The sequence below is a fragment of the Pseudonocardia acidicola genome, from assembly GCF_012911935.1.
In the GTDB taxonomy this organism is placed as follows: domain Bacteria; phylum Actinomycetota; class Actinomycetes; order Mycobacteriales; family Pseudonocardiaceae; genus Pseudonocardia; species Pseudonocardia acidicola.
This window is the reverse complement of sequence record NZ_JAAXLA010000013.1, coordinates 1-112,654: the sequence shown is the minus strand read 5'-3', so window position 1 is coordinate 112,654 and position 112,654 is coordinate 1. Positions and strand designations below refer to the sequence as shown.

At 71.9% G+C, this 112,654-nt stretch carries 101 protein-coding genes and 3 pseudogenes; 43 read left to right on the top strand and 61 right to left on the bottom strand.

The window, feature by feature from the left end; genetic code table 11:
* The first annotated feature begins 248 nt into the window (after positions 1 to 248).
* Together HF526_RS09845 and HF526_RS09840 are read left to right on the top strand one after the other, a co-directional pair.
* A complete protein-coding gene (locus HF526_RS09845; RefSeq protein ID WP_169381052.1) occupies positions 249 to 596 on the top strand; it encodes a nuclear transport factor 2 family protein in 348 nt (115 codons plus the stop codon).
* Positions 597 to 850: 254 nt separating this feature from the next.
* Positions 851 to 2,035, top strand: coding sequence for a lysylphosphatidylglycerol synthase transmembrane domain-containing protein (locus tag HF526_RS09840; RefSeq protein ID WP_338051390.1), 1,185 nt, complete (start codon positions 851 to 853; stop codon positions 2,033 to 2,035).
* Here the strand turns inward: HF526_RS09840 and HF526_RS09835 are convergent.
* The 8 genes from HF526_RS09835 to HF526_RS36865 form a co-directional block, all read right to left on the bottom strand.
* The gene (locus HF526_RS09835) at positions 2,005 to 2,520 is read right to left on the bottom strand and encodes a hydrogenase maturation protease (RefSeq protein ID WP_169381050.1); all 516 of its coding nucleotides are present in this window, start codon (positions 2,518 to 2,520) and stop codon (positions 2,005 to 2,007) included. The genes HF526_RS09840 and HF526_RS09835 overlap by 31 nt on opposite strands.
* Positions 2,517 to 3,809 carry a Ni/Fe hydrogenase subunit alpha gene (locus tag HF526_RS09830; protein ID WP_169381049.1) on the bottom strand — a complete coding sequence of 431 codons (1,293 nt, stop codon included), beginning with the start codon at positions 3,807 to 3,809 and terminating at the stop codon, positions 2,517 to 2,519. The genes HF526_RS09835 and HF526_RS09830 overlap by 4 nt, the downstream gene beginning before the upstream one ends.
* Positions 3,806 to 4,573 carry an NADH-quinone oxidoreductase subunit B family protein gene (locus HF526_RS09825; RefSeq protein WP_169381048.1) on the bottom strand — a complete coding sequence of 256 codons (768 nt, stop codon included), beginning with the start codon at positions 4,571 to 4,573 and terminating at the stop codon, positions 3,806 to 3,808. Before HF526_RS09825 ends, HF526_RS09830 begins: the two co-directional genes overlap by 4 nt.
* Positions 4,574 to 5,410 carry an FAD/NAD(P)-binding protein gene (locus HF526_RS09820; protein WP_338051389.1) on the bottom strand — a complete coding sequence of 279 codons (837 nt, stop codon included), beginning with the start codon at positions 5,408 to 5,410 and terminating at the stop codon, positions 4,574 to 4,576.
* Complete coding sequence (locus tag HF526_RS09815; RefSeq protein ID WP_211177006.1) at positions 5,400 to 5,864, bottom strand: Crp/Fnr family transcriptional regulator; 465 nt, start codon at positions 5,862 to 5,864, stop codon at positions 5,400 to 5,402. The genes HF526_RS09820 and HF526_RS09815 overlap by 11 nt, the downstream gene beginning before the upstream one ends.
* Positions 5,861 to 7,000: a 4Fe-4S dicluster domain-containing protein gene (locus HF526_RS09810; RefSeq protein WP_169381047.1), complete on the bottom strand. Its 1,140-nt coding sequence runs from the start codon at positions 6,998 to 7,000 to the stop codon at positions 5,861 to 5,863. The genes HF526_RS09815 and HF526_RS09810 overlap by 4 nt, the downstream gene beginning before the upstream one ends.
* A gap of 216 nt (positions 7,001 to 7,216) precedes the next feature.
* Positions 7,217 to 7,603 (bottom strand): dsRBD fold-containing protein, encoded by a 387-nt coding sequence (locus HF526_RS09805; protein ID WP_169381046.1) that lies wholly within the window; start codon positions 7,601 to 7,603, stop codon positions 7,217 to 7,219.
* 55 nt (positions 7,604 to 7,658) lie between these two features.
* Positions 7,659 to 8,588 (bottom strand): rhodanese-like domain-containing protein, encoded by a 930-nt coding sequence (locus tag HF526_RS36865; protein ID WP_338051388.1) that lies wholly within the window; start codon positions 8,586 to 8,588, stop codon positions 7,659 to 7,661.
* A 367-nt stretch (positions 8,589 to 8,955) separates the two neighbouring features.
* Here HF526_RS36865 and HF526_RS09795 point away from each other — a divergent pair, with 367 nt between their 5' ends.
* Positions 8,956 to 10,035: a YeiH family protein gene (locus HF526_RS09795; RefSeq protein ID WP_338051387.1), complete on the top strand. Its 1,080-nt coding sequence runs from the start codon at positions 8,956 to 8,958 to the stop codon at positions 10,033 to 10,035.
* A gap of 45 nt (positions 10,036 to 10,080) precedes the next feature.
* Here HF526_RS09795 and HF526_RS09790 read toward each other — a convergent pair whose 3' ends face one another.
* From HF526_RS09790 to HF526_RS09770, 5 genes are all read right to left on the bottom strand, one after another.
* Entirely contained in the window at positions 10,081 to 10,416 is a 336-nt protein-coding gene (locus tag HF526_RS09790; RefSeq protein ID WP_169381043.1) for a DUF202 domain-containing protein, read from the bottom strand.
* Positions 10,413 to 10,802 carry a YidH family protein gene (locus HF526_RS09785; protein WP_169381042.1) on the bottom strand — a complete coding sequence of 130 codons (390 nt, stop codon included), beginning with the start codon at positions 10,800 to 10,802 and terminating at the stop codon, positions 10,413 to 10,415. The genes HF526_RS09790 and HF526_RS09785 overlap by 4 nt, the downstream gene beginning before the upstream one ends.
* 34 nt (positions 10,803 to 10,836) lie before the next feature.
* Entirely contained in the window at positions 10,837 to 11,958 is a 1,122-nt protein-coding gene (locus HF526_RS09780; protein WP_169381041.1) for an Mrp/NBP35 family ATP-binding protein, read from the bottom strand.
* Positions 11,958 to 14,879 carry a molybdopterin-dependent oxidoreductase gene (locus HF526_RS09775; RefSeq protein WP_169381040.1) on the bottom strand — a complete coding sequence of 974 codons (2,922 nt, stop codon included), beginning with the start codon at positions 14,877 to 14,879 and terminating at the stop codon, positions 11,958 to 11,960. Before HF526_RS09775 ends, HF526_RS09780 begins: the two co-directional genes overlap by 1 nt.
* 81 nt (positions 14,880 to 14,960) lie before the next feature.
* On the bottom strand, positions 14,961 to 16,514 hold the full coding sequence (locus HF526_RS09770) for a 4Fe-4S dicluster domain-containing protein (RefSeq protein WP_169381039.1): 1,554 nt from the start codon (positions 16,512 to 16,514) through the stop codon (positions 14,961 to 14,963).
* Positions 16,515 to 16,692: 178 nt separating this feature from the next.
* Between HF526_RS09770 and HF526_RS09765 the strand changes: the two genes are divergently transcribed.
* Complete coding sequence (locus HF526_RS09765; protein WP_169381038.1) at positions 16,693 to 17,895, top strand: NAD(P)/FAD-dependent oxidoreductase; 1,203 nt, start codon at positions 16,693 to 16,695, stop codon at positions 17,893 to 17,895.
* A 10-nt stretch (positions 17,896 to 17,905) separates the two neighbouring features.
* On the opposite strand, the gene HF526_RS09760 is transcribed toward HF526_RS09765, so the two are convergent.
* The 4 genes from HF526_RS09760 to HF526_RS09745 all read right to left on the bottom strand — a co-directional run bounded on the left by HF526_RS09760 (position 17,906) and on the right by HF526_RS09745 (position 21,312).
* A complete protein-coding gene (locus HF526_RS09760) occupies positions 17,906 to 18,682 on the bottom strand; it encodes a GntR family transcriptional regulator (RefSeq protein WP_169381037.1) in 777 nt (258 codons plus the stop codon).
* A 257-nt stretch (positions 18,683 to 18,939) separates the two neighbouring features.
* Positions 18,940 to 20,322, bottom strand: a complete 1,383-nt coding sequence (locus HF526_RS09755; RefSeq protein ID WP_169381036.1) for a rhodanese-like domain-containing protein — start codon at positions 20,320 to 20,322, stop codon at positions 18,940 to 18,942.
* Positions 20,323 to 20,556: 234 nt separating this feature from the next.
* Positions 20,557 to 20,910, bottom strand: a complete 354-nt coding sequence (locus tag HF526_RS09750) for an MBL fold metallo-hydrolase (RefSeq protein WP_211177005.1) — start codon at positions 20,908 to 20,910, stop codon at positions 20,557 to 20,559.
* A 135-nt stretch (positions 20,911 to 21,045) separates the two neighbouring features.
* Positions 21,046 to 21,312: a metal-sensitive transcriptional regulator gene (locus tag HF526_RS09745; protein ID WP_169381035.1), complete on the bottom strand. Its 267-nt coding sequence runs from the start codon at positions 21,310 to 21,312 to the stop codon at positions 21,046 to 21,048.
* Between the two features lie 456 nt (positions 21,313 to 21,768).
* Here HF526_RS09745 and HF526_RS09740 point away from each other — a divergent pair, with 456 nt between their 5' ends.
* The 8 genes from HF526_RS09740 to HF526_RS09705 are packed head-to-tail and all read left to right on the top strand — an operon-like array spanning position 21,769 to position 30,405.
* Entirely contained in the window at positions 21,769 to 21,921 is a 153-nt protein-coding gene (locus HF526_RS09740) for a hypothetical protein (protein WP_169381034.1), read from the top strand.
* On the top strand, positions 21,918 to 22,823 hold the full coding sequence (hpnD, locus tag HF526_RS09735; protein ID WP_169381033.1) for a presqualene diphosphate synthase HpnD: 906 nt from the start codon (positions 21,918 to 21,920) through the stop codon (positions 22,821 to 22,823). Before HF526_RS09740 ends, hpnD begins: the two co-directional genes overlap by 4 nt.
* A complete protein-coding gene (gene hpnE / locus HF526_RS09730; RefSeq protein WP_169381032.1) occupies positions 22,820 to 24,205 on the top strand; it encodes a hydroxysqualene dehydroxylase HpnE in 1,386 nt (461 codons plus the stop codon). The genes hpnD and hpnE overlap by 4 nt, the downstream gene beginning before the upstream one ends.
* The gene (locus HF526_RS09725) at positions 24,202 to 25,230 is read left to right on the top strand and encodes a polyprenyl synthetase family protein (protein ID WP_239028500.1); all 1,029 of its coding nucleotides are present in this window, start codon (positions 24,202 to 24,204) and stop codon (positions 25,228 to 25,230) included. Before hpnE ends, HF526_RS09725 begins: the two co-directional genes overlap by 4 nt.
* Positions 25,230 to 27,131, top strand: a complete 1,902-nt coding sequence (gene shc, locus HF526_RS09720) for a squalene--hopene cyclase (protein WP_169381030.1) — start codon at positions 25,230 to 25,232, stop codon at positions 27,129 to 27,131. Before HF526_RS09725 ends, shc begins: the two co-directional genes overlap by 1 nt.
* 8 nt (positions 27,132 to 27,139) lie before the next feature.
* Complete coding sequence (ispH, locus tag HF526_RS09715; protein ID WP_169381029.1) at positions 27,140 to 28,639, top strand: 4-hydroxy-3-methylbut-2-enyl diphosphate reductase; 1,500 nt, start codon at positions 27,140 to 27,142, stop codon at positions 28,637 to 28,639.
* A gap of 2 nt (positions 28,640 to 28,641) precedes the next feature.
* The gene (gene hpnH, locus HF526_RS09710; protein WP_169381028.1) at positions 28,642 to 29,646 is read left to right on the top strand and encodes an adenosyl-hopene transferase HpnH; all 1,005 of its coding nucleotides are present in this window, start codon (positions 28,642 to 28,644) and stop codon (positions 29,644 to 29,646) included.
* Positions 29,647 to 29,691: 45 nt separating this feature from the next.
* Positions 29,692 to 30,405, top strand: coding sequence for a VC0807 family protein (locus HF526_RS09705; RefSeq protein ID WP_338051386.1), 714 nt, complete (start codon positions 29,692 to 29,694; stop codon positions 30,403 to 30,405).
* A 20-nt stretch (positions 30,406 to 30,425) separates the two neighbouring features.
* Here HF526_RS09705 and HF526_RS09700 read toward each other — a convergent pair whose 3' ends face one another.
* Positions 30,426 to 31,559 carry an MGDG synthase family glycosyltransferase gene (locus HF526_RS09700; protein ID WP_211177003.1) on the bottom strand — a complete coding sequence of 378 codons (1,134 nt, stop codon included), beginning with the start codon at positions 31,557 to 31,559 and terminating at the stop codon, positions 30,426 to 30,428.
* Positions 31,560 to 31,600: 41 nt separating this feature from the next.
* Here HF526_RS09700 and HF526_RS09695 point away from each other — a divergent pair, with 41 nt between their 5' ends.
* The 4 genes from HF526_RS09695 (at position 31,601) to HF526_RS09680 (ending at position 36,768) form a co-directional block, all read left to right on the top strand.
* A complete protein-coding gene (locus tag HF526_RS09695) occupies positions 31,601 to 34,117 on the top strand; it encodes a wax ester/triacylglycerol synthase domain-containing protein (RefSeq protein WP_169381027.1) in 2,517 nt (838 codons plus the stop codon).
* A gap of 76 nt (positions 34,118 to 34,193) precedes the next feature.
* Positions 34,194 to 35,111, top strand: coding sequence for a DMT family transporter (locus HF526_RS09690; RefSeq protein WP_239028499.1), 918 nt, complete (start codon positions 34,194 to 34,196; stop codon positions 35,109 to 35,111).
* Positions 35,108 to 35,851, top strand: coding sequence for an SDR family NAD(P)-dependent oxidoreductase (locus tag HF526_RS09685; protein WP_169381025.1), 744 nt, complete (start codon positions 35,108 to 35,110; stop codon positions 35,849 to 35,851). The genes HF526_RS09690 and HF526_RS09685 overlap by 4 nt, the downstream gene beginning before the upstream one ends.
* 623 nt (positions 35,852 to 36,474) lie before the next feature.
* On the top strand, positions 36,475 to 36,768 hold the full coding sequence (locus HF526_RS09680; protein WP_169381024.1) for a DUF3303 domain-containing protein: 294 nt from the start codon (positions 36,475 to 36,477) through the stop codon (positions 36,766 to 36,768).
* A 168-nt stretch (positions 36,769 to 36,936) separates the two neighbouring features.
* On the opposite strand, the gene cbbX is transcribed toward HF526_RS09680, so the two are convergent.
* From cbbX to HF526_RS09665, 3 genes are read right to left on the bottom strand one after another with little or no spacing between them, the layout of a single operon-like run.
* Positions 36,937 to 37,995 carry a CbbX protein gene (gene cbbX, locus HF526_RS09675; protein WP_211177002.1) on the bottom strand — a complete coding sequence of 353 codons (1,059 nt, stop codon included), beginning with the start codon at positions 37,993 to 37,995 and terminating at the stop codon, positions 36,937 to 36,939.
* A 1-nt stretch (position 37,996) separates the two neighbouring features.
* Positions 37,997 to 38,422 (bottom strand): ribulose bisphosphate carboxylase small subunit, encoded by a 426-nt coding sequence (locus HF526_RS09670; protein WP_169381023.1) that lies wholly within the window; start codon positions 38,420 to 38,422, stop codon positions 37,997 to 37,999.
* 11 nt (positions 38,423 to 38,433) lie between these two features.
* Complete coding sequence (locus tag HF526_RS09665) at positions 38,434 to 39,864, bottom strand: form I ribulose bisphosphate carboxylase large subunit (RefSeq protein ID WP_169381022.1); 1,431 nt, start codon at positions 39,862 to 39,864, stop codon at positions 38,434 to 38,436.
* A 173-nt stretch (positions 39,865 to 40,037) separates the two neighbouring features.
* Here HF526_RS09665 and HF526_RS09660 point away from each other — a divergent pair, with 173 nt between their 5' ends.
* Positions 40,038 to 41,036 (top strand): class I fructose-bisphosphate aldolase, encoded by a 999-nt coding sequence (locus HF526_RS09660; RefSeq protein ID WP_169381021.1) that lies wholly within the window; start codon positions 40,038 to 40,040, stop codon positions 41,034 to 41,036.
* Between the two features lie 146 nt (positions 41,037 to 41,182).
* Positions 41,183 to 41,866, top strand: coding sequence for a ribulose-phosphate 3-epimerase (gene rpe, locus HF526_RS09655; RefSeq protein WP_211177001.1), 684 nt, complete (start codon positions 41,183 to 41,185; stop codon positions 41,864 to 41,866).
* Positions 41,867 to 41,983: 117 nt separating this feature from the next.
* On the opposite strand, the gene HF526_RS09650 is transcribed toward rpe, so the two are convergent.
* A complete protein-coding gene (locus HF526_RS09650) occupies positions 41,984 to 42,715 on the bottom strand; it encodes a restriction endonuclease (RefSeq protein ID WP_169381020.1) in 732 nt (243 codons plus the stop codon).
* Between the two features lie 601 nt (positions 42,716 to 43,316).
* Positions 43,317 to 44,003, bottom strand: a complete 687-nt coding sequence (locus HF526_RS09645) for a hypothetical protein (RefSeq protein ID WP_169381019.1) — start codon at positions 44,001 to 44,003, stop codon at positions 43,317 to 43,319.
* 400 nt (positions 44,004 to 44,403) lie between these two features.
* On the opposite strand from HF526_RS09645, the gene HF526_RS09640 reads away from it, so the two are divergent.
* Both HF526_RS09640 and HF526_RS09635 read left to right on the top strand, forming a co-directional pair.
* Positions 44,404 to 45,618, top strand: coding sequence for an MGDG synthase family glycosyltransferase (locus tag HF526_RS09640; RefSeq protein ID WP_338051385.1), 1,215 nt, complete (start codon positions 44,404 to 44,406; stop codon positions 45,616 to 45,618).
* A 286-nt stretch (positions 45,619 to 45,904) separates the two neighbouring features.
* Entirely contained in the window at positions 45,905 to 46,150 is a 246-nt protein-coding gene (locus HF526_RS09635) for a hypothetical protein (RefSeq protein WP_169381018.1), read from the top strand.
* Positions 46,151 to 46,571: 421 nt separating this feature from the next.
* On the opposite strand, the gene HF526_RS09630 is transcribed toward HF526_RS09635, so the two are convergent.
* Entirely contained in the window at positions 46,572 to 46,793 is a 222-nt protein-coding gene (locus HF526_RS09630) for a hypothetical protein (RefSeq protein ID WP_169381017.1), read from the bottom strand.
* Between the two features lie 127 nt (positions 46,794 to 46,920).
* Between HF526_RS09630 and HF526_RS09625 the strand changes: the two genes are divergently transcribed.
* Positions 46,921 to 48,219 carry a geranylgeranyl reductase family protein gene (locus HF526_RS09625; protein WP_169381016.1) on the top strand — a complete coding sequence of 433 codons (1,299 nt, stop codon included), beginning with the start codon at positions 46,921 to 46,923 and terminating at the stop codon, positions 48,217 to 48,219.
* 132 nt (positions 48,220 to 48,351) lie between these two features.
* Positions 48,352 to 48,444: pseudogene (locus HF526_RS09620) on the top strand (hypothetical protein); the annotation flags it as partial.
* A 102-nt stretch (positions 48,445 to 48,546) separates the two neighbouring features.
* On the opposite strand, the gene ligD reads toward HF526_RS09620, so the two are convergent.
* From ligD to HF526_RS09600, 4 genes are all read right to left on the bottom strand, one after another.
* Complete coding sequence (ligD, locus tag HF526_RS09615; protein WP_338051384.1) at positions 48,547 to 49,503, bottom strand: non-homologous end-joining DNA ligase; 957 nt, start codon at positions 49,501 to 49,503, stop codon at positions 48,547 to 48,549.
* A 130-nt stretch (positions 49,504 to 49,633) separates the two neighbouring features.
* Complete coding sequence (locus tag HF526_RS09610; RefSeq protein ID WP_169381014.1) at positions 49,634 to 50,065, bottom strand: pyridoxamine 5'-phosphate oxidase family protein; 432 nt, start codon at positions 50,063 to 50,065, stop codon at positions 49,634 to 49,636.
* Between the two features lie 255 nt (positions 50,066 to 50,320).
* Positions 50,321 to 50,611, bottom strand: a complete 291-nt coding sequence (locus HF526_RS09605) for a hypothetical protein (protein WP_169381013.1) — start codon at positions 50,609 to 50,611, stop codon at positions 50,321 to 50,323.
* A 219-nt stretch (positions 50,612 to 50,830) separates the two neighbouring features.
* Positions 50,831 to 51,037: a hypothetical protein gene (locus tag HF526_RS09600; protein ID WP_169381012.1), complete on the bottom strand. Its 207-nt coding sequence runs from the start codon at positions 51,035 to 51,037 to the stop codon at positions 50,831 to 50,833.
* Here HF526_RS09600 and HF526_RS09595 point away from each other — a divergent pair.
* Together HF526_RS09595 and HF526_RS09590 are read left to right on the top strand one after the other, a co-directional pair.
* Positions 50,948 to 51,430 (top strand): FAD-dependent oxidoreductase, encoded by a 483-nt coding sequence (locus tag HF526_RS09595; RefSeq protein ID WP_338051383.1) that lies wholly within the window; start codon positions 50,948 to 50,950, stop codon positions 51,428 to 51,430. The genes HF526_RS09600 and HF526_RS09595 overlap by 90 nt on opposite strands.
* A 156-nt stretch (positions 51,431 to 51,586) precedes the next feature.
* Positions 51,587 to 52,621 (top strand): carbon-nitrogen hydrolase family protein, encoded by a 1,035-nt coding sequence (locus tag HF526_RS09590; RefSeq protein WP_169381010.1) that lies wholly within the window; start codon positions 51,587 to 51,589, stop codon positions 52,619 to 52,621.
* 84 nt (positions 52,622 to 52,705) lie between these two features.
* Here HF526_RS09590 and HF526_RS09585 read toward each other — a convergent pair whose 3' ends face one another.
* Positions 52,706 to 55,570, bottom strand: coding sequence for an FAD-binding and (Fe-S)-binding domain-containing protein (locus tag HF526_RS09585; RefSeq protein WP_338051382.1), 2,865 nt, complete (start codon positions 55,568 to 55,570; stop codon positions 52,706 to 52,708).
* A gap of 387 nt (positions 55,571 to 55,957) precedes the next feature.
* On the opposite strand from HF526_RS09585, the gene HF526_RS09580 reads away from it, so the two are divergent.
* Positions 55,958 to 57,037 (top strand): LLM class flavin-dependent oxidoreductase, encoded by a 1,080-nt coding sequence (locus HF526_RS09580; protein ID WP_211177000.1) that lies wholly within the window; start codon positions 55,958 to 55,960, stop codon positions 57,035 to 57,037.
* 21 nt (positions 57,038 to 57,058) lie between these two features.
* Here HF526_RS09580 and HF526_RS09575 read toward each other — a convergent pair whose 3' ends face one another.
* From HF526_RS09575 to HF526_RS09560, 4 genes are all read right to left on the bottom strand, one after another.
* Complete coding sequence (locus HF526_RS09575; protein ID WP_239028498.1) at positions 57,059 to 57,511, bottom strand: Rieske (2Fe-2S) protein; 453 nt, start codon at positions 57,509 to 57,511, stop codon at positions 57,059 to 57,061.
* A 55-nt stretch (positions 57,512 to 57,566) separates the two neighbouring features.
* Complete coding sequence (gene dinB, locus HF526_RS09570; protein ID WP_169381008.1) at positions 57,567 to 58,874, bottom strand: DNA polymerase IV; 1,308 nt, start codon at positions 58,872 to 58,874, stop codon at positions 57,567 to 57,569.
* Positions 58,875 to 59,018: 144 nt separating this feature from the next.
* Complete coding sequence (fmdA, locus tag HF526_RS09565) at positions 59,019 to 60,272, bottom strand: formamidase (RefSeq protein ID WP_169381007.1); 1,254 nt, start codon at positions 60,270 to 60,272, stop codon at positions 59,019 to 59,021.
* Positions 60,273 to 60,402: 130 nt separating this feature from the next.
* Positions 60,403 to 61,056, bottom strand: a complete 654-nt coding sequence (locus HF526_RS09560) for an AmiS/UreI family transporter (RefSeq protein WP_169381006.1) — start codon at positions 61,054 to 61,056, stop codon at positions 60,403 to 60,405.
* An 845-nt stretch (positions 61,057 to 61,901) separates the two neighbouring features.
* Between HF526_RS09560 and HF526_RS09555 the strand changes: the two genes are divergently transcribed.
* Entirely contained in the window at positions 61,902 to 62,864 is a 963-nt protein-coding gene (locus HF526_RS09555) for a LysR family transcriptional regulator (RefSeq protein ID WP_169381005.1), read from the top strand.
* On the opposite strand, the gene HF526_RS09550 is transcribed toward HF526_RS09555, so the two are convergent.
* The 6 genes from HF526_RS09550 to HF526_RS09525 form a co-directional block, all read right to left on the bottom strand.
* Entirely contained in the window at positions 62,830 to 63,762 is a 933-nt protein-coding gene (locus HF526_RS09550; protein ID WP_169381004.1) for an MBL fold metallo-hydrolase, read from the bottom strand. The two genes, HF526_RS09555 and HF526_RS09550, sit on opposite strands and share 35 nt — an antisense overlap.
* Positions 63,759 to 65,039: an LLM class flavin-dependent oxidoreductase gene (locus tag HF526_RS09545; protein ID WP_169381003.1), complete on the bottom strand. Its 1,281-nt coding sequence runs from the start codon at positions 65,037 to 65,039 to the stop codon at positions 63,759 to 63,761. Before HF526_RS09545 ends, HF526_RS09550 begins: the two co-directional genes overlap by 4 nt.
* A 122-nt stretch (positions 65,040 to 65,161) precedes the next feature.
* The gene (locus tag HF526_RS09540; protein WP_169381002.1) at positions 65,162 to 65,449 is read right to left on the bottom strand and encodes a hypothetical protein; all 288 of its coding nucleotides are present in this window, start codon (positions 65,447 to 65,449) and stop codon (positions 65,162 to 65,164) included.
* A gap of 314 nt (positions 65,450 to 65,763) precedes the next feature.
* The gene (locus HF526_RS09535) at positions 65,764 to 66,591 is read right to left on the bottom strand and encodes an LLM class flavin-dependent oxidoreductase (protein ID WP_169381001.1); all 828 of its coding nucleotides are present in this window, start codon (positions 66,589 to 66,591) and stop codon (positions 65,764 to 65,766) included.
* Between the two features lie 92 nt (positions 66,592 to 66,683).
* Positions 66,684 to 67,367, bottom strand: a complete 684-nt coding sequence (locus HF526_RS09530; protein ID WP_169381000.1) for a DUF5134 domain-containing protein — start codon at positions 67,365 to 67,367, stop codon at positions 66,684 to 66,686.
* A gap of 316 nt (positions 67,368 to 67,683) precedes the next feature.
* Positions 67,684 to 68,988: a citrate synthase gene (locus HF526_RS09525; RefSeq protein ID WP_169380999.1), complete on the bottom strand. Its 1,305-nt coding sequence runs from the start codon at positions 68,986 to 68,988 to the stop codon at positions 67,684 to 67,686.
* A gap of 177 nt (positions 68,989 to 69,165) precedes the next feature.
* Between HF526_RS09525 and HF526_RS35240 the strand changes: the two are divergent.
* A pseudogene (locus HF526_RS35240) lies at positions 69,166 to 69,564 on the top strand (Na+/H+ antiporter NhaA); the annotation flags it as partial.
* A gap of 12 nt (positions 69,565 to 69,576) precedes the next feature.
* On the opposite strand, the pseudogene HF526_RS35235 reads toward HF526_RS35240, so the two are convergent.
* Together HF526_RS35235 and HF526_RS09515 are read right to left on the bottom strand one after the other, a co-directional pair.
* Positions 69,577 to 70,140 (bottom strand): annotated as a pseudogene (locus HF526_RS35235) (HAMP domain-containing protein); the annotation flags it as partial.
* Between the two features lie 335 nt (positions 70,141 to 70,475).
* Positions 70,476 to 71,165, bottom strand: a complete 690-nt coding sequence (locus HF526_RS09515; protein WP_169380997.1) for a response regulator transcription factor — start codon at positions 71,163 to 71,165, stop codon at positions 70,476 to 70,478.
* A 229-nt stretch (positions 71,166 to 71,394) separates the two neighbouring features.
* Between HF526_RS09515 and HF526_RS09510 the strand changes: the two genes are divergently transcribed.
* Positions 71,395 to 71,871: an SPW repeat domain-containing protein gene (locus tag HF526_RS09510; RefSeq protein ID WP_169380996.1), complete on the top strand. Its 477-nt coding sequence runs from the start codon at positions 71,395 to 71,397 to the stop codon at positions 71,869 to 71,871.
* Between the two features lie 118 nt (positions 71,872 to 71,989).
* On the opposite strand, the gene HF526_RS09505 is transcribed toward HF526_RS09510, so the two are convergent.
* From HF526_RS09505 to HF526_RS09500, 3 genes are all read right to left on the bottom strand, one after another.
* Positions 71,990 to 73,993 (bottom strand): chloride channel protein, encoded by a 2,004-nt coding sequence (locus HF526_RS09505; protein ID WP_169380995.1) that lies wholly within the window; start codon positions 73,991 to 73,993, stop codon positions 71,990 to 71,992.
* A gap of 222 nt (positions 73,994 to 74,215) precedes the next feature.
* Positions 74,216 to 74,350 carry a hypothetical protein gene (locus HF526_RS36270; protein ID WP_275403943.1) on the bottom strand — a complete coding sequence of 45 codons (135 nt, stop codon included), beginning with the start codon at positions 74,348 to 74,350 and terminating at the stop codon, positions 74,216 to 74,218.
* Positions 74,351 to 74,722: 372 nt separating this feature from the next.
* A complete protein-coding gene (locus HF526_RS09500) occupies positions 74,723 to 74,941 on the bottom strand; it encodes a hypothetical protein (protein ID WP_169380994.1) in 219 nt (72 codons plus the stop codon).
* A gap of 206 nt (positions 74,942 to 75,147) precedes the next feature.
* Here HF526_RS09500 and HF526_RS09495 point away from each other — a divergent pair, with 206 nt between their 5' ends.
* Positions 75,148 to 75,837 carry a class II aldolase/adducin family protein gene (locus HF526_RS09495; protein ID WP_169380993.1) on the top strand — a complete coding sequence of 230 codons (690 nt, stop codon included), beginning with the start codon at positions 75,148 to 75,150 and terminating at the stop codon, positions 75,835 to 75,837.
* Positions 75,838 to 75,895: 58 nt separating this feature from the next.
* Here the strand turns inward: HF526_RS09495 and arfA are convergent, their stop codons facing one another.
* On the bottom strand, positions 75,896 to 77,383 hold the full coding sequence (gene arfA / locus HF526_RS09490; protein ID WP_169380992.1) for an arabinosylfuranosidase ArfA: 1,488 nt from the start codon (positions 77,381 to 77,383) through the stop codon (positions 75,896 to 75,898).
* 252 nt (positions 77,384 to 77,635) lie between these two features.
* Here arfA and HF526_RS09485 point away from each other — a divergent pair, with 252 nt between their 5' ends.
* The 6 genes from HF526_RS09485 (at position 77,636) to HF526_RS37355 (ending at position 83,279) form a co-directional block, all read left to right on the top strand.
* Positions 77,636 to 80,035: a phosphoketolase family protein gene (locus tag HF526_RS09485; RefSeq protein WP_338051381.1), complete on the top strand. Its 2,400-nt coding sequence runs from the start codon at positions 77,636 to 77,638 to the stop codon at positions 80,033 to 80,035.
* Positions 80,035 to 81,207: an acetate/propionate family kinase gene (locus HF526_RS09480; protein ID WP_169380991.1), complete on the top strand. Its 1,173-nt coding sequence runs from the start codon at positions 80,035 to 80,037 to the stop codon at positions 81,205 to 81,207. The genes HF526_RS09485 and HF526_RS09480 overlap by 1 nt, the downstream gene beginning before the upstream one ends.
* Positions 81,208 to 81,296: 89 nt before the next feature.
* Positions 81,297 to 81,770: a universal stress protein gene (locus HF526_RS09475; RefSeq protein ID WP_169380990.1), complete on the top strand. Its 474-nt coding sequence runs from the start codon at positions 81,297 to 81,299 to the stop codon at positions 81,768 to 81,770.
* A gap of 2 nt (positions 81,771 to 81,772) precedes the next feature.
* The gene (locus HF526_RS09470; RefSeq protein WP_169380989.1) at positions 81,773 to 82,117 is read left to right on the top strand and encodes a PLD nuclease N-terminal domain-containing protein; all 345 of its coding nucleotides are present in this window, start codon (positions 81,773 to 81,775) and stop codon (positions 82,115 to 82,117) included.
* Positions 82,114 to 83,037 (top strand): universal stress protein, encoded by a 924-nt coding sequence (locus HF526_RS09465; protein ID WP_169380988.1) that lies wholly within the window; start codon positions 82,114 to 82,116, stop codon positions 83,035 to 83,037. The genes HF526_RS09470 and HF526_RS09465 overlap by 4 nt, the downstream gene beginning before the upstream one ends.
* 2 nt (positions 83,038 to 83,039) lie before the next feature.
* Positions 83,040 to 83,279: a DUF1918 domain-containing protein gene (locus HF526_RS37355; RefSeq protein WP_169380987.1), complete on the top strand. Its 240-nt coding sequence runs from the start codon at positions 83,040 to 83,042 to the stop codon at positions 83,277 to 83,279.
* Positions 83,280 to 83,327: 48 nt separating this feature from the next.
* Here HF526_RS37355 and HF526_RS09455 read toward each other — a convergent pair whose 3' ends face one another.
* Positions 83,328 to 83,561, bottom strand: coding sequence for a dsRBD fold-containing protein (locus HF526_RS09455; RefSeq protein ID WP_169380986.1), 234 nt, complete (start codon positions 83,559 to 83,561; stop codon positions 83,328 to 83,330).
* Positions 83,562 to 83,819: 258 nt separating this feature from the next.
* On the bottom strand, positions 83,820 to 85,451 hold the full coding sequence (locus HF526_RS09450) for a sensor histidine kinase (RefSeq protein ID WP_211176999.1): 1,632 nt from the start codon (positions 85,449 to 85,451) through the stop codon (positions 83,820 to 83,822).
* 482 nt (positions 85,452 to 85,933) lie between these two features.
* Here HF526_RS09450 and HF526_RS09445 point away from each other — a divergent pair, with 482 nt between their 5' ends.
* The gene (locus HF526_RS09445) at positions 85,934 to 86,728 is read left to right on the top strand and encodes a polysaccharide deacetylase family protein (RefSeq protein ID WP_169380984.1); all 795 of its coding nucleotides are present in this window, start codon (positions 85,934 to 85,936) and stop codon (positions 86,726 to 86,728) included.
* 38 nt (positions 86,729 to 86,766) lie between these two features.
* A complete protein-coding gene (gene mgtA, locus HF526_RS09440) occupies positions 86,767 to 89,358 on the top strand; it encodes a magnesium-translocating P-type ATPase (RefSeq protein WP_169380983.1) in 2,592 nt (863 codons plus the stop codon).
* A gap of 18 nt (positions 89,359 to 89,376) precedes the next feature.
* On the opposite strand, the gene HF526_RS09435 is transcribed toward mgtA, so the two are convergent.
* Positions 89,377 to 89,700: a proteasome activator gene (locus HF526_RS09435; protein WP_169380982.1), complete on the bottom strand. Its 324-nt coding sequence runs from the start codon at positions 89,698 to 89,700 to the stop codon at positions 89,377 to 89,379.
* Between the two features lie 385 nt (positions 89,701 to 90,085).
* On the opposite strand from HF526_RS09435, the gene HF526_RS09430 reads away from it, so the two are divergent.
* Complete coding sequence (locus HF526_RS09430; protein WP_169380981.1) at positions 90,086 to 90,604, top strand: universal stress protein; 519 nt, start codon at positions 90,086 to 90,088, stop codon at positions 90,602 to 90,604.
* Positions 90,605 to 90,692: 88 nt separating this feature from the next.
* Here the strand turns inward: HF526_RS09430 and narI are convergent, their stop codons facing one another.
* Genes narI through HF526_RS09410 form a run of 4 tightly spaced genes read right to left on the bottom strand, consistent with a single transcriptional unit; the run spans position 90,693 to position 97,486 of the window.
* The gene (narI, locus tag HF526_RS09425; RefSeq protein ID WP_169380980.1) at positions 90,693 to 91,418 is read right to left on the bottom strand and encodes a respiratory nitrate reductase subunit gamma; all 726 of its coding nucleotides are present in this window, start codon (positions 91,416 to 91,418) and stop codon (positions 90,693 to 90,695) included.
* Positions 91,415 to 92,050 (bottom strand): nitrate reductase molybdenum cofactor assembly chaperone, encoded by a 636-nt coding sequence (narJ, locus tag HF526_RS09420; RefSeq protein WP_169380979.1) that lies wholly within the window; start codon positions 92,048 to 92,050, stop codon positions 91,415 to 91,417. The genes narI and narJ overlap by 4 nt, the downstream gene beginning before the upstream one ends.
* Positions 92,047 to 93,762 (bottom strand): nitrate reductase subunit beta, encoded by a 1,716-nt coding sequence (narH, locus tag HF526_RS09415; RefSeq protein ID WP_169380978.1) that lies wholly within the window; start codon positions 93,760 to 93,762, stop codon positions 92,047 to 92,049. Before narH ends, narJ begins: the two co-directional genes overlap by 4 nt.
* A 1-nt stretch (position 93,763) precedes the next feature.
* Positions 93,764 to 97,486, bottom strand: coding sequence for a nitrate reductase subunit alpha (locus HF526_RS09410; protein ID WP_169380977.1), 3,723 nt, complete (start codon positions 97,484 to 97,486; stop codon positions 93,764 to 93,766).
* 181 nt (positions 97,487 to 97,667) lie between these two features.
* Between HF526_RS09410 and HF526_RS09405 the strand changes: the two genes are divergently transcribed.
* Positions 97,668 to 98,909, top strand: coding sequence for an MFS transporter (locus HF526_RS09405; RefSeq protein ID WP_338051380.1), 1,242 nt, complete (start codon positions 97,668 to 97,670; stop codon positions 98,907 to 98,909).
* 137 nt (positions 98,910 to 99,046) lie between these two features.
* Positions 99,047 to 99,658, top strand: a complete 612-nt coding sequence (locus HF526_RS09400) for a CBS domain-containing protein (RefSeq protein WP_169380976.1) — start codon at positions 99,047 to 99,049, stop codon at positions 99,656 to 99,658.
* Between the two features lie 23 nt (positions 99,659 to 99,681).
* On the opposite strand, the gene HF526_RS09395 is transcribed toward HF526_RS09400, so the two are convergent.
* From HF526_RS09395 to HF526_RS09375, 5 genes are all read right to left on the bottom strand, one after another.
* Positions 99,682 to 100,131, bottom strand: coding sequence for a pyridoxamine 5'-phosphate oxidase family protein (locus HF526_RS09395; protein WP_169380975.1), 450 nt, complete (start codon positions 100,129 to 100,131; stop codon positions 99,682 to 99,684).
* A 140-nt stretch (positions 100,132 to 100,271) separates the two neighbouring features.
* Positions 100,272 to 103,706 (bottom strand): thiol reductant ABC exporter subunit CydD, encoded by a 3,435-nt coding sequence (gene cydD / locus HF526_RS09390; RefSeq protein ID WP_169380974.1) that lies wholly within the window; start codon positions 103,704 to 103,706, stop codon positions 100,272 to 100,274.
* Positions 103,703 to 104,719, bottom strand: a complete 1,017-nt coding sequence (gene cydB, locus HF526_RS09385; RefSeq protein ID WP_169380973.1) for a cytochrome d ubiquinol oxidase subunit II — start codon at positions 104,717 to 104,719, stop codon at positions 103,703 to 103,705. The genes cydD and cydB overlap by 4 nt, the downstream gene beginning before the upstream one ends.
* 13 nt (positions 104,720 to 104,732) lie before the next feature.
* The gene (locus HF526_RS09380; protein ID WP_169380972.1) at positions 104,733 to 106,133 is read right to left on the bottom strand and encodes a cytochrome ubiquinol oxidase subunit I; all 1,401 of its coding nucleotides are present in this window, start codon (positions 106,131 to 106,133) and stop codon (positions 104,733 to 104,735) included.
* Positions 106,134 to 106,584: 451 nt separating this feature from the next.
* On the bottom strand, positions 106,585 to 107,247 hold the full coding sequence (locus HF526_RS09375) for a response regulator (protein WP_169380971.1): 663 nt from the start codon (positions 107,245 to 107,247) through the stop codon (positions 106,585 to 106,587).
* 357 nt (positions 107,248 to 107,604) lie between these two features.
* Between HF526_RS09375 and HF526_RS09370 the strand changes: the two genes are divergently transcribed.
* A complete protein-coding gene (locus tag HF526_RS09370) occupies positions 107,605 to 108,210 on the top strand; it encodes a DoxX family protein (protein WP_169380970.1) in 606 nt (201 codons plus the stop codon).
* A gap of 69 nt (positions 108,211 to 108,279) precedes the next feature.
* Here the strand turns inward: HF526_RS09370 and HF526_RS09365 are convergent, their stop codons facing one another.
* The gene (locus tag HF526_RS09365; protein ID WP_169380969.1) at positions 108,280 to 108,957 is read right to left on the bottom strand and encodes a TetR/AcrR family transcriptional regulator; all 678 of its coding nucleotides are present in this window, start codon (positions 108,955 to 108,957) and stop codon (positions 108,280 to 108,282) included.
* An 85-nt stretch (positions 108,958 to 109,042) separates the two neighbouring features.
* Between HF526_RS09365 and HF526_RS09360 the strand changes: the two genes are divergently transcribed.
* Entirely contained in the window at positions 109,043 to 109,987 is a 945-nt protein-coding gene (locus tag HF526_RS09360) for an aldo/keto reductase (RefSeq protein WP_169380968.1), read from the top strand.
* A 144-nt stretch (positions 109,988 to 110,131) separates the two neighbouring features.
* Here HF526_RS09360 and HF526_RS09355 read toward each other — a convergent pair whose 3' ends face one another.
* Positions 110,132 to 110,512, bottom strand: a complete 381-nt coding sequence (locus tag HF526_RS09355) for a hypothetical protein (protein WP_169380967.1) — start codon at positions 110,510 to 110,512, stop codon at positions 110,132 to 110,134.
* 45 nt (positions 110,513 to 110,557) lie between these two features.
* Here HF526_RS09355 and HF526_RS09350 point away from each other — a divergent pair, with 45 nt between their 5' ends.
* Positions 110,558 to 110,869, top strand: coding sequence for a hypothetical protein (locus HF526_RS09350; protein ID WP_169380966.1), 312 nt, complete (start codon positions 110,558 to 110,560; stop codon positions 110,867 to 110,869).
* Positions 110,870 to 110,930: 61 nt separating this feature from the next.
* Here the strand turns inward: HF526_RS09350 and HF526_RS09345 are convergent, their stop codons facing one another.
* The gene (locus HF526_RS09345; protein WP_169380965.1) at positions 110,931 to 111,326 is read right to left on the bottom strand and encodes a VOC family protein; all 396 of its coding nucleotides are present in this window, start codon (positions 111,324 to 111,326) and stop codon (positions 110,931 to 110,933) included.
* 864 nt (positions 111,327 to 112,190) lie between these two features.
* Positions 112,191 to 112,493, bottom strand: a complete 303-nt coding sequence (locus tag HF526_RS09340) for a hypothetical protein (protein WP_169380964.1) — start codon at positions 112,491 to 112,493, stop codon at positions 112,191 to 112,193.
* Between the last annotated feature and the right edge of the window lie 161 nt (positions 112,494 to 112,654).

Sequence of the window (112,654 nt, the reverse complement as noted above, 5' to 3'; positions counted from 1 at the left end):
GAACGCCCGCCCGCCCGCGACGACGCTTCGTCGGGGGTCGGGCGGGCGTTCTGCGTCGTCGGCCCGGTGGGATCCCGGGAGCCGGGCGCACCCGGCAGCGGAATCCGGTGGGTCGCTCGGGCCGCACGGCCGGGCGCCAGGTCGAACGGCCGGTCGGAGTCGGCAGGAGTGCCGATCCGTTCGACCCTGTTGCCACCGGGCTCCAGGCTGGAGCATCGCTGGGACGGAACGGTGACTTGGAGGTAGCAATGGCGCGTACTCCACAGGAGATCTTCCAGCACCACGCCGGTGCGCTGATCGCCGGGGACATCGACGAGATCGTGGCGGACTACTCCGACGACGCTCTGTTCATCACGCCGCGTGGTGTGCTGCGGGGCAAGGAGGGCGTCCGGCAGGGCTTCACCACCCTGCTGAAGGACCTCCCGAACGCGAAGTGGGAGGTCCCGACCCAGATCTTCGAGGGCGACGTCCTGTTCATCGAGTGGAACGCGGTGTCCGAGACCGCCCGGGCCATGGACGGCGTCGACACCTTCGTGTTCGGCGACGACGCCATCCGGGTGCAGACGGTGCGTTACACCCTCGAGTCGAGCACGTAGCCGCGGCCCACCCGGGGCCGCCGGCCCGGATGCACGGGAGGAGCGCCGGCTCCCGTCGCCGTGCCTCCCGCCCCCTCACGACGACGTCGTGCAACGGCTGCGGCAGATCCATCTGTGAGGTCGTTTCGACGGTTCCGTAGGTCGTTGGGCCGCTGAACGGCCCCGGATTCTTCCTGCACGGTGCGGTAGGTGCCCTCGCGGGTGGGGCAGATCGGGGATCGAGATGGCTACGCACGCCCCCGCCGACCCCGGCCGTGCGCCACGCGGGTGGGCGAGGTGCCTGCTCGCCGGACCGGTCACGGCCACGGGAGGAAGCTGAGAGCGTGTTCGGGCGGCAGCCGATCCCTGATCAGCCGAGGGCCGTCGGGTCGACACCGGACGGGCCGGAGCCCGCCCCTGCGCGAGGCTCTCGATCGCGATGGTGGCGGGCCGTCGACTGGGTCCTGGCCGTGACCGGCCTCGGGGTGGCGGTATGGCAGGTGGCTCCGGTCATGGCGGGGGTCGGCGATGTGGCAAGCCGGCTGGCACAGCTGCGGTGGGGCTGGTTGTCGGTGGCGCTGATGTTGAGCGCCGCGTCGCTGGCGGTGTACGGGGAGTTGCACCGGCTGTTGCTGGCCTACGGCGGGTCGCGGCTGCCTGGGCGAACCGTCCAGGCGGTGACGATTGCGGGCAATGCGGTGTCGCTGACCGTCCCGGCGGCAGGGGCGGCGGCCGGGTCCGCGTATGCGGTGAGTGCACTGCATATTCGTGGGGTGAGCCTGGCGCTGTCGGCGTGGGCGGTCGGGATGGCGGGAATCGTCGCGACGATCGTCCTGGTCGTGCTCGCTCCGCTCGGCCTGGCCGGCGACGGACTGCTGAGCCTGCCCGTCGGTGGGGGAGTGTCCGCGCTGCTCCTGGTGCTCGTGATCGGGGCGTATGTGCTGCTGCGGAAGCAACGGGTGCTGGCGTGGGCCGGGCGGCGGGCGGTGTGGGTGGCTCGTCGGCTGCCCGTGCTCCGGCGCATGACCGCCGCCACGCCGGCGCAGGCCGCGACCGGATTCAGCGAATGGGTGACCGGCCGGGTGCTGGATCCGGGGCAGGGAACCCTGGTGATGGCCGCGGCTGTGGCCACGTGGGTTCTGGACTTCCTCGCGTTGGCCGGATGTGTCGCGGCCGCCGCGGCACCGGTGCCCTGGCCGGCGGTCGCGGTCGGCTACCTCGTGGTCCAGGCGAGCATCCTGGTGCGCTTGACGCCGGGGGGTGCGGGTCCCGCCGAGACGGGGCTGCTCGCCGTCCTGATCGGAGGCGGGGTACCGGCCGGCTCCGCGGCCATCGCCGTCGTGCTCTATCGGGCCATCTCGTGGGTGGGGCCGGCCGTGGTGGGCTGGTGTGTGTTCCTCGCCCTGGGCGAGCACCAGGTCGCCGCCGGTCACCGCCGGAGCGCGGACGGGCAGTGCTGAGACGCCCGGGGTGTGCGTGGGTGCGGGTGATGTGCCGCCTGGAGTTCGCCGAGCACGTTCCGGACGAGCAGCGGCACGGCCTCGGCGACCACCGGGGACAGGCCCGGCCCGAAGCCCAGGTCGGAGGCCTCCACCGCAAGGACGACGAGTCGCCGCGGCGCCCGGTCCAGCGCCTCGGCGAGCCGGACGATGTCCGGGACGCCCAGGCCGTGTGTGCTGGCGGCTGCCGGTCCGGGCCCTGGAGCGCTCACGGCGGTGCGGTGGATCCGTCCCGGTATGGACGGGTCACACCGCACCGCGTCGATGATCACGGCGAGATCGGCTCCGGACCAGGCATCGATCAGCCGGCTCGGGTCTGCGTCGGTGACGGTGACGGTGAGGCCGGGCAGGTGGCGGTTCCCGATGGCGGTGACGACCGCCGGGCCGATGCCGTCGTCGCGGCGATAGGGATTTCCGATCCCGATCAGTGCGACGGCCGGCCTCATCGTCGTTCCACGGTGACGTCGAGGAAGTGTGCCGCGCAGGAGATGCACGGGTCGTAGTTGCGGATGGTGCGTTCACACAACGCGGTGAGCGCGGCGTCGTCGAGGTGCAGATGGCCCGAGACGACGCTGCGCAGGTCGTCCTCGATCGCGGCCTGGTTCTGGGAGGTGGGCGGAACGATGACGGCCGAGCTGATCGAGCCTGCGGCGTCGAACTCGTAGCGGTGGTAGAGCAGGCCGCGCGGCGCCTCGCTCACGCCGTGGCCGACACCGGCCCGGGGCGGCACGTCGACGGCGGGCGGGTCGGGGCGCTCGTACTCGCCGATGATCCGCAGAGCCTCCGCGGCCGCGTGGACGGTCTCGACCGCGCGCACCACGATGCTGCGGAACGGGTTGCGGCAGGTGGGCCCGAGGCCGGCGTCAGCCGCCGCCTGCCGGGCGACGGGTGACAGTTGCGCCGAGTTGATCGTGTAGCGGGCCAGCGGGCCGGTGAGGTAGCGCCGGCCGTCCAGCCTCGCGTGCAGCGCCGTGGAGTACGGCACCTGGTGCTCGACGACGTGGTCACCGAACTCGCGCGGTGAGAAGACGAGCTCGCCCGAGGAAGCGATCTGCCCGCGCTCGATGGCGTAGCGGTCCGGCTCGTGCACGGCGAGCAGGTCGTGCCCGAGTTCCACATCGGGGTAGTCGAAGCCGGCCACCCAGTGCACCGTCGCCACTGCGTCGTCCAGTGCCCGGCGCAGCTGCTCGGCCAGCGGGGCCAGCTCCGCCGCGGTCGGTGCGCGGTGGAAGCCACCGACGCGGGGGTTGACCGGATGGATGGCTCGGCCGCCCACGACCTCGAGAACCGCGTTGCCGGCCTTCTTCAGGCGCAGGCCACGTTCGACCAGGTCGCGGTGGGCGCGTGCGAGCGCAATCACGTCCGGATGGCCGAGGAAGTCCGGCGCGTGCAGCAGATAGATGTGCAGCGCGTGGCTGGAGATCCACTCCCCGCAGTACAGCAGCCGCCGCAGCGCTGCGATGCGCTCGTCGACGCTCACCCCGCATGCGTCCTCGATCGCATTCCAGGCGCTGGTCTGATAAGCGACCGGGCAGATGCCGCAGATGCGTGAGGTGATGTCGGTGACCTCGGTGTACGCCCGCCCGCGCAGAAACGCCTCGAAGAACCGCGGTGGCTCGTAGATCTGCAGCTGGGCGCTGCGGACCTGGCCGCCGGAGACGACGACGCGCAGAGCGCCTTCACCCTCGACCCTGGCCAGCGAACCGACCCGTAGCTGCCTGCTGGTGTGCGTCATCGGTCCACCCGGTGTTGCGCGAACTCGGGCGCGGCGGCGTTGAACGTGGACAGCACCAGGTCGACCGCGCCGCGGCTCATGCCGCAGGTGCGTAGCTGCCCGACCAGCGACGGCAGGTTGGCGCCGGTCATCGGCCCGTAGCAGCCGTAGCAGCCGCGCCGCACGGCCGGGCACAACGCCCCGCAACCGGCGTGGGTGACCGGGCCGAGGCAGGGCGTGCCGTCGGCGACCATGACACAGGTCAGCCCGTGGCGCTTGCACTCGGTGCACACGCTGGTGTCGGGCACATCCGGCTTGCGGCCGGCGAGGAAGGCCGAGATCACCTCGAGAAGCTGGTGCTTCGCGATGGGGCAGCCACGCAGCTCGAAGTCGACGGGCACGTGCGCGGAGATCGGGGTGGACGTGGCGAGGGTGTCGATGTACTGCGGGCTGGCGTAGACGACCGACCGGAACTGGTCGACGTCGCCGAAGTTGCGCAGCGCCTGAATCCCGCCGGCGGTGGCGCAGGCGCCGATGGTCACCAGGAACCTCGACTGCTCGCGCACCCGCCGGATGCGCTCGGCATCGCCGCGTGTGGTGATCGAGCCCTCGACCAGCGACAGGTCGTAGGGGCCGGGCAGCACCTCGCTGGAGGCCTCGAGGAAGTGCGCGATCCGCACCTCACCGGCGAGGGTCAGCAGCTCGTCCTCGCAGTCCAGCAGGGTCAGCTGGCAGCCGTCGCAGGAGGCGAACTTCCAGACGGCGAGAGTCGGCAGGCGGTGCATCTACAACTCCCGGACAGCGAGCAGGGGTTGGGCACGTGCGTAGTCGACGACCGGGCCGTCGCGGCAGACGAGTAGCGGCCCGAGCTGGCAGTGGCCGCACAGGCCGACGCCGCATTTCATGTTCCGCTCGAGCGAGACCCGGATGTGGCCGGGATCGACCCCCTTGCGCTGCAGCACGTTCGCCGAGAACCGCATCATCGGTTCCGGCCCGCACAGGAAGGCGACCGTCCGCGCGGGGTCCAGCGTCAGGCGGGTGAGCGACTCGGTGACGAAACCGACCGGACCGCTCCACCCCTCCGCGGGCTGGTCGATGGTGAGCTCGACCTCCAGACCGGGTGTGCCGCTCCATGCGTCGAGCTGCTCGCGGAACAGGAACTCCGACGGGTTGCGGGCGCCCGCGACGAGCATGATCCTTCGGTAGGAGCCGCGGCGCGCCAGGGCGCCGAGCAGTACCGGCCGCAGCGGCGCCAGCCCGACACCCCCGGCGACGATCACCAGGTCGTGGTCGACGGCGGTCTCGAGTCCCCAGCCGGTGCCGTACGGGCCGCGGGCCCCCAGCACGTCTCCGGGGCCGGCCGCGTGCAGCGCGCGGCTTACCGCGCCGACGTCGCGGATCGTCTGGGTGAGCGATCCGTCCCCGGCCGTAGGGTCCCCGCTGATCGAGATCGCGACCTCGCCGACGCCGCGGCGGTAGAGCATCGTGAACTGGCCCGGCCGGAACGCCGGTAGCGCCTCGGTGACCGGCTCCAGGTGCAGGGTGACCGAGTCACGCGTCTCGACCCGGCGGCCGACGACCCGGTACGGGACGGGCACCATCGGTTCGAGGTCAGCACTCACGAGGGCTCCCGTACAGGTCGAGCAGTCGCGCCCGGGTGCTCTGCAGGCGCGCCAGCAGAAGCTCGAACAGGCCCAGCGCCAGCGGGTAGCCGAGCGCGGGATCCTCGTTCGCGAGCGCATGCAGCCGTGCGGTGTCCAGCCGGATGGCGGAGACGGGCTCGTTCGCGGTGGCGGTGAAGTGCCAGCGGTGCGGGGGAACCAGCCAGGACCAGCCCAACACGTCCCCCGGGCCGAGGGTCTGCAACACGACCTCGCCGTGGCCCGGGACGGACGTCGTGAGCGCTACCCAGCCGCTGCGGACGAGCCAGCACCCGCAGGCCTGCTGCCCTTCCTCGAACAACCGGGTGCCGGCGGCGAGGACGACCTCCCGGGCGGTTCCGGAGACCGTGGCACGTTGCGCCGGGGTCAACCGGTCGAAGACGGCGAAGCCGGCGAGCTGATCGGTGCTCGTCACCGGGATTCGTTCTCTCCGGGCGGCGCGGAGTCCTGCAGCTCCGACAGCCGCGCGACCTCGGCCGTGATGTCGATCCCCACCGGGCACCAGGCGATGCAGCGTCCGCAGCCGACGCAGCCGGAAGTCCCGAACTGGTCGTACCAGCTGCTGAGCTTGTGCGTGATCCACTGGCGGTACCGGCTGGCGCCGGAGACCCGCACGCTGCCGCCGTGCAGGTAGGAGAAGTCCAGCTCGAAACACGAGGCCCAGCGCTGCGACCGCTGCGCCGCGTCGCCGGTGAGGTCGGTGAGGTCGGTGCGGTCCTCGGTTGTCGTGCAGAAGCAGGTCGGGCACACCATCGTGCAGTTGCCGCAGGCGAGGCAGCGCTCGGCGACGTCGGCCCAGTGCGGTGACTCACGACCCTCGCTCAGCAGGGTGCGGATGTCACCGGCCGGCATCTGCCGCCCCATGTGCTCCGCGGCGTCGCGGACCGCGGAGCGGGCGTCGTCGACCTCGGCGTCGGTGGCGGTGCGATGAGTGAGCGCGGCGAGGGTGCGGGCGCCCTCGGCACTGCCGACGTCCACCACGAAGCGGTGCCCGGACTCGTCGATCCGCTCGGTCAGGGCGAGGTCGTAGCCGGGGCCGGGCGCGGGACCGGTGCCCATCGACGCGCAGAAGCACACGCCACCGGGCTCGGTGCAGCCCGCCGCGATCACGAACAGGCCCTGCCGGCGGCGGACGAACGAACCGTCGGGGTGCGCGCCGCCGCCGAGTACCGTGCCGAGTGTCGCGATCGCGGCCAGGTCACAGGCGCGCACGCCCACGAACGCGTAGCGGACGGGTTCTTCCTGGGCGGGCACGAACCCGTCGACATCCATGGACCACAACGGCCGTCGCGGGGGATGCAGGAACTGCTTCCACGACTGCGACCCGGCTGAATGGCCGAACACCGCGGCGTCGTCGCGGCGGCGCAACCGGTGACGTCCGGGACTGCTCTCGACACCCCAGCCGGATGGCAGCTGCGCGCCGGAGTCGAGCTCGGCCAGCACGATCGCGTCGTCACGCACCGTCGGCCCGATCACCCGATAGCCGTCCGCGATCAGTGCCGCGATCAACTCGTCCAGACCGGCCCGGGACAGGACGGCCGGCGCGGTCATCGCGATGCTCCCGCGGGGCCCGCGACGGTGCAGCTCGACGAGCGGGGCGCCCAGGAGCAGCCGTCGATCTCGGTGAGAAGCGCGGATGGCAGGCGCATCACCGGACCGCCGACGGCGAGGCGTGCTGGTGCAGGCTGCTGCATGACTCTTCTCCTCGCCTTCCTGTCGGTGTGATCGCCTGCCAGGAGTGGCCCGCGGTGGGCGACGCCGCTCCCGCTACCGCGAGAACCTGACCAGGCAGCTGTTGTCGACCGAACACGCGCCACCGCGACGGTCGTCAGTGCCGGAGGTCCTGCATGACGAGGCACTTCGCTCCGCCGTCGACCTGCTCCTGGCCGCGCGGCGTGTGCCGGTCACGCGGATGCCCCGCTCGAGGTCCCGGGTCACGGTGTTCAGCAGCCGGTGGCTCAGCTGGGAGAGCGCGCGGGCGGTCGCCAGTTCGTCCGCGATCGGCAGGCCGTCCTGCTCGGCGGGGCCCGGTCGAGCAGTGCCTGCGCTCACGGTCCGGTCGTTGTCCCCGGTGTGCAGCCGGGCGATCGCGCGGACGCATCCGTCGCACTCGTCGATGTCGATGAGCACGGTCCAGCGCTTGACGTCATCCATCTGTCCCTCCGCGGCCCGCTGCCGGGGCTTCGGTGGAGCCGGCCCGGGCCTGAGCTCAGGGTGCGGGCCGGTGTCGGCTCCTCGCAGGGCCGACCGGACGGTGAAGTCCCGTCCGTTTCCGGGCCCGTCCGGGTCCTGTGACGTACCCGAGACCTGTACCGACGACGCCGGACCCCCGACGCGAGCCGTCGCGGGCCGGTCCGGCAGGACCACCGGCACTCACCCACGGGTGCTTCCGCCCGTCGTGACCGCGGTGGCCCGGCCGGCAGTGTGGGCCGTGGACCACGGCCGCGGGCCGGGGAGCCGGATGGCCGGGATCGCGGTCTGCGCGATGGCAGGGACCCCGACCCGCGAGCAGTTGACCACCGACATCGAGTACCGGGGTGCAGCGCATGGTCCGGGAGGTCGTCGCGGAGAAGGGCGCGGTGGTGGCCGGAGTGCCGGTCGACGCCTCGGGCCATGAGCGGTGGTGCCAGCTCGGGGCGAGGCCGAGCTCGACCGCGCGGTTGTCATCGTCGTCGACGAGCACGACGTCGCGGCCGGCCCGGTCGAGGAGGCCGGCGGCGATGCCGGCGCGATATCCCGCGGCGCAGTGGATCCACAGCCGCCCGGCCGGGAGCTCGTCGAGGCGCTCGAGCAGATCCTGCATCGGGATGTGGGTGGCCCAGGGGATTCCGCCGGTGGCGCGTTCGTCATTGCGTCGGACGTCGAGGACGGGTTCGCCGGCTTCGGCACCGGAGCGGGCGGCGAGGTCGGCGAAGGTGACGGCGGGGTAGCCGCGGAGGTTCTCGCCCGGGGCGAGGTCGGCGGGACGGCCGGTCGCTGCGCCGGCAGGGCGGTCGATGCCGATACAGCAGCGACCCGCCGGTGAACACCGCCACGGGCCGTGTCCGTCGTCGACGACGTAGGACAGGTGGGTGTCCGTGTGGGCGATGTAGCTGCGATCGCCGAGCTCCTCGGTGGAGATGACCTCGACCTCGACCATGATCCGCTCTCCTTCCCGTCGGCGCCAGGTGTACGGACATTAGGTCCAGTGCCGGGTGGGTCAACGAACTCGCTGCTCGTGGCGGCGGGCCGGCCGGCAGAAGGTGTGATCGACGGCGAATGTCCGCACGTCGCTGCTGTGTGTTCACGCAGTTCGTGACGTCTCGCCCCTGGTGTCTGCTGGTGATGGGAGACGGGCGTCACGTTCGGTGCCGGATTGACAGCAGTGTGCGGCCCGACCCAATGTTGGTACATACTGATATTCCCGGTTCGGATGTCCCGGTGTCAGCGGTCGTCCCACCGACGCTCAGGCAATGGAGGTAGTCATGCCGTCGTCCCAGCGGACGTCGACGAACCGGATCCCAGCGGTGAGGGGTCCCGCCGAGGCGCGCGACGACCGGCCGGGCCGGTCCGCCGAGTTCGTCGCGCGGGGCCGGGCGCTGGTCCCGGGGCTGACGGTGTCGCTGCTGGTCGCGGTCGCGGCGACGGCGCTCGGACACCTCGTGCCGATCGTCGGGGGACCGGTGTTCGGGATCGTGCTGGGCATCGTGCTGGCAGCGGCCATCAAGCCCGGCGATGACCTGCGGCCCGGTCTGTCGTTCGCGGCGAAGCCGGTGCTGCAGTCGTCGATCGTGGTGCTGGGGGCGACCCTGTCGTTGCAGCAGATCGCCACCGTCGGGGCGAGTTCGCTTCCGGTCATGCTCGGCACGGTGGTCGCCGCCTTGCTCGGGGCGTGGATTCTGGGGCGGCTGCTGGGGGTGCGGGGGGACGCCCAGATCCTGATCGGGGTCGGCACCGGCATCTGTGGAGCGTCGGCCATCGCGGCCACCACGGCGGTGCTCAAGCCACACGAATCCCAGGTCGCCTACGCCATCGGCACCATCTTCACGTTCAACATCATCGCCGTGCTGGCCTTCCCCGGCCTCGGCCACGCCTTGGGGATGGACCCGCATGCGTTCGGGCTCTGGGCGGGCACCGCGATCAACGACACCTCCTCGGTGGTGGCGGCGGCGTTCTCCTACGGCGGCGACGCCGGGCCCTACGCCGTGGTGGTCAAGCTGACCCGCACGCTGACGCTGATCCCCATCGTCGTGGCGCTGGCGGTGTGGAAGGCGCGCCGGGACACCGTCGCCACCGCGCGGATCGGCTCCGGCGCCGGGTTCCGGTGGCGGTCGCTGCCGTGGAGGAAGCTCGTCCCGGTGTTCCTCGTCGGGTTCGTCGCCGCGTCGGTCCTCGACACCCTCGGGGTGATCCCGGTGTCCTGGCACCCGGGCCTCTCGGCGGCCGGGACGTTCCTGATCACCATCGCGCTCGCCGGCATCGGCTCGTCGCTGCGGCTGTCGGACATGCGCCGCGCCGGGGCGCGGCCGCTGCTGCTCGGCGCGGTGCTGTGGATTCTCGTGGCGGTCACGAGCCTGGGGCTGCAGGCGGCCACCGGCTCGGTCTGAGCAGAGCGCCGTCGGGCCCGCGTCACGGTCCGCCGGGTCCGCCGGTCACCGGGTCCCGATCAGGAAGACGATGACCAGAACGGCGAGCAGGCAGATGAACACGGTGATCGTGGTCAGCGGCCCGCGCGCCGGGCCGATCCGCTCGGGAGGGGTGCGGGTCAGCCGGCGTTGCCGCAGCCGGGCCAGGGTGAAGCACGCGACGCCGAGCCCGAACGCGGCCACCGCGGGCAGCCAGCGCTGGTACTGCGCGGTGTGGATGTTGCGAACGAGTAGCAGGGCGCCGTTGGCGAGAAAGCCGAGGGCCGTGCGGTCCCAGGCCAGGACGGTGCGCTCGGCCTGCAGACCGGGCCGGTCGCCGAGGCGGCGTGCCGACCTGCTCATCGCGTCAGGAACAGCAGCACCACGACGGCCACCGCGATCACGCCGAGCCCGATGCCGAGCAGCAGCGGCATCTTCGTCGCCGGCAGATCCTCGTCTCGGCGCATCGCCCGTTGCAGGGCCCGCCATCGCCGGTAGCTTCCTGCGGTCACGGCGACACCGAGCACGACCAGGACCGAGCCCAGGACGTGGCGGGTGCCCGGAGGACCGAACGTGGGGACCAACTGGACGACGGCCACGCCGCCGGCGATCAGGGCCAGTGCGGTGCGATTCCAGGCCAGGAACGTCCGCTCGTTGGCGAGGGTGAAGCGGTAGTCGGGTTCCCGATCGACGCCGGTGCCGGTGTTCACGGCCTCCTGACGCCGGGTCACGTGGTGGTCATCGCGCATGGTCCCTCCGTGGTCGTGCGACGGGGCCGTGGCCTCATACCACGGACAGGGGGAGGGCCCGGCCCGACAGGCTGCGCCGCACGACCGGCAGTCCCGCCGCCAGCCGCCCGAGCGCCAGTCCCGAGGCGGACGACGGCGAGCGCAGGACGACGGGTACGCCGTCATCGCCGGCGGCCCGGGCCTCGACGTCGAGCGGAATCTGCGCCAGCAGCGGCACCCCGGCCTGCGCAGCCAGTCGCCGCCCGCCGCCCTCGCCGAACACGGTGGTCCGCTCCCCACAGCACGCGCACACCGCCGCGGTCATGTTCTCCACGACGCCGGCGATCGGCATGCCGCCCCGCGCAGCCATGGTCAGCACCCGCTCGGCGACCGTGTGGGCGGTGCTCGCCGGAGTGGTGACGGCGAGCAGGGCGGCGTCGGGGACGAGTTCGAGCAGCGAGAGGGTGATGTCGCCGGTACCCGGGGGCAGGTCGATGAGCAGCGCGTCGAGCTCGCCCCAGTAGGTGTCGGTGAGGAACTGCTCAAGGGCCTTGTGCAGCATCGGGCCGCGCCAGACGACCGGCTCGCCGGGGCCGACGAAGAACCCCACCGACATCAGCGCGACCCCGTGGGCCGGCACCGGCAGCATCAGCCCGCCGAGGGTCAACGGGTTGCGGTGCACGCCGAACAACTGCGGGATCGAGTGGCCCCATACGTCGGCGTCCAGGACGCCGACCCGCTTCCCGCCGGCGGCGAGAGCGGCGGCCACGTTGGCGGTGACGGTGGACTTGCCGACCCCGCCCTTGCCGGAGGCGACCGCGTAGATCCGGCAGGTGGTCCCGAGACTCCCGGTGATGGGCCGGGTGGTGGCCCGCAGGTGCTCGGCGAGTTCGATCCGCCGGCGTGCCGGCATGGAGACGAAGTCGACCGTCGTGCCACCGGGTCCCGCGGCGGCGTCGACCGCGGCGCGGACGGCGGCGGCGAGTTCGTCCCGCTGCGGGTGTTCGGCCGTGGCCAGCGCGAGCTCGACGGTGACCCCGCCGCGCCGGCCGGGGCGCACGTCGTTGATCATGCCGAGCTCCCCGAGCGAGCGGCGCAGCTGCGGGTCGATGATCGCCGCCGCGGCGGCGCGGGCGCCGTCGAGATCGGCGCTGCGGGGATGTCGCCGGCCGAGCATCACCCCTCCTCGCGCCCGGCAGGGTCACCGGTGGGGATGCGGAAGGCCCGTCGGCGCGGCTTGACCGGGCGCATCTGGAACTCGGGCCGGCGTTGGCCCCCCGGGCCCAGGCAGGGGCGGGTCTTGGCCAGCCACTCCCGATAGACCTGGGCCGAGCGGTCTGCATCGACATACACGTCGCCGTACCGATCGCCGGGGTGGGCCTTCTCCAGACGCACCTTCTGCAGCCAGCAGTGCTGCCCCGACAGCGGGTCGGGTTGCACGCCGAACGCCAGGTTCTGGTGCACCCCGGGGTCGGTCCACCAGATGCGTTCGGAGTCCGGGTCCTCGGAGGCGAACGGGGCGACGCCGCCCTTGTAGCGCAGCAGCCAGGTGTTCGCACCGTTCGGGTGGGTGATGTCGACCAGACCCGAGACCCAGCGGCTGCCTTCGGTGTCGTGCAGCCGCCAGCGGCCCATGTGGTGCGACAGCGCGCAGACCCCGGGGCGGATCCCCTCGGTGACCCAGACCCGCGCGACGAGGTGGCCGATCGAGGTGGACAGCCGAACCAGGTCGTCGGTGACCACGCCGTGGCGTGCCGCGTCGGTGGAGTTGAGCCACAGCGGGTGTGAATTGGAGATCTCGTTGAGGTACTTCGCGTTGCCCGAGCGGGTGTGGATCAACGTGGGCAGCCGGAAGGTGGGGATCAGGACCAGGTCGCCGGCATCGAGGTCGATCTCGCGGTGGGCGACGTGGGAACGGATGTAACCGGGCGTGGCGTGCTCGGTCCAGCCCCAGTCGCGCATCGCCGTCGAGTACACCTCGAGCTTGCGCGACGGGGTCAGCCAGCCGGCCGTGGTCGAACCGTCGTCGTGGCGCACCCCGACCGCGCCGGCCTCGCCGAACAGTGGCGGGGTGGAGTCGAGGGTCACCGGCTTGCGCAGCACCCCCCGGGTGTCCGGGGCGGTGTCGATCTCGGTGTCGTCGAACTCGTCGGCGCCGAGTGGGCGCTCGTCCTGGCGGTAGAGGTCCCGGCCGACCTCGACCACGCCGTAGCGGCGCATGTACTCCAGCGGGGTCAGTCCCTCGGACCTCGCCTTCTCGACCAGGCCGGGCACCCGGTTCTCGAAGACCCACCGGTAGTACTCGTCGACGGTGATCTTCTCGCCCGGCCGGTACGGGGACTCGAAGTACCGGCGGATCCCCAGCGAACCGTCCGGATCGATCCGCCAGGACAGGTCGAACCAGAACTCGTTCTCCTCCCACACCTCGCCCGGGTTGGCGTCGCGGGTGTCGGTCACCGGGTGTCCGAGCTTCTCCATCGCCACCCGGCGCACGGGCTGGCGGAAGCCCAGCCACTTGCCGGAGTGCGTCTCGTAGGAATGGGTGTCGTGCCGCTCGGTGGCGTGCCCCATCGGCAGCACGTAGTCGGCGAACTCCGCGGTCTCCGACCAGGTCGGGGTCAGCGCGACGTGCAGCCCGACCTGATGGGGGTCGGCCAGGGCCCGCATCCAGGCGAAGCCGTCGGGATAGGTCCAGATCGGGTTGAACACCCGCGAGAAGTAGACCTCGAGCCGACCGCGGCCCTCGGCCAGGAAGTGCGGCAGCAGGATCGACATCTCGTTGGTGGCCATCGGATACTCCCGAGGCCAGATCAACTCGTTCCAGTGGTCGTGCGCGGGCGGCATGTTCGGGCCGTGCGGGATGAACTTGTTCCATCCGTTCGGGCTGGTCCCGCCCCGCGTGCCGATCGACCCGGTCAGCGCCAGGACGAACCACAGGCAGCGGGCGACCTGCCAGCCGCCCAGATTGCCCGCCGCCGCCGAGCGCCAGATGTGCGCGGCCAGGCGGTGGTCGCACCGGGCCACCAGCTCGGCGAGCTCGACGATCCGCTCGACCGGTACCCGGGCCTCCTCGGCGGCGAACTCCGGGGTGTAGCCGGCGTAGTCGGCTTCGAGACGATCCAGGAACACCTCGAAGCTCGGTTCGGCCAGCGGGTGCAGCTCGGCGAGGTAGGTCTGCCAGTTGAACCAGCGGCGCAGGAAGGGCTGGTCGATCTGGCGGGTGCGCAACAGATGGGACACGACGGCCAGCAGGATCGCCGCCTCGCTGCCCGGCCACGGCGCGATCCACAGGTCGGCGTGGCCGGCGGTGTTGGACATCCGCGGGTCGATCACGATCAGCTTCGCGCCCGACTGCTTGCCTTCCATGATCCGCTGAGCGTGCGGGTTGAAGTAGTGCCCGGTCTCCAGGTGGCTGGACAGCAGCAGGATGACCTTGGCGTCTGCGTGGTCGGGGGAAGGCCGGTCGTAGCCGCCCCACAGCGTCATCCCGAACCGGGCGCCCGAGGAGCACACGTTGGTGTGGCTGTTGTGCCCGTCGACGCCCCAGGCGGCCAGGAAGCGCTCGGCGAAGCCGTCCTCGCCGGGCCGGCCGACGTGGTACATCACCTCCTCGTGGCGGTCCTGCTGGATCGCGGTGCGGATCCGGCCGGCGATGTCGTCCAGCGCGGCATCCCAGCTGACCCGCTCCCAGCGGCCGCCGCCGCGCTCCCCGGCGCGGCGCAGCGGGTACAGGATCCGCTCCGGGTCGGTGATCTGGTTGATCGTGGCCGGGCCCTTGGCGCAGTTGCGGCCGCGGGAACCGGGGTGGGCGGGGTTGCCCTCGACCTTCTTGATCGAGAGGTCGTCCTTGTCGACGTAGGCGAGCAACCCGCAGGCGGACTCGCAGTTGAAGCAGGTCGTCGGGATGAGCATGTAGCTGTGCGGAACCTTGCGGGGGTGGGCCTTGGCGTCGTACTCGATGTGGTTGTCCCAGCTCGACACCGGCGGGAAGTTCCGCAGGTGTTCGTGCCGGCGCTCGCCGGGCAGCGGGTGGCCGGCCGCCGGTGCGGCCGGGGGAGCGGGGGCGTCCCCGATGCGCTGCGGGGCCGATTCGGTCATGTGATGCCTCCTGCAGTGCTGGGCGCGAGTGGGACGAATGCGGACCCGGCCGGCGCCCTCGGGGAGCCGGACGAGGCCACTTCAGGACAGGGGCACGTCCTGACCGGCGCGGACGAACACGCTCTCGTAGCACAACAGCGCTATCTGCACGGCCAGACCGGCGGCGACCGCAGCGGCGGGATGTGCCCCGGACCAGCTCACCGCGGCGACGGCAGCGGCCACCACCGCGAGCCCCACTCCGGCGGACCAGAACAGACGCGCATACGGGCCGTGGGTGGCCAGGTGCGCCGCGGCGGTGGCGTGGGCGCTGGTGTGGCGCCCGCCGAACTCGAGAAGCAGCATCAGGACGTGGACCGTGGTCGCCACGACCAGCACGCGTGCGAGCAGCGCCACGCCGTCCTCGGGCAGTCCGGTGACCCCCGCGGTCACCGCCAGTGCACCGGCACCGACCATGAAGGCCTGTGCCTGCAGGTGCCAGAACAACAGCGGCGACTGCCACAGATCCCGGCCCTCGGCCTGACCGAACAGGAACGCGGTGTAGCCGGCGGTCAGCACCCCACCGGCAACGGCGAGCGCGGCGAGCACCCTCAGCACTGCCGTCGCCGCGGATCCGGGGCCGCCGGGGACCGAGCCGGACTCGATGAGGATTCCCAGCACCAGCCACGCCGTCGACAGCGCCGCGAACACGGTGAGCACCACCCCACCACGGACCAGCCATGAGGCGGGGTTGGGCCTGAGGAAGATGTACAGGAACCGCTCCGGGCGTTTGAGGTCCCAGACCAGCAGCGCCCCGGTGATCATCGTTCCGGCGAGGCCCAGCGCCGGGGCGATCACGGTGCCCACCGTCCCGAGGTCGACGCCGAGGAACTGCGCGAGCGCGGCCAGCATCAGCGCTCCGGCGCCGACGCCTTTGGCCCACAGGTAGGTGGTCACCCGCCAACCCCACGGCCGGGGGTGCGCGGTGTCGAGGGTGGTCCGGGCGGCGGTCACCGGATCCGGAGTCAGATGCGCGGCGACGCCGGCGCGATGCGGGTCGGGCCGGGAGGACAGATAGCCGCCGGCGGCGGGGGCGGCCAGCGGGTCGAGCACCGCGCGGTCGGCACCGAGGTAGAACACGTTCGGTCCGGTGCCCTGCTCCGGGGCGCGTACCGACACCGGGTTCTCGGCCACCAGCCGGGCGATGCCGCTGGCCGGGTCGTCGAGGTCGCCCACCCAGATCGAGTGCGTCGGGCATACCACCACGCATGCGGGTTCCAGGCCCTCGTCGACCCGGTGGGCGCAGAAATTGCACTTCGCTGCGGTGTGGGTGTCCTCGTCGATGTAGATCGCGTCGTACGGGCAGCCCTGCATGCAGCTCTTGCACCCGATGCAACGGTCGGAGTCGAAGTCGACGATGCCGTCCGCGCGGGTGAACAACGCCTTCGTCGGGCAGATCGTCACGCACGGCGCGTCCGTGCAGTGGTTGCACCGCATCACCCCGAAGTCCCGCGTGCTCGACGGGAACGTGCCCTGGTCGACGTACTTCACCCAGGTCCGGAACTGGCCCACCGGAATGTCGTGCTCGGTCTTGCACGCCACCGTGCACGCGTGGCACCCGATGCAGGTGCGCTGATCGATCGCGAACCCGTACCTCATCAGTCCGCCCTCGCCGTTCCGGCCGCAGTCCGACGGGTGTGATCCCCGCCATAGCCAGATAACCGCGACAGCAGTCCTTATGTCCAGACCTATCGGTCCTCAATGACCCGTCATTGGCCTTGTGTGATCTGAAACACGTCTATAGGTTGGCCCGCCTCAACGGATCGGGAGACGTGTCATGGTCAGCCGAGCGCATTACAAGATCGTCATTGTGGGCGGCGGCTCCGCCGGCATCACCGTCGCCGCCCGGTTGCTGCGTGCCGGCGAACGCGACGTTGCGGTCATCGAGCCCGCCATGACGCACTACTACCAGCCCCTCTGGACCCTGGTGGGCGGCGGCTGCGCCCCGATCGAAGCCAGCGCTCGTCCTGAGGCCAAGGTCATGCCCAGAGGCGCCACCTGGATCCGGGAGTCCGCCGCGGAGATCGACGCAGACACCCAGGAGGTCTCCCTCACCGGGGGCCAGACGGTGCACTACGACTACCTCGTCGTCTGCCCCGGCATCCAGCTCGACTGGGCCAAGATCTCCGGGTTGAGCGAGACCCTGGGCCGCGACGGCGTCTCCAGCAACTACGTCTACGAGCTCGCCCCGGCCACCTGGCGGTTCATCCGCGAGACGCGGTCGGGTATCGCCGTGTTCGGGATGCCGTCCGGGCCGATCAAGTGCGCCGGCGCCCCGCAGAAGATCGCCTACCTCGCCGCGGACTACTGGCGTGAACAGGGGGTCCTCGGCAACATCGACGTCCACCTGGTGCTGCCCACGCCGGCGATGTTCGGGGTCAAGGAGTTCTCCGACGTGCTGCTGGACGTGGCCCGCCGCTACGGCATCACCGTGCATTTCAGCAGCGAGGTCACCGACGTCCGCCCGAACAGCCGGGAGGCCGTGGTCACCGACCTCAACACCAAGGACACCACCACCCTGCCGTACTCGTTCATGCACCTCGTCCCGCCACAGAGCGCCCCCGACTGGATCAAGAAGGGGCCATTGGCCGACCCGGCGAACCCGGCCGGCTACGTGGAGATCGACAAACACACGATGCAGCACGCCCGCTACGCGAACGTCTTCGCACTCGGCGACGCCGGCTCCTCGCCGAACTCGAAGACCGGAGCGGCGATCCGCAAACAGGCACCCGTCGTCGTCGACAACCTCACCGCCGTGATGAACGGGCGCACCCCTTCCGCCGAGTACGACGGCTACGCCTCCTGCCCGCTGACCACGTCCCGGCACACGATGCTGCTCGCCGAGTTCGACTACTCGATGCGGCCGACGCCGACGATCCCGCTGATCGACACGATCAAGGAGCGCCGGGACATGTGGTACCTCAAGCGGTACGGGTTGCCGTTCATGTACTGGAACCTGATGCTGCGCGGCCTTGCCTGAATCGGCGCGGTCAGGCAGCCGGCGCTGCAGCCGAGGCGATGCCGAGCTGGTAGCCGCCCCGGGCGGAGAACTCGGCGCGGAAGCCGAACCGGTCACCGCGGACCAAGGTCTGCCGCCATTCGACGCAGCGGCCCGCCGCCAACCCCGTTCGTTCGATCGAGAACGCCGCCACCCGGTCCGGGCAGCGCAGGATCTCGGCTTCCGTCGTCGTCGGCACCACCGCATGGATCTGCTCGCGGCCACCCTGCAGGCGTACACCCGTGCGTGCGGCGAGCTCGCCGTACAGCGAGGTGTGGGTGAAGTCGGCCTCGAGCAGCGGCTCGGCGATGGACGCGGGAAGCCACACCCGATCCAGTGCCAGCGGTTCCTCGCCGGCCAGCCGCAGGCGCTCCAGGTACACCAGCGGCGTCGACTCCTCCAGGTGCATCCGGGCCGCGATCACGCCGTCCGCTCGGACGTCCAGCTTGCGGACGATGCTGCTCTGCCGCATTCCCGCCGCCTCGACCGAGGCGAACAAGCTGTACAGCGCCCCGAGAGGCTGCTCGATCTCGGCAGGGCGCGACAACCGCGGCGCGCGACCGCGCTCAGCGGTGACCAGCCCCTCGGCCCGCAGCGCCCGCAAGGCCTCCCGGATCGTGTTGCGACTGACCTCGTACTGCTGGACCAGCGCCTTCTCTCCCGGGAACGCGCGGTCGAACTCGGCCGCCGAGAGCCGCCGCCGCAGGTCCTCCTGGATCTGCGCCCACAGCGGAAGCGGGCTGTTGCGGTCCACCGCATGAGCTGCCATCGGTCTTGTCCCGGTTCCCGATCGACTGTTGTGCCACCAGGGTAACGTTGGGACATTCTGCCTGCCCGGGTACCTGTGAGTCGCTCCGGACAGGGAGCAGCGGGACGGCCGGCCGGGTGGAACCGCGCGATTCCGCCCGCGCACGATTCCCGTGACGGCGGGGCGCCGGTCCGAGCCGTCCCCGGATCGACGCCCCGCCCTTGCTGATCAGCCGGGTCCGCGGCCGGTCTCGCGCCCGCCCGCCGGCGCTCGGGGCCTCAGCTGACGGACTGCGGTGTCATCGACGCCCAGGCCGCGTACCCGCCGAGCAGGTCGGAGACGTCGGCCCAGCCCTCCTTGCGAAGCAGGGCGGCGGCCACGCTGGAGCGGTAGCCCCCGGCGCAGTAGGTCACGACCGGGCGCTGCCGCGGGACCTCGGCCAGCCGTCGCGGCAGCTCGGCCAGCGGGATGTGCAATGCGCCCTCGATCGCGCCGCCGGCGAGCTCGCCGACGTTGCGGACGTCGATCACGGTGGGCGGGACCGGGCGGTTCACGGCTCCGGCCAGCTCGGACGCGGTGAGCCGGCTCGCCCGGACGATCCGGTCAGGGGCCGTCAGGAACGCGCCCTCGGGCTCGCGCAGGTAGCCGCGGACCTTGTCGAACCCGATGCGGGCCAGTCGGACGACGATCTCCTCCTCGCGGTCCTGCGGGGCGACGACCACGATCTCCTGGTCGGGCTGCACGACCATGCCGGCCGTCTCGGCGAACCGGCCGTCGGCGGGCACGTTGACCGACCCGGCGAGGTGTCCGGCCGCGAAGTCCTGCGGGTGGCGGGCGTCGAGCACGAACGCCCCGGCCTGCTGGCGGTCGAGCACGTCCGCGATCTCGAGCGGCACCGGTGGCGCGGCGGCGTCGAAGACGGGGTGCAGCTTGCGGTTGAGCACCGCGTCGTAGACGAAGTAGCCCGGCGCGGAGGGCTGGCCCGCGGTGACGATCGCGAGGAACGCATCGTCGCTCATCGGCTGGCAGGCGTAGTTGCCGGTGCGCTGGGCGCCGATGGTGGACCAGTGCTCGGTGGACAGGTTCTTGCCGCACGCGGAGCCGGCGCCGTGCGCGGGGAAGACCCGCACCTGGTCGGGCAGGGCCATCAGATGCTGAATCGAGGTGTGGAGCATCCGTCCGAGCTCGTCGGCGGCGAACCCGATCGATGCGAGCAGATCGGGACGGCCGACGTCGCCGATGAACAGGGCGTCACCGGTCAGCACGCCGTAGGCCACCGGATCGTCGGCGTGCTCGAACACCTGGATGCTGATCGACTCCGGCGTGTGGCCAGGGGTCTCCATGATCTGCAGCGTCACCTCGCCCAGCGTGATGCGCTCCCCGTCGGCCAGCTTGCGGATCGGGTAGTCGGCCTCGGCGCGCCGTCCGTAGCCGATCCACGCTCCGGTCGCCTCGGCCAGCTCGAGGTGTCCGGCCAGGAAGTCTGCGTGGAAGTGGGTGTTGATCACCGCGACGATGGTCAGGCCGTGTGCCCGGGCGTCGGTGAGGTACTCGGCCACGTCACGGCGGGGATCGACGACGACGGCCTGGCCGGTGGTCTCGTCACCGATCATGTAAGAGGCCTGGGACAGGCAGTCGAGGTAGTACTGGGTGAACAACACGGCGTCCTCCTGAGGTCGTTTCGGTGGTGCCGTCCTTCCACTGAACCCCCAGGGGTATGCGGGCCGTCCCGCTGGAAGTCCTCTCCCGGGGTGACCTCCGGCCCCTCCCTGCCGGGCCGGTGGTGGGAGGTGCGAGCGCGGGTATCACCGTGGCCGCCCGGCTGCGCCGGAACGAGCAGGCCGACGTCGCCGTGATCGATCCGGCGATGACGCACTACTACCAGCCGCTGTGGATCATCGTCGGGGCGGTCGGGCGCCGATCGAGATCACCGCCCGGCCGGAGGCGTCGGTGATGGGGTAGGCGCCGAGCCCGGCGAGCAGCGAGCCGACGTGGTCCTGCTCCTCCAGGGTCAGGGCCGGGTTGATCTTCTCCTGGGCGCCGACCGTCGAGGCATCCCCGCTGGTCGGGCTGGCCGAGCAGAAGCTGCCGAACCCGTGGGTCGGGAAGACCGGGGTGTCGGCGGGCAGCCGCCGCGCCGGCCGGCGCACCGAGCGGAACTGGGCGTGAGTCAGCTCGGTCGTGTTCTCCGGGTCGACGAGGTCGGTGCGCCCGGTCGCGCCGTAGAGCATGGAGCCGCCGGTGAACACCGCGTGCACCCGCCCGTCGGCGGAGGTCAGGGCGTAGCTGATGTGGTGGTGGGTGTGCCCGGGGGTGTGCAGTCAGCCGGCCATGGATGCGGCTCGCCGCCGGCTGGAACCCGTCCGGACGCGTCGTGGGAGCGATCAGGCCAGGGAAAGGAAGAGGCGTTCCAGCTCGGCTTCGTCCACGCCCCGGGTGCCGTCTTCGCCCTGGGTCATGCACTGCCGCAGGCCCGTCGAGATGATCTTGAAGCCGGCCTTGTCGAGGGCTCGGGACGCGGCGGCGAGTTGCGTCACCACGTCGGAGCAGTCGCGGCCCTCCTCGATCATGCGAACGATGCCGCCGATCTGGCCCTGCACCCGCTTGAGCCGGGTCACGACATCGGCCAGCTTCGCGGCGTCCACATTCATGCCGGTACTCCCTGTTCCGCCGGGGCCGACGAGCCTTCCTGGCCGGCTACCCCCGGGGGTATAACACCACAGTACCGGCCCGTGTTCGCGTACTCGGGATCGATGAGGACGAGTCCTGGAGGTACAGGCCGATCACGATCGGGCCCTCCTGAGTTGCCGCCCACGCCCTCGCACCCGCGGCCGGCCGTGCACGCGCGGCCGGTGGCCCGCCGGATGAGGTGGATGATCGCGTCCGCGGCGAGAGGCGATCTACGCCGGCCCGTGTGAGCCATGGCGTCGGCCGGTGACCACATCCGGCAGGGAGCGGAACCCGGCGCATGCCGACCGCTGGACACCACGCTGCACAGATGTGGGCGCTCCGCCGGACCGGGATTGTCCGGAGGCGACAATTCCGGAGTCGCAGTCCTGATCACAGATGCGGAGAGATCCACAGCAGGTCCGGGCAGCATCGCATCCGTGGGTGCCCGGCAGCCGGAAGCGGACGCGTCCGCCGGGCCGGTGCCCGCAGGAGAGACGCGGCAGTTCCTGGAGCACCGGCAGGACGTCGCCGAGGACCGCCGCGACGTCGCCCGGCACGTCGTCACCGAACTGATCCGGAGCGCCAGATGACCACTGCGCAGAGTCCACTCGCCCATGCGTACGCGGCCTGCGAGGCCATCACGAAGCTCGAGGCCCGCAACTTCTACTACGGCATCCGGTTGTTGCCGCCGGCGAAGCGGTCGGCGCTGTGCGCGGTCTACGCCCTGGCGCGCCGCATCGACGACATCGGCGACGGGGACCTCCCCGCCGAACAGAAGACCCGCGCCCTGGCCGAGCTGCGCGCCTCCCTCACCCGGCCGCCGGACCCGGCCGACCCCGTCCTCACCGCGGTCACCGACGCCGCCCGCCGCTACCCGATCCCGATGGACGCCTTCGACGAGCTCGTCGACGGGGTCGAGGCGGACGTCCGGATGGACACGGCCGGGCTCACCCACCAGACGTTCGACGACATGGTGGGCTACTGCCGGTGCGTTGCGGGCTCGGTCGGGCGCCTGTGCCTGGGCATCTTCGGTTCCCGCCCGCATCCGGAGGCGGCCCGCTACGCCGACGCCCTCGGCATCGCGTTGCAGCAGACCAACATCCTCCGTGACATCCGCGAGGACCTGCAGAACGGCCGCGTCTACCTACCCCAGGAGGAACTGGCCCGCTTCGGCGCCGAGCTGGTTCTCGACGAGCACGGCGTGCTGGTCGACAAGGCCGGCGGGCTGGCCGAGCTGATCAGGTTCAGCGCGGCGCGCGCCCGCGCGTGGTACGCCGACGGGCTGCGACTGGTGCCGCTGCTGGACCGGCGCAGCGCCGCGTGCGCCACCGCGATGTCCGGTATCTACCGCAGGCTGCTCGATGACATCGCGGCCGACCCGCCGTCGGTGTACCACCAGCGCCGGTCGCTGTCGGGCTGGCAGAAGGCCGGTGTCGCGGCCCGGGCCCTGGCCGGAGTGGCCCCGGTACCGGGAGGAGGCCGGACGTCGTGAGCGCACACGTGGGCGTGATCGGCGGCGGCCTGGCCGGGATCACCGCCGCCCTGCGCTGCGCCGACGCCGGCTGCGCGGTCACGCTGCTGGAGGCCCGCCCGCGGCTCGGCGGCCTGGCGACCTCCTTCCGCCGCGGTGACCTGGATGTCGACAACGGGCAGCACGTGTTCCTGCGCTGCTGCACCTCCTACCGGGCGCTGCTGCACAGGCTCGGCGTCGCCGGACTGGTGACGATGCAGGAGCGGCTGGACGTCGCCGTACACGCCCCGGGCCGGCCCCTGAGCCGGCTGCGCCGCACCGGGATGCCCGCGCCCCTGCACCTTGCGGGGGCGCTGCTGCGTTACCGGCCGCTGCCGGTGGCCGACCGGTTACGGCTGGTCAGAGCGGCGCTGGCGTTGCGATCGGTCGACCCGGCGGACCCCGCGACCGACGCCCGCAGCTTCGCCGACTGGCTGGTCGAGCACGGCCAGAGTCGCCGCGCGATCGAGGTGCTGTGGAACGTGGTCGGGGTGGCCACGCTCAACGCCACCGCCGACGCCGCGTCGCTGGCGTCGGCCGCCACCGTGTTCCAGCTCGGCCTGCTCAGCGACGCCGCGGCCGGCGACATCGGCTGGTCCCGCGTCCCGCTGGCCCGGTTGCACGGTGCGGCGGCGGCCCAGCGGCTGCAGGAGGCCGGCGTCGACGTGCGCACCTCGACGAAGGTCCGCTCGCTCACGCCGGCCCCCGGGCCGCGCGGCGGCTGGCGGATCGGCAGCAACCGGGGAGTGGAGAGAGCGGAGGACCTCGTGGTCGACCGGATCATCTGCGCCGTGCCACCCACGGCCGCGAAACGGCTGCTACCCGACGGAGCGCTGGGCCTGCCGGACGGCTGGGTCGAGGCGCTGGGCAGCTCGCCGATCGTCAACGTGCACGTCGTCTACGACCGCCGGGTGCTCGACGCCGAGTTCCTCGCCGGCGTCGACACGCCCGTGCAGTGGGTGTTCGACCGCACCGCCCAGGCCGGGTTGCACCGGGTGTGGCCGGTGGACGCCCAGTACCTCGCGGTCTCGTTGTCGGCCGCCGACGACGTGATCACCACCCCGGCCGCGCAGCTGCGCGAGCAGCTGCTCCCGGCGCTGGCCGCGCTGCTGCCGGCGGCCGGGCAGGCCCGGGTCCTGGACTTCTTCGTCACCCGCGAACCGCACGCCACCTTCCGGGCGGCACCGGGCAGCGCCGCCCTGCGCCCCCCGCCGCGCACCGCCGTGCCCGGGCTGTTCGTCGCCGGCGCGTGGACCGACACCGGATGGCCCGCGACGATGGAGGGGGCGGTGCGCAGCGGGGTGAGCGCGGCGGAGGCGCTGCTCGCCCACCCGGCCGCCGCTGCGGCGGAGGTGCCGGCATGACGGCCACCGCCGACGTCGACATCGCCCTGGCGGTGCTGCGACGCGGCCGGGACACCGTGACCCCGGCGCTGCGGGCCGCCGTCGCTCGGCTGGACCGCGCGAGCCGCGAGCAGGCCGCATATCACCTGGGATGGATCGAGCTCGACGGCACGCCCGGCCACGGCGGCGGAAAGGCGGTCCGGCCGGCCCTCGCGCTGCTCTCCGCCGCGGCGGCAGGTGCACCGGTCCAGGCCGGCCTGCCCGGGGCGGTCGCCGTCGAGCTCGTGCACAACTTCTCACTGCTGCACGACGACCTCATGGACGGCGACACCGAGCGCCGCCATCGCCGCACGGTGTGGGCGCACTGGGGGGCACCGGCAGCGATCCTCACCGGGGACGCGCTGCTGGCCCTCGCCGTGGAGGTCCTCCTGGAGGGCGGGTCGCCGCACGCGGCGCCCGCCGCCCGGCTGCTCGCCGCGACGACCCGCGAGCTGATCCGCGGTCAGGCCGAGGACGTCGCCTTCGAGCGGCGCAGTGACGTCGGCGTCGAGGAGTGCCTGTCGATGGCTGCGGGCAAGACCGCTTCGCTGCTCGCCACCAGCGCGGCGATCGGGTCGGTGCTCGCCGGCGCCCCCGTCGGGCTCACAGCGACGCTGCAGACCTACGGCACCGAGCTGGGGATGGCGTTCCAGCTCGTCGACGACCTGCTCGGCATCTGGGGCGACCCGGCGGTGACCGGTAAGCCGGTGCTGTCGGACCTGCGCTCCCGTAAGAAGTCCCTGCCGGTGACCTACGCGGTGCATCACGGCGGAACGGCCGGACGGGAGCTCGCGCGCTGGCTGGCCGGCGCCGGTGAGGACGGCGAGGCGCAGCTGCGCCGCGCGGCCGCGCTGGTCGAGGACGGCGGTGGCCGTGACTGGGCGGCCGCCGAGGCGCGCAGGCGGATAGCGCTGGGGGAGAAGGCACTGGCCGGCGCCGACCTCCCCGACGGACCCCGCGCCGAGCTCGTCGCGCTCGGCCGTTACCTCGTGGACCGGGAGTTCTGATGACCCTCACCGCACCGGAGATCGGCTCGTCGGGGGCGCGCACCCCCCAGGCGACGCTCGATGCCGCCGTCGGCCACCTGCGCGCGCAGCAGCACGCGCAGGGCTGGTGGAAGGGCGAGCTCGAGACGAACGTGACCATGGACGCCGAGGATCTGCTGCTGCGTGAGTTCCTCGGGATCCGCGGCGAGCAGGAGACCGCCGAGGCGGCCCGTTGGATCCGCTCCCAGCAGCGCGCCGACGGCACCTGGGCGACCTTCCGTGGCGGCCCCGGGGATCTCTCGACCACCGTGGAGGCCTGGGTGGCCCTGCGGCTGGCAGGCGACGACCCGGACGCGGAGCACATGCGGCGGGCACAGCGGTTCGTGCGGGCCTGGGGTGGGGTGGAACGCAGCCGGGTGTTCACCCGGATCTGGCTGGCGCTGTTCGGCCTGTGGTCCTGGGACGAGCTGCCGGACATGCCCCCGGAGCTGGTGTTCCTGCCCCGCTGGTTCCCGCTCAACGTCTACGACTGGGCGTGCTGGGCGCGCCAGACCGTGGTGCCGCTGACCGTCGTCGCCACGCTGCGCCCGGCCCGCCCACTTCCCTTCGGGATCGACGAGCTGCGTTCCGGCGCCGCCGCGCCGCCGCGGGCGAAACCGTGGAGCTGGGCGGGTGCCTTCCAGCGTCTCGACGCGGTGCTGCACCGGTACTCCCGGCACCCGATGCGGCCGCTGCGCCGACTGGCCATGCGCCGGGCCGCGGAGTGGATCCTGGCGCGGCAGGAGGCCGACGGCTCCTGGGGCGGGATCCAGCCGCCGTGGGTGTACTCGCTGCTCGCCCTGCACCTGCTCGGCTACCCCCTCGACCACCCGGCGGTACGCGCCGGGCTGGACGGGCTCGACCGGTTCCTCGTCCGCGAGCACACCGCGGACGGACGGGTGCGCAGGCTGGAGGCCTGTCAGTCACCGGTGTGGGACACCTGCCTCGCAGTGACCGCGCTGCTCGACGCCGGGGCGGCGCCGGACGACCCGGACCTGCTCCGCGCCGCGGACTGGATGCTCCAGGAGGAGATCCGGGTGCGCGGAGACTGGGCGGTGCGCCGCCCGCACCTCGCTCCCGGAGGGTGGGCCTTCGAGTTCGACAACGACGGCTACCCCGACATCGACGACACCGCCGAGGTCGTGCTGGCGCTACGCCGGCTCGAGCACCCGCAGCCCGAGCGGCTGCGCGGCGCGGTCGACCGGGCAGTGGCGTGGAACGTCGGCATGCAGTCCCGCGACGGCGGCTGGGGCGCCTTCGACGCCGACAACACCCGGGAGCTGATCACGAAGCTGCCGTTCTGCGACTTCGGCGCGGTGATCGACCCGCCGTCGGCCGACGTCACCGCGCATGTCGTGGAGATGCTCGCCGCCGAGGGCCTCGCGGACTCGCGGGCCTGCCGCCGCGGTGTCGCATGGCTGCTGGACGCGCAGGAGGACGACGGCTCGTGGTTCGGCCGGTGGGGCGCCAACCACGTGTACGGCACCGGCGGCGTGGTGCCGGCGCTGGTCAGCGCCGGGATCCCCGCCTCGGCTCCGGCGATCCGCGCCGCCGTGCGCTGGCTGGAGCGCCACCAGAACCCGGACGGCGGCTGGGGCGAGGACATCCGCTCCTACACCGATCCGGCGTGGATCGGGCGCGGCACGTCGACCGCGTCCCAGACGGCGTGGGCGCTGCTCGCGCTACTGGCCGCCGGTGAGCGGTCGAAGGCCGTGGACCGCGGCGTCGCCTGGCTCACCGAGACGCAGAATCCCGACGGGTCGTGGGACGAACCGGAGTTCACCGGGACCGGGTTCCCGGGCGCCTTCTACATCCGCTACCACCTCTATCGGATGGTCTTCCCGGTCTCCGCGCTCGGCCGCTACCTGGCGGCGCAGCGATGAATCCCCCGATGGACACGCCCGTGGTGTGCGCCCCGCTCGGGGTGGAACGGGCGGCCCTGGGGCGCCGGCTCGGCGGCGCCGAGGTGGTGCGCACCGGCCTGGGCCCGCAACGCTCGGCTGCGGCCGCCGCCCGGATCGCCGCGGGCGGCGCACCGCGCGCGCTGCTCGTCGCCGGGGTGGCGGGAGCCCTCGACCCACGAGCGCGGCCAGGTGATCTGGTCGTCGCCGACGAGGTGCGCCGCGACGGCGCCGACCCGGTGCCGGTGCCGACCGCTGCACCGCTCGCGGCGGCGCTGCGCCGGCTGGGGCTGCGGGTCCACGTCGGTCCTGTCGACTCCAGCCCGGTCGTGGTCGACGGCGCGCGACGGGCTGTCCTGGCCGCGGCCGGTGCGCTGGCCGTCGACATGGAGTCGGCGTGGCTCGCCGGGGCCGCGGCGGGTGGCCCGTTCGCGGTCGTCCGTGCGGTCGTCGACACCCCGGAGGCGCCGCTGGCCCGGCCGGGAACGCCGGTCCGGGGGCTGGTCGCACTGCGCGCCCTGCGCCGCGCTGCGCCGGCCCTGCGCGACTGGCTGGCGGCGACCGGGCCGCGGACGGTCCGGCTGGCCGAACCGCGGTCGTTCTGCGCCGGCGTGGAGCGGGCCATCGAGGTCGTGGACCGGGCCCTCGACCGGTACGGAGCACCGGTGTACGTGCGCCGGCAGATCGTGCACAACGCCCACGTCGTGCGTCGGCTGCAGGACCGCGGCGCGGTGTTCGTCCAGGAGATCGAGGAGGTTCCCCGGGGCGCGCTGGTCGTGCTCGCCGCGCACGGGGTCTCCCCGGCGGTGCGTGCTCAGGCCGACGCCCGCGGCCTGGCCGTCGTCGACGCGACCTGCCCGCTGGTGGCCAAGGTGCATGCCGAGGTACGCCGCTACAGCGGCCGCGGCGACACCGTCTTCCTCATCGGGCATGCCGACCACGAGGAGGTCGAGGGCACCCTCGGCGAGGCGCCCGACGACGTCGTCGTGGTCTCCGACGTCGAGGCCGCGGCGACGGTGCGGCCGCGGGACGCCGCGCGCGTCGCCTACGCCATGCAGACCACGCTCGCCGCCGACGAGGCCGAGGAGATCGCCGCGGTGCTGCGCGCGCGTTTCCCCGCGCTGAGCACCCCGCAGCACGAGGACATCTGCTACGCCACCACCAATCGCCAGCGCGCGGTGCGCGCGGTCGCCGCCGAGACCGATCTGGTGCTGGTCGTCGGGTCGCCGAACTCGTCGAACTCCCGGCGTCTCGCCGAGGTGGCCGGCCGCGGGGGTGTGCCCGCCCACCTGATCGACGACGTGGCCGACCTCGAGCTGGGGTGGCTGGCAGGGGCGCGCCGGGTCGGGATCAGTGCCGGGGCGTCGGCGCCCGAACACCTCGTTCAGGAGGTCGTCTCCTGCCTGTGCGGTCTCGGGCCGGTGACCGTCACCACCGCCACCACCGGGACCGAGAACGTCCGATTCACGCTACCCAAGGAGGTGAGCTGACCGTGGCGATGCCATTGCGCCAGACCATCCGACTCGCCGGCTACCTGGCGAAGCAGAAGATCAAGCGGGTCGAGCGGTTCCCGCTGCTGGTCGAGCTCGAGCCGCTGTTCGCGTGCAACCTCGCGTGCGCAGGCTGCGGCAAGATCGCCCAGCCCGCCTCCCTGCTCAAGCAGCGGATGCCGGTCGAGCAGGCCGTCGGCGCCATCGAGGAGAGCGGAGCGCCGATGGTGTCGATCGCGGGCGGCGAGCCGCTGATGCACCCGCAGATCGACGAGATCGTCCGGCAGTTGCTGGACCGCAAGAAGATCGTGTTCCTGTGCACCAACGCGGTGCTGCTGCCCAAGCACCTGCACCGGTTCACCCCGCACCGCGACTTCGCCTGGATGGTGCACATCGACGGGCTGCGCGAGCGGCACGACGCGTCGGTGCGCAAGGACGGTGTCTTCGACCAGGCTGTCGCCGCGATCAAGCTCGCCCGCGCCCAAGGCTTCCGGGTGATGACCAACACGACCTTCTTCGACACCGACACCCCGCAGGACGTCATCGACGTCCTGGACTTCCTCAACGACGAGCTCGGCGTGGACAACATGCAGATCTCACCGGGCTACGCCTACGAGAAGGCCCCCGACCAGGAGCACTGGCTGGGCGTCGAGCAGACCCGGGAGCTGTTCGCGAAGGCGTTCGCCGGGGGGCGGCGCAAGCACTGGAGGCTCAACCACTCGCCGGTCTTCCTGGACTTCCTGGAGGGCCGCCGCGAGCTGTCCTGCACCGCATGGGGCATCCCGTCCTACTCCCTGCTGGGATGGCAGCGGCCGTGCTATCTGCTCGACGACGGTTACGCACAGACCTACCAGGAGCTCATCGAGGAGACCGATTGGTCGGCGTTCGGGCGTGGCAGCGACCCACGCTGCGCGAACTGCATGGCGCACTGCGGCTACGAGCCCTCGGCGGTACTGGCCACGATCGGGTCGCTGCGCGAGTCGTTGCGCGCCGCGGCGGGCAGCTGAACCCGGCGCAGCGGAGAAGTCGGATGAAAACTTCGCTCTCTCCGCGTGATCGGCGTCAGTACACTGGCCTCATTCCGCGCCGAGGAGAGGCAGCGCACGCACATGGCGGAGCACCGCACGACGATTCACCTCCCGTCGATCGGATCATTACTCCGCCATGCCGGACGTCCGCTCCTGGAGTCCACGCTCATCCCTCTCGGCCTGTTCTGGTTGCTGTTCACCCAACTCGGGTTCGACGCCGGGCTGGTGGGAGCGCTGGGCTGGTCGGCGCTGGCCGTCGGCCGCCGACTGGTCCTGCGCAGGCGGCTACCGGCGATCCTGATCATCAGCACGTTGCTGCTGATCATCCGGACGGTGGTCGGGTTGTGCACGGGAAGTGCGTTTCTCTACTTTCTGCAGCCCACCGTGCAGAATTTCGTGTTCGCGCTGGCGCTGCTCGTGACGATCGGTTTCGACCGTCCTCTGCTGGCGAAACTGGCCGACGATTTCTGCGTCTTCCCCGAGGCGGTGACGGGGAATCGGGGGATCAAGCGTTTCTTCCGGCGGGTGTCGCTGCTGTGGGCGCTGGTCTTCGTGGTCAACGGCGTGACGACGCTGACGGTGCTGGCCACCCGGACGGTCGGGGACTACCTGATGGTGTCGACGGCGGGCTCGTACTCGGTGGTGGCCCTCGGCATCGGGCTGTCGCTGTGGTGGTTCCACCGGTCGCTGGCCGGCGAGGGCCTCCGCCTGCGGATCGGCGCGCCCGCCGCGATCTGAGGGCGCATCCGGATCGCCGGTCAGATCCGGTCGCTCAGGGCGGCCAGCTCGGCATCCAGGTCCCGGCGGCCGAACTCTGCCGCGCGCCGGCCCAGAGCGGCCAGTTCGGCGGGGTCGTGGCACAGCCGCCGGATCGCCGCCGTCACGTCGGAGGGCCGCGGGCAGAGCAGGGCGAGGCCCGCCGCGGCCATCATCTCGGCTCCTGCCCGGCCGTGACCGGGCACCGGTGCCGCGAACAGCACCGGCCGCCCGACGGCCAGCGTCTCGGTCGCGATCATGCCGCCGGCCGTCGTGAGCACCACGTCCGCCGCGGCGATCAGCTCGGGGATCCGGTCGGTCCATCCCTGCACCACGAGCCGCTCGGGCGGCAGGTCGCGGGCCTGCAGCCGGGTCCGCAGCCGTTCGTTGCGCCCGCACAGCGCCACCACCTGCACGTCGGTGCCGGCCGCCGCGACGGCGTCGACCAGCCGCTCGATCCCCCCGAAACCCAGCGAACCGCCGCTCACCAGCACCACGAACGCGTCGGCGCGCAATCCGGTGGCGGTGCGCGCCCCGGCCTGGTCACCGGGCCGGAAGATCGGGTCGACCGCGGCCGGGACCACCCGGATGTCGGCGCCGGGAGCGACGGACCGCGCCTGCTCCTGCGACGCCGGCAGCAACGTCCAGGTCTCGTCGAGGTCGGGCCACACCCAGAACGGGTGCACGGCGACGTCGGTGACCACCGCGACCGTGTGCGCCGGGAGCCGTTCGTGGCGGCGCAACCAGGCCAGCCCGCCGGAGATCATCGGGTAGGTCGACACCACCAGGTCCGGCTGCTCGGCCATGAGCAGCGGCTCGAGGGCCCGGCCGAACCGGCCCGCCGCCAGCTCCTTGAACAGCTCGGCCAGACGCGGTTGACGCACCAGCAGGTCGTAGCCGAACCCGTAGGCACGCGGCGCGACCCGCATCGTCACCGCATAGCTGCCCTTCAGCAGCGCGTCGCGCCACGGTCCGCCGCGGCCGGTGTGTTCGACCTCCCGCACCCTCGCCTCCGGCCACAGCGCGCGCATCCGGGTCGCCAGGGCTCGTGCGGCGGCGACGTGCCCCTCGCCGACCGGCGCGGACAGCACCAGGACCCGGCCGGGGGCGGCCGGGGATCCGTCGGGTCCAGTCATGCGGGCACGCTAGCGCCGCGGCGATCATGGAGGGCAACCCGATGAGTTCGGAGACGTACGCGCGCCCGGCCGTTGCAGGCGGCGACGCGGTTCCCCGCCCGGCGCACCCGCGTCGCGTCCTGCTCGTCACCGGGACCATCGGCGCGGGCCATCACGCCGCGGCCCGTGCCGTCGAGGAACGGGCCCGCCAGGTGTGGCCGGGTGTCGAGGTCAGGTGGACCGAGACGCTCGACGGGATGGGCCGGCACACGGGCCCGCTGTTCCGGGCCGTCTATGCCGGGTGTGTACGGCACCTGCCGTGGCTCTACGAGTTCTACTTCTGGCTGCTGTGGCACGTGCCCCCGTTCCGTGCCGGGACGCGTGCGGTGATCGGCGCCTGGAGCGGGCGGGGGCTGGCCCGGGAGTTGGCCCGGCACGATCCCGACCTCGTCGTCGGCACGTTCCCCGAGGGCATCACCGGGCTCGCCCGGCTCCGCAGGCGGGGCCGGCTGCCGGTGCCGGCGGTCGCACTCGTCACCGACCCGGCACCCCATCCGCTCTGGGCGGATCCGAGCCTCGACCTGCACCTGGTCTCCACCGAGGCCGGGGCGGCGCTGCTGAGCAGGGCCGCCCCCGGTGCGCGGGTCCAGGTGGCGGGCCTGCCCGTCGTGGCCCGGTTCTCCCCGCCGGACGCCCGTGCCGGGCGAGCGCGTCCGCTGGTGTTCGTGTCGTGCGGCTCGATGGCGTTCGGTGACGTCGCGGCCGCCTGCGCGGCCGTCCTCGACGCGGGCGCGGATGTCCTGGTCAGCGCCAGCCGGGTCGCCGCCGCACGCCGGCGGCTGGAGCGGATCGCCGGCGCGCACCCACTCGGTGAGCGGATGCAGGTGGTGGACTGGGTCGACGATCCCGCCGCGGCCACCCGCGGCTGCGATGTGGTCGTGACGAACGCCGGGGGAGCCACCGCGCTGGAGGCCGTGGCCTGCGCCCGGCCGTTGCTGCTCTTCGCGCCGATCCCCGGCCACGGCCGGGCCAACGCCGCGGTACTGGCCGAGGCCGGCCTGGCGCGGGTGTGCCCGGCGCCCGCGGATCTGGCCGCGGCGGTCGGGGAGCTCGTCGACCCCGATCGTCGCGAGGCCGTGGCGCGCCGCCTCCGCAGCCGGCTCGCCGGCGCCGACCTCGCCGCCGACGTCGCGGCCCTCGCCGAGCTGACCGGCCGGCGGGGCGGGAGGCCCCGCGTCGCCACCGCACCGCCGTCCGGCCGGCGGGTGCGTGCGCAGGATGCGCTGTTCCTGCACGCCGCGACCGCCCAGGTGCCGCAGCAGGTCGGTGCCCGCGTTCTCGTCGAGGATCCGGCGGGGCGCGGCGACTGGCCCGAGTACCTCGTCGAGCTCGTCCGCACCCGGGCACCGGACATCGAGTTGCTGAGCAGGCGGCTCGCCCGCCCGCGCGTCGGGCGCGCCCTGCGCTGGAACGTCGACGACGCCCACGCCCCCCACCGGCACGTCCGGCCCGGCATCGTGGACATCGGGCCGGGCGGCGACCACCCGAGCTGGGACGACGCCGTCACCGCCTTCATGGGCACCGCGGTCGACCCGGTCGGCACCGGGTGGGAGTTGCAGGTCGTCCGCGACCGCGGCGCCGGTGAGATCGCGGTGCTGGCGAAGGTGCACCACGCCCTCGGCGACGGCCTCGCCGTCACCGACGCGCTGATCCGGTTGTTGACCGACGAGTCGGCGCACCTGCCTGTGGCTCACCGGCAGGGCCGGTCGCCGGCCGGGTCCGCCGCCGCGGACCCGCCGGCGGGGGCCGGGGACGCCGTGTCCGGGCTCGTGCGCCGGGTCGCGACGGTCGTGCGGGGCATCGCGAGCCTCGCCCGCGCCGGGACGGCCGGAGCGTCCCCGCTGACCGGCCCGATCACGAGCGCTGCGCACCGGCGGGTCAGCGTGGGGCTCGACGGCGTCCGGGTGCGTGCTGCGGCGCGTTCCCACGGGGTCGGTACCACGGTGCTGCTGCTGGCTGTCGTCGCCGACACGCTGCACACGCTGCTCGCAGAGTGCGGCCCGGACGGCGCTGCGCCGGCGACCGTGCGCGCCATGGTGCCGCTGACCACCCGCACCAGCGCCGCGGTGGGCAGCCGGGCGCTGGGCAACCGCACCGCGGCCGTGTCCGTGGACCTGCCGACCGGGCCGATGCCGGCGGCCGAACGCGTCGCCCGGGTGGCGGGAGCGCTGGGCGACGGCTCTTCGGCCGGCCAGCCCGAAGGTGCGGCCGCCGTCCTCACCGTCCTCGGGGTACTGCCGCGGCGGCTGCAGGCGCCGCTTGTCCGGCGGGTGTACGGGCGACGGTTCTTCCACATGCTGGTCTCGGCGATGCCCGGGGCGCGGCGCCCGTTGCACGTGCGCGGCGGGCTGGTCCGCGAGGTCTACCCGGTGTTGCCGCTGGCCGACGGGGTCGGTCTGGCCGTCGGGGTCCTGAACTGGGGACGCACGACCGGCATCGGGATCACCGCCGATCCGGGCCTGGTACCCGGGATCGGGGGAATATCGACTCGCCTCAGAACGTCGTTGGCGAGTATGTAGTTCATGTGGCGAGTGCCGCGGCGGCCGAGGGCCGCCCCGATCCGGGCCGGGGCTGGTGATGAACGCGGAGGCAGCGATGGCGATCGCGGTGCCTGCCGCCGTGCTGGGCGCCGCGGGATTCGGTTTGGCCACCGCTGCCCAGCAGCGGGCGACCAAGGAGGTCGAGGTCTCCCGCACCCTCAGCCCGAAGCTGCTCGTCGAGCTGCTGAGACGCCCGATGTGGCTGCTCGGGCTGCTTGCCACGGTCGTGGCCCTGATCCTGCAGCTCGTCGCGCTCGCATTCGGACCGATCGCGGTCGTGCAGCCGCTGCTGGTCACCGGGGTCACCTTCGCCGCCGGCTTCTCCGCGCTCCTGGCCCGCCGTCGTCCCGACCCGCTGATCCTGCTCGGTGCGCTGTGCTGCGCGGCCGGCCTCTCGGCGTTCCTGCTGCTGGCCCGGCCGTCTTCGGCCGGCGCCGACGACCACATCGACCTCGCATCCGGCCTGCCGCTCGCGATCGCCCTCGCGGCCCTGGTGGTGGGCTGCCTGGTGTACGCGGCCACCGTCGAGCATCCGTCGCGAGTGCTCGCACTGGCGCTGGCGACCGGCGTCCTGTACGGGGTGACCGCAGGGCTGATGAAGGTCGTCACCGGCCAGCTGCGGACGGGGTTGGACGAGCCGTTCCAGCACCTGGCCCTCTATGTCGTCTGCATCATCGGTCCGATGGGATTCCTGCTCAGCCAGAACACGTTCCAGCAGGGCCGGCTGGTGTCGCCGGCGGTCGCAGTGATCACCAGCGTGGATCCGGTGATCGGGGTCCTGATCGGTGTGAGCTGGCTGGGCGAGAGCCTGGTCACTTCCCCGGCCATGCTCGCCGGCGAGTGCTTCGCCGCGCTCGTCGTGGTCGCCGGGATCGCCTTCATCGTCGCCCGCGGGTCCCACCTGCTCCACCGGCTCGAGACGGAGGACACGGTGCGGATAACCGAGCACCGCGCCCGCTCGGCGTTCGGATGAGGCCGGCCGGCCGGCTCGCCGTGATCACCGGGGCCTCGTCGGGGATCGGTGCGGCGGTGGCGGATCGCCTCGCGGGTGAGGGCTGCCCGCTGATCCTCGTCGGACGCGATCGCGCGCGCCTCGACGCGGTCGCCGCCCGCACCGGAGGCCGTCCCGTCACCGCGGACCTGAGCGAGCCTGCGGGAATCGACGCGGTCTGCGACGTCGCGGACGGCCGGGCGGCGCTGCTGGTGCACGGTGCCGGGGTCGGCGCGGCGGGTCCGCTGGCCGACATCCCCGCCGCGACCGTCGGCGAGCTGACGGCGGTCAACCTGCTGGCGCCGGTGCAGCTCACCCGGGCCCTGCTCCCGACATTGCGCGCCGAGCACGGTCACGTCGTCTTCGTGGCCTCGATCGCGGCGATCGGGGTCGCGAACGAGGCGGTCTACTCCGCGACCAAGGCGGGTCTGCGCGGCTTCGCCGACGCGCTGCGCGTCGAGGCGGACATCGGAGTGACCACCGTCCTGCCCGGCGCCGTCGACACCCCGTACTTCGAGCGCCGTGGTCGTGGCTACCACCGGCGCTTCCCCCGGCCGGTGACCGCGGAGCGGGTGGCCGCGGCCCTCGTCGACGCCGTGCGCCACAACCGCGCCGAAGTGTTCGTACCGCGCTGGCTCGCCGTCGGGGCCCGAGTCCACGGCCTGGCACCGGCCACCTTCACACGCCTGTCACGCCGCCTGGATCGGGGCAGCGGCGGTTGAGGCCGGTGGGCGTGTTCCCGGCCGCTCAGGTGCGGGCCGGCTCCTCCGGATCGGTTCCCGCGCTCGTTGTTCCGGTGGGGAGCCGTTTCTTGGCGATTTTCTGGGTTCCGGTGAGCGGCCAGGTCGTCACGAACTCCACGTAGCGGGGGCCGTTGTCGGGCGGTGGCCGGTGTTCGCACCAGTCGCGCAGCTCGGCGGGGGGCAGGTTCGGCGGGGCAGGTCCGGTGGAGGAATTCGTGCCCGCGCCATGCCGGCCGGGCCGTGGTCCAGCGGGCGGCAGAATGGGATATCGAGCAGGTGGACTCACGGGGCAGGAAACCGATGAAATCGTCGACCATGCTGCCGGCGACACGAACATCAAGGTGGTCGAGCTTTCGCGGGCGGCGCCCGGTCGACGATGTCACGAAAGGCGGTCGCGTTGCGGATCGGCGAGAGGCGCGTCCCGGCCGGCACCGAAAGTCGGTCGACGCGGTGAGGCCGATCAGCGGGGTCGGTGCTGGCTCGGTCGGTCGACGGCCCCGGCTCTCGCACGCTGATCCCCGTGGTAGTCAGCGCCTCGAGCCGGCTTGACCGGCCCCGGGGGAGCGGCGAATAATGGAATTGATCAAGCCGGAGGTGCAGACATGCTGTGGTACTGCAGATTCAAATGGCACACGCACACCACGGTCGACGCCTTGCGGCGCCGGATCCTCGAACAGGACAAAGCTGGCACAAACCATCCGGAGAGAATTCGAGGCTGGTACGACCTGGCCGGCGGTGGAGCGGGATTCATGCTCATAGATACGGACGAGCCGCGGGAGCTCACGGACATGCTCCAGCCCTATATGGATCTCCTCAGCTGGGACGTGCACGCGGTCGCCGAGCAGCCGTCCTATGAGGGGATAGTCGAATCGTTCCGCCGCAGTCTCGCAGAATGAGTTGACCGAGGCCGGCCTGATCGGGTCGTCTGCTCCCACGATCGATATCGGACGGGCCCTCGGCTTCCTCGACCACGGCGACCGTTCGTTGCGCGGCTGTCACCGCCCCACTCGGCTGCCGCCCCACTCGGCTGCCGAGCCGGTCGCGACGGCGACACCGGCGGCGGGTCATCGAGTCAGGGCTCCCGATGTGCTGTCGATGCCCGACTCCGCCAGCGGGTCCTCGGGCACCGACTCGAACACCCGGCTGGCCAGCAGGTCGGGCGGCTCGATCGTGGTGAGCGCGGCCAGGTCGACCCGCGGATCGGGCTGTTCGAGGAGTCGGCGGGCCTGCCGCAGACGCGCGCGTTCCACCGCGTTGCGCACGCTGCGCGCGTTGGCGAACCAGGGCTGCCCGATGCGCTTGTCGAGGTAGCGCCGCAGCACCTCGCGAGCTTCGGGGGAGAAGCGGTAGCCGAGCGTCTCGGTCATCAGCACGCTGATCTCTTCGAGCTCGTCGACGGTGTAGTCCGGGAACGTGATGTGGTGGGCGATCCGGCTCTGCATACCGGGGTTGGCGGCGAAGAACGTGTCCATCCGGTCGGCGTAGCCGGCCAGGACGACCACCAGGTCGTCGCGGTTGCTCTCCATGACCTGCAGCAGGATCTCGATGGCCTCGCCGCCGTAGTCGCGTTCGTTCTCGGCCTTGTAGAGGTAGTAGGCCTCGTCGATGAACAGCACGCCTCCCATCGCGCGCTTGATCACGTCTTTGGTCTTCGGTGCGGTGTGCCCCACGTACTGGCCGACCAGATCGTCGCGGGTGACGGTGACCAGATGCCCCTTGCGCAGATAGCCGAGCCGGTGCAGCAGGTCGGCCATCCGCAGCGCGACGGTGGTCTTCCCGGTACCGGGGTTGCCGGTGAAGCTCATGTGCAGCGTCGGCTGCGGCGTGGTGATGCCGAACCGCTGGCGGGTGCGGTCGACGAGCAGCAGTGCCGCGATCTCGGCGATCCGCGTCTTGACCGGGGTCAGCCCGACGAGCTCGCGGTCCAGCGTGGCGAGCACGTCGTCGATCCCCGCCTCGCGCCGGACCGCGGCCAGGTCGACCACGGTCCCGGCGGGGAGCGGAGCGTGAGCCGGGCCGTCCGGGGGTGGCTCCCGATCGGTCTGCGGGTCGGCCGCGGCGCCGGGGCGCATACCGAACGCCCGGCGCCCAGCGGCATGCCCGGACTGCGATCCGTCCGTCATCTCAGTCCTTGCTGTAGCGGTCCCCGGTGGGACGCTCGGTGGCGTAGGAATGCGTGGTGTAGCGGATCCGGCGGTCCGAGGCCTCCTGGCGGTCGAGGCGGAATCCCGGTTCGTCGGCGGGCCGCTGCACGATGAACGACAGGGCTGTGGTCTGCCGGCCGAGTCGTGCGTCGTAGGCGTTGAGCTTGATGTAGGCGTTCGGGTGGGCGCTGCGGCAGGCGTTGACCTCCAGCAGGACCCCGGCGGCGTCCTTCAGGTCGAACATGGGCAGACCCCACATCTCCCAGTAGGTGTTGCGGGGGTGCGGGTCGTCGGTGAACTCCACCGACAGCGGCCAGTCGTTCTCCAGTGCGTAGTTGATCTGTGCGGTGATCTCGTCGTCGGTGAAGTCGGGGAGATAGGAGAAGGTGCCCTGGGTGATGCGCATCGTCGGCCTCCTCAGACGCTCGTCGGCGTCGCGACGACGTCGGGGGTGTCGGTGGACTCGTAGTTGAAGGTGATATCGCCCCAGGTGGCCAGCGCGGTGTCGAGCGCGCGGTTGCGCTGCGCGGCCTTCTTGAGGATCTCCTCGCCTTCGGCGAGGTAGTCGACGCCCTCGTTGCGCGCCTTGATCATGGCTTCGAGCGCGACGCGGTTGGCCTCCGCGCCCGCGGCGATGCCCATCGGGTGACCGATGGTGCCGCCACCGAACTGCAGGACGACGTCCTCGCCGAGGTAGTGCAGCAACTGGTGCATCTGGCCGGCATGGATGCCACCCGAGGCCACCGGCATGACGCCCGGCATCGACGCCCAGTCCTGGTCGAAGTACAAGCCCTTCACCGGGTCGGCCTCGACGTGGTCGAGGCGCAGCGTGTCGTAGAAGCCCCGGACGGTGTTCGGGTCACCCTCGAGTTTGCCGACGACCGTGCCGGCGTGGAGGTGGTCGACCCCGGCGAGGCGCATCCACTTCGCGATCACGCGGAAGCTGACGCCGTGGGTCTTCTGCCGGGTGTAGGTGCCGTGCCCGGCGCGGTGCAGGTGCAGGATGATGCCGTTGCGCCGCGCCCACTCGCCCATCGACTGGATCGCGGTGTAACCGATCGTCAGGTCGATCATGACGATGACGCTGCCGAGCTCGCGGGCGAACTCCGCGCGCTCGTACATCTGTTCCATCGTCCCGGCCGTCACGTTGAGGTAGTGACCCTTGATCTCCCCGGTCGCCGCCTGGGCGCGGTTGACGGCCTCCATGCAGAACAGGAAGCGGTCGCGCCAGCGCATGAACGGCTGGCTGTTGACGTTCTCGTCGTCCTTGGTGAAGTCGAGACCGCCGCGCAGGGCCTCGTAGACGACGCGCCCGTAGTTGCGGGCCGACAGTCCGAGCTTCGGCTTGGTGGTGGCCCCGAGGAGCGGGCGGCCGAACTTGTTGAGGTACTCGCGTTCCATGACGACGCCGTGCGGGGGGCCCTGGAACGTCTTGACGTAGGAGACCGGGATCCGGATGTCCTCCAGGCGCAGCGCCTTGAGGGGCTTGAACCCGAAGACGTTGCCGATGATCGAGCTGGTCAGGTTGGCGATCGAGCCCTCTTCGAACAGGTCGAGCTCGTAGGCGATGTAGGCGATGTACTGCCCCGGCGTGCCCGGGACCGGCTCGACCCGGTAGCACTTCGCTTGGAAGTGGTCGTAGGCGGTCAGCCGGTCGGTCCAGACCACCGTCCAGGTGGCGGTGCTCGACTCGCCGGCCACCGCGGCCCCGGCCTCCTCCGGGGGGACCCCCTCCTGTGGGGTGATCCTGAAGGCGCACAACACGTCGGTGTCCTTCGGGACATAGTCCGGCTGCCAGTACCCCATCTCGGCGTAGGGGATGACTCCAGCGCTCCAGCGATCGGTCATGCGGCCATCGTGACCAGGAAAAATGAAGATGTCTATCAAGAGTTATGCGCGGACACTTCGGTAATCACTTAACTATTTTGCCCTGGCCCCCCGGGCGACCCTCCATCCGGGTGAGGTGGCGAGCGGCCGAGCGCTCCTAGCGTCGGGCCGGCCGAACGGGAGGGAGATCGACGATGAGTACCTGCAGGCAGGTCGCGGCGCGCATGGTGGCGCCGGGCAAGGGCGTCCTCGCCGCCGACGAGAGCATCGGCACCATGTCCGCGCGGCTGACCACAGCCGGCGTGGAGCCGACCCCGGAGAACAGGCGGGCCTACCGGGAGATGCTTGCGGCCACCCCGGGCCTCGCCGACGGCGTTTCCGGGATCATCTTCTGCGACGAGACGCTGCACCAGCGGTTCGCCGACGGCCGGCCCTTCGCGGATGCGGTGCGGGCGCTGGGCATCCTTCCCGGGATCAAGGTCGACGCCGGGGCCAAGGCCTGTCCGGGGCTCCCGGGCGAGAAGATCACCGAAGGGCTGGACGGGTTGGTCGAGCGGCTGGCCGGCTACGCCGAGCTGGGTGCGGCGTTCGCCAAGTGGCGTGCCGTCATCACGATCACCGACGAGCTGCCGACCGCGGCCGGTATCCGGGCGAACGCCCACGCGCTGGCCCGGTACGCCGCAGCGTGCCAGGAGGCGGGCATCGTCCCGATCGTCGAGCCCGAGGTGCTGATGGACGGCACCCACTCCCTGCGCCGCTGCGCAGAGGTCACCGCCCGGGTGCACGCCGCCGTCGTGGCCGAGCTGGCGGCGTTGTCGGTCGACCCCGCCGGGATCGTGCTCAAGCCGAACATGGTGATCGAGGGTGCCGACCACCCCGAGCGGTCGGCGCCCGAGCAGGTCGCCGAGGCGACCGTGGACGTGCTGAGTGCGCTGCCCACCGATCTGGCGGGCGTCGCGTTTCTGTCCGGCGGGCAGCCGCCGGAGCGGGCGACTGCGAATCTGGCGGCGATGCAGGTCCATCGCACGCCGTGGCCGGTGACGTTCTCGTTCGGCCGTGCTCTGGTCGACCCGGCGTTGGCCGCATGGGCCGGCGACCCGGCCCGCGTCGCCGACGGACAGGCTGCGCTGGCCGAGCGGGTCGCCGCGAATGCTGCGGCGGTGCGGCGCCGGGCAGAGCTGCAGCCGGCCTGAGCACGACGACCGGTGGCCCACACCCGCCGACATCGGGATCGGTCCATCCCCGCACAGGTTCATCCACCCCCGTCTTTTCCCCGCAACGGGGGGACGATCCCTGGCGGATGCGACCTAGTGTCACAGCCTCGACACGAGGAGATGCGATGCCCGTTTCCCCGCAGCCGATGCTCGTCGCGTCGGTGCTGCCCGCGAACTTCGCGGACCTCGGAGGCCAGCTGCAGGAACTCGAGAAGGCGGGCGTCGACCGCGTCCAGTGGGACGTGATGGACGGCCGCTTCGTCCCGAACCTGACCTTCGGCCCGGACGTCATCGCTGCGACCCGTGGCCTGGTGGGTCTGGGTTTCGAGGCTCACCTGATGGTCGAGGACCCGGACCCGATGTTGCCCCGATGGGTCGACGCCGGATGCGAGATCGTCATCGTGCACGCCGAGGCGACCACGCACCTGCACCGCACCCTGGGCCGGATCAACGAGCTCGGCGTCCGCGCCGGGGTCGCGCTGAACCCGGCCACCCCGCTGGCGGCCGTCGAGTATGTGCTGGATCTGCTGGACCTGCTGCTGGTGATGACGGTCAACCCCGGTTTCGGTGGGCAGCGCTACCTGGCCGGCATGGAGCCCAAGATCGCCGCCGCCCGGGCCGAGATCGACCGGCGCGGACTCGACATCGAGCTCGAGGTCGACGGCGGGATCGGTACCGGCACGATCGGTGCCGCCGCCAGAGCAGGCGCGACCGTGTTCTGTGCCGGCTCGGCGCTGTTCAACGGCCCCGGCACGATGGCCGATCGGGTGACCGCGCTGCGCGCTGTCGCCACCGCGGAGGCGGCATGAGCACTGCTTCCTCGCCGCCGACGCCGTGCCAGGGGCGAACAGCGGTCACCCCGGGCCATCCGGGCTCGCGCACGACGCCCGACGACCTGCCGGCCGGCGCCCGTGGCAGAAGCAGACCTAGAACTGACTGACGGGGAAGTGGCACGCGCCCGTCTCGTTCGCGTACCGCTTCTTGCGGCGCAGGACGTCCTCGAGTCGAATCTGCCCGCTGAGGACGGCCATGAGGTCAGGGCCGTCCATGGTCATGAACGTCGTCCCCTGGCTGTACTGGCCGATCGCATCGGGGCTGAATCCCTTCACGCTCACGATCAATCCGAGGGCATTCCTGCCCTTGCGTTCGACTTTCTTGTCGAAGGCGTCGGCCTCGGCGCGTGAGACCTTCTTCTTTTGCCACTCGGCCTCGACGACGTAATCGTCGGTATCGAATGTGAACGCCCCGTCGATCTGCTCGTATTCGAGCGAGTACGACAGGCGCGGCTCCACGTCGAACAGGTCGAACAGACGATGCAAGAAGGGTTCGAACCGGTGCCCCCGCTCGTGGGCCCGGTCGTCGGGGATGCCGTACAGATGGAAGAATTCGGCCTGAAGCTCGGTCAGCTCGTCCGAGAAGCGGTGCTGCACCTCGGCCTGCTGAGCGCAGGCGGCGTGCTCGACGTCGAGGCGCTCCCGCTCGCCGATGAGCGATTCATACGGAGCGGTGTGTTCTCTGAGCAGAGCGACCGCGGAGCGAGCCTTGCTGGCGAGTCGCTCGCCATACTCGTGGTCCTCCAACTCCGGAAACGACGTCGTGTTCGCTACCTCCATCATCAGGCGTAGCGTCACGTCCGGGTAGGTGTCCTCGTCTTTCATGAGGCGGTCGACGATCTCGTCGGTTACCTCACGCTTCGGGGCGGAGAAATCGATGCCGGCGAGAATGGTGGTGTTGTTTCGTCGGCACCTTCCGAAGTCAGACCTTTACTTGACGATTCGGATCCACAGTCGTCCTACCGTGGGATCGTGATCGGCGATGTGTGGCGCTCCATCTGTGCTTCGAGATCCACGCCGCGGGTTCTGCACTCGTTGTCGCTCATCCGGCTGTCCGGGTGATGTCCGCGGTCGACCCGGAGGTGACCAGGGCGGCGCTCCTCCTTGCTTTCAGCGGCGGCACGGTGCTGTGGCCGCGCACATCGAGGCCATACGCACACAGTACTGGATCAACCCCTGAGAGTCACCGTACCGAGGAGATCAATTACACGAAGTGTCTGCGCGTGTTCACGGAGAGTGATACCTCTGCTTATCTGGTGAGCTCGCACGAGGAAGCGTCCGTGAAGCCGGCCGGTGCGAGTCACGTCTGCGGCGTCGGCAGACGCGTTCGATTCCTGCGTCGTCCGACAGTCCTGCAGGCTCCCGACAGAGGGTCTCCGGGCCGGTGCCCGGCTCTCGTGGGGGCAGGCCGACCTGGGTGGGGATCTCAGGGGACCGGCTGGAGAACGCCGTCGATCGTGAGTGTTCCCTGGTGGCGACTGAAAGGCGGCCCTCCTGTGAAGTCCCCGGTGCCCTGTAGGGCGATGTGGCCGGAACTGTCGACCGGCGAACCGCCCGGCGCCGATGTGGTGAGCGTGATCGACAGGGTCGCGTCTGCAAGCTGGAACGGGATGTGCTTGTTGAAGGCGAAGAGCAAGGTGAGGGGCAGTTCCATGTGCCCCTCCGAGTAGGTGCCTCGGCCGCCGCCTTGAAGTGTGACGGTAAGCGAGACATCGCCGATTATCGGCACCTTGGTCGGCGGTGTGTTGATGGGCGTGAATCTCGTGATACTCACCGCGCTTCGCGGTTCGTCGAATCGCATGCCCACCGTCAATGGGCTGGAGTACGGGCCGGGGGCCTGGTTGGATGTCGTCGTCAGCGTCACGGTTCCGGTCAAGGTGGAATCCAGAGGCTGTGGGCCGGGATTGCTGCTGTACTGCGCGATACAGTCATTCAGTTCGGCTGTCGCGGCAGTAATCTCCTGCCTGATGTTCCTGAGTTTTTGCGTGATGACGCTCTGTTCGGCGGCGGTCGGCGGGGGTTGCGACCGCAACCTGATATTCAGCTGTTGCTCGTCGATTCTTAAGGCGTCGATCCTGTCTGCTATGGCCTGGCAGGCGCTTGGAATGGTCACGTGGCGCTCTCCGTCGATGTGGGACGTTCCTGTCCGGCCTGTCCGACCACGAATAGCATGCCCGGCGATGACAGTCGTCGTCTGCTCAGCGTAATTCGCTCCGGCGTTGCGAAGCGTCCGGCGGGCCCTGCGGCCCGCCGGGAGCGGAGCGGCTGGCGACGCCGGGCCGGCGCGTAGCGCACCACCGCCGGCGGTCCGGAACGGCCCCCGCCCGGCACGTCACTTGGTGACACTCCGTGACCGGCCGAGGAGAACACCTCGCTCGAACCGCCGGGCGCGTCCGGCGGCACCGGACCGTCGCGTGATGCACAGCCGACGCACAGCTCAAGTTTGCCTGTGGCTTTTCTCCGGTGGCGTAGGAAGTGATCGCCAACAACGCCCACCCAGGAGCCGCCCCCGCATGATGCCGCCGAAGCCACCCATGCTGCTGCCGAGGCGGGCCAGGGGCCGCCTGATCCGCTGGAGGCGCCGCGGGTCCGATGCTCCTGACGGCTCCCGTCGCGTTCTCATCCTCACCGCCGGTGTCGGCGCCGGGCACGACGGCGCTGCCTACGAGCTGGCCCGGCGTCTCCGCCGTTGCGGTGTGGAGGTGGACGTCCGTGACTATCTTGATGCACTCCCGGCCGTCGGGCGTCGCATCGTCCGTGACTGCTACATGCCTGCGGTGCAGCACACCCCGCGGTTCTTCGACTGGCTCTTCGTGAGCCTCGAGCACCGGCGCTGGGTGCAGCTCACCGTGCTGCGGTTCTGTCGGCTCTCCGAGGGCGTGGTGCGGCGGTGGGCGTCCGGGGCGGACGTGGTGGTGTCCACCTATCCGTTGGCGAGCCAGACGCTGGGCCGGTTGCGCGCCGCGGGACTGCTCACCGTCCCGGCCGTCACGTTCCTGACCGATCCTGCGGCGCATCGCATGTGGTGCCATCCCGATGTCGACATGCATCTGACGGTGACCTCGGCGACCGTGACCGATGGCAGCCGGTACGGCGTCGCGCTGCGCGCGGCCGGGGCGCTGGCCGAACCGCGGTTCTCCCGGAGCGTCCTTCCTGCCGACCGGGCCCGGATCCGCGCGGAGCTGGGCGTCGAGGGCGACGAGCCGGTGGTCCTGATCAGCGCCGGATCGCTGGGACTGGGCCTCGTCCCGGACGCGGTCGACGCGATTCTGCGGCATCCGCGGGTGCGGGTCGTGGTGCTGTGCGGACGCAACGAGTCGCTGCGCCGCCGCCTGGCCACGCAGGACCGGGTGAGCGCCCTGGGGTGGCGCGACGACGTCCCCGACCTCATGGCCGCTGCGGACGCCCTGGTTCACAACGCCGGTGGTCTGTCGTTCACCGAGGCCCTGGTCGCGGGCCTTCCCAGCATCAGCTACCTGGCCATTCCCGGGCATGGCCGGGCGAACGCGAGCGTCCTCGCCGCGGCTGCGCTCGCTCCCTGGCCGAGCACGCCGGACGAGCTCGCCGCCGCCATCGACGAGGTGGTCGCCCGGCCGCGTGCTGCTCCGACCCCGATGGTCCGCCCAGGACAGCCCGACGCCGCGGCCATGATCCTTGAGTTGATCGGGCCGGCCGACGCGGGTGATTCCTCGCCGGCCGAGCTCACCGACGCCAGACGGGTCGGCTGAGCGGCCGGCGGACCAGGTGGGTGCGCGGCCAGCAGGTAGCCCGGCGCGCCGCCTCGGCGCGGCCGGTCGGCTGGGTGATGGCCGAGATCCTCTACTGCGAGCTCCTGGCCGTGGAACCCGACCTGGACGAGGCCTCCCACGTCGGCTTCAACGTCGGGGACCTGCACGTCGGGCTGGATCCCCCCTGGCCACAGCCAGGGGGTGACGGGCCCTGCCGGCTACCGGCACGTCGACGACATCACGAGAACCCTGCAGGCGCTCCTCGACGCCGGTGCGAAAGGACTACATGAGCGCGTCCCGGTACGACGTGACGCCGATCGGATGGGTCGACTCTCCGCTCGTCGACCGCGACACCGCACCGAAACAGGGCGACGGAGGAGCCCCGGACGCCTGGCCTGTCCTCAACGGACCGCACCGGATGCAGATACTCTCCGTTGCCGGTGACAGGGTCCGGGTGCGCGACCTCGAAGCGCACGACGGAATACCCATCGTGGATGTCGAGCCCGTGCTCGAGCCCACGGGTCGGCGGTGACCTGAACCCGGTCCTGGACCGTTGCCACGTCGGTACCGGTCGCGGTCACCTCAGCAGGCGCTGCACGAGGACCGCGGCGCTCAGCCGACGACCGGCCTGCGCGCGCTACGTAGCGAGCGGATCACGTGGAGGACGAGCTTCTCGATCAGCGCAGCCGTGGCCGTGACCAGTACCGACGTGAAGAATCCGGCCATGACTGGGCCCCTTTCATGGGTTCTCGGCCACCCTGACTCCCGGCGGTGAGCGGAGTGCGTTGGGCACATGGACGATCGGTGACGGCAAGGTGACGAACTGGAGCAGGCCGCCCGAGCGGCCCCACCTGAGCCCCGGCGAAGCGCCGGCCTGGTCTCCGCGACTCCGTGTCGGCGGTGAGCGACCGTATCCGCAACGGCGTTCGCCACCCGGAGGGGCAGGCTGACCCCTACCCGCTCCGTTCGCGGGCCAGTTCCACGTTCCGCGTGTGGGAGGTCTCGAGGTTGCCCAGGACGAACCCGCCGCCGTGCACGCTGTGGACCCCGGCCCGGGCGGCGACCCGGCCGGGTCGATGGAGCCGCAGCGTGATGTCGGGGGCGCCCTCGGGGCCGGACACGCGTACGTCCTCCACCTGGACGCCGGTCGTGCCCGGCGCCGGCACGGCAACCATCGGTTCGGTCATCTGCGCGCGGGCGCCCGGCAGATCGTCCAGGCGGATCTGCGGCAGCGACCTGCGGTGGCAGCGGCGACAGCCAGGTGACCGGGCCGCCGCTGGGTGCACTTGGGACACTGATGACATGGCACCCGAGACCGTCCCCGCTGTCATCCCCGGCTCGACCGACGTCCTTGTCGTGGGCGCCGGACCGGCCGGGTCGGCGGCGGCGGCGTGGGCGGCCCGCAGCGGGCTCGACGTCCTGCTTGCCGACGCGGCCACCTTCCCCCGCGACAAGGCCTGCGGCGACGGCCTCACCCCCCGCGCGATCGCCGAGCTCAACCGGCTCGGGCTCGGCGGCTGGGTGCGGTCGCAGGGAACGAACCGGGGCCTGCGGGCGGCCGGCTTCGGGCAAGAGCTGCAGCTGCCGTGGCCCGGGGGGTCGCTGCCCGCCAACGGCGGTGCCGTTCCCCGCCTGGAGCTCGACGCGCGCATCCGCGAGGTGGCGCTGGAGTCCGGCGCCGTGCCGCTCGAGGGCGCCCGCGCCGTCGACGTCGTGCGGGACGGCGAGCGGGTGGCCGGTGTGGTGTTCCGGCTCGCCGACGACACGACCACCACGGTCGGGTGCTCGCGCCTGGTCGTCGCGGACGGCGCCCGCTCCACGCTCGGCCGGGTGCTCGGCCGCGAGTGGCACCGGGACACCGCATTCGGCGTCGCGGCCCGGGGGTACATCCGCTCCGGCCGCAGCGACGACCAGTGGATCTCCTCGCACCTGGAGCTGCGCGGTACCGAGGACGAGGTGCTCGCCGGCTACGGCTGGGTGTTCCCGCTGAACAACGGCGAGGTCAACATCGGCGTGGGCACCCTCGCCACCGACAAGCGACCGGCCGGTGTCCGGCTGCGCGGGCTGATCGAGCACTACGCCAACGCCCGCCGCGACGACTGGCAGCTCGACGGCCCGGTCCGCGCCCACGCGTCGGCGCTGCTGCCGATGGGCGGCGCCGTGTCCGGTGTCGCCGGCGCCAACTGGGCGCTCATCGGCGACGCCGCTGGGTGCGTGAACCCGCTCAACGGCGAGGGCATCGACTACGGGCTGGAGACCGGCCGCATCGTCGCCGAGCTGATCGCGCAGGAACGGGACCTGTCCGTCGCCTGGCCTGCCACCCTGCGCACTCACTACGGCCAGGCGTTCTCGATCGCGCGCCGGCTCGCCGGGCTGCTGACCCTGCCGCGCCTACTCCCTCTGGCCGGGCCGGTCGGCATGCGCTCGCGCGCGCTCATGACCGTGGCGCTGCGGGTCATGGGCAACCTCGTCACCGACACCGACCGGGACCTCACCGCCCGTGCCTGGCGGGCAGCCGGGAAGCTGTCCCTGCGCCTCGACGACCGGCCGCCGTTCCCCGCGGCCGACCTGCGGGCCCCGGCCCTCTCCGTGGCGAGCTGACCCCGGCCCCGGTCGGCCGGGACCGAGGTCGGCTCAGGCATCAGGCCGGCCCGACCGGCCCCGCGTGGACGACGATGTCGGTGCCCCCGGCTGTGCGACAGCCGGTGAGCAGCGCCAGGCTCGACGCCGGTTCCCGGCGGCGTGGGCCCGATGACGATCGCGATGTTGCTGCGCAACACCCTGATCGCCGGCCAGCGAGCGGCCACGTCGCAACCGGCGGTCTGAGCGAGGTCGCGCCGACCGGGGAGACGACGGTGCCGGCCCGGCGGTGCCGGGCCGGCAGTCGCGGTGCGCATCCCGGGACTGCTGTCGGCGGCTGCGCGACGGCTACTTCCGGCGGGCGCGGGCGCGCCGTTTCCCTTCGTGCATCGCCTGCACCCGGGGGATCGGGATCGTGTAGCCCTCCTCGATCAGGTCCGCGGGCAGCAGTTGCGGTTCGGGCATCTGTTCGTGCCACGGGTCGGCGTCGGCCAGTAGCGCCGCGGCGGTGTGGATGGTGAAGTCGGCGGGCGTCACGCGGTCGAGGTCGTCCCATGTCACCGGGAACGACACGGGTACACCGGGGCGGGTCCGCGGGCTGTAGGCGGCCACGACGGTTGCGCCGCCGGAGCGGGTGGGGTCCAGGAACACCTTGCCGTTCCGGTCCTCCCGGAGAAACGCGGTCGTCGCGATGTCGGGGTCGATCCGCTCGGCGCGCGCGGCGAGGGCCCTGGTCGCCGCGGCTGCGTCCTCGATGCCCGTCCGGTCGTCGAGGGGCACGAACACGTGCAGGCCCTTCGCTCCGCTGGTTTTGACCGCGCCGGCCAGCCCGGCGTCGGCGAGTGCTTGTCGCACGAGTCGGGCCGCACGAACGACGTGCGGAAAGGCGTCGCCGGCGGGCGGGTCGAGGTCGAGCACCATGTGCGTGGGGTGGGTGCTCCTGTCGCGGACCAGTGCGGGGTGGTATTCGACGGCGCGCTGGTTGGCCAACCACAGCAGGGTGCGCCGGTCGTTGCACAGCGGGTAGCTGACCTCGCGCCGGGACGACTCTGCCCACATGGTGGTCCGCGGTACCCAGTCCGGGGCGTAGCTCGGCAGGTTCTTCTGCATGAACGGCTGCTGGCCGGGGCGCACGCGGATCAGCGACAGCGGCCGGTCCCGAAGCTCGGGAAGGATGCGGTCGCGGACCGCGTCCAGATAGTCCACGAGGTCCCGTTTGGTCGCGTCTGCGCCGTCGAACAGGGGCTGGTCGAGGTTGGTCAGCTCGACCCCGGCGCGGGACTCCGCGGCGCGCTCCGGGCTCACCGGCGCAGTTCGAGCGTGATCGGGAACATTCGTCCTCCCGGGTCGCACGACGATCGTCGGGCTCCTCATACCACCTCAGCGGTGTGGCGGCCAGACCATGGCGACTTCCGGACAGGGCCGGGCGCGGAGCTCAGCCGGATTTCGCGTCTCTCGGGCTCAGCCGGCGTCCGGTGAGACGCAGCAGCGGGACGGCGATGGTGTGCGCGATGTGTCCGGGAGCCCAGGGAGCCGGCAGGCGCTCGGCGAGTTCGGCCAGCCGATCGGCGTCGGTCACCTCATATGCCTCGCCGACGCCCAGGACGCTCCACCCGGTGTGGGTGGACGGGTCGATCTCGTCGACCTGGAAGGCGACGACGGCACGCCGGGTGGCGGCGGCGAGCTTGCTCCCCCCGGCGCTACGAAAGATGACCTCCTCGCCGTCGACGATGTAGTTGACGGGTTCGGCCGCCGGCATCGCTGCGTCGGTGAACACCACTCGCCCGACCACACCGCGGGTCAGGAGGTGCCGGCATTCGCCGCGATCGAGTTCCACGAGCTCGACGACCTCGGCGGTCTCTGTCATGGCTTCCCCTCGTCCGGTTCGTCCTGCTGATGCCCATGATCTACCGAGGACTGAGCGCCGTGAGTAGGGGCGATGGTCCCGACCTGATCACTTTCGTCCACAATGGATGCCGTGTCGCAGCGGCGCCGTCCAGTCTGGGTCCGGCCGCACTCGATGAGCAGCCGACCGGTACATCCGTGCCGAGGGGTACCCGCGTGGCGCGACGCCTGGACAACGACGGCCGACAGCGTGGGGGCGGTCGGGCCGGCTGCTCGGTCAGGTGTCGGTCCGCAGAGGTGAGGCCTGCGCGGTGTTGAACGCCAGGATCTCCGCGGCGTGGGTCAGGGTGCGGTGCACAGAGGCGACATGGTCTCGTGCGTGCCCGATGTGAGCGGTCACCGTCGGCCAGGCGGCCAACCGGCGGTTCGCCCGTTCGCTCAGCTGATCCAGCAGCGTCGTCAAGAACACCAGATCAGCCAGGTCGGTGAGGACCTCGGCGGCTTCGGGCGCGGGCCTGTCAGCGCTGTCGAGTGCCTGGATGAGTCGGTCGCGCATCGTCTCGGTCATCGGTTCGCCTCCCCAACACCTCGAGAATCGGCCCCCGGCCGTCGTAGCCACAGGGCCGAAGGGCCCAAGGTCCGTCGACCTTTCGTCTCGTGATCGCTGAGCCCGCGATGATTCCGCCGATCACCGTCCTCTGTGCTCGTGCTGCTCGGCGGAACCGATCCAGCCCGAGCGTGGCGGGTGCCGCGCGATCGACCACTGTGGTCGCGTGGTCGTCGGGTATCAGGAACACACCTGGCACGCGCGGCGCCGCGGTCGTTCACGGCGACCACTGTGCCCCCGCGCCGGGTCGCCGTGGCGGATCACGCGCACATGCACGCGTAGCACCGGGCGTCCCGCGTGCGCGAGCACCGCGGCCACCTCGTCCCGCGCGTACGGCGCGAGGTCACCGGCGATCCCGGCCCGCAGCTGGACGACGGGTTCGGTCACGGGCGGCACCACCTACGGCGGCTACGTCGAGCCCGGCCGTGCCGCACCCCGGAACCGCCCGGCCGATCTGGGCTGGCTCGCCGACGACGTGGTGGCCAACAGCGTCCTCGGTACGCCGGAGACCACCGCGGTGATGCACCCGCCGCGTTCACCACGGCCCTGATGGATGCGGCGCAGGCGCGCGGAGCCGAGCTACGCCACGGCCGGGTCACCGGCGTGGCGCGCCGGGCGACCGGCTCGGCCGCCGGGGGAGGGGAGGTCGACGGCGAACTGGTCCGGGCCGACGCCGTCGTGATCGCGCTGGGGCCCTGGTCCCTGTTGGCGGCCGAGTGGCTCCCGCCACCCCCGCTCGACCCGTCGGAGCTACGGATGGAGCCGAGATCGGCGTCGTGACCAGGCATCGGCGACGGCGTGTTGTGCGGTGATCATGGTGATCAGCCTGCAGCCTTGACCGGCCGCAAGAACGTGCTTACCTTCGCCGCACTCCACGCGGAGCGGGGCCGGGAGGTTGATCGAGCGGCGCCGATTCGCCGATTCGGAGGAGACGTGATGTCGCAGATCGATCTGCCACGGGTCCGGGTGGCGGCCGTGCAGGCGGCCCCCGTGTTCCTCGACCGGGCCGCGACCCTGGACAAGATGGATACCCTCGTCGCGGAGGCGGCCGGCCAGGGGGCCGAGCTCATCGTGTTCGGCGAGACCTTCGTGGCGGGGTTCCCCATCTGGAACGGGGTGCTCGCACCCGTTGACCAGCACGACCTGCACGAGCGGCTGATGGACGAGTCGATCGTCGTGCCCGGCCCGGACACCGACCGGATCGGCCGGCTGGCCGCCCGGTTCGGCGTCGTGGTCTCGGTGGGTGTGAACGAGCGGAACCCGGCGAGCCTGGGCCAGCTGTGGAACGCGAACGTGATCTTCGACCGGACGGGGCGGCTGGTGAACCACCGCCGCAAGCTGGTCGCCACCTGGTACGAGCGCCTGACCTGGTCACACGGGGATGCCCACGACCTCGCCCCGGTTCCACTCGACGGCTGGCACCTCGGAGCGCTGATCTGCGGGGAGAACACCAACACCCTCGCCCGGTTCACCCTGCTCGCGCAGGGCGAGCGGTTGCACATCGCCACCTACCCGCCCTCGTGGCCGTTCGACGCGCGCGCGGCAGGAACCGAGTACGACCTCGAGGACAGCATCCGGCTGCGCAGCGCCGCGCACGCTTTCGAGGGCAAGGTCTTCAGCGTGGTCGCGGCGACGGCGCTCGGGGATGACGCCGTCTCGGCCGTGGCCGAAGGCGACGCCCGCGTCGAGAAGTTGCTGACCTCCCACCCGACCGCCTCGATGATCGTCGGCCCGCATGGGCAGGCGATCGCGGGGCCCCTGCTGGGTGCCGAGGGCATCCTCTACGCGGACCTGGATCTGCGCGAGCAGATCGTCGCCAAGCAGGCGCACGACATCGTCGGGACCTACAACAGGGCTGACATCTTCCAACTCAGCGTGGACACCCGCCGGCACACCCCGCTTGTCACGCACACGGGATCGGCGGCCGGAGACGGCGTCGCCGGGCCGGCCGTGCGACGCCTCCGCCGATGAGCGGGGCACATCACGACACCCGATGACCGACCACCCGGGCCGTGAGGCACGTCCGCCGGACACGGGAGCCGTACCGAGGCGGACTCAGCGGCGGTCCGACCCGGCCGGTGCGGGCCACGTCGCGCGGGGGAGGGGCTCCCCGGGGGTGGTCGCGGCGTCGAGCAGCTCGAGCACGTGGTGATAGGGCCGGCCGACGGCGCGGGTCATGCCGATCTCGCAGGTGCGGTTGCACGAGGCGAGGGCGGCCGGGGCCGCGGCCCGGACCTCGGCGGCCTCCGCGGCGGTCGCCGAGGCGGTGAGCTCCGGGTGCAGCAGCCCGCGGTCGCCGGCGAACCCGCAGCAGCCCCAGGCCATCGGGACGATGACGGTGTCGGCGACGGCCTCGGCGATCCCGCGCAGGTCGGCGTCGAGGCCGAGCTGGACCGAGGAACACGTCGGGTGCAGCGCGAGCGACGGCCAGCGGCGGTGCACCTGCAGGCGCGGCAGCACCTCGCGGCGGACGAAGGTGACGGCGTCGAGGACCTCGATGCCGTCCGCGGCGAGCGCCGTGCGCAACCCCTCGGTGCACGAGGAGGCGTCACAGACCACGGGGATGTCACGCCCGCGCTGCACGGACGTGACCGAGCGGCGCACCAGCTCGTGCATGCGTTCCTTGCCGGCGGTGAGCCCCTTGGACGACCACGGGGTCCCGCAGCACAGGCCGTCGGCGTCCGGTGGCACGGCGAGTTCCACCGCGGCCCGGGCGCACAGCGAGCGGAACGCGGCGGTGCTGCCCGTGCCGTCGGACTCGGGGCCGAACATGGCCCCGGTGCAGGTGGGCAGGAAGACGGCCGCCGGCCCGGCCGGGTCGGCGGCTCGTCCGGCGCGCCGGCGCCCGCCGCGGGGCAGACCGGGCCGGTACTCCGGCACGGCCTCGGTGCCCAGCAGCCGGCGCCCGAGTCGTGTTGCCGCGGCGGCCGGGGCCGGGACGGCGCCGGCGGTGCTCAGGCCGAGCGACGCGGCCCGGGTGAGGCCGGACCAGTGCCCGGCGGCCAGGGCCCCGGCGCGCCGGACGAGCGGCCCGCGGTCCTCGGCGCGCAGCCGTCGGACCAGGCTCCCGGTGTCGATCATCACCGGGCAGGCGGTCTGGCACATCCCGTCCGCCGCGCAGGTCTCGACGCCGGCGTAGCGGTAGTCGGCCTGCAGCGCGGCGAGGGTCTCGTGGTCGCCCTCGTCCCGGGCGGCCGCCATCCCGCGGCGGACGACGATGCGTTGCCGCGGTGTCAGGGTGAGGTCCCGGCTGGGGCAGACCGGTTCGCAGAACCCGCACTCCACGCAGCGGTCCACCTCGGGATCGGTCTGCGGGACGCTCTTCAGGTCGTGCAGGTAGGCCTCCGGGTCGTCGCTGAGCACGACGCCGGGATTGAGCACCCCGTGCGGGTCGAACAGGCCCTTGAGCTCGCGCATCACGTCGAACAGCTCGTCGCCGTACTGGCGGCGGACGTGGCCGGCCATCACCCGCCCGGTGCCGTGCTCGGCCTTGAGCGAGCCCTCCTCGCCGAGGACCAGGTCCACCATCTCCTCGGTGAACCGGGCGTACCGGGACTTCGACGGATCGTCGGGCTGCTCGAAGCCCTCGTCGAGCATGAAGTGGATGTTGCCGTCCTTGGCGTGGCCGAAGATGACGGCGCCGGCGTAGCCGTACTCGGCGAACAGGCGGGTGAGCTCGGTGCAGGTGTGCGACAGCCGCGGCACCGGGACGACGACGTCCTCGAGCAGGGCGGTCGTGCCGCGCGGCCGGGCACCGGCGACCGCGGCGTAGAGGCCCTTGCGGATGTGCCAGAGATCGGCCCGGGCGCGCGCATCGTCGCTGAGTACCGCCTCGCCGGCGAGCCCGGGCAGCCCGTCGAGCAGGGGCGCGGCGCGCTCGGTGCGCGCCGCGAGCTCATCGGGTGCCATCTCCTGGTACTCGACGAGCAGCGCGGCGTGCTTCTCGACGGCCAGGCTGCGCAGCGCCGGGCCCGCGACCCGGTCCGTGGCGGCCACCCGCAGCGATGCCGCGTCGAGCAGTTCGAGGGTCGCGGCGCCACTGGCCACCAGCGCCGGGAGCGCATCGGTGGCCGCGGCGAGGGAGTCGAACACGACCAGCCCGGTGGCCGCATGCGGCTTCACCGGAATCGTGTCGAACACGGCCTCGGCGACGAAGGCCAGCGTCCCTTCGCTGCCGACGACCACGTGCGCGAGCAGGTCGGCGGGCCGGTCGAAGTCGAGGAACGCGTTGAGCCCGTAGCCCATGGTGTTCTTCATCGAGAACTGCGCCCGGATGCGCCGGACGGACTCGGGTCTCGACCGCACCCGGTCGCGCAGGCGCAGCAGCCCGGCGTACAGCACGGGCTCGCGGGCCGCCAGGGCCTCGTCGGCGTCGGCGGCGCCGGTGTCGACGACGGTCCCGCTGGGCAGCACCGCGACCATGTCGGCCAGCGTTCGGTAGGTGTTCGCCTCGGTCCCGCAGGCCATCCCGCTGGAGTTGTTCGCGATGACACCGCCGAGGGTGCAGGCGCTCTCGCTCGCCGGATCGGGCCCGAGCTTGCGCCCGTACGGGGCCAGCCGGACGTTCACCGAGCGCACCGTGGCGCCGGGCTGCACCCAGACCTGACGGCCCTCGTCGCGGACCTGCACGCCGCGGAAGTCGGACCGGGTGTCCACCAGCACCCCGGACGTCACGGCCTGGCCCGACAGGCTGGTGCCCCCGGAACGGAAGGTCAGCGGAGTCCCGCGGGCCGCGCAGGCCCGCATCAGCTCGCCGACGTGGGCGGCGTCGCGCGCCGTCACGACGGCCGAGGGCGTCAACAGGTAGTGCGAGGCGTCGTGGGCCAGCGCGACGCGGTCGATCAGCCGGGTCCGCACCCGGGTGGCGTCACCGGCGCACGGCAGCGCGGCCGTCCCGGAATCCGGGTGCGTGGAGAGCACGGGCGTCCCCCTTCCGGACGGTGATCGGTGACGCTCGACGGTACCCGGCATCTGCTGAAATCGGTGACCAGCGGTCGCCTGCCAGGCGCCGTCCGGCCACGCTCCTCGATCGCCTGACGCCGCTCGAACATCGACATCTTCTCGATCACCTTCATCAGCAGGGCCGTCTCGGCACCTGAAGCGACGTCGAGGTCGGTGGTGGCGGACTCGGTTGCTCCGCCTCACGAGACTGCGGCACCGCGGCCACGCCGGCCGGCGGTGGACATCGGCCCCGGTCCACTTGCTCCGGCGGGTAGGTGAGAATTCAATCGTCGGCTCTCAGGGTCCCTGTGCCGACCCGGCCCGGTGTCCCGGCCGGTCGCGTCGCATGAAGCGGGAGCCGTCGAGATGCGCCAACCGTCGATGGAGATCGGCCTGTACGGCTTCGGGGAGGCGCTGCCCGATCCCGCCACGGGTGTCGCCACCAGCTCGCACCGGCGGATGGCCGAGATCCTGGAGGAGGTGGAGCTGGCCGAGCAGGTCGGCCTCGACGTGTTCGGGGTCGGCGAGCACCACCGCCCGGAGATGTTCGTGGCCAACCCGGCCGTCGTCCTCGCCGCTGCGGCGGCCCGTACCCGCCGGATCCGGCTGACGAGTGCGGTGAGTGTGCTGGGTTCGGCCGACCCCGTCCGGCTCTTCCAGGACTTCGCCCTGCTCGACGTGCTCTCGAACGGCCGGGCGGAGGTGATGGCCGGGCGCGGCGCGTTCGTCGAGTCCTTCCCGCTGTTCGGGCGGGAGGTGCAGGACTCCGATGCGCTGTTCGTGGAGAACATCGAGTTGCTCCTGCGGTTGCGGGAGGACCCGCCCGTGACCTGGTCGGGCCGGTTCCGGCCGGCGCTGGACGCCGTCGCCGTGCATCCGCGCCCCGTGCAGCCCCGGCTTCCGGTCTGGATCGGCGTCGGCGGCACACCGAGCTCCGCACTTCGCGCGGGGCATCTCGGGCTCCCCATGGCGCTGGCGCTGATCGGCGGCCGGCCCGAACACGGTCTCGCCCCGCTGACCGCGCACCGCGAGGGCGCCCGGCAGGCCGGCTTCGGCCCGCTTCCGGTCGGCATCAACACCCACGGCTTGGTGGCGCCCACCTCGCAGGCCGCGGCCGACGAGTTCTTCCCGCACTACGCCGGCTACCTCAACACCTACTTCGGAGAGCGCGGCATGCCGCCGCTGACCCGGGAACGGTTCGACGGCTCCATCGCCGACCACGGTGTGCTCGTCGTCGGTAGCCCTGCGCAGGTCGTCGAGACGATCCTGCGCCACCACGAGCTCTTCGGGCACGACCGCTACCTGATGCAGACCAGTATCGGTTCGGTGCCACACCGCCTCGTCATGCGCAGCATCGAGTTGTTCGGCACCGAGGTCGTCCCGGCGGTGCGGGCCGAGCTTCGGCGGCCCGGTCGTGAGGTCGAGCGGACGCCGTCCGCGCACTGACTGCCGACGATGCCGGGCACGTCAGCCGAGGATGATCGACTCCCCGCGCACCGTGATCGTCACCGGGTTCAACGGGCGGCGCGCAGGGCCGTGCGCCACCGAGCCGTCCGCGATGGTGAACCGGCTGCCGTGGCACGGGCAGTTGATCGTGCCTGCGGCGACGGAGTTCAGCAGACAGCCTTCGTGCGTGCATCTGGCGGAGTAAGCGTTGAACTGCCCGGAGGTCGGCTGGGTGACCACCACCGACCACTCGGGGAAGATCGTGGCGCCGCCGACGGCTATGTCGCTGGTCTTGGCCAGTTCGTGGGTGCCGGCCGCCCCGCCGCTCGAGTGGCTCCCGCCGCCGGAGGACGGACTCGAACCGGAACAGCTCTCGACGCCCCCGCCCAGGGTGACGACCGTGGCGAGGGCACCCGCACCGGCGACCGCCACTCGTCGGGAGATCAGCATCCCCGCCTTCTCATGAGAGCGCATGCGTCGGTCCTCCAGGAACGTGTTCCGGTGAGGCCCCCGACGGCCGGTCACGGACTCAGGGCGCGCCGGGGCCCCGCCCCCGAGGATCCTCGGTGGCCCTCCGGTCGTCACGAGACACTTCCGGGGAGTGGTTGATGCCTGAGTGGCCCGGCCGTTCCGACGTTACAAGATCACTCTGCAGGGGCGCGGTGAAGCCTTGACCCCGGCCGAGGAGCGTGGCGCGGGTGACGGCCTCGGTGCCGAACCGGTCGCGCAGCGAGTCCAGCGTGTGGTCCAGCGCGGGTCCGCTCTGCTCGTCGAACGGCAGTGCGAGTTGGACGGCGCGGTCGTTCTGCAGGTTGGTCAGCGACACCCCCAACAGGGTCAGGCCCCGGGCCGAGATCGTGGGCATGGCCGCGGTGAGCAGTCCGCGTGCCGTGGCGAGGACCGTCTCGGTGTGTGCGGTGGCTTCCGCGAGGGTGTGCGACCGGGTTGCCCGGGTGAAGTCGGCGAACCGCACCCGGAGGACCACGGTGCGGCAGACGCGGTGGGCCGCTCGTAGCCGGCGGCCCAACCGGTCGATGGTGCCGGCGAGGATCGCGTCGAGTTCTGCCGCGGTCCGCGGCCGGTGGCCGAGTGCCTGTTGTGACCCGATCGAGCGGCGACGCCGGTGCGTGTCGATCGGGCGGGGGTCACGGTTGTGCGCCAGCGCATGCAGGTGCCGTCCGGTCGCTCGGCCGAGGAACGACACCAGTGCTGCCTCACCGAGTTCGGCCGCCTCACCGACGGTGCGCACGCCGAGGGCGTGCAGCTTGCTCGCGGTGACGGTGCCGACTCCCCACAACCGCTCGACCGGCAGCGGGTGCAGGAACGCGAGTTCCCGATCGGGTGGGACGAGCAGCAGGCCGTCCGGCTTGGCCACGCCGCTGGCGACCTTGGCCAGGAACTTCGTCCGGGCGATCCCGACGGTGATGGGCAGCCCGACCTGCTCGAGCACGTCGCGGCGCAGTCGCACCGCGATGTCCAGCGGCGGGCCGGAGATCCGCCACAGCCCGCCGACGTCAAGGAATGCCTCGTCGATCGAGATGCCTTCGACCAGGGGCGTGGTCTGCTCGAACACGGTGAAGACGGCCCTGCTCGCAGCGGCGTAGGCGGCCATCCGCGGCTCGACGACCACCACACCCGGGCAGAGTCGGCGTGCCTGCCGGCCGTTCATCGCCGTCCGCACGCCGCAGGCCTTGGCTTCGTAGCTGGCCGCGAGCACCACGCCGCCGCCGACGATCACCGGGCGGCCGCGCAGCCGGGGGTCGTCGCGCTGCTCCACCGACGCGTAGAACGCGTCGAGATCGGCATGCAGGATCGTCGCGTCGCTCCGCACGAGCATATGTTCGCATCGCCCTCGTCAACTGCGTCAGGCTTCTCGGTGGCACGTTCTTGCGGAGTCCGGGGTCGGTGGTGTGGCGGTCTGGTACCGCGTCCGGGCGCGCCGGCGGGGCTCGGTCGCCGCGCCGGCGGGCTCGGACGAAGGTCAGAAGCTGGCCTTGGGCACACCCTGGCCGGGGTCGATCTGGTGCGGTCCCTCCTTACCTGGCCGGACGTCGAAGTCGAAGATCGCGGTCGGGATGTAGACCGTCGAGCACGAGTTCGGAATGTCCACCACCCCGGAGAGCCGGCCCTCGATCGGCGCCGCACCAAGGATCATGTACGCCTGGATCGGGCTGTAGCCGAACGTGGTGAGGTAGTCGATCGCGTGCAGACAGGCCCGCTGATACGACAGGTGGGAGTCCAGGTAGTGCTGCTTGCCCTCGAGGGTGACCGAGGTGCCGGAGAACGCGAGCCACTGACTGTACTGCGGGTCGGTGTTACCCGGCATGAAGATCGCGTTCTCGGAGACGCCGTAGGTCTGCATCCCGCCCTTGATCAGGTCGACGTGCAGGTCGATGAACCCGCCCATCTCGATGGCACCGCAGAACGTGATCTCCCCATCGCCCTGGCTGAAGTGCAGATCGCCCATGGACAGCTTCGCGCCGTCGACGAAGACGGGGTAGAAGACGCGGGTGCCCCTGGTGAAGTTCTTGATGTCCTGGTTGCCACCGTTCTCCCGCGGCGGTGCCGTCCGGGCGGCCTCGGCGGCGACCCGGCGGAAATCGTCCCCGACCAGCGAGCCGAGGATGGCCGAGTCCGGTAGCGGGGGCAGGGCGAGTGGCGGCACCCGGTCCGGATCGGTGTCGATGAGCTCCTGTTCGCGGGCGTTCCACTTGGTGAGCAGCTCGGCCGAGGGCGCGGTGCCCATCAGACCCGGGTGCACGATGCCGGTGAAGGACACGCCGGGGACGTGCCGCGAGGTCGCTGTGCCGCCGCGGAAGTCCCAGATCACCTTGTAGGCGTCGGGGAACTGTTCGGTGAGGAACCCGCCGCCGTTCTGTGTGGCGAACACACCGGTGTAGCCCCAGCCCTGCCCGGCCAGCGGTCCGGAGTCCTCCTGCGGGACCGGTCCGACGTCGAGGATGTCGACGATGAGCAGGTCACCGGGTTGCGCTCCCTCGACGGCGATCGGCCCGCTGAGCACGTGCACGCCGGGCAGCGGCGCGTTGAGTACGTCCTCGGCGGAGTCGTCGTTGCGGATCGCCCCGTCGAACCACTCCCGACAATGCACCCGGAACACGTCCCCGGGCTTGACCTGCACCTGGGCCGGGATGTCCGGATGCCAGCGGTTGTGGCCGACGATCTTCTGGTCGGTGAACTTCTTCGTGTTGTCGAGCGGGAATACGACTTCCGGCATGGCCAGTCCTTCGGCTCGGTGTTCTCGACGTTCGCGACCGCAGGAATGCAGTCGTTCCAGGCGCACGGCGCCCCGACAGACCATGCGCGTTCGTGGGCCCAGCAGGCCCACGACGATCAGTGCGTCCCGATCAGCCGGGGCTGACGCCGCCGACCACGGCGGCCCCGCCCGCAGGCGGTGCCGACGGCGCTTCCCGGCCCGGGCGCAGGCGCAGGTACAGCGCGACGAACACGACCACCCCGAACACCGCCAGAATCAGCGCGGTGGGTGTGTCGGCCTGCCCCCACCGGCCCGTGAGCAGCAGGAACGCAGGGATGGCGGCGGTGACCCAGCCCTGGATGAGAGCGACGGCCCCCGTGTAGCGGGTCAGCTCCTCACGGCTGTGGCCGAGCAGGAGGAAGAACAGCAGCCAGAGGAAGGCCCAGTACAGCCAGATGACGCCGAAGGCGGTGTCGCCGAGCCGGAAGAAGTTCAGCCCCGCGTAGACCACCGCGCAGACGGCAACGAAGAGCGAGAAGTAGCCGAGGCCGGTGCCGTCGAGGCCGCCGAGCAGGTTGAACGCGACGTAGAGGTAGGTGAAACCGAACAGATACAACCCGGAGGCGCTGAGGACGACGTTCGCGTCGCCGTTCGCGGTGAAGATCAGATAGGTCGGCGTGATGACCTGCAGCAGGCCGACGAAGATGTTGAGCGGAGCCGCCGACCGGGACTCGACCCAGCCCAGGAGCATCGCTCCATTGAGGAACAGCACGGCTCCGACGTAGAGCAACCCGACACTGCCCATGGGTGCACACCTCTTCTGTGGACGGGCGGGATCCGCTCCGGTGCGCAGTCCGGTTCGGTCCAGTGTGGATGGGGAGGCCGCGAGCTCAGGGCCGTGGCAGCCGGCGCAGAGCCGGGTTCGGTGGAGCCATCGGCGTTCGGCGGTGGGCCGGCCGTGGGGGCGGCGCGGATACGACCGCCGGCTCGCAGCCGGTCGCCTCGCTGCGGTCGATCGCAGCCATCAGCGGACGCGAGGCGAAGCCGAGCATCGGCGCAGTGAAGGCTCGGGGCAGGTCGGCGGCGCAGGCCGGGCAGACCACCGTCGCCGGCGCGGTTCCGATGGGGTGGCCCACTTCGATGATTCCGTCTCGGGTGCAACGGTATTGATACGTCGCCATCCAGGACTCCTTAGGCGCCGGGTGGAACGATCTGAGAAATGCCCCGACGGGGCCATCTTGACCAGACTCGCCGAGAGCGTCAATAGTCCATTCGGCATCTGTGTGGGGTCCGTCAGACTGGTTTGATCAAGGTCTTAGCTGTTCAGTGCCGCATAGGTGCGCGGCGCAGCGCCCGAGCCGCGATCTCGAAGACAATGTGGAAGCGGGGCCGAAGGACATCTTCAACCCTTCGAAAAAGATCATCGGAACGAAATTCGGCATGGACATCTCTCGTGGCGCCAGTCATTGACATTCAGTCTGCGCTCCACAACGGCGGAGATCGCGGAGCTGGTCAGGTGCACCCGAGCCAGCATGATCAGATCGTCGCGTCGGGCGAGGCGTGCGAGAAGAAGTCGGCTGCGCTGAAGGGTTACGCGGGATCAGGCGGCAACACTGGCGGCGGCCACCTCACCGACGCGAGGATGGCCCGATGAGCGGCCACGTGGAGCTGCGGCATCTGCGGGCCTTCGTGGCCGTCGCCGAGGAGCTGCACTTCTCGCGCGCGGCGAAACGGCTCAACGTGGTGCAGCAGTCACTCAGCGCGCAGATCCGCCAGCTCGAGGACGAGCTCGGCGTGCGGCTGTTCCGGCGTACCACCCGCAGCGTCGAGTTGAGCGACGCCGGCCGGGTGCTGCTCCCGCATGCCCGCTCGATCCTCGGCGCCGTGGCCACGGCTTGCGAACAGACCCGCCGGGCCAGCAGCGGGGAGGCGGGCCGACTGGCCATCTCCTACACCCCGACCGTCGCCGCCGAGACCCTTCCGCGGCTGGTCGGCGAGCTGCACGCGCGGCACCCGGACGTCGCACTGCAGATGTGCGAGATGTGGCAGGCCGAGAGCGTCGACGCGGTGAACAGCGGCCGCTTCGACGTCGGGCTGGCCCGTTGCCCGGTCGTCGTCGGTGACGTCGAGTGCATGGTTCTCCGGGAGGAGGCCCTCGGCGTCGTTCTCGGCGCCCGGCATCCGCTCGCGGCGCGGGTCCGGGTGCCGCTGGCGCACCTGGCGCTCACGACGCTCACCATCTGGCCGCGTGAGCTGTCCCCGGGTTTCTACGACCAGGTCGTGGGTTTCTTCCGCGCGCACGGCTTCGTGGGCCGGATCCAGGAGTTCGAGTATCTGTCCTCGGGGGTCTTTCACAGCGACCCTGCCGCTCGCGAGGAGATCGCCCGGACCAGAGCGTTCTCCATCGCCTTCGAGACCCAGTTCGACCCGATGCCCGACGGGTTCGTGTGGCGGGCGGTCGACCCGGCGCCGCTGATCCCGGTGCACCTGTTCTGGCGGCGCTCGGCCGGCCCGGTCACGCGGAATTTCCTGGCCCTCGCGCTCGAGGTCGCCGGGCGCGAGGGCTGGGTCGCGAACGCTACGCCACGCAGTGCAGTGGGCGGCCCCCGTTGAACTCGACCATCTCGTCGACGATCCGGTCATAGGCCAGAGGACCGCCGAGCGGCTCGCCGCGCAGCTCGGAGTACGCCCTGTGCAGGTTTCCGACGAGCCGCTCGCTGTCGGTCCAGCCGGCGAAGTCGCCGAGATCGGTGCGCCGCGCGAGCTCCAGCGGATCGAGCCCGGCGCGGAAACCGTCGGCCGCCGTCTCCTGCACGAATCGGAGGTAGCCGAGTTGCCGGCCGATCACCTCGGGCCCGCACACCGATCCGTGGCCCGGTACGACCACCTCGGCGCCCAGCCGGTCGAGCTGCTCCAGCGCGGCGATGATGCCTTCGATCGATCCCATGACGACGAACGGCGTCCCGCCGTTGAACACGAGGTCCCCGGCGAACAGCAGCCGCTGCTCCTCGACCCACGCGATGACGTCGTTGCTGGTGTGCGCCGGGCCGAGGAAACGCAGCGAGGTGCGCATGTCGTCGCACCACACGGTCAGCGAGTCGGCGAACGTCACGGCCGGCGGTGTGATGCGGATGTCGCCCCAATCGACGTCGGGGAACCACTTCTGAGTCTCGAACCCGCTGGCGATCGTCGCCTCCCGGCACAGGTCGTGGCCGATGATCGTGGCCGCCGGGAACAGGAAGTTGCCGTAGGTGTGGTCGCCGTGGTGGTGAGTGTTGATCACCGTGCGCACCGGTTTGTCGGTCAGCGCGGCGACGGCGTCGCGCAGTGCCCGCCCGCGGTGCGCGGTGAACGCGGTGTCGATCAGCACCACGCCTTCGTCGCCGACGAACACCCCGGCGTTGTTGAGCCCCCAGCTGCCGTCCAGCTGGACGAACGCGTGGAAGCCTTTCCCCAGCGCCTCCATGGTGGGTGCGGGCGTCCCCGCTGCGGTGGCTCGCGAGATGCTCATGCCATCACGCCGGTCGCAGGCGCCGGCGCCGAGCTCATCCCGAACTCCGGCATCACCTCGGTGGCGAACAGCTCGAGCATCGGCAGCGCCTCGTCGCGCGGGATCATCCCCCAGTGGTACAGCCAGACGAAGTAGTCGATCGGCAGCGCCGTCAGGAAGCCGTCGAGCTGGCGCTTCACGTCGTCGACGGTGCCGCCGATGAGCAGCCCGCTGTTGATCAACCGGTCGGCCAGGTGCTCGCCGGGCTTGGGGACCGGGCCCTCCTCGTCGTCGTAGCGCGAGGCCTCCATGAAGCCGAACTGCTCGTACCAGCCGCGCCACACCGGTTCCTCGTAGAGCTCGACACTGCGCCGGATGCGGGCCCGGACCTCGTCGTCCGGCGTACCGTTGGGGAAGACGTAGAACGTCCGGCAGACCCCGATGCCCTCACCGAAGCGCGGGTGCCGGCCGCGGGACTCCGCGCCCGCCACGTAGATCTCCATGAGCTGGCGCAGCTTGTCCATCGAGCCCATGAGGATCGTCGGCGTGACGTCCTCCTCGCCGCACCAGCGCAGGGTGCCGGGGCTCGCCCCGAAGGCCTGGAACAGCTGGGGGTGCGGGCTCGTGTACGGCCTCGGGACGACGCTGACGCCGCGCACGGTGCCGTTCTCGTCGACCTCGCCGGGCTGGCCGTAGGGCCGGGTGATGGTGTCCGACGGCGGCCAGTTCGGGATTCCCTCGCGCGGGTACGGCACCTGGTAGGTGGGCCCGTCGTAGGTCAACAGGTCCTGGGTCCAGGCCGCCTTCATGATCGTGAAATTCTCGGTGAACAGCTGCCGGTTGCGCTGGTCGGCCGCACTCGCGTCCGACGCCGTCGACGTGACCCCGAACCGCTGACACAGGATGTTCTGCCAACGTGCCTGGTAGCCACGGGCCATTCCGACGAACAACCGCCCCTGCAGCATGTGGTCGGCGATCGCGATCTCCTCCGCCAGCCGGATCGGGTCGTGCGCGGGCAGCACGAGACCGAGCTGGCCGTGGCGCAGCCGCTTCGTGTACCTGGCCAGGTGCACGTTGAGCAACAGCGGCGCCGGGGAGATCTCCATGCCCTCGGAGTGCATGTGATGCTCGACGTGGGTGATGCCCCAGTAGCCGAGCTCGTCGGCGGCCTGGCAGAGCTCGATGAGGCTCGCGAGCATGCGCTGGTAGGCGTCGTTGTCCCGGCCGATCGGGCGGCGCGCGGCCATCTCGTCCTCGGCGCCGAGGCTGGGGTAGACCTGCAGGATCACGTCGGTCATGCGTCCTCCTTCGTTGGGTGCAGGGGTTGCTCGGCCGAGAGCATCGAGATGACCTCGGGGAACGTGAAGTTCATCGACGGCGAGGCTGCCGGTCGACCATGCCTTGCCGTCGACCCGGGCGGTCATCGGGGCGGCCGTGACGTCGATGGCGTCGGCCGCGGAAGGGGCACACAGAGCCGGACCGCGTCGAGCGCGGCGGTGTCCTCCTCGTCGGCCCACTCGGCGGCGGCCCGCGCCAGTCCGAGGCCGGCGTCGCCGAGGCGGAGCAGCTCCGGCATCGACTCCGGGACCGGTCCGGCTCCGGTGCGTGCGTGGGCGCGGGCGAGGTCGACGCTCCGATCGCCTTGCAGGATCCCCAAGCAGGGGTGTGTCGCGGTGCCGTCGACACGGCGGTACGTGACGAGCTGCACGGTGTCTCCTCCCCGGACTCGCCCGCCGGCAGGCGGCGTCGCCGGCGCCCGCGGGCTCGACGCTAGGGGCGCCGGGCTGGGAGGGGAAACACTTCTCCGTGGTGGATTGACCACTACCGGTGGTCAATCCAGGTCGGTTCTCAATCGACCTGCACAGTGCTCATCCAACCTGCACAGCGCTCATCCAACCTGCACAGCGACCTGAACCTCGAGGCCCAGGGCCGCCGAGCAGCGCATGGTCACGTCGCAGGTGAGACAGCAGCGTCGGCCGTCGTCCCAGCGAAGTTGGCCAGCCGCCGTCTCAACCGCATCTCTCACGTGAGCACAAGCGAAGATCCCGAGAGCACGGTCAGCGCGGGGGCGAGCTCACCGGCCAGCATGCGCATGACGTGAAGCTGGGTGGTCAGCCCGGCCCAGACCGGCTGGGTCTGAGTGATCAGCTCGCTGGCCCACGGCATCGCGGGGTCCGCCGACCACGCGGCGGCCAGCTGGTCGGCACGCTGGCCAGGGTGCACCAGCCGGGACACCGCCACCCGCGGGTCGTCCACCACGCAGGTCCAGTAGCGGGTCAGGTCGTCGACCACGGTCGAGTTCGGAGCATCCGGCGGACGGCCCGAGATGACCCCTATGCCCCGCGCGGCCGCCGCATCGACGCCCGCCGAAGAGCCGGTCGCCCACCACAGCCGGCGGCGAAGGCCTGTCGCGCCGGGAACGAGTTCTTCGCCCTCCAGCAGTGCGCACAGCGTGTCGACCACGTCGATGCAGTCACCGTGACGTGCCGCATGATCACGCCCGAACGCGGCGGAGGCCCGGGTGTCGGCTCCTGCGCCGATGCCCAGGTTCAGCCGACCACCGCTGAGCACCTCGAGGACGGCAGCGTCCTCGGCGAGGCGGCGGGGGTTCTCCAGCGGAGCGGCGATGACCGCTGTCCCCAGTCGGATGGTCGTCGTGCGCTCCGCCACGGCGGCCAGCAGCACCAGCGGTGAGGGCAGCAGACCGCCGAACGCGCCCCCGTGGTGTTGGGCCACCCAGAACGAAGCGAACCCCAAGGCTTCGGCGGCGACCGCCAGCTCGACGGTCTCGCGATACACCTCGGCGGGCCGGTCGTGCCCGGCGACATGGGTCAGATAGCCCAGCTGCACCCCGGAACGGTAGCGACGCCGAGCCCCCTCCGGGCCCGAGGGCCCTGCCACCGGCCGGCCCGGCGCGGCCCACCGGCCGCCCGGGGGTTCGGCTACATGCCCGGCATGCCGGCCATCGCGCCCATCCCGAACTGCATGGCCAGCAGCATGTAGGCCATGCCCAGTGCCATCAGGGCCAGCGTGACCCGGATCCAGGTCGCGTGCACGGTGCCGTGGACGACGACGGCGGGTCGCGGCCGGGCCGCCGCGCCGGGGAGGCCCGGCCCGGCGCTCCCGCTCGCGGCGTCGCTCGGCACCGATGCCGGGACCGGCGCCGTGCGTGCTCCGCCCAGCCCCCCTTGCTCGAGGACGGTGTACAGGCGTCCACTCGCCCAGCCCGCGGCCTCGACGATCAACCAGGCCGCCAGGGCGATCGTCAGCCACAGCACACGGAAGGAGGCCAGGGTGAACATGTAGGCCATCGCGGCCAGGTCGACCACGGTGGCCAGCCAGAGTCCGCCCACCGTCTCGCCCCGCACCCGGGCACCCAGCCGCAGGCCGGCGACGACGACCGCGGCCAGCCCGAAGACCATCGCGCCGAAACCGGCGGGCACGACCATCCGCGCGGTCGGCAGGAACATGACGATCATGCCGGCGGCCATCAGCACGTGCACGCCGTGCCACAACCGGTGGCGTCCGGCCAGGACGGCCGCGTGCCACACGTGCACGATCAGAATGACCGCGAACACCGCGGTCCACGAATAGCCGAGCCAGCTCGGCAGCCAGGTACTGGCCATGGTGTCGGGAGTTCCTCTCCGGCAAGCCGATCGGCAGCCGGTCCGGCCCGCTGATGCGGTGGTTCGGCCGGTTCCGCCGTGCTGCCGATCGTCACGTTGGTGTCGGCCGGCGCCCCGGAAGCCCGAGAAAGGGTAGGTCCGCAGTCGCAGTCCGCGCCATACGCGCTCCCGGTAGGGGGTAACCCCTGACACAGCCCGTCGGCCGCGCCGGCATCAGGCCACGATGCCGGCCCCGCGCCTCGCCCGGACGCGCCCGGCCGGTGGGCCCGACGCCGGGTGCGGCCCCGAGGGTGGGCCGGCGGTCGCGGGCGCGGGCTCAGCGGTCTCCGATCGGGACGAAGTCGCGCTGGGTGGGCCCGGTGTAGAGCTGGCGGGGACGGGCGATGCGGGTGTCCGGATCGTCGATCATCTCCCGCCAGTGCGCGATCCAGCCGGGCAGCCGGCCGATGGCGAACAGGACGGGGAACATGTCGGTGGGAAAGCCCATCGCCTTGTAGAGCAGGCCGGTGTAGAAGTCCACGTTGGGGTAGAGCTTGCGCTCGATGAAGTAGTCGTCGGCGAGCGCGGTCTCCTCCAGCTGCTGGGCGAGCACGAGCAGCTCGTCGTCGCCGCCGAGCCTGTCCAGCAGGCCGCGGGCGGCGTCGCGGGCGATCGCCGCCCGCGGGTCGTAGTTCTTGTAGACCCGGTGCCCGAAGCCCATCAGCCGGGCGCCCGGCTGCTTGTTCTTCACCTTGGCCACGAACGCGTCGACGTCGCCGTGGTCGTCGCGGATCGCCTCGAGCATCGCGATCACGGCGGCGTTCGCGCCGCCGTGGCGCGGGCCGAACAGCGCGTTGATCCCTGCGGAGATCGACGCGAACAGGTTGGCCTGGGCCGAGCCGACCATGCGCACCGTCGAGGTCGAGCAGTTCTGCTCGTGGTCGGCGTGCAGGATGAACAGCATGTCCAGCGCCCGCGTCAGCTGCGGGTCGATCTCGTAGGGCTCGGCGGGCAGCCCGAAGGTCAGCCGCAGAAAGTTCTCCACCAGGCCCAGCTCGTTGTCCGGATACAGCAGCGGCTGGCCGATCGACTTCTTGTAGGCGTAGGCGGCGATCGTGGGCACCTTGGCCAGCAGCCGCACCCCCGACAGGTCGACGTTCGGCTCGTCGAAGGGATCGAGGCTGCTCTGGTAGAACGTCGAGAGCGCCGAGACCGCCGAGGACAGCACCGGCATCGGATGCGCGTCGGCGGGGAACCCGTCGAAGAACTGTTTGAGGTCCTCGTGCAGCAGCGTGTGGCGCCGGATCTGGCCGGTGAACTCCGCCAGCTGGCGCCGGCTCGGCAGCTGTCGGTAGATCAGCAGATAGCTGGTCTCGACGAACGTCGAGTGCCGTGCGAGCTGCTCGATCGGATAGCCGCGGTAGCGCAGGATGCCGGCCTCGCCGTCGATGTAGGTGATCTGCGAGCGGCACGCCCCGGTGTTGACGTAGCCGGGGTCGAGCGCGGTCAGCCCCGTCTCGCCCAGCATCGACCCCAGCCGCAGCGCGGCCTGACCCTCGGTGCCCTCCACGAGCGGTATCGCGTACTCGCCCCCCGGATAGCGCAGGGTGGCGGTTCGGTCGTGACCGTCGGGCTCGGACATCACGCACCCCCTCGAACTCCGGCGACATCACCACCGGGCTACCCGAGCGGGCAGATCCACATGCCCGACCGGTGGGCGGCCGCCCATCGCCGGCCAGACGCGTGCGGCGGCACGGGCCGCAGCGCCCGCCCCGTGCCCGGTGTGGGTGCCGTGGCGGGGGAGCCCGGCCCCGGGCCGGCCGAGCACTTCGAGCACCGCTTCCGGCCGATCTCGGCCGGTGTCGCGGTCCCGATCTTCGCGTTCTTCGCCGCCGGGGTGTCGGTCGCCGCGGCCGGCGGTTCGGGCGCCGTGCTCGGGGACCCGGTCGCTCCGGGCGTCATCGCCGGGCTGGCGGCCGGCGAGCCTGTCGGCGTGCTCGGCGCGACCTGGCTCGTGCAGCGCTTCACCCGCGCTCAGCTCGCCGAGGGACTGAGCTGGTGCGACGTGCTCGGGCTCGCGCTGCTGGCCGGGATCGGGTTCACCGTCTCGCTGCTCATCGGCGAACTGGCTTTCGGCGCGGGCAGCGAACGCGACGACCACGTCAAGATCGGTGTCCTGCTCGGGTCGTTGCTCGCCGCGCTGCCCGCGACCGTCGTGCAGGTCGACGACCATCCGCTGGAACCGCTGCACGTCGGCGCTGAGCAGATCGACGGCGTGTTGCGCGGTCGGCGGGAGCTGGTCACGACGTCGGTGCAGTACCGCCACGGCGTTGACCATCGTGGTGAGGGGCGAGCGGAGCTCGTGGCTGACGTCGCCGGCGAAGCGGGCGTCGCGACGCACCCGTTGCTCGAGGGCCGCCGCGTTCCGATTGAACGTCGCCGCCAGCGGCGCGAGGTCGGCGTCGTCGTGCTCGGGCAGCCGTGCCTGCAGGTCCCCGGACGCGACCCGCCCCGCGGCCGTGGTCAGGTCGGCCAGCGGGCGCAGCGCGCGACGGCCCGCCCACCACCCGAGGCCGAGACCCAGCAGCGTGCTGGCGGCGACCCCGGCGACCAGCACCGCGCTGAGGAAACGGAAGTTGCGGTCGAGCTCGAGCAGCGGGAACAGCTCGACATACAACGCCTGTCGGCCCTGAACCGGTAGCGCGAGGGCCAGCACGGGTATGCCGGCGACGACGGTGCGCTGCCGGGCCCCGCCGCCGGCGGCGGCCAGGTCCACCAGCGGGCCGGGCAGCATGGCCGGGTCGATCTGCCGTCCACTGGTGATCCACTGTCCGGCACGCCGGATCGCGATCGTCGTGTCCGGGCCGCCGCTGAGCCCGGTCAGCAGGTCACTGAGGTTCTCCGGGTTCCCGGAACGCAGTGACTCGCGGAGGAGGCGCTCGTTCACCGACGCCTGCTGGGTGGCGCTCTGCTCGCGCTGGGCCAGCATGTAGCTCGAGGCGAGATTCCAGGTGACGAGGGCGAGCAGCCCCGTGATGACCAGTGACGCGAGCGCGAAGGCGACGGCGACACGCCAGCGCAGGGAGAGCCGGATGCGACGGATCTCAACCACCTGCTTTCGGTCAGAGCTCAAGGCGGCCTCGTCTTGTACCCGGCACCGCGCACGGTGAGCACCAGGGTGGGCTCGTCGGGGTCGGCTTCGATCTTGCGACGTAGCCGGCGGATGTGGACATCGAGGAGCCGGGTGTCGGCGAAGTAGTCATAACCCCAGACCCGCTGCAACAACTCCTCCCGGCTGACGATGCGCCCGCCGGCCGTGGCCAGCTCGACGAGCAGCCGGAACTCGGTGCGGGTCAGGTGTACCTCCGTCCCGCCGCGACGCACCACTCCTTCCTCCGGAAGGATCTCCACGTCACCGACCGTCAGCCGGGATCCGCTCGTTTCGGCGTCGGCGGGACGGCGCCGGCGTAGAAGCGCACGGATCCGGGCCGCCAGCTCGCGGGCCACGAGCGGCTTGGTCACGTAATCGTCGGCGCCCGCCTCGAGTCCGTCGATCACGTCGGCGGTGTCGGAGCGCGCGGTGATGATGATGATCGGCAGGTCGCCGCCGGCCCGCAGGGTCCGGCACAGGCTCAGACCGTCGATGCCCGGGAGCATCAGGTCGAGCAGCACCACGTCCACTCGCGTCTCTCGCAGCCGGGCCAGTGCCTCCTCGCCCGATGGCGCCGGTACTACGTCGAAATCCTCGTCGTCCAATGCAAGACCGAGGGCTTCGCGGATTCGGGCGTCGTCCTCCACCAGCAGGACGCTCGTCCGCATCGGCTCCACCGCTCCGTCGGTTACGCGGTCGCCGGCATCCGCTGCTCGACCGGCCGTCTCTGTCGGGGGCTCCATGGTGCCTCACATGAAAGGCTGCGGCGCGGACCGCACGCGAGTCGCGCAGCCGGGGCCGCCTGGTTCGTCAGCTAATCGTCAGGTGCGGCGCGAAGCCCCGGCGTGACGCTCGACGTGGCTGGGCCGGGCCGCAGCAGCACGAGAGGAGATCGAGATGTCCGACGAGCACGCTCGCATCGTGATGGGGGCGCACGGCGATGGCAGAGGCCTGTTCTCTCTCACCTGGCCCAGTGCGCTCGTCGTCGTCGCCGGGATCTGGTTGCTCGTCGCCCCGCTGGTGATCGACCGCGTCGGGTCCCGCGACGGGGTCTGGAGTGACGTGGCGATCGGTGCGGCGCTCGTGCTCTCCGGGTCCGTGCGGATCGTGTTTCCGGTGCGGACGGTGCTGCTGGGCCTGGTGAACGCTGCACTGGGTGTCTGGCTGGTACTGGCGCCGTTCGCGCTGCACTACCAGGGGGTGTCGGTGCCCGCCCGAGCCAATGACCTCCTGGTAGGCATGGCGGTCACGGTGCTCGCGGTGGTCAGCGCGATCAACTGTTCCTTCGCCTGGCAGCCCGCCGAGGTGCGGCGCGGGCACCGGACCGGATGGCCTCACGCGTTCCGCTGCCCCCCGGCATCGCCGCATCGCTGAGCGCCGCTGTGCCTGGCGGCGAGAACGTCCTGATTCTCGTAGCGCTGTCAGCGGGGTGGTCGAGGACGCCCCGCCGCATCTCGATGCGGTGGTGCCCCGGCGCGACGGACGGTGACCATCAGTGCGGGTGACTGTCATCCCGTCCGGGTCCGATCTTCGCGACCGGGCCACCGTCTGTGGGGACGAGGACGTTGAGGCGGTCGCCGGGTCGGAGACGGGTATCGGGGTCGACATCGGTGAGTGTGCGGCCGTGCAGGATCGACACGGGGATGTATCCCGGTGGCCAGTCGAGCTCGCCGACGGTACGACCGATCGCGCTCGAGTCGGTGCGCAGCGCGATTTCCGCGATCTGGTAGCCGCTCAGTTGGCTGTGCGGGTCGTGGTTGTCCGCGTCGGCCTCGGGGTCCGCCCATTCGGCGGCCCGATGTCCGGCGACGATGCCGGGTTCGGCGGCGGCGATCTGGGCTGCGACGGCACGCAGCACATTCTGATTGGTGATCCAGCCCTGCAGCTCCTGCCCGTCGGTGGACAGCACCGGCAGGCCGTCTCGGCCGTAGAGCACCAGTTGCCGCAACGCCTGGGCGAGGCTGTCGTTGGCGAACAGCGCCTGGGGCTCGCGCGTGCGGGTGACCGGGCCCAGCGCCGCTGCCCAGTCCCGGGGCCTGCCCGCGCCATCTGCGCGGTTGCCGTTTCCGCTGACACGCGCGGTGATGTCCAGGGTGGTGGGGAAGCGGTGCATGGCGTCGGCGACAGTGAGGCCGGAGAACGTGTGGCGGGGGTTGGGGCCGTCGATGTCGGTGCCGCGACGCAGCAGCTTGGTGGTGTAGATCGTGCCGTAACTCAGGGCGCGGGAGATCACGGTGGAGATTGCCACCCCGAGCATGACCGGCAGGGTGAGGCTGAAGTCGCCGGTCATCTCCACCACGCTGGCCAGCGAGGTCAACGGGCCGCGGGCGGCGGAGGCGAACACCGCGCCCATGCCCACGATCGCGTAGAGGGCGGGCTGTCCGGCGGCGGGGCCGAGAAGATGGTCGACGATCGCGCCGAACGCCATCCCGGACGTGGCGCCGATGAACAGCGACGGCGCGAACACGCCGCCGGAGCCGCCGATGCCGATGCTCAGGCTGGTGGCGATCATCTTGCCTGCTGCCAGCACGATCAGGAACCCCAGCGCATAGTGGCCGTCGAAGGCTTGGTACATGACGCCGTAGCCCACTCCGTACAGCTGGGGCAGCACGAGCAGCAGCAGGCCGAGCAGAACTCCGCCGACAGCGGGGCGCGCCCATTCGGGGCGGTTGCGCCACGCCCGGTCGCACACGTCCTCGATCGCGTACAGGACGTTCTTGAATCCCACGCCGATCAGCGCGGCCAGCACGGCGAGCAGCGCCACCAGCAGGTAGTTGGAGGTGTGGTGCAGCGCGATGCCCGGTGGGAGTCGGGTGAAGAACGGCGCGCTACCGAGAAAGGCCTGGCTGACCACGTCGGCGACCATCGACGACAACATCACGGTGAAGACGGCTTCGATGGACAACTCGCGCAGGATCAGCTCGACGCCGAAGAAGACCCCGGTGATGGGGGCGTTGAACGTCGCGGAGATCCCGCCGGCGGCTCCGCAGGCGACCAGGATGCGTAGCCGGTTCTCCGGCATCCGGACCCGTTGACCGAGGCTGGAGGCCAGCGCCGAGCCGATCTGCACGATCGGGCCCTCACGCCCCACCGAGCCACCCGTCCCGATGCACAGCGCGGAGGCGAGGGCTTTGACGAGGCTGACCTGTGGGCGGATCCGGCCGCCGTTCTCCGCGACCGCGATCATGACTTCGGGTACGCCGTGGCCCCGGGCCTCCCGGGCGAACCGGTGGATCAACGGTCCGTACAGAACCCCGCCGAGAACGGGGATCAGCACGAAGAACCCCAGGCCCAGCCACGGTAGATGAGCGCTTTCCACGTGTCCCTGCTGGCCGAACTCGGTGGAGCCGGTGGCCAACCAGGTGAACCCGTAGATCAGGTACCGGAATGCGACGGCGCCGAAGCCCGCCCCGACCCCGACAGCGAGCGCGACGGCGAACAGTCCGAGCCGATTCCCGCGCAGCCAGCCCGCCACGCTGCCGAACGAATCGGCCATCCAGCGCGCCAGCGGCGCTGTTCCTGTCTTCGCCGACGCCGTGGCTGGACCTGACCTCACCACGCGCGCTCGCCCCTGGTCCTCATCACCGCCTCCTCGAGGCCTCGGTCCGGGTATCGCTCCGTGCGTCGCTGCCCGGGGGTCGATCCGCCGTCAGTCCGCTCACAGTCCGCGGAGGATCGACCGTCGTTGTGCGGCCGCCTCGTCCGGCACCCGTCGGCCCTACCTGCTCAGCGTGACCTGCACGATGCGTCGATCCGTGCGCGCCTGCGCCGCGGTCACCTCATCGGCCAGCGCGCCCGGCGGGCGCGTGCTGACCCCGAGCAGTGCCCGAGCAGCGGTCAGAACCTCATTCACTACTTCCCCGCACACCGCGGAGCCGACCCCTGCACCACCGGCTCGTGCGGCACTGCGATTGGCGGCCACGCCACCATTGCACTACACCAATATTGCCTCAGGCAAGGATTACAGGACCTGTCTGTTGCGGCTCGGGAGCGGATGACGAGGGGGTGACGAAGGCCCGCACGGTTCGGGGCTCGTGTACCTGGGATCGCCTGGACCGTCCGGGCGGTAGATCGCCTGGTGGATCGGCTCCGCGCAGCGGTGCAGGTCGGCGCGGCCGGGGAAGCTCTCGTGTAGGTCGCGGTTGACCTGTTGCGGGCTCCACCGCCAGGTCGGGCGCTCCGTCACGACCATCGACAGCTGTCGGTGGGTCGCCGGCTTGGTCGGTCACCGGCGCCGACGGCGCAGTGCGGCCTTGCGGTGGGCCTCGAAGGGCCGGTACTGCCCGTCCGCGGCGGTGTTGCGCCGCAGCTCCCGGCTGACCGTCGGCGGCGACGGAGGTCGTGGACCGGGGCCGCCGGAACCCCCGAAACGGCGACCCCGGCCGGGGAACCGCTCGTCCGCTCCCCAGAGGACGAGCGGTGGGTCGGTCGTCTTCCGCAGCACGGGGGTACCCGCCTCGTACGCGGGCGAATCATCGACGGGGGTGAATCGGCAGGCCCCGGGTCGGCCGTGGACTCGGCCGGCGACTCCACGATCCGCCTGGAGTCTGTCTGAAAGAGAGTCTGTCTGTACAGAGGAATTACGGCTCTCTACTGTTCGGGAAGCCGGGTACCCGAGCCGGGTGTGCAGCCCGGGTGAGAGAGGACCGCATGGGCACAGACGTTCGTGAGTTGGTCTCGCTGGCATCGCGCGTGCTGGGCGCGGCCGGGCACGGTGACCTGATCTGGGGGCACGCCTCGTGCCGGGACGCCGACGGCCGTGGCGTGTGGATCAAGTCGGCCGAGTGGGGACTGGAGGAGGTCACCCCGGACCGCGTGCATCTCGTCGCCCCGGACGGGACAGTGGTCGCCGGCGACGGACCGCGGCACAGCGAGTATCCGATCCACACCGAGATCCTGGCCGCGCGACCGGACGTCGGGGGTGTCGTGCACACCCACTCCCCGCATGCGGTGGCGCTGGCCGCGTCCGGCCAGCCGCTGCGCCCGGTGAGTCACGCGGCCACCATGTTCGTGCCGCCGCAGGTGCCGCGATTCACCACCACCGCTGATCTCGTCCTCACCCCGCAGCTGGGTGAGGCGGTGGCCGCCGAACTCGGCGAGGCCCGAGCGATCTTCCTGGTCAACCACGGCATCGTCACGGTCGGCCCGACGCTGCAGGAGGCCACCGTCGCGGCCGTCGTCCTGGAGCGAGCCTGTGAACAGCAGTTGCTCACCCGGGCGTTCGGCAGCTGGCCGACCTGGTCGGATCCGGCGGAGTCGCTCGCCAAGCGTGAGCACATCTACAACCAGCGTGCCGTCGGCGCGGTCTGGGACTACCTGGTGCGCCGCCTGCCCTCGTGACCGCCGTCGCCGGGGCGGTGGGGCGCGAGGGCCGGCACAGCGACGGCGAGCCGTCGTGTCACTGCCTTCGCAGCCGGAGTGCGTTCCAGGAGACCGGTGGCAGCGTCGCGGCCGGCTCCACCGGCACCGGCAGCGCCCGCGGGCGGACCCGCTCGGGCGCCTCGCGGGTGTTCACCGCCGTCAGGTCGTCCTCGGCCAGCACCGTGTGCTCGACGAGCGCGTATCCCGGCACGGCGGCGAGGTCGAGGGTCAGGTCGACGGGCTCGCGCCGGCCCCGGTTGACCGCGAACACCATCAGTTCGCCGCCGTCGGCGTCATGGGTGACCGCGGCGGCGACGAGCGGGACGCGTCCGTACCTCATGGAGTCGTACTCCGGGGTGTCGAGCTCGGTTCGGAGTACCACGCCACGGGCCAGCCTGGCCGTCAGCGCGAAGGGGTGGAAGATCGTCTGCCGCCACGCGGGGCCGACGGGCTCGGCCCGGATCGGCGCGATCACGTTCACCAGCTGCGCCTGGCAGGCGACGGCCACCCGGTCGCTGTGCCGCAGCAGCGTGACGAGCAGGTCGCCGGCGACCACGGCGTCGGCGACGGTGAAGAGGTCCTCGCTGATCCGCGGCGCCCGCGGCCAGTCGTCGCGAGGCGCCTCGGACGGCCGGTGCCAGACGTTCCACTCATCGAAGGAGACGGTGACCCGCCTGGGGCTGCGGGCACGGGCCGCCACCGCGTCGGCCGTCGCGACCACCGACGAGATCGTGCGGTCCATGTCGACGGCCGAGGCCAGGTAGCTGCCCAGGTCGCCGTCGGTCTGCGCGTAGTAGGCGTGCGCGGAGATGTGGTCGACATGGTCGAGGGCCAGCTCGAGCACCGTGGATTCCCATCCGCCGAACGTCGGCATCCCGGAGTGCGAGCTGCCGCATGCGACCAGTTCCAGCCCGGGGTCGACCATCCGCATCGCGCGGGCGGTCTCCGCCGCGAGCCGGCCGTACTCCTGGGCGGTCCTGTGCCCGAGCTGCCACGGGCCGTCCATCTCGTTGCCCAGGCACCACAGCCGGATCCGGTAGGGGTCCGGCGCCCCGTGCGCGACGCGCAGGTCGGACAGGTGGGTGCCGGACGGGTGGTTGGCGTACTCCAGCAGGTCGAGGGCCTCCTGCACACCGCGGGTGCCGAGGTTGACCGCGAGCATCGGCTCCACCCCGGCGCGCCCGGCCCACCGGCTGAACTCGCCGAGGCCGACCTCGTTGGTCTCGATGCTGTGCCACGCCGGGTCCAGGCGTACCGGCCGTCCCTCGCGTGGACCGACCCCGTCTTCCCAGCGGTAGCCGGAGACGAAGTTGCCGCCCGGGTAGCGGACGACCGTCACGCCCAGCTCACGGACGAGTTCGAGCACGTCGAGGCGGAAGCCGTCGGCGTCGGCGCTGGGATGGGCGGGGTCGTAGATGCCGCCGTAGACGCAGCGGCCGAGGTGTTCGACGAACGAGCCGAACAGCCGCCGTCGTACGGGGGCGACCGGGAAGGCCGGGCTGAACGACAGGCGGGCGGCGGGCACGGGTCAGGCCGTCACGACGTGTTCGGCGGCCCGGGTGGGGGTGAGCTGTCGCACCGACGCCGATCGCGTGACGTCCTGCAGGAAGACCACCGGGGCCGACGCACTCATACGACGAGGTTCCCACCTCGGACCGGCAGCGCTGCCGATCCCGACAGAGGGCCGCGATGTCGGGGACGTTCGGCCCTCACCGCGACCGATCGGGGTCCGCAGACTCGGGGTGCCCGCGCCGCCCCAGCTTGTGGAGTCGATCCCGTGACCATCACCTCCGGTGCCCCGACGGCTGCCGCGTCCCGTCCGGCCGAACCGGAACTCGCCGCCGTGCACGACTGGTGGCGTGCCGCCAACTACCTCGCCGTGGGGCAGATCTACCTGCAGGACAACCCGCTGCTCACCGAACCGCTGGTCCCGGCCCACATCAAGCCGCGGTTGCTCGGGCACTGGGGGACCACCCCCGGGTTGACGTTCCTGTGGGCGCACCTGAACCGGGTGATCGCTCGCCGTGATCTCGAGGCGCTGTTCGTGACGGGCCCCGGGCACGGCGGCCCGGCGGTGGTGGCGACGGCGTGGCTGGAGGGCACCTACTCCGACCGGTTTCCCGCCGTCTCCCGTGACGCCGCCGGGATGCGCCGGTTGTTCCGGCAGTTCTCCTTCCCCGGCGGGATCCCCAGTCACGCCGCCCCCGAGACCCCGGGCTCGATCCACGAGGGCGGCGAGCTGGGTTACTCGCTGGCGCACGCCTACGGCGCCGCGATGGACAACCCGGATCTGCTGGTCGCCTGCGTGATCGGCGACGGGGAGGCCGAGACCGGCGCCCTGGCCACCTCCTGGCACGGCAACAAGTTCCTCGACCCGGCCACCGACGGCACCGTGCTGCCGATCCTGCACCTCAACGGCTGGAAGATCGCCAACCCGACCGTGCTCGCCCGGATCCCCGAGCGCGAGTTGCGGGCGCTGCTGGAGGGCTACGGCCACGAGCCGTACTTCTGCGACGTCACCGACGTCGAGGCCGGGGATCCGATGGCTGCGCACGCCCGGATGGCCGCGGTGTTCGACCGGGTCTTCGACGCGATCGAGCGCATCCGCTCCCGGGCCGCGCGCGGCGAGCCGACCGAGCGGCCCCGCTGGCCGGTCATCGTCCTGCGCAGCCCCAAGGGCTGGACCGGCCCGGCGCGGGTCGACGGCGTCCCGGTCGAGGGAACCTGGCGTTCCCACCAGTTGCCGCTGACCCGGGTGCGGGAGGATTCCGAACACCTGGCACTGCTGGAGCGGTGGCTGCGCTCCTACCGGGCCGACGAGCTGTTCGACGCCGCCGGCTGCCCGCGTCCCGAGCTGGACGCCACGCTGCCCCGGCCGGCGCGGCGGATGAGCGCGACTCCCTACGCGAACGGCGGGGAACTGCTGCGCCCGCTGCGGCTGCCCGAGCTGGGCGAGCACCTGCTCGACGTTCCCGCACCGGGTTCGGTGCGGGTGGGTGCCACCGGCGTGCTCGGCGGATGGATCCGGGACGTGATCACGGCGAACCCGGAGACGTTCCGGTTGTTCGGGCCGGATGAGGTGGCGTCGAACCGGTTGCAGGCGGTGTTCGAGGTGACCGACCGGGTCTTCGACGGCGAGCGGCGCCAGGGTGACGACCACCTGGCCGCGCGTGGCCGGGTACTGGAGGTGCTGTCCGAGCACCTGTGCGAGGGCTGGCTGGAGGGCTACCTGCTGACCGGCCGGCACGGGATCTTCACCTGCTACGAGGCGTTCATCCACATCGTCGACTCGATGCTGAACCAGCACGCGAAGTGGCTCAAGGTGAGCCGCGAGATCCCGTGGCGGCGCCCGATCGCGTCGCTGAACTACCTGCTGACCAGCCACGTGTGGCAGCAGGACCACAACGGCTTCTCCCACCAGGACCCGGGCTTCATCGACCACGTGGTCAACAAGAAGTCCGAGATCGTTCGGGTCTACCTGCCGCCGGACGCGAACACCCTGCTGGCGACGATGGACCACTGCATGGGCAGCCGCGACCGGATCAACGTGGTCGTCGCCGGCAAGCAGCCGGCCCCGCAGTGGCTCGACCCGGATGCGGCGGTCGCCCACACGCTGCGGGGCATCGGCATCTGGGACTGGGCGAGCAACGACGCCGGGACCGACCCCGACGTCGTGCTGGCCTGCTGCGGAGATGTGCCGACCGTGGAGACGCTCGCCGCGGTGACACTGCTGCGCCACCACCTGCCGCAGCTGCGCGTGCGCGTGGTCAACGTCGTCGACCTGATGCGCCTGCAGGATCCGCGCGAGCACCCGCACGGGCTGCCCGACCGCGAGTACGACGCGCTGTTCCCGCCGGGCACACCGACGATCATGGCGTTCCACGGCTACCCGTGGCTGATCCACCGGTTGACCTACCGGCGGGCCGACCACGACGACCTGCACGTCCGCGGCTACATCGAGAACGGCACCACGACGACGCCGTTCGACATGCTCATGCTCAACGATCTGGACCGCTTCCATCTCGCCGCCGACGTGATCGACCGGGTGCCCGGCCTCGGCGTCCGGCACGCGGCCCTGCGCCAGCACCTGCTCGACGAGCGGCTGCGCTGCCGCGCGCACACCCGCCGCACCGGGGAGGACGCCCCCGACATCGCGAACTGGGTCTGGCCGGGGTGATGCGCGTCCTGGTCGTCAACGCCGGATCGAGCAGCGTGAAGATCCGCCTGCTCGACGGCGACACGCTGGTCGACGGGGTCGACCTGGCCGCCGACCGCGGCCGGCCGGATCCCGCGGAGCTCACCGCCGCGCTGCGGCGGTTCGCGCCCGTCGACGCCGTCGGGCACCGGGTGGTGCACGGCGGGCGGATCTTCACGGCACCGGTGCCGGTGGACGACGCGGCCCGGCGCGCGTTGGCGGCGCTGGTACCGCTCGCCCCGCTGCACCAGGCGCCGGCGCTCGCTGCGCTCGACGCCACGTCGGCGCTGCTGCCCGGGGTGCCGGCGGTGGCCTGCTTCGACACCGCGTTCCACGCCGACCTGCCGGCCGCCGCGTCGACCTACGCGGTGCCGGCGCGCTGGCGGGACGAGTTCGGGGTGCGGCGATACGGGTTCCACGGTCTGGCCCACGAGTGGGCGGCGCGCCGGGCGGCCGCGCTGGTACCGAGCGCCCGGCGGGTGGTCGTGGCGCACCTGGGGTCGGGGGCGTCGCTGTGCGCGGCGGCGGTCGACCCTGCCGATGGCGCGGCCCGGGTCCGCTCGGCGGACACCACGATGGGCTTCACCCCGACCGCCGGCCTGGTGATGGGCACCCGCTGCGGCGACCTCGACCCGGCCGTGCCGCTGTGGATGGTCGAGCACGCGAGGCTGGCCGTCGCCGACGTGGCCCACGCGCTGGACCACGAGTCCGGGCTGCTCGGGCTGGCGGGGGATGCGGACATGCGCGCCGTGCTCGCCGCCGAGCGGGCGGGGCGGTCCGATGCCGCGCTCGCCGTCGAGGTGTGGCTGCACCGGCTCCGCGCCGGGATCGCCGCCATGGCCGCCTCCCTGGGCGGGCTGGACGTGCTGGTGTTCAGCGCCGGGATCGGCGAGCACCAGCCTGAACTGCGCCGCCGGGCGCTCGACGGGCTCGGCTTCCTCGGTCTCGGCCTGGACCCCGTGGCCGACGCGGCCGTCGGTGACGACGCGGATGCCGACGTCACAGCCGGCGGTGCGAGCGCCCGGACGCTGGTGGTGCACGCCCGCGAGGATCTGGTCATCGCCAGGGCGGTGCGCGCGGTGCTCGGCAGGCCGGCCGTCGCCGACGGGGCAGCTGCCCGCCTTCCCGGCGGCAGTGAACGCTCACGGGTCTGACCCGGGTCCCCATGTGCGGCGAGGCTGAGCAGGACGGGCTGCATCGGATGGCACACCGCACAGACAGGCACGTGGATGAGGTGGCGAACATGAACGCAACGCGTGGCCGGATCGTGGTCGGCGTGGACGGGTCGGCGGAGTCGCGGGCGGCCCTGGGGTACGCGGTCCGCGATGCAGCCCGGCGGAGCGCGCGGATGGAGGTCGTGTCGGCGTTCGACCTGCCGCCCTACTGGGCGGTCGCGTACGGCATGCGGGAACCGGCGGAGTCGCCGGAGGAGTTGCGAGAGGCCTTTCTGAAGGAGACGCAGCAACTGGTCGACGCGGTGGTCGCCGATGTGGGGCCGCCGGCCGGTTCCGTGCCGACCACGGTCGCGGCCGTGGCCGGCCATCCCGCACAGGTACTGGTCGATGCGGCCGAAGGAGCCGACGCGCTCGTGATCGGACACCGCGGGCACGGCGGGTTCCCCGGTCTCGCGCTCGGCTCGGTCGCCCTGCAATGTGTCCAGCACGCGACCTGTCCGGTGGTCGTCGTCCGGGCGCAGCCCCTGCCGGAGGAGCGGTGACGATGCCCGCCCGACGACAGCGATGGGGTGATCTGGACCCGCGGACCAGGCGGTGGATCGCGCTGCTCGTGCCGGTACAGCTGGGCCTGCTCGTGACTGCGTTGCTGGATCTGCGTCGTCGGTCTGCGACCGAGCTGACCGGGCCGAAGCCGGTGTGGGTGGCGGTGTGCTTCGTCAACATCGTGGGCCCGCTGACCTACTTCGTGTTCGGCCGCCGGCGCCGTCCGCCGGACGATATGTCCCGATCGCGCGGGCCTTGCGACCCACCGGCGCGGGACGAGAGCCGCTGCCTCCGCCCCGAGCGCAGTGGCAGCGTCGGGACCGACAGAGCTGAGGAGGGCCAATGACCGTTCAACAGGCAGCCCGCAGGGTTGTCGCGGGGGTCGACGGGTCGGAGTCGGCGTGCGAGGCCGTTCGGTGGGCGGCGGTTGAGGCCGCGTTGCGGAACGTGCCGTTGCGGCTGGTCAACGCCTTCGGCTGGATGACCACGGCACATCTCGGGGATCCGGGGCTGGGCGTGGCCTACCGCGAGGTGTTGCTGGAGGCGGCCCGCGATCAGCTCGGGGCCGCGGCCGCCGTGGCCCGCGCGGCCGCACCCGGGATCGAGATCGAGCAGGAGGTGCGCACCGGATATCCGGCTCCCGTGCTCACCGACGAGTCGAAGCGGACGCAGTTGCTCGTACTGGGCAGTCGTGGCCTGGGCGGGTTCACCGGGCTGCTGGTCGGTTCGGTGGCCGTGTCCGTCGCCGCGCACGCGTCGTGCCCGGTCGTGGTGGTCCGCGGACCGGTCTCCGACCGGCCGGCACCCGGTGCCGCCCCGGTGGTGGTCGGCGTGGACGGCTCGCCGATGAGCGAGGCGGCGCTGGCGTTCGCCTTCGACACGGCGGCGCTGCGCCGGGCACCGTTGATCGCGGTACACACGTGGCGAGACGTGATGCTCGACCCGACGATGGTGCCGCTGCTGGACTGGGACGCCATCGAGGCCGACGAACGGCTGGTGCTGGCGGAGCGGCTGGCGGGCTGGTCGGAGAAGTACCCCGACGTGGAGGTGCGTCGCCTGGTCACCCGCGACCGGCCGGCCCGGGCGCTGGTGGAGCAGTCGGGAGGTGCGCAGCTCGTGGTTGTCGGTGCCCGGGGCCGGGGCGGCTTCACCGGCCTGCTGCTGGGTTCGGTGAGCCAGGCGCTGCTGCGCCACTCGCGCTGCCCGGTCGCCGTCGTCAGGTCCGACGACGAGGGGGCCGCCGCAGGCGGCGCCGACGGACGGTAGCGGTGCGTGCTCACATCGGGGACTGGCTCGTTCTGCCTCCCGCACCGCACGAGCCGCACGGGCGCCGCGGCCAGGTCGTCGGGCTGGTGCACCCGGACGGTTCGCCGCCCTACCGGGTGCGCTGGCTCGACGACGACCACGTGACCGTGGTCTTTCCCCCTCCGTATGCCCACCTGCGATGTCCCCCGCCGGCTTCGCAGCAACCACCACCGGACGCCCGAGGCGCTGAGAAAGCGCGCTGACGCCACCTGCGACCCCCTGCCCGTGGCCGCGTGCGGCGCCGGTGCCCGCTAGAGCCCTTGGGTCACGGCGTTCAGCAGTCGGTAGCTCAGTTCGGACAGCGCACGGGCGGTCGCCAGCTCGCCCCCGATCGGTGGCCCCTCCCGCTCGGCGGGGTCCAGCCGTGCCATCCCGGTGCCGACGGCCCGGTCGTTGTCCCCGGTGCGCAGGCGGGCGACCGCACGGATGCAGCCGTCGTACTCGTCGATGTCGACGAGCACCGTCCACCGCTTCACATCGCTCACCTGCCCTCCGTCCGCTGCCGGCGGCCCGCAGGAGCCTGCTGGGTCCTGACGGCGAGCACAGCAGGCCGGTGGCGTCCCGCAGCAGGGTCGTCCGGGCCGACAAGTCCCGTCCGTTGCAGGGCTCCGTCCGGGACTCCGGACGAACCTCGAGAGCCGGCGCCGCCATCGGAATGATCACGACGGCCATTTCCTCGCCGCGACAGGGCCACCGGCGCCGCTTCCACACGACTGTGAGCTGTCTGTGCCGGCCCGACCGGCTCACCGGGTCGGGATCGACCAGGACAGGTGAGTGCCCTTCGGCTCGCGTGGGGTGAGGGTGAGGGTGCCGCCGTGGCGTTCGGCGCGGCGGCGCAGGTTGGCCAGGCCGCTGCGCCGGGTGGTGGATGCCATGCCGATGCCGTCGTCGCGGACGTCGAGGGTCAGCCGGTCGGGACGGGCGGTGACGTCCACCTCGGCGGAGCGGGCGTGGGCGTGCCGGGCGATGTTGCTCAGCGCCTCGCGCAGGACGGCGACGAGGTCCTCGGCGACGTCGTCGGGCACGGTGCCTTCCAGCGGGCCCGCGAATCGCACCGCGGGCTCGAATCCCAGTACCGGTGCCACGTCGCTGACCACGGCCAGCAACCCGCCGCGCAGGCCGGAGTCGGGCGACCCGGGCACGTGATGGAGGTGGAAGATGCTGGTGCGGATCTGGCTGATGGTGTCGTCGAGGTCTTTGACGGTGCCGAGGATGCGGTCGGCGGCCTTGCCCGGGCCGAGGCCCACGGCCACGCCCTGCAGCGACAGCCCGGCGGCGAACACCCGCTGGATGACGTGGTCGTGCAGGTCGGCCGCGATGCGCTCGCGCTCGTCGAGCATCGCCGCCCGCTGCCGCTCGGCGCGGGCTTCGGCGAGTTCCAGCGCGACGGAGGCCTGGTTGGCGAACCCGGCGGCCATGTCGAGGTCCTCGGCGCTGAACGCAGGCCGGCCGTGCAGCCGGGCTGTCGTGAGCACCCCGTGCACCCGGTCCGATCCCACGAGCGGCATCACCAGCACCGGGCCGACGTCCAGCGATCCCGACGCGACGGATGCCAGCCCGGGTTGCTCGCCCGGGCTGGTGACCCGCAGCGGCTTGCCGGTGCTGAACACCCGGCCGGACAGCGAGCCGTCCAGCGGTACGCGAACGCCGACCAGATCCTCGGCGGCGGCCCCGACCGCCACCTCGACACGAAGGTCCTCGCTGTCCTCGTCCGGCAGCATGACGGTGACCAGGTCGGCGTTCGCGATCTCGCGGCTGCGCTCGGCGATCAGCTGCAACGGTCGTTCCGTCTCGCCGGCGTCGTCGGTCCCGGCGGACAGCAGCCGCCTGGTGATCGAGGCCGAGGCGCGCAGCCACTCCCCGCGGCTGCGCGCGGCCTCGTAGAGCCGGGCATTGTCGATGGCCACCCCTGCCGTCGCCGCGAGCGCCTTGGCCAGTTCCTCGTCCTCCGCGGTGAACTCGCCCTCACCGGTCTTCTCGGTGAGATAGAGGTTGCCGAACACCTCGCTGCGGACCCGGATCGGCACCCCCAGGAAGCTGTGCATCGGCGGGTGGCCGGGTGGGAAGCCCGACGACCGCTCGTCACCGGCGATGCGGCGCAGCCGGATCGGTTCCGGGTCGTCGATCAGCGCCCCGAGCAACCCTTTCCCCTCGGGGAGATCCCCGATCCGCGCCACGGTCTCCGGGGGCATGCCGACGTGCACGAACTCGGCCAGACCCCCGTCGGGGGCGATGACGCCCAGCGCGGCGTAGCGGGCGCCCACCAGCTCGCGGGCCGCCTCCACGATCCGCCGCAACAGCACCCGCAGGGCCAGATCCCCGATGATCATCTGGTTGGCGTGCAGCAGCCCACGCAGCCGGCCCTGGGTGGCCATCACCTCCTGGGCGCGCTCGACCAACTGGCCGAGCAGCTGATCCAGCTCCAGGCGCGGCAGATCCGGAAACGTCAGCGCCCCATCTCGACCGGCATCGCTGTCGGCAGATCCTGCAGCGGGGTGACCGGGTGCCCCGGGCTCGGCCCGTCCGGCGTTCGCCGGTGGTCCTGAACTGGCGGAATCGGGGTTCACGGACATCCTCGGAGTGGAGCGACGGGCCGCGCCACGGTGCGGACAGGTCCGCCAGCCGTGGAGCCCAGGATCAGCGGCTGTGCCGCGACCTGCCATCCGAGTCAAACACACATCGCACCGCCGATGAAGTGCCGGCGGGACAGCCCGGGCCGAGGACGGCGCTGGTGGTCGCCGCGCTCGACAGCGGTCCTGCCGGTCTGCGCCGTCGCCGGGTTCCCGGGACGAAGGTCCCGGCGAGCAGGTTCTCACATACCTGCCGGGACGCCTGATCGCTACCTACCGTTCCCGGCATGTGTCGGTCCCGGACGGCCGTGGTGTTGCTGCCCCTGGTGCTGCTGGGTGCCTGCAGTTCGGCCCAGCGACCTGCGCCGCCCGGCCCCCCGTCGAGGGCTCCGGCTCCGACCCCGGCGCCGTCCACCCGGCCGCAGGCGGCAGCCCCGAACGTGCTGCCGTCCGCCTTGCGGGGGACCGAGTGGGACCGGTTGCCGACCGACCGCCGGGTCGTTGCTCTGACCTTCGACGCGGGCGCCAACGCCGACGCGGTCACGCCGATCCTGTCGGCCCTGGCCGCGGCGCACGCCCCGGCGACGTTCTTCCTCACCGGACAGTGGGTGCAGCGCTATCCCGAGCAGGCTCGCCGCATCGCCGCCGCCGGCTATCCGATCGGCAACCACACCCAGAGCCATCCGTCACTGCCGGGGCTCTCCGACGCCGGGATGGCCGCCCAGATCGCCGGGGCCGCCGCGGCGATCACCACGGTCACCGGACGCGATCCCCGGCCGCTGTTCCGCTTCCCGTACGGCGCCCGCAACGCGCATGCGATCGCGCTGGTCAACGCGGCCGGGCACGGCTCGATCTGGTGGACGGTCGACACCACCGGCTGGCTCGGCACCTCCGGGGGCATGAGCACCACCGCGGTGCTCGACCGGGCCCTGGCCGCGCTCGAGCCGGGGGAGATCGTGCTGATGCATGTCGGGTCGCACCCCACCGACCACTCCACTCTCGACGCCGACGCGTTGCCCGAGCTGATCCGACAGGTTCGCGCCCGCGGCTACGAGTTCGTCTCGGTGACCGAGTTCCTGTGACCACGCCGGACGTGCGGCAGGCCGCCCGTGTCGATGGCATGCCGGTTCAGGATGCGGCCGCACAGCGCCCGGAGGAGGTGCTGGCGGCTCTCGGCAGCAGCCGCGACGGGCTGCCGCCCGCTGAGGTCGCGGCGCGGCGGGCCGCAGTGGGCCCCAACGCGGTGCGCAGCCACCACGCGCGCGCGCTGCTGGTACTGGGCCGGCAGCTGCGCAGCGCGCTGCTGCTGTTGTTGCTGGTCACCGCCGTCATCTCGTTCTTCCTCGGCGAGCACACCGACGCCGTGATCATCGCGGTGATCCTCGCTGCGAGCGTGGGGCTGGGGTTCACCAACGAGTACCGCGCCGAGCGGGCCGCCGAGGCGCTGCACTCCGCGGTCCGGCACACGGTCGTGGCGGTGCGTGCCGGCGTGCCCGCCGAGGTGGACGTGACCGAGCTCGTGCCCGGCGACGTGGTGCGACTCGCGCTGGGCAGCGTGGTTCCCGCCGACCTTCGGCTCGTGGAGGTGGCCGGGCTGGAATGCGAGGAGAGCGTGCTCACCGGCGAGACCGCCGCTGCGGAGAAGGGCACCGACCCGGTGGCCGCAGGCACGGTGCTGGCCGAGCTGAGTTCGTGCGCGCTGATGGGCACCGTGGTGCGGTCGGGCAGCGGGATCGGTGTGGTGGTGGCGACGGGCGGGCGTGCGGAATTCGGCCGGATCGCACTCGGTCTGGGCGAGCGACAGCCCGAGACCGAGTTCCAGGGCGGGTTGCGCCGGTTCTCGGTGCTGTTGCTGCAGGTGGCCCTGGCGCTCACCACGTTCATCTTCGTGATCAACCTGGTGCTGGCCCGCCCGCTGCTCGACTCGCTGTTGTTCTCCCTCGCGATCGCCGTGGGGATCACCCCGCAGCTGCTGCCCGCGGTGGTGAGCACCAGCCTGGCCACCGGGTCCCGCCGGCTCGCCCAGCGCAAGGTCCTGGTCAAGCGGCTGGTGTGCATCGAGGACCTCGGCGACATGGACGTGCTGGTCACCGACAAGACCGGGACCCTCACCGAGGGCCGGATCGGCTTCGGCGCCGCCGTCGACCCGGCCGGCCAGCCGGCCGGCGACGTATTCCGGCTCGGCCTGCTCGCCACCGAGACCGACGGTGTCGCGGTGGGCGGGAACCCGATGGACACCGCGCTGTGGGAGGCGGCCGGCGAGCCTCCGCGGGGCTACCGGCGCCTCGGCACGGTGCCGTTCGACCACGAGCGGCGGATGACGACCGCGCTGGTGCAGGACCCCGACGCCGGGCGGCTGATCGTCACCAAGGGCGCGCCGGAGTCGGTGCTGGCTCGATGCAGTGCGGTGCCACCGGAGGCGGCCGCGACGCTGCAGGCCCGGTTCGCCGCGGGTGGCCGGGTCGTCGCCGTGGCGAGCCGCCCGGCGCCGGGGTGCACCACGATCGGGACCGCCGACGAGTACGACCTGACCCTGGCCGGGTTCCTCGTGTTCGTCGACCGGCCCAAGGCCGACGCCGGCGACGCACTGCGCAGGCTCGCCGAGCTCGGTGTGACGGTCAAGATCGCTACCGGGGACAACCCGCTGGTCGCGGAGAAGGTGTGCGCCGAGCTCGGCCTGAGCTCCGGCGGCACGCTGACCGGCAGCGACATCGAGACGATGGACGACGACACGCTCGTCGGCGCCGCCGGGTCCGCGACGATCTTCGCGCGGGTCTCACCGGAGCAGAAGGCCCGGTTGATCCGGCTGCTGCGCCGGCGCGGGCGCGACGTGGGCTTCCTCGGCGACGGGGTGAACGACGCGCTCGCGTTGCACGCCGCGGACGTCGGGCTGTCCGTCGACACCGCCACCGACGTGGCCAAGGACGCCGCCGACGTGCTGCTGCTGGAGAAGGACCTCGGCGTGCTGGCCGGTGGTGTCGCCGAAGGCAGACGGATCTTCGCCAACACGATCAAGTACGTCTTGATGGGCACGTCGAGCAACTTCGGGAACATGTTCAGCGCCGCGAGCGCGGCGGCGGTGCTGCCGTTCCTGCCGATGCTGCCCTCGCAGATCCTGCTCAACAACCTGCTCTACGACGCCGGCCAGCTCGCGATCCCCACCGACCGCGTCGACGCCGAGCAACTGCGGGCGCCCTCGCACTGGGACCTGCACATGATCCGCCGGTTCATGCTGTTCTTCGGCCCGATCAGCTCGCTGTTCGACTTCGTCACCTTCGGGATCATGCTCGGGATCCTCCACGCCGGTCCGGACCTGTTCCGCTCCGGCTGGTTCGTCGAGTCACTGGCCACGCAGACGCTGGTGATCTTCGCGATCCGCACTCGCCGGGTGCCGTTCCTGCGCAGCAGACCCAGTGGGGCGCTGCTGGGCGCGGCGCTGGTCGTGGTCGTGGTGGGCATCGTGCTGCCGCTCTCCCCGCCGGCCGGGATGCTCGGGTTCCAGCCGCTGCCGATCGGCTTCTTCCTCGCCCTCGTCGCGATGGTCGTCGCCTACCTGGTGCTGATCGAACTGGCCAAGCGGGTGTTCTTCGCCGAGCGTCCCGCCGCGCCGCCGGTGCCGCGGCATCGCGGAGTTCGGCACCGGGTGCACCGCCGGGCCAGCCGGTTCACCCACGCCGGGCCTATCGGCGGTCCTGTCCGCGACCGCCGATAGGCCCCGGGAATCGGCCTGTCAGGCGTGCCCGTCGCCGAGCGCGTCGGCGAAGGCCGCGCCGGCGAACACACCCTCCAGCCAGCCGACCAGCTGCGCCTGCATGATCCGCAGCTCGGCCCCGGAAGCGGGGCGCCCGGGTTCGGGCGGTCGCGCGAGCCGGTCCAGCTCGCCGCGCAGTTCGGTGGGCAGCCGGTCGCGCACCTCGCCCAGCGCGCGACTGTGCACGTCGCGGAGCCGGTCGCGGCCGGGCCCGTCGAGCGGAGCGGTGTGCATTTCCTCCAGCAGTTGGGCGACCATGCTGCCCAGCCGGGTCAGCGTGGCGGGGTCGGCCGGGCGGCTCATCGGGCGCTCCGGCGGGGTACCTGCACGGGAGTCGACGCGGCGGTCACCGGATCGGGCCCGGCCGGTTCGCTCGTCTCCGGTGCAGGTTCGGACATGGCTCTCTCCTCGGCTCGTGACCCGTTCGAATCTGACCGCGTCCCGCACTGCGGGTCGCGAGGCGATGGCCCTCGATCTCGGTGTCGCGCGATGGGCGGCACGGGTCGTTCGTCTCTTCCGTTCGTCGCCGATGAGTCCAACGTGGGCGGGAGTCCGCGGTACCGGTGGCGGACCGGGACCACGGGCCTTCCTCCGTGGGGCTTTATGCCCGTCGCATCCCGCTGGCCCGGTCGGCAGCGTGGGTGGGGAGCCGGCAGCGGGCCGGGCGCCGGATGTGGGGGAGGACGATGTGGACGATCGGGCCACGATCGTGGTGGGAGTGGACGGATCGGCGGAGTCCCGAGCGGCACTCGCCTACGCGATGGAGGAAGCCGGCCGCCGGGACGCGCAGGTCAGGGCCGTGAGCGTGTTCCAGCCCCCGGAGTACTGGGCGGTGGTCTACGGGACACCTGTCGCCGGGACGACGGCGCTGCCGACGCTCGAGCAGGTCACGACTGACGTCGAGCAGCGTGTTCGGCGCACGGTCCGGGAGGTCGTCGCGGAGCAGGGCGCGGAGGTGGCGGGGGTGCCCGTCGACGTGCCGGCGCTGACCGGTTCCCCGGCGAGGGTGCTGCTCGAGCAGGCCCGGCGCGCGGCTCTGCTCGTGGTCGGGCATCGCGGTCGTGGTGGGTTCGCCGGCGCGGTGCTGGGGTCGGTGGGTCTGCAGTGCATGCCGCACGCGCCCTGTCCGGTCACCGTCGTCCGGCCGGTCCCGCGGCCCGCGGCGGACGGGAGCCCGGCTGTCGCGGCGCTGCCGCTGGCCACATGAGCGCACCACTGCGATGGTCGACCGGCGCGCTGGCCGTGCTGGCCACCGCCGCGTCGGTCACCGGGCTGCTGCGGCCTTCTCCGGAGCGTCAGATCCGTTCCCAGCCGCGGCGTGCCGGGCGCGCGGCCGGTCCGCGCTGGCGTGATCGGTAGACGATGTAGGGCCGGAACAGGTAGCCGACCGGCGCGGTGAACGCGTGGACCAGCCGGGTGAACGGCCAGATCGTGAACAGCAGCATGCCGATGAGGGTGTGCAGCTGGAACGCCGGCCCGGCCGCGCTCATCGCGGCGACGTCGGGCTGCAGCACGAACAGCGAGCGGAACCACGGTGCGACCGACAGCCGGTAGTTGTGCTGCTCACCGCCCGCCGCGCCGAGCAGCGTCGTCGCGAGCCCGGCGACGATGGCTGCGACGAGCACGACGTACATCAGCTTGTCGTTGCGCGTGGTGGCCATGAAGACCGGGCCGGTGGTGCGCCGCCGGTAGATCAGGATCCCGATACCGACCAGCGTGCAGAACCCGGCGATGCCGCCGAGCAGCAGTGCCTGCACGTGGTAGGCCTGCTGGCTCAGCCCGGCCGCGTCGGTCCAGCTCTTCGGAATGATCAGGCCGATGACGTGCCCGATGATCACCACGAGGAGCCCGAAGTGGAACAGTGGGCTGCCGATACGCAGCAGTCGTGACTCGTGGAGTTCCGACGACCGGGTGGTCCAGCCGAACTTGTCGTAGCGGTAGCGCCAGATCGTGCCGCTGACGAGCACCACGACCATGACGTAGGGCAGCACGCCCCACAGCAGCACGCCCGGCCAGCTCATCGGTGCCCTCCGGTCGGCGCCGGTGAGAACGGCGCGAGCTCCAGTCCGACCTGCTCCCGCGGCGGGCCGCTGCGTGCAATCGCCTTCGCCGTGGCGACATCGGCCGGCGACGGTCCCGGCAGCAGCGCGCAGACCGCCTCGACGGGCGCCGCGTACGGGGTGCCCACGTCGAGCAGCGCCAGGCGCAGCAACTCGATGCCCGCCCGGTTCTCCTGCAGCAGGGCAAGCCCGTCGGCGAGGTCGGCGGTGGCGGCGAACTCGAGTACCACCGGCAGGAAGTCGGGCAGCTCGCTGCTCTCGAGCTCGGCCCCGGCGGCCCGGTAGCGAGCCTTAAGCGCGGCGAGCGCACCGCCCCGGCGCCGGGTCTCGCCGTCGGTCCACCAGGTCAGGTACAGGCAACAACGCCGCCGGGTGTCGAACACCTCGACGTAGTGCTGCGCCAGCTCGCCGGACGGGGTGGCCGCGGCGGAGTCGAGGAAGGCGCCCAGCCGTTCCCGTGGTCTGGCCTCGGGCAGTGCCTCGACCGCGTCCCGGACGAGCGGGAGCGTCGCCAGCACGACGTCGTCGGGGTACTGCAGGCACACCGAGGCCGCCTGCAGCACGGTCCTGCGGGCTTGCCGGCCGTCGTTCATGGCGCGCCCTCGTCGGGCTCGGCCGCCCGCGTCGCCCCGTCCGCGGCCGGTGGCGCCTCCCGCCGCGGCGGGAACAGCCCCGGGGGGCGGCCCTTGCCGTCCCAGTTCAGCAGGTTGATCCGCGCGCCCCGGTCGCCCGGATCGGCGATGCGGTCGCTGGTCTGCCGGTCGCGCAGCGCGTGGAACGTCTCCACCGACACCGGCAGCGGACGCCCCGAGGCCTCGCCGAACGGGCCGCTGCCGACCATGCCCGGCCCGCCGTCGACGTCGAGGCTGCAGCCGAGCTCCTCGAGTTGGTGGGCTTCGCCCTCGTAGGCGGTCGGGATGACGTAGCGCTCCTCGTACTTCGCGATGGCCAGCAGCCGGTACATCTCGATGACCTCTGCGCCGGTCATCCCGACGGCCGCCGCGATCGACTCGTCGCGCGGCCGGTCCAGCGTCACGTCCCGCATGTAGGAACGCATCGTGGCCAGCTTCTGCAACACGCTGCGCACCGGCTCGGGGTCGCCCGCGGTGAACAGCTCGGCCAGGTACTCGACCGGGATGCGCAGGGCGTCGATCGCGCCGAACAGATTGCCCGCGTCCTCGCCGTCGTGGCCGGTCTCGGTGAGGCGGTCGACCACCGGGGACAGCGGCGGGATGTACCAGACCATGGGCATCGTGCGGAACTCCGGGTGCAGCGGCAGCGCGACCCGGTAGGTCTTGGCCAGCCGGTACACGGGGGAACGGCGGGCCGCCTCCAGCCAGTCCTCGGCGATGCCGTCGCGGCGCGCGGCCGCGGTCACCTCGGGGTCGGCCGGGTCGAGCAGCAGGTCGAGCTGGGCCTCGTAGAGGTCCTGCTCGTCGGCGACCGAGGCCGCCGCGGTGACCCGGTCGGCGTCGTAGAGGAACAGCCCGATGTAGCGCAGCCGCCCCACACAGGTCTCGCTGCACACGGTCGGCAGCCCGACCTCCACCCGCGGGTAGCAGAACGTGCACTTCTCGGCCTTGCCGGTGCGGTGGTTGAAGTAGACCTTCTTGTAGGGGCAGCCGGTCACGCACATCCGCCAGCCGCGGCACCGGTCCTGGTCGACCAGCACGATGCCGTCCTCGGCCCGCTTGTACATCGCCCCGGACGGGCACGACGCCACGCAGGACGGGTTGAGGCAGTGTTCGCAGATGCGCGGCAGGAAGAACATGAAGGCCTGCTCGTAGGAGAACTTCACCTTCTCCGCCGACTCTGCGCGCAGGTGTTCGACGATGGGATCGCGCGGCCCGTGTTCGGGGGCGCCGCCGAGGTCGTCGTCCCAGTTGGCGCTCCACTCGACGGCCATCGGCTCACCGGAGATCAGCGACTTCGGCCGGGCGACGGGGAAGTCGTCGCCCAGCGGGGCATCGGTGAGGTTCTCGTAGTCGTAGGTCCACGGCTCGTAGTAGTCGCGGATGTTGGGCAGGACGGGGTTGGCGAAGATCGTGAGCAGCTTCTTGAACCGGCCTCCCGCCTTGAGCCGCAGTCGCCCGCGGCGGTTGCGCACCCAGCCGCCCTTCCAGGTCTCCTGGTCGGAGAACCGGCGCGGGTAGCCCTGCCCGGGGCGGGTCTCCACGTTGTTGAACCAGACGTACTCGACGCCGCTGCGGTTGGTCCACGCCTGTTTGCACGTCACCGAACAGGTGTGACAGCCGATGCACTTGTCGAGGTTCATGACCATGCCCATCTGGGCCATCACGCGCATGTCAGTACTCGACCTTCTGGCTCGTACGGCGCCGGACGACGGTGACCTCGTCGCGCTGGTTCCCCGTCGGCCCGAGATAGTTGAACGCGAAGGACAGCTGGGCGTAGCCGCCGATGAGATGGGTCGGCTTGACCAGGATCCGGGTCAGCGAGTTGTGGATGCCGCCGCGGCGGCCGGTCGCCTCCGACTTCGGTACGTCTACCACCCGCTCCTGCGCGTGGTAGACGAACACCGTCCCGGCCGGCAGGCGGTGCGTGACGATCGCCCGCGCGACCAGGACGCCGTTGCGGTTCACCGCCTCGACCCAGTCGTTGTCGCGCACCCCGATCGCCGCGGCGTCGGCCTCGCTCATCCACACCGTGGGGCCGCCGCGGGACAGCGACAGCATGAACAGGTTGTCCTGGTACTCCGAGTGGATCGACCACTTCGAGTGCGGTGTCAGGTAGCGGACCGTCACCGAGGCGCCGTCCTCGGGGCGCTCGCCGGGGCGGGGTTCGCCGAACAGCCGGTGCATGTCCAGCGGGACGCGGTAGATCGGCAGCGTCTCGCCCATCTCGTGCATCCAGTCGTGGTCGAGCAGGAAGTGCATCCGCCCGGTGAGGGTGTGCCAGGGCTTGTCACGCTCGACGTTGACCGTGAACGGGGCATACCGGCGCCCGCCGGTCTCGCTGCCCGACCACTCCGGGCTGGTGATCACCGGTACCGGCCGGGCCTGGGTGTCGGCGAACCCGACGCGCTTGTCCTCGCTGCCCTCGGCGAGATCGACCAGCTTGGTGCCGGTGCGCCGCTCCAGCTGCCGGAATCCCTGCACGGCGAGCCGACCGTTCGTCGTCGCCGACAGCGCGAGGATGGCCTCGGCCATCTTCGCGTCGGTGTCGATCGCCGGGCGGCCGTCCCCGGCTCCGCCGAACATCACCCCGTTCTTCGCCGCCAGGTAGGCGATCTCCTCGTCCGGCTGGTAGGTGATCCCCTTCGTCGTCATTCCGAGCCGGTCGAGCAGCGGTCCGACGGCGGCCATCTTGTCGGCGACGGCCGGGTAGTCGCGCTCGACGACGACGAAGTTCGGCATCGTGCGACCGGGGTCCGGTTCGACCTCACCGGCGCGCCAGTCCAGGACGCGGCCGCCCGGCTGCGCGGTCTCGCCCGGTGTGTCGTGCTGCAGCGGCACGGCGACGACGTCGCGGCGCACCCCGAGGTGGGTGCGGGCGAGCTCGCTGAACCGGCGGGCGATGGCGGCGAAGGCGTCGAAGTCGGTCCGGGACTCGAACGGCGGGTCGATCGCCGGGTTGAACGCGTGCACGAACGGATGCATGTCCGTGGTGTTCAGGTCGTGCTTCTCGTACCAGGTCGCTGCCGGCAGGACGATGTCGGAGAGCAGCGTCGAGCTCGTCATCCGGAAGTCCAGCGACAGCAGCAGGTCGAGCTTGCCCTGCGGCGGGTCGCCGTCGCGCCAGGTGACGTCGCGGGGCCGGCGCTCGGCCGGGGCCTGCTCGGCCATCAGGTTGTTGTGCGTGCCGAGCAGGTGCTTGAGGAAGTACTCGTCGCCCTTGGCCGAGGAGCCGAGCAGGTTCGCCCGCCACAGGGTGAGACACCGCGGCCAGTTCTGCGGCGCGTCCGGATCCTCGATCGCGAACCTCAGCTTCTCCTCGCGCAGCTGGGCGACGACGTGGGCCGGGACCTCCTGGCCCGCGGCGGCGGCCTCGTCGGCCACGTCGAGCGGGTTGCGGTCGAACTGCGGATAGGACGGCATCCAACCCAGCCGCGCGGACAGCGCGATGGTGTCCATGGTGTGCATGCCTGCGAGCCGGCCCTGCGCCAGCGGGGAGGTGAGCGCGTCGGCGCGGTAGCCGTCGTAGCGCCACTGGTCGGTGTGGGTGTACCAGTACGCCGTCCCGATCATCTGCCGCGGCGGGCGCTGCCAGTCGGTGGCCATCGCCATCGTCGCCCAGCCGGTGACCGGCCGGCACTTCTCCTGACCGACGTAGTGCGCCCAGCCGCCGCCGTTGCGGCCCATCGACCCGGTGAGCAGGAGCAGCGCGAGTACCGCGCGGTAAGTGGCGTCACCGTGGAACCACTGGCAGATGCCCGCCCCCATGATGATCATGGTGCGGCCGTGCGACTCCTCGGCGTTGGCGGCCATCTCTCGGGCCACCCGGACGACCTGCCCGGCCGGCACCGACGTGATCGCCTCCTGCCAGGCCGGGGTGTACGGCTCGGCCGGGTCGCCGTAGCCGGTGGGCCACCGGCCGGGCAGCCCGTCACGGTGGACGCCGTACTGGGCGAGCATCAGGTCGAACACCGTGGTGACCAGCCGCCCGCCGATCCGGCGCACCGGCACACCGCGGCGCAGCACCCCGCCGGTGCCGTCGAGCGCGTCGAAGCGGGGCAGCAGCACCTCCGTGGTCTCGCCGCCGAGCACGGTGAGCTGCGGGGCGACGTCACCCAGGTCGAGGTTCCACCGCCCGGCGCCGGACTCGGTGTAGCGGAACCCCAGTGAGCCGTTCGGCACGACCGGCTCGCCGGTGCGCCCGTCGAGCAGCGCGGTCTTCCAGGCCGCGCCCTCACCGGTGTCGCCGAGATCGGCGGCGGTGAGGAACTTCCCGGGCACGTGCCCGCCGTCGCGTTCCTCGAGCGTCACGAGGAACGGCAGGTCGGTGAAGCGCTGCACGTAGTCGACGAAGAACGGCACCCGCCGGTCGACGAAGAACTCCTTCAGCATGACGTGGCCCATGGCCATGGCCAGCGCCCCGTCGGTGCCCGGCTGCGCGGGCAGCCAGGTGTCGGCGAACTTGGTGTTGTCGGCGTAGTCGGGCGAGACGACGACGACCTTCTGCCCCTTGTAGCGCGCCTCGGCCATCCAGTGCGCGTCAGGCGTGCGGGTGACCGGGACGTTGGAGCCCCACATCAGCAGGTAGGTGGCGTTCCACCAGTCCCCGGACTCCGGGACGTCGGTCTGGTCGCCGAACACCTGCGGCGAGGCCACCGGCAGGTCGGCGTACCAGTCGTAGAACGACGTCATCGCGCCGCCGATCAGCGCGATGAACCGCGAGCCCGCCGCGTGGCTGACCATCGACATGGCCGGGATCGGGGAGAAGCCCGCGATCCGGTCCGGGCCGTAGGTCTTGATCGTGTGCACGTGCGCGGCCGCCACGATCTCCACGGCCTCGTCCCAGGACACCCGCACGTGCCCGCCCTTGCCGCGCGCGGACTGGTAGCGGCGGCGCTTGTCCGCATCGCCGGTGACCTCGGCCCACGCAGCCACCGGATCGCCGAGCCGGGATTTCGCCTCGCGGTACATCGCGACCAGGACGCCGCGGGCGTAGGGATAGCGCACCCGGGTGGGGGAGTAGGTGTACCAGGAGAAAGCCGCACCCCGCGGGCAGCCGCGTGGCTCGTACTCCGGGGAGTCCGGCCCGACCGACGGGTAGTCGGTCTGCTGGGTCTCCCAGGTGATGATGCCGTCCTTGACGTAGACCTTCCACGAGCACGAGCCCGTGCAGTTCACCCCGTGCGTGGAGCGCACCACCTTGTCGTGGCTCCACCGGTCCCGGTAGAACACGTCGCCCTCGCGGCCGCCCTCGCGGAACACCGCACGCAGATCGTCCGAGGTCTCCCGGCGGGTGAAGAACCGCCCGGTCCGCAGCAGCGCATCGGCGGCAGGTCCGTCGGTCGCGCTCCGTGGAGCGGCTGCCCGCCCATCGCCTGTCTCCGCGTCGAGAGCCATGGCCGCGTCCTTTCGCAGCAGACCGCCCTCACCGACCCTGGCATTCGGATCCGGGCAGAGCAATGTCGAAGGTCCCGCGGAAGGGAAACGAAAGGTCTCTGCCGATCACATACCCGGGCGCACGACCGTGGACGGCGAACGGAAATGCGCAGCGTCATACGGGCAGAAGAGGAGAAGCATCGTGACCAGACCAGCCGCGAAGGGGACACCACCGATCGCCGCGCCGTCGGTGCCGTCGCAGCCGCGCGCGGCGGCGATGCTCGCCATGGCCACGCTCGGCTTCGCGGTGACCTTCTGGGCCTGGGCGCTGCTGTCACCGCTGGGCGCGACCCTGCGCGAGCAACTGGCGCTCACCTCGGTTCAGCAGTCGCTGCTGGTGGCGGTGCCGGTCATCGTCGGGTCGCTGGGCCGGATCCCGGTCGGCGCACTCACCGACCGGCTGGGTGCCCGCCGGATGTTCCCGGCCGTCGCGCTGCTGACCGTCCTGCCGGTGCTCTACCTCGGTCACCTCGCCGACTCGCTGGCCGGCTACCTCGCCGGCGGCTTCTTCCTCGGCCTGGGTGGCACCACGTTCGCCATCGGCATCCCGTTCGTGAACTCCTGGTTCCCGCCGCACCGGCGCGGGCTGGCCCTGGGCATCTTCGGTGTGGGCATGGGTGGCACGGCGATCTCGGCGTTCTCCACCGTGCAGCTGGCGAGGGCGATCGGACCCAGCTTCCCGTTCGACCTGGTCGCGGCGGTCCTCGTGATCTACGCCGCGGCCGCCTACCTGCTGCTGCGTGACCGGCCCGACCGGCCCGTCGCTCCGGGGAGCATGCTGAACCGGCTCGCGACGTCGCTGAGCATGCCGGTGACGTGGGCGCTGTCGTTCCTCTACGCCGTGGCGTTCGGCGGCTTCGTGGCGTTCAGCGTGTACCTGCCCACCTACCTGACCAACGCCTATCACCTCGATCGCAGCGACGCGGCACTGCGGACCGCCGGCTTCGTCATCCTCGCCGTCGCCATGCGACCCGTCGGGGGCTGGCTGTCCGACCGTTTCCAGCCGGTCGCGGTCCTGGTCATCGCGTACGGCGCGGTCGCGCTACCGGCCCTGGTGGTTGCATTCGGGTTCCCGCTGATCCCGGTCGCGACGCTGGCCTTCCTCGGTATGGCCGCCGCACTCGGTGTCGGCACCGGCGCGGTCTTCGCGCTCGTCGCCCGGTTGGTGGTGCCCGAGCGGGTCGGGGCCGTGACCGGAGTGGTCGGTGCCGCGGGTGGGCTCGGTGGCTTCTTCCCACCGCTGGTCATGGGCCTCGCCTACGGCGTGCGGGGTGACTACACGCTCGGGTTCCTCCTGCTGGTGGCCACGGCCACGGCGGCGGGCCTGTTCACCGCGTCGGTCGTGCGCCGCCGAGCCGAGCAGGTGCCGGCGGCCGCCGGCTGATGAGCCCGCCGGGCCGTCCGGTCCCTGTTCCCCGGGGCCACGGTGGCGGAAGCCCCGTGCATCGGGGCCGGAGGGCTCCTGCCTGCCCCGCCCGGCGCTCGTAGCGTCGAGCCGGCAGCAAGTACAGGAGGACGTCGATGCGCGTGCGTGAGGTCATGTCCAGTCCCGCGGTGGTCGTGGCACCCGGTACACCGGTGAAGCAGGCGGCGCTGACACTGGCCGAGAACGCATTCACCTGCCTGCCGGTGGTCGACGCCGACGGCGGCCTCGTCGGGCTGGTCGGCGAGCCGGACCTGCTGGCCGACCGGTTCCCGCCGGACCCCCGGATCCCGGGGCCCCGCCCCTCGGTGCACGACCCCGCGAAGACCGTCGGCGACGTCATGCACACCGACGTGCTCGTCGCGCACCCGCAGGAGGGCGTCGCCGACCTGGTCACCGTGCTGCGGCTGGCCGGAGTCCGCGCGGTGCCGGTCGTCGACGACGGCACCGTGGTCGGCGTGGTCACCTACCGCGACCTGGTCCGGGCGCTGGCCCGCGACGATGCGCTCATCGCCGCCGATGTCACCCGTCGGCTGGGGTGTTACGCCGGGCCCGACCACTGGGCGGTCGCGGTGTCCGACGGCGAGGTCACCCTGACCGGAGAGGAGCGCGACCCGGTCGAGCGGCGCACCGCCCAGCTGATCGCCGAGGCGGTCATCGGGGTCACCTGCGTCCACTTCGCCGATTCCGTGGCGGCCGCTCGAGGCTGAGCCGCGCCCCGGCCGGAGATCGTTCAGTAGTACAGGCCGAGGTAACCGCGAGGGTCGAACGCGAATCGGATCCCGTCCGCGCCGACCCGGCGCCCGGTGATGTGTTCGGGGAGGACCTGAACCCACAGGGGTTTGTCGCCCGGGGCGATCGGGGTGATTCCCAGCCGCTCCAGGCGAGCCACCTCATCTGGATCATCGGTGTCGGGAACCGAGACCGTGCCGAGCACCAGAACGCTCCACGCCGCGTCCCCGGAGGATTCGATCTGATCGGCCTGGAACGAGACGTTCGCATACTGCGATGCGTCGAACTTCGTCCCGGGACTCGTGCGGAACGTGACGAGGTTGTCGTCGAGCGCGTAATTGACGGGGAAGATGAGGGGATAGCGGCCGACCATGACACCGAGGCGCCCAATCGTGGAGCGGGCGAGCAGACGCAAGCACTCTTCCGGGGTCAACGTCTCGAAGCCGCCCATGCCGCCACCTCTCGATCACTGACCGATGCCGGGAGCGGGTTTCACACCCCCTGGTCGGTACCGTCGTCCTGAGCAGAGCCTCACGGCCCGCCGATGACCACGGCAGAGGCATTGGGCCCGGGCCGGGTCGGCTCCGGCACTCAGCTGCCGGACAGCTGGAGGACGGGGCCGGGCGGCCGGGCAGCCGCCGGGCGGGCGTGGCCGAGCCGGACCTGCGGCAACCCGGGGGTCTGCTCCGGCCGGTGGGTGACGACGAGCGCGGTCCGCCCGGCCGTGGCTGCGAGCAGTTCGGCGGCCAGCGCGTCGCCGGTGGCCGCGTCGAGATGGGCTGTGGGCTCGTCGAACAGCATGATCGGCCGGTCCGCGAGCAGCGCGCGGGCCACCCCGATGCGCTGGCGCTCGCCGCCGGAGACCGTGCCGCCGTGCTCCCCGATCCTGGTGTCCAGGCCGTCGGGTAGCCGGGCCAGCCAATCGCCGAGCCGGGTCCGGTGCAGCGCCGCGATGAGCTCGGCGTCGCCGGCGTGCGGCGCGGCGAGCTGCAGGTTCGCCCGCAGTGTGCTGTCGAACAAATGGGTGTGCGGGCCACACCAGGCGATGCCGCGGCGCAGTTCGTCGCCGGTGAGGTCGTGGACGTCGCGGCCGTCGGCGAGCAGCCGGCCGGCGCTGGGATCGAGGGTGCGCAGCAGCGCCGCGACGACCGTCGACTTCCCGGCCCCGGACGGTCCGGTCAGTGCGATCCGCCGGCTCCCGCCCAGCTGCAGGTCCACGTGCTGCACGGCGTCGCTGGCGGCCCCGGGCCAGCGCACCGCGAGGTCGTGTGCGGCGAGTGCGGCCGGCGGGGCCACACCGGCGGGGACGGCGGGTTCCCGGACGGGGGCGGGCCGTCGTTCCAGCTCTGCGAGCCGCCGGGCTGCCGGGCGGGCCCCGATCAACCGCAGCGCGGCGTCGGGCAGGCCGACGACGACGTCAGCGGTGGCGAGCGGGGTCAGGGCGAGCACGGCGAGGGCCGGACCGGGCAGCAGGCCCGCCCGGAGGGCGGCGACGCCGAGCGCGGTGGTGGCCACCGAGGTGACGCCCACGGCGAGCACACCCACGCCGGCGCCGAGCCCACGGGCGGTGGCCGCCCGCCGCAGCAGCCCGCCGAGGTGGCCGTCGGCGGCGGTGAGCCCGTCGCGGTAGCGGGTGTCGGCGCCGAAGGCGAGCAGGTCCGGGGCCGCGTCGAGCAGTTCGACGGTGCGGGCGAGCACCTCTCCGCGGGCCGCGGCGGTGGTCCGCTCGGTCCGGCGGGCCGCCCATACGGCGAGCGCCGGTGCGCCGATCCCCGCGACGACCAGGCCGAGTGCCGTCGCCACCCCGGCGGCGGGCAGCAGCAACCCGAGCCCGACGCTCACGCCGAGGCCCACGACAGCCGCCGACGCGGCGGGCAGCACGGTGCGGACCAGCACGTCCTGCTGGGCGTCGACGTCGCCGACGAGGCGGGCCAGCAGTTCGCCGCGGCGCAGCCGGGCGGTGGCCGCCGGACCGAGCCGGACCAGCGCCTCCCAGACCCGTACCCGCAGTGCGCTGGCGGTGCGCAACGCGGCGTCGTGGGACACCAGTCGTTCGGCGTAGCGCAGCACGCCCTTGCCGATCCCGAACGCGCGGACCGCGACGATGGCGACCATCAGGGTCAGCACCGGTGGGTGCAGCGCGGCGGTGGAGATCAGCCAGGCCGAGGTGGCGGTCAGCGCGACGCCGCAGCCGAGAGCGGCGCTGCCGAGCAGGACCGCGAGCGCGAGCCGCCACCACTGGGCCCGGGCGGCGGTGAGTGTCCGGCGCAGGGCACCCGCAGGGCCGGCGGGTTCGGGGGGACCGGGTGGCGGGCCCGCCGCCACCCGGTCCCCGGGGGCCGACCGAGACCACGGGACCACCACCCCGGTCGCGGTCGTGGTCATGGGGGCCGCGTCGGCGGTGGAACCGGTGCGGTCGGCGAGATCGATCACCCGGTCGCAGCGGGCGAGGACCTCGGGCCGGTGGCTGACGAGCACGGTGGTGCGTCCGGCGGTGACGGCGGGCAGCGCGGAGAGGATCGCGGCCTCGGTGTCGGCGTCGACGCCCTCGGTCGGTTCGTCGAGCAGCAGCAACGGCCGGTCGGCGAGGACGGCGCGGGCGAGTGCCACCCGGCGGCGCTGGCCGGTGGACAGCCCGGCCCCGTCCTCCCCGAGGGATGTCTCGAGTGCGACGTCCAGCGCGGCCGCCCGGGCGGCGTCGCGGACCCGGGCCGGGTCGGCGGTGGGGTCGGCGAGCCGGATGTTGTCCGCGACCGTGCCGGCCAGCAGCACCGGCCGTTGCGGAACCCAGGCGATCCGGCTCAGCCACGCGGCCCGGTCGACGTCGGCGAGGTCGGTCGCACCCACGGTGACCTGGCCGGCGTCCGGTGTCCGCAGCCCGAGCAGCAGATCGAGCACCGTGGACTTGCCGCAGCCGCTGGGGCCCCGCAGACCCAGCACGGTGCCGGGTGTCAGCACCAGATCGAGGCCGTCGAGCACCGGCCCGCCGCGGCCGTCGACGCGGACTTCGCGCAGCCGGACCGGGACGCGGGACGGATCGGGCGGGCCCGCCGTGGCCGGGCGCACGCGGTCCGGGGTCTCCAGCACGGCGAACACCTCGGCAGCGGCGGCGAGGCCCTCGGCGGAGTCGTGGAACCGGGCGCCGACCGCGCGCAGCGGCAGGTAGACCTCCGGGGCGAGGACCAGCACGAGCAGCGCGGTACCGAGATCGAGCCTGCCCTCCACCAGCCGCAGCCCGATCGACACCGCGACCAGCGCGACCGAGAGGGTGGCGAGCAACTCGAGGGTGAGCGCGGAGAGGAAGGCCACCCGCAGGGTGCGCATGGTCGCCTGCCGATGGTTCTCCGCGAGCGCCCGCAGCCGCTCGGTCTGCCGCCGGGCCCGGCCGAACGCCACGAGGACATCGAGCCCGGCGACCAGGTCGAGGAAGTGGTGGCCGAGCACGGCGAGGGTGCGCCACTGCCGGCGGGTGGAGCGCTCGGTGTGCAGCCCGATGAGAATCATGAAGATCGGGATGAGTGGCACGGTGAGCCCGATGATCAGCCCGGAGAGCCAGTCGGCGAACAGGATCCGGCCGGCCACCACCGCCGGTACCACCGCGGCGACGAGCAGCGTCGGCAGGTAGCGACTGAAGTAGCCCTCCAGCCCGTCGAGTCCGCGGGTGGCCAGCGTGGCCAGCTCCCCGCCCGGTGGCAGGGTGCGCCGGCGCGGTCCCAGGGCCAGCACGTGCCCCACGAGCCGGGTGCGCAGCTGACGGATCACGTCGGCCGCGGCGCGGTGTGCCGAGGCCTCCCCGGCCCAGGCGAGCGCGGCCCGGCCGGCGACCACGACGAGCAGCCCGATGAGCAGCGGGCTCAGCTCGGCGAGCCCGGCACCACCGAGGAACGCGCGCTCGATGCCGGCCGAGAGCAACTGCGCCTGCACCAGCACCAGCAGCGCGGTCGCGACGGCGATGCCGGCGCAGACGATGATGAAGGTCCGGGTCGCCCGGGCGTGCCGCAGCAGCCGGGGGTCGAGCGGTCTCATCGAGCGGGCAGGCCGGCGGCGGCCGGGATGTCGTGGCGGCCGATCCGTCGCCGGAACACCCAGAACGTCCAGGCCTGGTAGCACAGCACGATCGGGGTGAACACGACCGCGACCCAGGTCATGATCGTCAACGTGTAGGGGGTGGACGCGGCGTTGACGATGGTGAGGCTGTAGGCCGGGTCGGTGCTCGAGGGGAGCACGTCGGGATACAGCGAGCCGAACAGGGTGACGGTGACGGCCACGATCGCCAGTGCGGTGAGCACGAACGCCCAGCCCTCGCGGCCCCGGCCCACCGCGACCGTGCCGGCGACGAGCGCTGCTGCTGCGACGACGACCGCGGCGAGGGTCCAGCCGTGCCCGTGCGCCGCCTGCGTCCACAGCAGGAACGCGCCCCCGATCACCACCGCGAGGACGCCCGCGCGCTTGGCCAGGCCGGCAGCGTGCGCGTGCACCTCGCCGGTGGTCTTCAGGGTGAGGAAGACCGCCCCGTGCAGGGTGAACAGCAGCAGCGTGGCCAGCCCGCCCAGCAGGGCGTAGGGGTTGAGCAGGGTCAGCAGCGATCCGGTGAACTCGTGGGCGGCGTTCAGCGGGACGCCCTGCACGATGTTGGCGAACGCGACACCCCACAGCAGGGCCGGTACCAGGGAGCCGACGGCGATCGCGATGTCCCAGTTGCGCCGCCACCGGTCACTGTCGATCTTGCCGCGATACTCGAACGCGACACCGCGCAGGATCAGCGCGACCAGGATCAGCAGCAGTGCGAGGTAGAAGCCGGAGAACAGGCTCGCGTACCACTCCGGGAAGGCGGCGAAGGTGGCGCCGCCGGCGACGAGCAGCCAGACCTCGTTGCCGTCCCAGACCGGGCCGATGGTGTTGATGGCGACGCGGCGGTCGGTCTCGGTGCGGCCGACCACCGGCAGCAGGATCCCGACCCCGAAGTCGAAGCCCTCCAGGACGAAGTAGCCGGTCCAGAGCACGGCGATCAGCAGGAACCACACCATGTTCAGTGTCATGTCCGGGCTCCTTCTAGTAGGCGACGGCCAGCGGCAGCGGCTCGCCGGTGTCCTCGGCCGGTTCGGTGGGGGTGGGTGGTGGCGGCCCCGCAGCGGCGTAGCGGGCCATCAGCATGACTTCGATCATCGCGAGGGCCCCGTAGAGCAGGGTGAACACGATCAGTGAGGTGAGTACGGTGCCGGACGTGACGGTGGGGGAGACCCCGTCGGCGGTGCGCAGCGTGCCGTAGACCACCCAGGGCTGCCGGCCCACCTCGGTGAAGATCCAGCCCACGCTGTTGGCCAGGAACGGGAGCACCAGCGCCGCGAAGGCGGCGGCGAAGAACCAGCGCGGGACCGGGCGCCGGGCGCGGCGGCGGGTCAGCCACAGCCCGACCAGCGCGACCAACCCGGCGAGCAGGCCGAACCCGATCATGAACCGGAACGTCCAGTAGGTCACCGGGATGGCGGGGGTGTAGTCGCCGGGGCCGAAGGCCGCGACCTCGGCGGCCTGCACATTGTTGATGCCCTCGACCGGCTGGCTGAAGTCTCCGTGGGCCAGGAACGACAACAGCCCGGGGACGCGGATGGAATACACCTCGGCGCGACCGTCCAGGCTGCCGATGGTGAACAGCGAGAACGAGGCGGGGCCGGAAGTGTTGTAGATCGCCTCCGCGGCGGCCATCTTCATCGGCTGCTGTGCCGTCATCAGCCGGGCCTGCAGGTCGCCGGTGACGAGGACGCCGATGGTCGCGATGACCACCGTGGCCAGGGCGAGCCGCATCGAGGGGCGGAACACCTCGGTGTGCTGGCCGCGCCCGAGGTGCCAGGCGCTGATCGCCATCACGAACACCCCGGCGGTGACGAAGGACGCGGTGATCGTGTGCGTGAAGGCGCCGACCGCGGTGGAATTGGTGAGCACGGCACTGAAGTCGCGCAGCTCCGCGCGGCCGCTGGCGCTGTTGACCACCGAGCCGACGGGGTGCTGCATCCAGGAGTTCGCCGCGAGGATGAAGTAGGCCGACAGCACGGTGCCGATCGAGGCCATCCAGATGCAGGCCAGGTGCACGCGCTTGGGCAGCCGGTCCCAGCCGAAGATCCACAGTCCGAGGAAGGTGGACTCGAGGAAGAACGCGAGCAGCCCCTCGATGGCCAGCGGGGCGCCGAAGACGTCCCCGACGAAGCGGCTGTAGGCGCTCCAGTTCATCCCGAACTGGAATTCCTGCACGATGCCGGTGACCACGCCCATCGCGAAGTTGATCAGGAAGAGCTTGCCCCAGAACTTCGTCATCCGCAGGTAGCGGTCGTCCCCGGTGCGGACCCACGCGGTCTGCATGCCGGCGACGAGCATGGACAGCCCGATGGTGAGCGGCACGAACAGGAAGTGGTACACGGTGGTGATGGCGAACTGCCACCGTGCGAGGTCGAGGTTCATTGCTCCTCCGTCGGCGTCCGCCGGCCACCCGCGTACGCCCGTTCGGCGCCGCGCGGCCCGGCCGTCACAGCGTCGCGTCGCGGGTCGCCGCGCGGGAGGGCCGAGGGACCCCTCGAACCGGGAAGTCGATCAGTGCGGGTGGCGCCGAGGGCCCGGTCCGGTCCGGGACTTCGGGCCCTATCCCGCGCGTGCGGCGGCCCTCAGCAGTGGGCAGCTGTGTCCACGGTGAACCGGACGAACAGCAGCCCGTGTCCGGCCATGACCGCGACCAGGAGTCCCCGCCCGAGGGCGGGACCGCGCAGGTGCCGGGTTCCCGGGCGGGGGCGGGCTGCCGGAGACGAGGTCGACGACACCATGGAGGTTCCTTCGGTAGGGGTCCGAGGGCGGTCGCAGCCCCCTCCCCGTCAGCGTCCCGGACGCCGGAACCGTGCATCTCGGGCCGAAAGTCACCTCACGCCGGGCCGGGCCGGCCCTCCGCATGCCGCCGTTCGGTGGCGTAGACCGCGGCCTCGGTGCGGCGGGCGAAGCCGAGCTTGCGCAACAGCGACGACACGTAGTTCTTCACCGTCTTCTCCGCCAGGTACATCTCGGCACCGATCTGCCGGTTCGTCAGCCCGTCGGCGATCAGATCCAGGATGCGCTGTTCCTGTGGCGTCAGCGAGGCGTACCGCGGGTCGACGGGTTCGTCACCCTTTCGCAGCCGCTCCATCACCTGCGCTGTGGCCCTCGGATCCAGCAGCGACCCGCCGCCGGCGACGGTGCGCACCGCTCCGATCAGATCCACCCCGGCGACCTGCTTGAGCAGGTACCCCGACGCGCCGGCCATGATCGCTCCGAACAGTGCTTCGTCGTCGGAGTACGAGGTCAGCATCAGGCAGGCCGGGGCCGGGTCCACCGCGGACCGTACTTCCCGGCACACCGCCACGCCCTCGCCGTCGGGCAGCCGGACATCCAGGATCGCCACGTCCGGGCGCAGCGCGGGGATCCGGGCCAACGCCTGTGCCGCGGTACCGGCTTCGCCGACCACCTCGATGTCGTCCTGGGTCTCCAGCAGTTGCGCGATGCCGCGCCGCACGACCTCGTGGTCGTCGAGCAGAAAAACCGAGATGGTCATGGCATCCGACCTCCTGTTCGCCCGAGTGGAAGATACCCAGGGGAGAAAGCGGGGCACAGTGCTCGGACCGTTGAGGGCAGTCGCCGCGGGCGAGAGGCCGGTTGCGCGGCCACCGCATCCTCGGCACCCGCAACCGATGCCGAGGATGCGGTGTAGGACGCCTGGTTGACATGGGCGGGGGCCGACCGCTGTCAGGTGGCCGATCCCACGGCGTACCTGCTGACGCCGCGGGAGGCGGCTGCGCGGCCGGGACCGGACGCGGGTCCGGTGATCCACGAGGGAGCGGCAGGCGCGGACGCATGAACGCTTGCGGCATGGGCATCCCGCATGGCGAAGCGTCGGGGAAGGGAGTCACCCATGGGGTTCACGCCAGCGCAGAATCTCGGCCTGCTCACGCTGCGCGCCGGCGTCGGGGGAGTGCTGTTCGCCCACGGTGCGCAGAAGCTGTTCGGGTGGTTCGGTGGCCATGGGATCGAGGGAACCGCGGGCGCCTTCGACCAGATGGGGTTCCAGCCGGGTCGCGTCAACGCGATGGCCGCGGGGGTCGCCGAGGCGGGTGGGGGCACCCTGATCGCGCTCGGGCTGGCCACTCCGGCCGCCGGCTCGGTCGCGGCGGGCACCATGATCGCGGCCGCATCGGTACACGCCCCCAACGGCTTCTTCGCCGCCGATGGCGGATACGAGTACCCGGCCCTGCTCGGCCTGTCGTCGGCTGCGCTGTCCCTGACCGGGCCGGGGGACTGGTCTCTGGACGCGGCGCTGCGGAACCGGCTGAACCGGCCATGGATGGCGGGAGCCGGGTTGCTGGTGTCCTCAGTGCTCTCGGCGGTGCTCGTTCGGCGTCGGCGCCGCGCGATCGCAGCCCGGCAGGCCGTGCCGGCAGACAACCCGGCCACTCCAGCGGTGGCAACGAGCCCCGCTCCCACCACGGATCGCAGCACGGGAGCAGCGTCCACCGGCTGAACCGCCGACCCCGGCGCTGAGCCCAGGGCCGTCGTCACGCGGGTTCCCGAGGAGATGTCGCGGTGATCGTCAGCTACCCGCGCCGCCGCCACGGAACCCGCCGCCGGCCGCTGTCGTGGGCTGGGACCGGCCGGCCGTCTTCGGCCGCAGCGCGTCCACGACGAGGTCGAGCAGCCGTCCGGCCTGCTCCGGGGTGTCGCTGGCCGCGGTGGTGAGGAAGACTCCCAGCAGTATCGCGGTGACGTCCTCCGGGTCGACGTCGGCGCGGAGCGAGCCCGCTTCGGCTCCGCTCGCGAGGATCGTGCCGATCGCGGCGGTGATGCGTTCCCGCGTGGTCGGTGTGGCGATCCGCCCCGAGGTCCAGCCGGCGCGAAGCGTGTCGACCATCCCGCGCTTCGTCGCGATGAACGCGGCGTAACGCTCCATCCACACCCGGAGCGCCGCCGCCGGCGGGAACTCCTGGAGCAGGGCGGGAACGCTGCCGGTGACGTCGTCCAGTTCGGCGGCGTACACGGCCTCCACCAGGGCCTCGCGGGTCGGGAAGTGGCGGTACAGCGTGCCGATCCCGACGCCTGCCTCGCGGGCGATGCCTTCGAGCGAGACGGTGTCGTCTGTGGCCGCGAACGCGGCCCGGGCGACCTGGACGAGCTTGTCGCGGTTGCGCAGCGCGTCGGCGCGGGGCGCACGGGCGCCGCGCGGCTTCGCCCCGGGGTTCGTTCCGGGAGATGTCGGGTTGGCGGGCTTCAAAGCGGAGGAACCTCCGATAAGAGTGCTACTTTCGTGGACCGGAGGAGCCTCCGCTTATCTCATCGTCTCATGAGGATGGGCCCCCATGACCTCGAACACCACGCCCGCCCCGAACGACACGGCGACCGGCGCCCCGCGGGCCGGCGGCGCCGGACAACTCGGCGGCCTGACGGTTTCCCGCATCGGCTACGGCGCGATGCAGCTGGAGCGCCTGCACGCCGACCGCGACGCCGCGATCGTCCTCCTGCGCCGCGCGGTGGAGCTCGGCGTCGACCACGTCGACACGGCCCAGTTCTACGGCGACGGTTTCGTCAACGGTGTCATCCGCGACGCGTTCCGCCCCGGGGACGGCGTCGTGGTCGTCAGCAAGGTCGGTGCTGACCCCGACCCCGGCGGCCCCATCCCGCTCCGGCCCGCACAGCGGCCCGAGCAGCTGCGGGCGAGCGTCGAGGACAACCTCAAGAGCCTCGGCCTCGACCAGATCCCGGTGGTGAATCTGCGCCGCCTGGACACCGGGCCTGGCCTGCGGGCCGAGGGTGACCAGGTGGTCGACCTCGACGACCAGCTCGCGGTGATGACCGCGCTGCGGGACGAGGGCAAGATCGGCGCGCTCGGCCTGAGCAGCGTCACCCCGGACGGGCTGCGCCGGGCAATCCCGGCCGGCGTCGCCTGCGTCCAGAACGCCTACAGCCTGGTCTCGCGCGGAGACGAGGAGATGCTCCGGCTCTGCACCGGCCAAGGAATCGCGTGGATGCCGTTCTTCCCGCTCGGCGGCGCCTTCCCCGGCATGCCGAAGGTGGCCGACGATCCGGCCGTCCGCGTCGCCGCGCGGTCCCTCGGCTGCACCCCGTCGCAGGTCGGCCTGGCCTGGCTGCTGCACCGCGCCCCGAACGTGCTGCTCATCCCGGGCACCGCGAGCCCCGCCCACCTCGAGGCGAACGTCGCTGCCGGAACGATCGAACTCGACGACACCGCCATGGCCGCGCTGGATGCCGCCGAGTCGCGGTCCACCGACGTCGCGCTCGGCTGATGGGCTTGCCGGGACTGTTGTGGGAGGCTGGGTGCCGGCAGCGGCCGGCGGGTCAGCACTGTCGTCGGCTGGGCTCGTGAGCCCTGGGCTCAGATCGTGCGCCCGCTGTCGCGAAGAGATCGGGACACCCGGAACTGCTCAGGTTCAGTGAGGCATCCGGTCAGCCGCGGCGGACGACGCCAACGCCTGGAGGGCGGCCATGCCCGGCGTCAGCTTGTCCGGGCTGCTCGTCGCCGGGTACAGCTCGTTACCAGGGCCGAGCAGCCCGTGGCCCTCGAAGTACACCATCGGCGTGGTCCGGGCCAGGACCGCTTCCTCGCTGATCGCCGCCGCCATCGTCCGTGCGTCGGACGGATCCGGCAGGACGTGCACCTTGTCCGAACTGACGCCGCACCGTTCGGTGAAGCTGCGTCGCCGGGCCTCGAGGGTGGGGGCGACCGCCGGTACCGAGGACAACGTCGGACCGGTATGGGTGCCGGTCCCGATCAGGAGAACGCGGACTCCCTCACCCGTCAGATCGGTCACGAACGCCCTGGCGGGCTGGACTCGTCCCTCCCGCCCTCCAACTCCGTGATCAGCCGAGCCAGTTCGGCCCTGAGCTCACCGGCGTCGCGGTTGCGTATCCGCTTGGCCGAGACCTCTGCGCCACTTCCCACCGAGCAGGTGCTGCTCCGGGCCATCCTGAAGGAGCTGCTCCTCCAGCTTCGCGAGGAAGCCGATCAGCTCGCCCGCGACGGCGATCCGGCCACAGCGCTGTTCACGCTCTTCACCGACCCCGTCGCCGCGCCACCGCCCGCAACACCGGCATCGACCTACTGGCCGATGCCGGCACGAGCATGCCCGTCGACGGAACCGACGGCCGTCAGCCCTCAGCCCTGTTGAACACTTCTCACTGAAGCTGAACGTGCCGCCGGTGCCGCCGCTCGCCTCGGGCGGGTTCGTCTCAGCGGACCTCGACCACCATCAGCGTGTTGGCCTCCGGATCACGCAACCAGAACAGCGGTGGGACAGGACCTCCCATCCGGCTGACCTCGGCGTCGACGTCGACGCCCCCTGCCTTCAGTTGTGCGTGGTAGGCGTCGATGTCATCGGTCTGCAAGCTGATCCCGGTCTGCCGACCGCCGACCTGCCCGTCCGGCCCCGGCGGGCACAGCGCGATCACGGTGTCGGCGCCGGCCGGGGCGACCTCGACCCAGCGGTAGTCGCCGCCGAAGGGAACGTCGGAGCGCTTCTCCAGTCCGAGCCTCGCCGTGTAGAACTCGATCGCCCGGTCCACGTCCTCGACGAGGACGATGACGTTGGCGATCTTGCTGACGCCCGCGGTCGTGGTGCTGCTCATGAACTCCTCCTTGCCTGGGTTGACGGTTGTTCAGACCGTCGCGGGTAGCAGGACTCATCGCCGGCCCCCGGAGCGACCCCCGGGCCCTTCCGGTGAACGTGGTGTAGCCGCCGGCCGGGCGGGCCCGCTCCCCGCAACTGCACCCTCGGGCTGTTTCACGACCAGCACGACCCGGACCACGAGGCGACGACCGAACCGCGTCCTGGCTCTCTACGCGATCGCCGACCGCCGGGCCGCTCCCGGCCCGGCGGATCCGACCGTGGTCACCTGCCTGAGTTCGGCCCGCTGAACCTGCAGCCCCACTGCCTCCGGCGGTCGTTGGCCTGGTGCCGGCCGGCCGGCGGAGGCACTGGGCCGCCTCGGTGCCCGGCGCCGGCCCGGGCCGGCCCCCTCGACAGGACCGGCCATCCCGATCGGCGCCGGACGCGGCGGTCAGCAGACGAGGGTCTTGCGGTATTGCCCGAGGTTGTCGCGGTGCTCGAAGTCCTGCCCCGTACATGCTGCCTCGCGGTAACTGGTAGGCCGCGGTTCGCATCAGCTCGACGGTCGCGCCCTGCACCGCGATGTGGTCACGCGCCATGCTCCGCAGGCTGGCCTCGGTCGAGGTCCCTGCGACGACGGATCCGCCGGGGATCTCGACAGCGATGTCGACCGATCCCGGCGTCGGGTGGAAGAGCATGGATCGATGCCGGCTTCGCCCCTCGGGGAGCGGCAGGGCTGCGTGGCCGCGCGTGGCAAGGCGATCGGCCTTGGGACGGGAAGTGGCAAAGCCTCGATCGTCTCGGCGACTTGCCGCAAGGCGGCCGGAGGACTGCTCGGACCGACCTGTCCGGACAGGGAAGAGCAGTGCCTATCGGGCCGCGGTCATGGTGCGCCGTCGCGGCGAGGCAGCGGATCCTGGTCGACGACGATGGACCGATGATCACCGCGATGGCGCCCCACGAGGGCGAAAAGCTCTGCTTGGGTCTCCCGGCGCTCTCGCTGCGCGCGCTCGACCCCGCCCCAGACCAGTCCGAAGAAGAACTGGCACAGGAACAGGACGACGACGATCTTCACGGTGTCGAGACCGAGAAGGATCTTCGTCATGGCGAGCACGTTGAGCAGGAGCAATGCGTTCGCCAGTAACCAGCTGAGGGCCATCGCCAGCTTGCGCATGGATTCGTCCATGACCTCACCTTCCAGAGATGTCCGGCTACCGGGGGGCCACGTCCGCGGAGCTGGTGTATGAGATCGACTCCGCGTGATCTTGGTTGAGTTTATGCGGTCAGTGCCTCGGTTGGCGTGGTCGGCTCGCCGTCGGCCGAGGCGGGCTGTGCGGTGACGATGCG

Coding starts and splice junctions, on each gene's coding strand:
- HF526_RS09845 (WP_169381052.1), top strand. CDS start 249: ATGGCGCGTACTCCACAGGAGATCTTCCAGCACCACGCCGGTGCGCTG.
- HF526_RS09835 (WP_169381050.1), bottom strand. CDS start 2,520: ATGAGGCCGGCCGTCGCACTGATCGGGATCGGAAATCCCTATCGCCGC.
- HF526_RS09830 (WP_169381049.1), bottom strand. CDS start 3,809: ATGACGCACACCAGCAGGCAGCTACGGGTCGGTTCGCTGGCCAGGGTC.
- HF526_RS09825 (WP_169381048.1), bottom strand. CDS start 4,573: ATGCACCGCCTGCCGACTCTCGCCGTCTGGAAGTTCGCCTCCTGCGAC.
- HF526_RS09810 (WP_169381047.1), bottom strand. CDS start 7,000: ATGACCGCGCCGGCCGTCCTGTCCCGGGCCGGTCTGGACGAGTTGATC.
- HF526_RS09805 (WP_169381046.1), bottom strand. CDS start 7,603: ATGGATGACGTCAAGCGCTGGACCGTGCTCATCGACATCGACGAGTGC.
- HF526_RS36865 (WP_338051388.1), bottom strand. CDS start 8,588: ATGGTCGAGGTCGAGGTCATCTCCACCGAGGAGCTCGGCGATCGCAGC.
- HF526_RS09790 (WP_169381043.1), bottom strand. CDS start 10,416: ATGAGCAGGTCGGCACGCCGCCTCGGCGACCGGCCCGGTCTGCAGGCC.
- HF526_RS09785 (WP_169381042.1), bottom strand. CDS start 10,802: ATGCGCGATGACCACCACGTGACCCGGCGTCAGGAGGCCGTGAACACC.
- HF526_RS09780 (WP_169381041.1), bottom strand. CDS start 11,958: ATGCTCGGCCGGCGACATCCCCGCAGCGCCGATCTCGACGGCGCCCGC.
- HF526_RS09775 (WP_169381040.1), bottom strand. CDS start 14,879: ATGACCGAATCGGCCCCGCAGCGCATCGGGGACGCCCCCGCTCCCCCG.
- HF526_RS09770 (WP_169381039.1), bottom strand. CDS start 16,514: ATGAGGTACGGGTTCGCGATCGATCAGCGCACCTGCATCGGGTGCCAC.
- HF526_RS09765 (WP_169381038.1), top strand. CDS start 16,693: ATGGTCAGCCGAGCGCATTACAAGATCGTCATTGTGGGCGGCGGCTCC.
- HF526_RS09760 (WP_169381037.1), bottom strand. CDS start 18,682: ATGGCAGCTCATGCGGTGGACCGCAACAGCCCGCTTCCGCTGTGGGCG.
- HF526_RS09745 (WP_169381035.1), bottom strand. CDS start 21,312: ATGAATGTGGACGCCGCGAAGCTGGCCGATGTCGTGACCCGGCTCAAG.
- hpnD (WP_169381033.1), top strand. CDS start 21,918: ATGACCACTGCGCAGAGTCCACTCGCCCATGCGTACGCGGCCTGCGAG.
- HF526_RS09725 (WP_239028500.1), top strand. CDS start 24,202: ATGACGGCCACCGCCGACGTCGACATCGCCCTGGCGGTGCTGCGACGC.
- shc (WP_169381030.1), top strand. CDS start 25,230: ATGACCCTCACCGCACCGGAGATCGGCTCGTCGGGGGCGCGCACCCCC.
- ispH (WP_169381029.1), top strand. CDS start 27,140: ATGGACACGCCCGTGGTGTGCGCCCCGCTCGGGGTGGAACGGGCGGCC.
- HF526_RS09700 (WP_211177003.1), bottom strand. CDS start 31,559: ATGACTGGACCCGACGGATCCCCGGCCGCCCCCGGCCGGGTCCTGGTG.
- HF526_RS09695 (WP_169381027.1), top strand. CDS start 31,601: ATGAGTTCGGAGACGTACGCGCGCCCGGCCGTTGCAGGCGGCGACGCG.
- HF526_RS09690 (WP_239028499.1), top strand. CDS start 34,194: ATGGCGATCGCGGTGCCTGCCGCCGTGCTGGGCGCCGCGGGATTCGGT.
- HF526_RS09685 (WP_169381025.1), top strand. CDS start 35,108: ATGAGGCCGGCCGGCCGGCTCGCCGTGATCACCGGGGCCTCGTCGGGG.
- HF526_RS09680 (WP_169381024.1), top strand. CDS start 36,475: ATGCTGTGGTACTGCAGATTCAAATGGCACACGCACACCACGGTCGAC.
- cbbX (WP_211177002.1), bottom strand. CDS start 37,995: ATGACGGACGGATCGCAGTCCGGGCATGCCGCTGGGCGCCGGGCGTTC.
- HF526_RS09670 (WP_169381023.1), bottom strand. CDS start 38,422: ATGCGCATCACCCAGGGCACCTTCTCCTATCTCCCCGACTTCACCGAC.
- HF526_RS09665 (WP_169381022.1), bottom strand. CDS start 39,864: ATGACCGATCGCTGGAGCGCTGGAGTCATCCCCTACGCCGAGATGGGG.
- HF526_RS09660 (WP_169381021.1), top strand. CDS start 40,038: ATGAGTACCTGCAGGCAGGTCGCGGCGCGCATGGTGGCGCCGGGCAAG.
- rpe (WP_211177001.1), top strand. CDS start 41,183: ATGCCCGTTTCCCCGCAGCCGATGCTCGTCGCGTCGGTGCTGCCCGCG.
- HF526_RS09650 (WP_169381020.1), bottom strand. CDS start 42,715: ATGAAAGACGAGGACACCTACCCGGACGTGACGCTACGCCTGATGATG.
- HF526_RS09640 (WP_338051385.1), top strand. CDS start 44,404: ATGATGCCGCCGAAGCCACCCATGCTGCTGCCGAGGCGGGCCAGGGGC.
- HF526_RS09635 (WP_169381018.1), top strand. CDS start 45,905: ATGAGCGCGTCCCGGTACGACGTGACGCCGATCGGATGGGTCGACTCT.
- HF526_RS09630 (WP_169381017.1), bottom strand. CDS start 46,793: ATGGTTGCCGTGCCGGCGCCGGGCACGACCGGCGTCCAGGTGGAGGAC.
- HF526_RS09625 (WP_169381016.1), top strand. CDS start 46,921: ATGGCACCCGAGACCGTCCCCGCTGTCATCCCCGGCTCGACCGACGTC.
- HF526_RS09610 (WP_169381014.1), bottom strand. CDS start 50,065: ATGACAGAGACCGCCGAGGTCGTCGAGCTCGTGGAACTCGATCGCGGC.
- HF526_RS09605 (WP_169381013.1), bottom strand. CDS start 50,611: ATGACCGAGACGATGCGCGACCGACTCATCCAGGCACTCGACAGCGCT.
- HF526_RS09590 (WP_169381010.1), top strand. CDS start 51,587: ATGTCGCAGATCGATCTGCCACGGGTCCGGGTGGCGGCCGTGCAGGCG.
- HF526_RS09580 (WP_211177000.1), top strand. CDS start 55,958: ATGCGCCAACCGTCGATGGAGATCGGCCTGTACGGCTTCGGGGAGGCG.
- HF526_RS09575 (WP_239028498.1), bottom strand. CDS start 57,511: ATGCGCTCTCATGAGAAGGCGGGGATGCTGATCTCCCGACGAGTGGCG.
- dinB (WP_169381008.1), bottom strand. CDS start 58,874: ATGCTCGTGCGGAGCGACGCGACGATCCTGCATGCCGATCTCGACGCG.
- fmdA (WP_169381007.1), bottom strand. CDS start 60,272: ATGCCGGAAGTCGTATTCCCGCTCGACAACACGAAGAAGTTCACCGAC.
- HF526_RS09560 (WP_169381006.1), bottom strand. CDS start 61,056: ATGGGCAGTGTCGGGTTGCTCTACGTCGGAGCCGTGCTGTTCCTCAAT.
- HF526_RS09555 (WP_169381005.1), top strand. CDS start 61,902: ATGAGCGGCCACGTGGAGCTGCGGCATCTGCGGGCCTTCGTGGCCGTC.
- HF526_RS09550 (WP_169381004.1), bottom strand. CDS start 63,762: ATGAGCATCTCGCGAGCCACCGCAGCGGGGACGCCCGCACCCACCATG.
- HF526_RS09545 (WP_169381003.1), bottom strand. CDS start 65,039: ATGACCGACGTGATCCTGCAGGTCTACCCCAGCCTCGGCGCCGAGGAC.
- HF526_RS09530 (WP_169381000.1), bottom strand. CDS start 67,367: ATGGCCAGTACCTGGCTGCCGAGCTGGCTCGGCTATTCGTGGACCGCG.
- HF526_RS09525 (WP_169380999.1), bottom strand. CDS start 68,988: ATGTCCGAGCCCGACGGTCACGACCGAACCGCCACCCTGCGCTATCCG.
- HF526_RS09515 (WP_169380997.1), bottom strand. CDS start 71,165: ATGCGGACGAGCGTCCTGCTGGTGGAGGACGACGCCCGAATCCGCGAA.
- HF526_RS09510 (WP_169380996.1), top strand. CDS start 71,395: ATGTCCGACGAGCACGCTCGCATCGTGATGGGGGCGCACGGCGATGGC.
- HF526_RS09505 (WP_169380995.1), bottom strand. CDS start 73,993: ATGGCCGATTCGTTCGGCAGCGTGGCGGGCTGGCTGCGCGGGAATCGG.
- HF526_RS09495 (WP_169380993.1), top strand. CDS start 75,148: ATGGGCACAGACGTTCGTGAGTTGGTCTCGCTGGCATCGCGCGTGCTG.
- HF526_RS09480 (WP_169380991.1), top strand. CDS start 80,035: ATGCGCGTCCTGGTCGTCAACGCCGGATCGAGCAGCGTGAAGATCCGC.
- HF526_RS09475 (WP_169380990.1), top strand. CDS start 81,297: ATGAACGCAACGCGTGGCCGGATCGTGGTCGGCGTGGACGGGTCGGCG.
- HF526_RS09470 (WP_169380989.1), top strand. CDS start 81,773: ATGCCCGCCCGACGACAGCGATGGGGTGATCTGGACCCGCGGACCAGG.
- HF526_RS09465 (WP_169380988.1), top strand. CDS start 82,114: ATGACCGTTCAACAGGCAGCCCGCAGGGTTGTCGCGGGGGTCGACGGG.
- HF526_RS09450 (WP_211176999.1), bottom strand. CDS start 85,451: ATGGCCACCCAGGGCCGGCTGCGTGGGCTGCTGCACGCCAACCAGATG.
- HF526_RS09445 (WP_169380984.1), top strand. CDS start 85,934: ATGTGTCGGTCCCGGACGGCCGTGGTGTTGCTGCCCCTGGTGCTGCTG.
- mgtA (WP_169380983.1), top strand. CDS start 86,767: ATGCCGGTTCAGGATGCGGCCGCACAGCGCCCGGAGGAGGTGCTGGCG.
- HF526_RS09435 (WP_169380982.1), bottom strand. CDS start 89,700: ATGAGCCGCCCGGCCGACCCCGCCACGCTGACCCGGCTGGGCAGCATG.
- narI (WP_169380980.1), bottom strand. CDS start 91,418: ATGAGCTGGCCGGGCGTGCTGCTGTGGGGCGTGCTGCCCTACGTCATG.
- narJ (WP_169380979.1), bottom strand. CDS start 92,050: ATGAACGACGGCCGGCAAGCCCGCAGGACCGTGCTGCAGGCGGCCTCG.
- narH (WP_169380978.1), bottom strand. CDS start 93,762: ATGCGCGTGATGGCCCAGATGGGCATGGTCATGAACCTCGACAAGTGC.
- HF526_RS09410 (WP_169380977.1), bottom strand. CDS start 97,486: ATGGCTCTCGACGCGGAGACAGGCGATGGGCGGGCAGCCGCTCCACGG.
- HF526_RS09400 (WP_169380976.1), top strand. CDS start 99,047: ATGCGCGTGCGTGAGGTCATGTCCAGTCCCGCGGTGGTCGTGGCACCC.
- HF526_RS09395 (WP_169380975.1), bottom strand. CDS start 100,131: ATGGGCGGCTTCGAGACGTTGACCCCGGAAGAGTGCTTGCGTCTGCTC.
- cydD (WP_169380974.1), bottom strand. CDS start 103,706: ATGAGACCGCTCGACCCCCGGCTGCTGCGGCACGCCCGGGCGACCCGG.
- cydB (WP_169380973.1), bottom strand. CDS start 104,719: ATGACACTGAACATGGTGTGGTTCCTGCTGATCGCCGTGCTCTGGACC.
- HF526_RS09380 (WP_169380972.1), bottom strand. CDS start 106,133: ATGAACCTCGACCTCGCACGGTGGCAGTTCGCCATCACCACCGTGTAC.
- HF526_RS09375 (WP_169380971.1), bottom strand. CDS start 107,247: ATGACCATCTCGGTTTTTCTGCTCGACGACCACGAGGTCGTGCGGCGC.
- HF526_RS09370 (WP_169380970.1), top strand. CDS start 107,605: ATGGGGTTCACGCCAGCGCAGAATCTCGGCCTGCTCACGCTGCGCGCC.
- HF526_RS09360 (WP_169380968.1), top strand. CDS start 109,043: ATGACCTCGAACACCACGCCCGCCCCGAACGACACGGCGACCGGCGCC.
- HF526_RS09345 (WP_169380965.1), bottom strand. CDS start 111,326: ATGAGCAGCACCACGACCGCGGGCGTCAGCAAGATCGCCAACGTCATC.
- HF526_RS09340 (WP_169380964.1), bottom strand. CDS start 112,493: ATGGACGAATCCATGCGCAAGCTGGCGATGGCCCTCAGCTGGTTACTG.